Origin of the sequence: Massilia atriviolacea, assembly GCF_003953935.1 — a bacterium.
In the GTDB taxonomy this organism is placed as follows: Bacteria; Pseudomonadota; Gammaproteobacteria; order Burkholderiales; family Burkholderiaceae_D; genus Telluria_A; species Telluria_A atriviolacea.
In genome coordinates this window covers 1-111817 of sequence record NZ_RXLQ01000013.1, presented here as the reverse complement: position 1 = coordinate 111817, position 111817 = coordinate 1, and the positions used below count along the sequence as shown (strand labels likewise).

General features: G+C 65.7%; 105 protein-coding genes (1 of these 105 cut by a window edge). 52 read left to right on the top strand and 53 right to left on the bottom strand.

Annotated elements, in window-relative coordinates; genetic code table 11:
- The 5 genes in view from hutG to EJB06_RS22705 are tightly spaced (at most 17 nt apart) and all read left to right on the top strand, a layout consistent with a single transcriptional unit that may run on beyond the window.
- Positions 1 to 198: the 3' portion of an N-formylglutamate deformylase gene (gene hutG / locus EJB06_RS22725; protein ID WP_126076305.1), read on the top strand. The gene continues 591 nt to the left of window position 1, outside the view; the window shows 198 of its 789 coding nt (coding positions 592-789); its start codon lies beyond the left edge, outside the window; its stop codon occupies positions 196 to 198.
- Positions 195 to 1568, top strand: coding sequence for a formimidoylglutamate deiminase (locus EJB06_RS22720; RefSeq protein WP_126076304.1), 1374 nt, complete (start codon positions 195 to 197; stop codon positions 1566 to 1568). Before hutG ends, EJB06_RS22720 begins: the two co-directional genes overlap by 4 nt.
- Positions 1565 to 2149 (top strand): HutD/Ves family protein, encoded by a 585-nt coding sequence (locus tag EJB06_RS22715; protein WP_126076303.1) that lies wholly within the window; start codon positions 1565 to 1567, stop codon positions 2147 to 2149. The genes EJB06_RS22720 and EJB06_RS22715 overlap by 4 nt, the downstream gene beginning before the upstream one ends.
- A gap of 3 nt (positions 2150 to 2152) precedes the next feature.
- Positions 2153 to 3388, top strand: coding sequence for an imidazolonepropionase (gene hutI, locus EJB06_RS22710; protein WP_126076302.1), 1236 nt, complete (start codon positions 2153 to 2155; stop codon positions 3386 to 3388).
- Between the two features lie 17 nt (positions 3389 to 3405).
- Complete coding sequence (locus tag EJB06_RS22705; protein WP_126076301.1) at positions 3406 to 4899, top strand: ABC transporter permease/substrate-binding protein; 1494 nt, start codon at positions 3406 to 3408, stop codon at positions 4897 to 4899.
- Between the two features lie 219 nt (positions 4900 to 5118).
- Here EJB06_RS22705 and EJB06_RS22700 read toward each other — a convergent pair whose 3' ends face one another.
- From EJB06_RS22700 to EJB06_RS22690, 3 genes are all read right to left on the bottom strand, one after another.
- Positions 5119 to 5610 carry a GNAT family N-acetyltransferase gene (locus EJB06_RS22700; protein WP_126076300.1) on the bottom strand — a complete coding sequence of 164 codons (492 nt, stop codon included), beginning with the start codon at positions 5608 to 5610 and terminating at the stop codon, positions 5119 to 5121.
- On the bottom strand, positions 5607 to 6569 hold the full coding sequence (locus EJB06_RS22695) for a DMT family transporter (protein WP_126076299.1): 963 nt from the start codon (positions 6567 to 6569) through the stop codon (positions 5607 to 5609). The genes EJB06_RS22700 and EJB06_RS22695 overlap by 4 nt, the downstream gene beginning before the upstream one ends.
- 70 nt (positions 6570 to 6639) lie before the next feature.
- A complete protein-coding gene (locus EJB06_RS22690; RefSeq protein WP_126076298.1) occupies positions 6640 to 7086 on the bottom strand; it encodes an Mpo1 family 2-hydroxy fatty acid dioxygenase in 447 nt (148 codons plus the stop codon).
- Between the two features lie 80 nt (positions 7087 to 7166).
- On the opposite strand from EJB06_RS22690, the gene EJB06_RS22685 reads away from it, so the two are divergent.
- On the top strand, positions 7167 to 7721 hold the full coding sequence (locus EJB06_RS22685; protein WP_126076297.1) for a DNA-deoxyinosine glycosylase: 555 nt from the start codon (positions 7167 to 7169) through the stop codon (positions 7719 to 7721).
- A gap of 93 nt (positions 7722 to 7814) precedes the next feature.
- On the opposite strand, the gene EJB06_RS32000 is transcribed toward EJB06_RS22685, so the two are convergent.
- A complete protein-coding gene (locus EJB06_RS32000; protein WP_164558001.1) occupies positions 7815 to 8183 on the bottom strand; it encodes a hypothetical protein in 369 nt (122 codons plus the stop codon).
- Here EJB06_RS32000 and EJB06_RS22680 point away from each other — a divergent pair.
- From EJB06_RS22680 to EJB06_RS22660, 6 genes are all read left to right on the top strand, one after another.
- Positions 8182 to 8358, top strand: coding sequence for a hypothetical protein (locus tag EJB06_RS22680; RefSeq protein WP_164558000.1), 177 nt, complete (start codon positions 8182 to 8184; stop codon positions 8356 to 8358). The genes EJB06_RS32000 and EJB06_RS22680 overlap by 2 nt on opposite strands.
- Positions 8359 to 8425: 67 nt before the next feature.
- Positions 8426 to 9424 (top strand): ATP-grasp domain-containing protein, encoded by a 999-nt coding sequence (locus tag EJB06_RS22675; RefSeq protein ID WP_126076295.1) that lies wholly within the window; start codon positions 8426 to 8428, stop codon positions 9422 to 9424.
- Positions 9421 to 10305 (top strand): SDH family Clp fold serine proteinase, encoded by an 885-nt coding sequence (locus tag EJB06_RS22670; protein ID WP_126076294.1) that lies wholly within the window; start codon positions 9421 to 9423, stop codon positions 10303 to 10305. The genes EJB06_RS22675 and EJB06_RS22670 overlap by 4 nt, the downstream gene beginning before the upstream one ends.
- On the top strand, positions 10302 to 10823 hold the full coding sequence (locus EJB06_RS31995) for a MauE/DoxX family redox-associated membrane protein (protein WP_164557999.1): 522 nt from the start codon (positions 10302 to 10304) through the stop codon (positions 10821 to 10823). The genes EJB06_RS22670 and EJB06_RS31995 overlap by 4 nt, the downstream gene beginning before the upstream one ends.
- Positions 10823 to 11389 (top strand): redoxin domain-containing protein, encoded by a 567-nt coding sequence (locus EJB06_RS22665; protein ID WP_164557998.1) that lies wholly within the window; start codon positions 10823 to 10825, stop codon positions 11387 to 11389. Before EJB06_RS31995 ends, EJB06_RS22665 begins: the two co-directional genes overlap by 1 nt.
- Positions 11386 to 13143, top strand: a complete 1758-nt coding sequence (locus EJB06_RS22660; RefSeq protein WP_229427227.1) for an ABC transporter ATP-binding protein — start codon at positions 11386 to 11388, stop codon at positions 13141 to 13143. Before EJB06_RS22665 ends, EJB06_RS22660 begins: the two co-directional genes overlap by 4 nt.
- On the opposite strand, the gene EJB06_RS22655 is transcribed toward EJB06_RS22660, so the two are convergent.
- From EJB06_RS22655 to EJB06_RS22640, 4 genes are all read right to left on the bottom strand, one after another.
- Positions 13140 to 14750, bottom strand: a complete 1611-nt coding sequence (locus tag EJB06_RS22655) for an alkaline phosphatase D family protein (protein WP_126076292.1) — start codon at positions 14748 to 14750, stop codon at positions 13140 to 13142. The genes EJB06_RS22660 and EJB06_RS22655 overlap by 4 nt on opposite strands.
- 73 nt (positions 14751 to 14823) lie before the next feature.
- Positions 14824 to 15390: a cysteine hydrolase family protein gene (locus tag EJB06_RS22650; protein ID WP_126076291.1), complete on the bottom strand. Its 567-nt coding sequence runs from the start codon at positions 15388 to 15390 to the stop codon at positions 14824 to 14826.
- A gap of 121 nt (positions 15391 to 15511) precedes the next feature.
- Positions 15512 to 16699, bottom strand: a complete 1188-nt coding sequence (locus EJB06_RS22645) for a tetratricopeptide repeat protein (RefSeq protein WP_126076290.1) — start codon at positions 16697 to 16699, stop codon at positions 15512 to 15514.
- 57 nt (positions 16700 to 16756) lie between these two features.
- Positions 16757 to 17623, bottom strand: coding sequence for an HDOD domain-containing protein (locus EJB06_RS22640; RefSeq protein ID WP_126076289.1), 867 nt, complete (start codon positions 17621 to 17623; stop codon positions 16757 to 16759).
- A gap of 360 nt (positions 17624 to 17983) precedes the next feature.
- Here EJB06_RS22640 and EJB06_RS22635 point away from each other — a divergent pair, with 360 nt between their 5' ends.
- Positions 17984 to 18598: a DNA-3-methyladenine glycosylase gene (locus EJB06_RS22635; protein ID WP_126076388.1), complete on the top strand. Its 615-nt coding sequence runs from the start codon at positions 17984 to 17986 to the stop codon at positions 18596 to 18598.
- 123 nt (positions 18599 to 18721) lie between these two features.
- On the opposite strand, the gene EJB06_RS22630 is transcribed toward EJB06_RS22635, so the two are convergent.
- Both EJB06_RS22630 and EJB06_RS22625 read right to left on the bottom strand, forming a co-directional pair.
- Positions 18722 to 20440, bottom strand: a complete 1719-nt coding sequence (locus tag EJB06_RS22630; RefSeq protein ID WP_126076288.1) for a methyl-accepting chemotaxis protein — start codon at positions 20438 to 20440, stop codon at positions 18722 to 18724.
- Positions 20441 to 20498: 58 nt separating this feature from the next.
- Complete coding sequence (locus EJB06_RS22625; protein WP_126076287.1) at positions 20499 to 20954, bottom strand: cache domain-containing protein; 456 nt, start codon at positions 20952 to 20954, stop codon at positions 20499 to 20501.
- 242 nt (positions 20955 to 21196) lie between these two features.
- Between EJB06_RS22625 and EJB06_RS22620 the strand changes: the two genes are divergently transcribed.
- The 3 genes from EJB06_RS22620 to EJB06_RS22610 all read left to right on the top strand — a co-directional run bounded on the left by EJB06_RS22620 (position 21197) and on the right by EJB06_RS22610 (position 25332).
- On the top strand, positions 21197 to 22597 hold the full coding sequence (locus EJB06_RS22620; RefSeq protein WP_126076286.1) for a KamA family radical SAM protein: 1401 nt from the start codon (positions 21197 to 21199) through the stop codon (positions 22595 to 22597).
- Positions 22598 to 22611: 14 nt separating this feature from the next.
- Entirely contained in the window at positions 22612 to 23898 is a 1287-nt protein-coding gene (locus tag EJB06_RS22615) for an MFS transporter (protein ID WP_126076285.1), read from the top strand.
- A 72-nt stretch (positions 23899 to 23970) separates the two neighbouring features.
- Entirely contained in the window at positions 23971 to 25332 is a 1362-nt protein-coding gene (locus EJB06_RS22610; RefSeq protein WP_126076284.1) for a PQQ-dependent sugar dehydrogenase, read from the top strand.
- A gap of 52 nt (positions 25333 to 25384) precedes the next feature.
- Here the strand turns inward: EJB06_RS22610 and EJB06_RS22605 are convergent, their stop codons facing one another.
- The 4 genes from EJB06_RS22605 to EJB06_RS22590 are packed head-to-tail and all read right to left on the bottom strand — an operon-like array spanning position 25385 to position 29530.
- Positions 25385 to 25735, bottom strand: a complete 351-nt coding sequence (locus tag EJB06_RS22605; RefSeq protein WP_229427226.1) for a hypothetical protein — start codon at positions 25733 to 25735, stop codon at positions 25385 to 25387.
- Positions 25720 to 28224, bottom strand: a complete 2505-nt coding sequence (gene ctaD, locus EJB06_RS22600) for a cytochrome c oxidase subunit I (RefSeq protein WP_126076283.1) — start codon at positions 28222 to 28224, stop codon at positions 25720 to 25722. Before ctaD ends, EJB06_RS22605 begins: the two co-directional genes overlap by 16 nt.
- A complete protein-coding gene (locus tag EJB06_RS22595) occupies positions 28221 to 29159 on the bottom strand; it encodes a cytochrome c oxidase subunit II (protein ID WP_126076282.1) in 939 nt (312 codons plus the stop codon). The genes ctaD and EJB06_RS22595 overlap by 4 nt, the downstream gene beginning before the upstream one ends.
- Positions 29156 to 29530 carry a c-type cytochrome gene (locus tag EJB06_RS22590; protein ID WP_229427225.1) on the bottom strand — a complete coding sequence of 125 codons (375 nt, stop codon included), beginning with the start codon at positions 29528 to 29530 and terminating at the stop codon, positions 29156 to 29158. Before EJB06_RS22590 ends, EJB06_RS22595 begins: the two co-directional genes overlap by 4 nt.
- A 93-nt stretch (positions 29531 to 29623) precedes the next feature.
- Here EJB06_RS22590 and EJB06_RS22585 point away from each other — a divergent pair, with 93 nt between their 5' ends.
- The 3 genes from EJB06_RS22585 to EJB06_RS22575 all read left to right on the top strand — a co-directional run bounded on the left by EJB06_RS22585 (position 29624) and on the right by EJB06_RS22575 (position 33211).
- On the top strand, positions 29624 to 30472 hold the full coding sequence (locus tag EJB06_RS22585) for a c-type cytochrome (protein ID WP_126076280.1): 849 nt from the start codon (positions 29624 to 29626) through the stop codon (positions 30470 to 30472).
- Positions 30473 to 30537: 65 nt separating this feature from the next.
- Complete coding sequence (locus EJB06_RS22580; protein WP_126076279.1) at positions 30538 to 31389, top strand: fumarylacetoacetate hydrolase family protein; 852 nt, start codon at positions 30538 to 30540, stop codon at positions 31387 to 31389.
- A 217-nt stretch (positions 31390 to 31606) separates the two neighbouring features.
- Positions 31607 to 33211, top strand: coding sequence for a hypothetical protein (locus EJB06_RS22575; RefSeq protein WP_126076278.1), 1605 nt, complete (start codon positions 31607 to 31609; stop codon positions 33209 to 33211).
- A 23-nt stretch (positions 33212 to 33234) separates the two neighbouring features.
- Here the strand turns inward: EJB06_RS22575 and EJB06_RS22570 are convergent, their stop codons facing one another.
- The gene (locus EJB06_RS22570; RefSeq protein ID WP_126076277.1) at positions 33235 to 34557 is read right to left on the bottom strand and encodes an aspartate aminotransferase family protein; all 1323 of its coding nucleotides are present in this window, start codon (positions 34555 to 34557) and stop codon (positions 33235 to 33237) included.
- A 131-nt stretch (positions 34558 to 34688) separates the two neighbouring features.
- Between EJB06_RS22570 and EJB06_RS22565 the strand changes: the two genes are divergently transcribed.
- Positions 34689 to 35243: a carboxymuconolactone decarboxylase family protein gene (locus EJB06_RS22565; RefSeq protein ID WP_126076276.1), complete on the top strand. Its 555-nt coding sequence runs from the start codon at positions 34689 to 34691 to the stop codon at positions 35241 to 35243.
- Positions 35244 to 35297: 54 nt separating this feature from the next.
- Here EJB06_RS22565 and EJB06_RS22560 read toward each other — a convergent pair whose 3' ends face one another.
- From EJB06_RS22560 to yjgA, 8 genes are all read right to left on the bottom strand, one after another.
- Entirely contained in the window at positions 35298 to 35537 is a 240-nt protein-coding gene (locus tag EJB06_RS22560; protein ID WP_126076275.1) for a hypothetical protein, read from the bottom strand.
- Positions 35538 to 35580: 43 nt separating this feature from the next.
- Positions 35581 to 36576: a hypothetical protein gene (locus tag EJB06_RS22555; protein ID WP_126076274.1), complete on the bottom strand. Its 996-nt coding sequence runs from the start codon at positions 36574 to 36576 to the stop codon at positions 35581 to 35583.
- Positions 36577 to 37030: 454 nt separating this feature from the next.
- Positions 37031 to 37228 (bottom strand): hypothetical protein, encoded by a 198-nt coding sequence (locus tag EJB06_RS22550; protein WP_126076273.1) that lies wholly within the window; start codon positions 37226 to 37228, stop codon positions 37031 to 37033.
- Between the two features lie 47 nt (positions 37229 to 37275).
- The gene (locus EJB06_RS22545; protein WP_126076272.1) at positions 37276 to 38376 is read right to left on the bottom strand and encodes a saccharopine dehydrogenase family protein; all 1101 of its coding nucleotides are present in this window, start codon (positions 38374 to 38376) and stop codon (positions 37276 to 37278) included.
- Between the two features lie 9 nt (positions 38377 to 38385).
- Positions 38386 to 38652 (bottom strand): hypothetical protein, encoded by a 267-nt coding sequence (locus tag EJB06_RS22540; protein WP_126076271.1) that lies wholly within the window; start codon positions 38650 to 38652, stop codon positions 38386 to 38388.
- A gap of 80 nt (positions 38653 to 38732) precedes the next feature.
- Positions 38733 to 39401 (bottom strand): alpha/beta hydrolase, encoded by a 669-nt coding sequence (locus tag EJB06_RS22535; RefSeq protein ID WP_126076270.1) that lies wholly within the window; start codon positions 39399 to 39401, stop codon positions 38733 to 38735.
- Complete coding sequence (mog, locus tag EJB06_RS22530; protein WP_126076269.1) at positions 39398 to 40048, bottom strand: molybdopterin adenylyltransferase; 651 nt, start codon at positions 40046 to 40048, stop codon at positions 39398 to 39400. Before mog ends, EJB06_RS22535 begins: the two co-directional genes overlap by 4 nt.
- Positions 40026 to 40658 (bottom strand): ribosome biogenesis factor YjgA, encoded by a 633-nt coding sequence (gene yjgA, locus EJB06_RS22525; protein ID WP_126076268.1) that lies wholly within the window; start codon positions 40656 to 40658, stop codon positions 40026 to 40028. Before yjgA ends, mog begins: the two co-directional genes overlap by 23 nt.
- Positions 40659 to 40750: 92 nt before the next feature.
- Between yjgA and pmbA the strand changes: the two genes are divergently transcribed.
- The 3 genes from pmbA to EJB06_RS22510 all read left to right on the top strand — a co-directional run bounded on the left by pmbA (position 40751) and on the right by EJB06_RS22510 (position 44099).
- The gene (pmbA, locus tag EJB06_RS22520) at positions 40751 to 42103 is read left to right on the top strand and encodes a metalloprotease PmbA (RefSeq protein WP_126076267.1); all 1353 of its coding nucleotides are present in this window, start codon (positions 40751 to 40753) and stop codon (positions 42101 to 42103) included.
- 191 nt (positions 42104 to 42294) lie between these two features.
- Complete coding sequence (locus EJB06_RS22515) at positions 42295 to 43380, top strand: TRAP transporter substrate-binding protein (protein WP_126076266.1); 1086 nt, start codon at positions 42295 to 42297, stop codon at positions 43378 to 43380.
- Between the two features lie 71 nt (positions 43381 to 43451).
- Positions 43452 to 44099 carry a glutaredoxin domain-containing protein gene (locus EJB06_RS22510; protein WP_126076265.1) on the top strand — a complete coding sequence of 216 codons (648 nt, stop codon included), beginning with the start codon at positions 43452 to 43454 and terminating at the stop codon, positions 44097 to 44099.
- Positions 44100 to 44159: 60 nt separating this feature from the next.
- Here the strand turns inward: EJB06_RS22510 and EJB06_RS22505 are convergent, their stop codons facing one another.
- Both EJB06_RS22505 and EJB06_RS22500 read right to left on the bottom strand, forming a co-directional pair.
- Positions 44160 to 44774: an OmpW/AlkL family protein gene (locus EJB06_RS22505; RefSeq protein ID WP_126076264.1), complete on the bottom strand. Its 615-nt coding sequence runs from the start codon at positions 44772 to 44774 to the stop codon at positions 44160 to 44162.
- 113 nt (positions 44775 to 44887) lie between these two features.
- Positions 44888 to 46018, bottom strand: coding sequence for a M14 family metallopeptidase (locus EJB06_RS22500; protein WP_126076263.1), 1131 nt, complete (start codon positions 46016 to 46018; stop codon positions 44888 to 44890).
- 149 nt (positions 46019 to 46167) lie between these two features.
- Between EJB06_RS22500 and EJB06_RS22495 the strand changes: the two genes are divergently transcribed.
- A complete protein-coding gene (locus tag EJB06_RS22495; RefSeq protein WP_126076262.1) occupies positions 46168 to 46572 on the top strand; it encodes a GFA family protein in 405 nt (134 codons plus the stop codon).
- Between the two features lie 63 nt (positions 46573 to 46635).
- Here the strand turns inward: EJB06_RS22495 and EJB06_RS22490 are convergent, their stop codons facing one another.
- The 3 genes from EJB06_RS22490 to paaX form a co-directional block, all read right to left on the bottom strand.
- Entirely contained in the window at positions 46636 to 46896 is a 261-nt protein-coding gene (locus EJB06_RS22490) for a DUF2442 domain-containing protein (protein ID WP_126076261.1), read from the bottom strand.
- 100 nt (positions 46897 to 46996) lie between these two features.
- A complete protein-coding gene (locus EJB06_RS22485; protein ID WP_126076260.1) occupies positions 46997 to 48082 on the bottom strand; it encodes a TRAP transporter substrate-binding protein in 1086 nt (361 codons plus the stop codon).
- Between the two features lie 93 nt (positions 48083 to 48175).
- Positions 48176 to 49150: a phenylacetic acid degradation operon negative regulatory protein PaaX gene (gene paaX, locus EJB06_RS22480; RefSeq protein WP_126076259.1), complete on the bottom strand. Its 975-nt coding sequence runs from the start codon at positions 49148 to 49150 to the stop codon at positions 48176 to 48178.
- Between the two features lie 201 nt (positions 49151 to 49351).
- Between paaX and paaA the strand changes: the two genes are divergently transcribed.
- From paaA to paaZ, 12 genes are read left to right on the top strand one after another with little or no spacing between them, the layout of a single operon-like run.
- Positions 49352 to 50347: a 1,2-phenylacetyl-CoA epoxidase subunit PaaA gene (gene paaA / locus EJB06_RS22475; protein WP_126076258.1), complete on the top strand. Its 996-nt coding sequence runs from the start codon at positions 49352 to 49354 to the stop codon at positions 50345 to 50347.
- 36 nt (positions 50348 to 50383) lie between these two features.
- Positions 50384 to 50668, top strand: coding sequence for a 1,2-phenylacetyl-CoA epoxidase subunit PaaB (gene paaB, locus EJB06_RS22470; RefSeq protein WP_126076257.1), 285 nt, complete (start codon positions 50384 to 50386; stop codon positions 50666 to 50668).
- Between the two features lie 8 nt (positions 50669 to 50676).
- Positions 50677 to 51441 carry a 1,2-phenylacetyl-CoA epoxidase subunit PaaC gene (paaC, locus tag EJB06_RS22465; protein WP_370660147.1) on the top strand — a complete coding sequence of 255 codons (765 nt, stop codon included), beginning with the start codon at positions 50677 to 50679 and terminating at the stop codon, positions 51439 to 51441.
- Positions 51441 to 51971: a 1,2-phenylacetyl-CoA epoxidase subunit PaaD gene (gene paaD, locus EJB06_RS22460; RefSeq protein WP_126076256.1), complete on the top strand. Its 531-nt coding sequence runs from the start codon at positions 51441 to 51443 to the stop codon at positions 51969 to 51971. The genes paaC and paaD overlap by 1 nt, the downstream gene beginning before the upstream one ends.
- A gap of 19 nt (positions 51972 to 51990) precedes the next feature.
- Complete coding sequence (paaE, locus tag EJB06_RS22455; RefSeq protein ID WP_126076255.1) at positions 51991 to 53067, top strand: 1,2-phenylacetyl-CoA epoxidase subunit PaaE; 1077 nt, start codon at positions 51991 to 51993, stop codon at positions 53065 to 53067.
- A gap of 32 nt (positions 53068 to 53099) precedes the next feature.
- Positions 53100 to 53891, top strand: coding sequence for a 2-(1,2-epoxy-1,2-dihydrophenyl)acetyl-CoA isomerase PaaG (gene paaG / locus EJB06_RS22450; protein ID WP_126076254.1), 792 nt, complete (start codon positions 53100 to 53102; stop codon positions 53889 to 53891).
- 2 nt (positions 53892 to 53893) lie between these two features.
- The gene (gene paaH, locus EJB06_RS22445) at positions 53894 to 55477 is read left to right on the top strand and encodes a 3-hydroxyacyl-CoA dehydrogenase PaaH (protein WP_126076253.1); all 1584 of its coding nucleotides are present in this window, start codon (positions 53894 to 53896) and stop codon (positions 55475 to 55477) included.
- Between the two features lie 3 nt (positions 55478 to 55480).
- Positions 55481 to 55957: a hydroxyphenylacetyl-CoA thioesterase PaaI gene (paaI, locus tag EJB06_RS22440; protein ID WP_126076252.1), complete on the top strand. Its 477-nt coding sequence runs from the start codon at positions 55481 to 55483 to the stop codon at positions 55955 to 55957.
- 21 nt (positions 55958 to 55978) lie between these two features.
- Positions 55979 to 57295, top strand: a complete 1317-nt coding sequence (gene paaK / locus EJB06_RS22435) for a phenylacetate--CoA ligase PaaK (protein ID WP_126076251.1) — start codon at positions 55979 to 55981, stop codon at positions 57293 to 57295.
- A 22-nt stretch (positions 57296 to 57317) separates the two neighbouring features.
- Positions 57318 to 58523, top strand: coding sequence for a 3-oxoadipyl-CoA thiolase (gene pcaF / locus EJB06_RS22430; protein WP_126076385.1), 1206 nt, complete (start codon positions 57318 to 57320; stop codon positions 58521 to 58523).
- Positions 58524 to 58533: 10 nt separating this feature from the next.
- Positions 58534 to 59130, top strand: a complete 597-nt coding sequence (gene paaY / locus EJB06_RS22425; protein WP_126076250.1) for a phenylacetic acid degradation protein PaaY — start codon at positions 58534 to 58536, stop codon at positions 59128 to 59130.
- Positions 59131 to 59172: 42 nt separating this feature from the next.
- Positions 59173 to 61224 (top strand): phenylacetic acid degradation bifunctional protein PaaZ, encoded by a 2052-nt coding sequence (gene paaZ, locus EJB06_RS22420; RefSeq protein WP_126076249.1) that lies wholly within the window; start codon positions 59173 to 59175, stop codon positions 61222 to 61224.
- Positions 61225 to 61352: 128 nt separating this feature from the next.
- Here paaZ and EJB06_RS22415 read toward each other — a convergent pair whose 3' ends face one another.
- From EJB06_RS22415 to argH, 6 genes are all read right to left on the bottom strand, one after another.
- Positions 61353 to 62753: a DUF1501 domain-containing protein gene (locus tag EJB06_RS22415; protein ID WP_126076248.1), complete on the bottom strand. Its 1401-nt coding sequence runs from the start codon at positions 62751 to 62753 to the stop codon at positions 61353 to 61355.
- Positions 62754 to 62762: 9 nt separating this feature from the next.
- Positions 62763 to 64928 (bottom strand): DUF1800 domain-containing protein, encoded by a 2166-nt coding sequence (locus tag EJB06_RS22410; protein ID WP_229427224.1) that lies wholly within the window; start codon positions 64926 to 64928, stop codon positions 62763 to 62765.
- Between the two features lie 226 nt (positions 64929 to 65154).
- A complete protein-coding gene (locus tag EJB06_RS22405; protein ID WP_126076383.1) occupies positions 65155 to 66378 on the bottom strand; it encodes a M24 family metallopeptidase in 1224 nt (407 codons plus the stop codon).
- A 5-nt stretch (positions 66379 to 66383) separates the two neighbouring features.
- Positions 66384 to 68072, bottom strand: coding sequence for a TRAP transporter large permease (locus EJB06_RS22400; protein ID WP_126076247.1), 1689 nt, complete (start codon positions 68070 to 68072; stop codon positions 66384 to 66386).
- A 35-nt stretch (positions 68073 to 68107) separates the two neighbouring features.
- The gene (locus tag EJB06_RS22395; RefSeq protein ID WP_126076246.1) at positions 68108 to 68692 is read right to left on the bottom strand and encodes a TRAP transporter small permease subunit; all 585 of its coding nucleotides are present in this window, start codon (positions 68690 to 68692) and stop codon (positions 68108 to 68110) included.
- Between the two features lie 113 nt (positions 68693 to 68805).
- The gene (gene argH / locus EJB06_RS22390) at positions 68806 to 70203 is read right to left on the bottom strand and encodes an argininosuccinate lyase (RefSeq protein WP_126076245.1); all 1398 of its coding nucleotides are present in this window, start codon (positions 70201 to 70203) and stop codon (positions 68806 to 68808) included.
- 157 nt (positions 70204 to 70360) lie between these two features.
- Here argH and EJB06_RS22385 point away from each other — a divergent pair, with 157 nt between their 5' ends.
- On the top strand, positions 70361 to 70786 hold the full coding sequence (locus EJB06_RS22385) for a GNAT family N-acetyltransferase (protein ID WP_126076244.1): 426 nt from the start codon (positions 70361 to 70363) through the stop codon (positions 70784 to 70786).
- A 53-nt stretch (positions 70787 to 70839) separates the two neighbouring features.
- Here EJB06_RS22385 and EJB06_RS22380 read toward each other — a convergent pair whose 3' ends face one another.
- Together EJB06_RS22380 and EJB06_RS22375 are read right to left on the bottom strand one after the other, a co-directional pair.
- Positions 70840 to 72225, bottom strand: coding sequence for a YfcC family protein (locus EJB06_RS22380; protein WP_126076243.1), 1386 nt, complete (start codon positions 72223 to 72225; stop codon positions 70840 to 70842).
- Entirely contained in the window at positions 72222 to 73340 is a 1119-nt protein-coding gene (locus EJB06_RS22375) for a succinylglutamate desuccinylase/aspartoacylase family protein (protein ID WP_126076242.1), read from the bottom strand. Before EJB06_RS22375 ends, EJB06_RS22380 begins: the two co-directional genes overlap by 4 nt.
- Before the next feature lie 107 nt (positions 73341 to 73447).
- On the opposite strand from EJB06_RS22375, the gene EJB06_RS22370 reads away from it, so the two are divergent.
- Complete coding sequence (locus tag EJB06_RS22370; RefSeq protein ID WP_229427223.1) at positions 73448 to 74776, top strand: cyanophycinase; 1329 nt, start codon at positions 73448 to 73450, stop codon at positions 74774 to 74776.
- Between the two features lie 3 nt (positions 74777 to 74779).
- Here the strand turns inward: EJB06_RS22370 and EJB06_RS22365 are convergent, their stop codons facing one another.
- The 3 genes from EJB06_RS22365 to EJB06_RS22355 all read right to left on the bottom strand — a co-directional run bounded on the left by EJB06_RS22365 (position 74780) and on the right by EJB06_RS22355 (position 78618).
- Entirely contained in the window at positions 74780 to 75925 is a 1146-nt protein-coding gene (locus EJB06_RS22365) for an acetyltransferase domain-containing protein (RefSeq protein ID WP_126076241.1), read from the bottom strand.
- Between the two features lie 8 nt (positions 75926 to 75933).
- Positions 75934 to 78042: a TonB-dependent siderophore receptor gene (locus EJB06_RS22360; protein ID WP_126076240.1), complete on the bottom strand. Its 2109-nt coding sequence runs from the start codon at positions 78040 to 78042 to the stop codon at positions 75934 to 75936.
- A gap of 147 nt (positions 78043 to 78189) precedes the next feature.
- Positions 78190 to 78618 carry a Fur family transcriptional regulator gene (locus tag EJB06_RS22355; RefSeq protein ID WP_126076239.1) on the bottom strand — a complete coding sequence of 143 codons (429 nt, stop codon included), beginning with the start codon at positions 78616 to 78618 and terminating at the stop codon, positions 78190 to 78192.
- A 106-nt stretch (positions 78619 to 78724) separates the two neighbouring features.
- On the opposite strand from EJB06_RS22355, the gene EJB06_RS22350 reads away from it, so the two are divergent.
- Together EJB06_RS22350 and EJB06_RS22345 are read left to right on the top strand one after the other, a co-directional pair.
- Positions 78725 to 80176 carry an IgA Peptidase M64 gene (locus EJB06_RS22350; protein ID WP_126076238.1) on the top strand — a complete coding sequence of 484 codons (1452 nt, stop codon included), beginning with the start codon at positions 78725 to 78727 and terminating at the stop codon, positions 80174 to 80176.
- 240 nt (positions 80177 to 80416) lie between these two features.
- Positions 80417 to 80893: a hypothetical protein gene (locus EJB06_RS22345; RefSeq protein ID WP_126076237.1), complete on the top strand. Its 477-nt coding sequence runs from the start codon at positions 80417 to 80419 to the stop codon at positions 80891 to 80893.
- Positions 80894 to 81055: 162 nt separating this feature from the next.
- Here EJB06_RS22345 and parC read toward each other — a convergent pair whose 3' ends face one another.
- From parC to EJB06_RS22325, 4 genes are all read right to left on the bottom strand, one after another.
- Positions 81056 to 83377, bottom strand: a complete 2322-nt coding sequence (gene parC, locus EJB06_RS22340; protein WP_126076236.1) for a DNA topoisomerase IV subunit A — start codon at positions 83375 to 83377, stop codon at positions 81056 to 81058.
- Positions 83378 to 83452: 75 nt separating this feature from the next.
- Complete coding sequence (locus tag EJB06_RS22335) at positions 83453 to 84439, bottom strand: hypothetical protein (protein WP_126076235.1); 987 nt, start codon at positions 84437 to 84439, stop codon at positions 83453 to 83455.
- Positions 84436 to 86145, bottom strand: a complete 1710-nt coding sequence (locus EJB06_RS22330; protein ID WP_126076234.1) for a molecular chaperone HscC — start codon at positions 86143 to 86145, stop codon at positions 84436 to 84438. The genes EJB06_RS22335 and EJB06_RS22330 overlap by 4 nt, the downstream gene beginning before the upstream one ends.
- 180 nt (positions 86146 to 86325) lie before the next feature.
- A complete protein-coding gene (locus tag EJB06_RS22325) occupies positions 86326 to 88323 on the bottom strand; it encodes a DNA topoisomerase IV subunit B (RefSeq protein WP_126076233.1) in 1998 nt (665 codons plus the stop codon).
- Between the two features lie 196 nt (positions 88324 to 88519).
- On the opposite strand from EJB06_RS22325, the gene EJB06_RS22320 reads away from it, so the two are divergent.
- Entirely contained in the window at positions 88520 to 89305 is a 786-nt protein-coding gene (locus EJB06_RS22320) for a response regulator (protein ID WP_229427222.1), read from the top strand.
- Between the two features lie 68 nt (positions 89306 to 89373).
- Positions 89374 to 90384, top strand: coding sequence for a gamma-glutamyl-gamma-aminobutyrate hydrolase family protein (locus tag EJB06_RS22315; protein WP_229427221.1), 1011 nt, complete (start codon positions 89374 to 89376; stop codon positions 90382 to 90384).
- Positions 90385 to 90522: 138 nt separating this feature from the next.
- Here EJB06_RS22315 and EJB06_RS22310 read toward each other — a convergent pair whose 3' ends face one another.
- The 5 genes from EJB06_RS22310 to EJB06_RS22290 all read right to left on the bottom strand — a co-directional run bounded on the left by EJB06_RS22310 (position 90523) and on the right by EJB06_RS22290 (position 95583).
- Entirely contained in the window at positions 90523 to 91644 is a 1122-nt protein-coding gene (locus tag EJB06_RS22310; protein WP_126076231.1) for a YbdK family carboxylate-amine ligase, read from the bottom strand.
- 1 nt (position 91645) lies between these two features.
- Positions 91646 to 92821: a cation:proton antiporter gene (locus EJB06_RS22305; RefSeq protein WP_126076230.1), complete on the bottom strand. Its 1176-nt coding sequence runs from the start codon at positions 92819 to 92821 to the stop codon at positions 91646 to 91648.
- Positions 92822 to 92949: 128 nt separating this feature from the next.
- A complete protein-coding gene (locus EJB06_RS22300) occupies positions 92950 to 94119 on the bottom strand; it encodes a vWA domain-containing protein (RefSeq protein WP_126076229.1) in 1170 nt (389 codons plus the stop codon).
- Between the two features lies 1 nt (position 94120).
- Positions 94121 to 94717, bottom strand: coding sequence for a GNAT family N-acetyltransferase (locus tag EJB06_RS22295; protein WP_126076228.1), 597 nt, complete (start codon positions 94715 to 94717; stop codon positions 94121 to 94123).
- Positions 94717 to 95583 (bottom strand): AAA family ATPase, encoded by an 867-nt coding sequence (locus tag EJB06_RS22290; RefSeq protein ID WP_126076227.1) that lies wholly within the window; start codon positions 95581 to 95583, stop codon positions 94717 to 94719. The genes EJB06_RS22295 and EJB06_RS22290 overlap by 1 nt, the downstream gene beginning before the upstream one ends.
- A 176-nt stretch (positions 95584 to 95759) precedes the next feature.
- Between EJB06_RS22290 and EJB06_RS22285 the strand changes: the two genes are divergently transcribed.
- The 5 genes from EJB06_RS22285 (at position 95760) to EJB06_RS22265 (ending at position 100720) form a co-directional block, all read left to right on the top strand.
- A complete protein-coding gene (locus tag EJB06_RS22285) occupies positions 95760 to 96080 on the top strand; it encodes a c-type cytochrome (protein WP_126076226.1) in 321 nt (106 codons plus the stop codon).
- A 10-nt stretch (positions 96081 to 96090) separates the two neighbouring features.
- Complete coding sequence (locus EJB06_RS22280) at positions 96091 to 96432, top strand: c-type cytochrome (protein ID WP_126076225.1); 342 nt, start codon at positions 96091 to 96093, stop codon at positions 96430 to 96432.
- Between the two features lie 96 nt (positions 96433 to 96528).
- Positions 96529 to 98049 carry a SulP family inorganic anion transporter gene (locus EJB06_RS22275; RefSeq protein ID WP_126076224.1) on the top strand — a complete coding sequence of 507 codons (1521 nt, stop codon included), beginning with the start codon at positions 96529 to 96531 and terminating at the stop codon, positions 98047 to 98049.
- Positions 98050 to 98057: 8 nt separating this feature from the next.
- Positions 98058 to 99194: a helix-turn-helix domain-containing protein gene (locus tag EJB06_RS22270; RefSeq protein ID WP_126076223.1), complete on the top strand. Its 1137-nt coding sequence runs from the start codon at positions 98058 to 98060 to the stop codon at positions 99192 to 99194.
- A 50-nt stretch (positions 99195 to 99244) separates the two neighbouring features.
- Complete coding sequence (locus EJB06_RS22265) at positions 99245 to 100720, top strand: amidohydrolase family protein (protein ID WP_126076222.1); 1476 nt, start codon at positions 99245 to 99247, stop codon at positions 100718 to 100720.
- 10 nt (positions 100721 to 100730) lie between these two features.
- Here EJB06_RS22265 and EJB06_RS22260 read toward each other — a convergent pair whose 3' ends face one another.
- The 3 genes from EJB06_RS22260 to EJB06_RS22250 form a co-directional block, all read right to left on the bottom strand.
- Complete coding sequence (locus EJB06_RS22260; RefSeq protein ID WP_126076221.1) at positions 100731 to 101156, bottom strand: DUF1841 family protein; 426 nt, start codon at positions 101154 to 101156, stop codon at positions 100731 to 100733.
- Between the two features lie 77 nt (positions 101157 to 101233).
- The gene (locus tag EJB06_RS22255) at positions 101234 to 102760 is read right to left on the bottom strand and encodes a retroviral-like aspartic protease family protein (protein ID WP_126076220.1); all 1527 of its coding nucleotides are present in this window, start codon (positions 102758 to 102760) and stop codon (positions 101234 to 101236) included.
- 94 nt (positions 102761 to 102854) lie between these two features.
- Positions 102855 to 103463 (bottom strand): RNA pyrophosphohydrolase, encoded by a 609-nt coding sequence (locus EJB06_RS22250; protein WP_126076219.1) that lies wholly within the window; start codon positions 103461 to 103463, stop codon positions 102855 to 102857.
- Between the two features lie 204 nt (positions 103464 to 103667).
- On the opposite strand from EJB06_RS22250, the gene EJB06_RS22245 reads away from it, so the two are divergent.
- From EJB06_RS22245 to EJB06_RS22225, 5 genes are all read left to right on the top strand, one after another.
- A complete protein-coding gene (locus EJB06_RS22245; protein ID WP_126076218.1) occupies positions 103668 to 105401 on the top strand; it encodes a proline--tRNA ligase in 1734 nt (577 codons plus the stop codon).
- An 11-nt stretch (positions 105402 to 105412) separates the two neighbouring features.
- Positions 105413 to 106018 (top strand): lytic transglycosylase domain-containing protein, encoded by a 606-nt coding sequence (locus EJB06_RS22240; protein WP_126076381.1) that lies wholly within the window; start codon positions 105413 to 105415, stop codon positions 106016 to 106018.
- 328 nt (positions 106019 to 106346) lie between these two features.
- Positions 106347 to 106487, top strand: coding sequence for a hypothetical protein (locus EJB06_RS32660; RefSeq protein WP_229427220.1), 141 nt, complete (start codon positions 106347 to 106349; stop codon positions 106485 to 106487).
- 213 nt (positions 106488 to 106700) lie between these two features.
- Positions 106701 to 108140 (top strand): alkaline phosphatase, encoded by a 1440-nt coding sequence (locus EJB06_RS22230; RefSeq protein ID WP_126076217.1) that lies wholly within the window; start codon positions 106701 to 106703, stop codon positions 108138 to 108140.
- A 39-nt stretch (positions 108141 to 108179) separates the two neighbouring features.
- On the top strand, positions 108180 to 109571 hold the full coding sequence (locus EJB06_RS22225; protein ID WP_126076216.1) for an alkaline phosphatase: 1392 nt from the start codon (positions 108180 to 108182) through the stop codon (positions 109569 to 109571).
- A gap of 92 nt (positions 109572 to 109663) precedes the next feature.
- Here EJB06_RS22225 and EJB06_RS22220 read toward each other — a convergent pair whose 3' ends face one another.
- Both EJB06_RS22220 and ffh read right to left on the bottom strand, forming a co-directional pair.
- The gene (locus EJB06_RS22220; protein WP_099875175.1) at positions 109664 to 110077 is read right to left on the bottom strand and encodes an SWIB/MDM2 domain-containing protein; all 414 of its coding nucleotides are present in this window, start codon (positions 110075 to 110077) and stop codon (positions 109664 to 109666) included.
- A gap of 214 nt (positions 110078 to 110291) precedes the next feature.
- Positions 110292 to 111662 (bottom strand): signal recognition particle protein, encoded by a 1371-nt coding sequence (gene ffh / locus EJB06_RS22215; protein WP_126076215.1) that lies wholly within the window; start codon positions 111660 to 111662, stop codon positions 110292 to 110294.
- Positions 111663 to 111817: the final 155 nt, after the last annotated feature.

Here is a 111817-nt window from a genome sequence, read left to right as displayed (position 1 = left end):
GGCCGCTTCAAGGGCGGCTACATCACGCGCCACTACGGCCAGCCGGATGCGCACGTGCATGCGATCCAGCTCGAGATGTGCCAGGTGCTGTACATGGACGAAAGCGCGCCCTTCGCCTACCGGCCGCAAGTCGCGGCCGAGGTCCAGCCGCTGCTGCGCAAACTGACCGAAGCGGCCGTGGGCTGGGTGCGGGCATGAGCGAGCCGCGCGTGCTGTTCGCGCGCCAGGCGTTGCTGGCGCAGGGTTGGCAGCGCGACGTGCGCCTCGAATGGGATGCCGGCGGCACGCTGCTGGCGGTGGCGCCGGACGCCCCGCACCAGGGCGAGCCCGAGGCCGATATCGTCCTGCCGGGCATGGTCAACCTGCATTCGCACGCCTTCCAGCGCGCCTTGGGCGGGCTGACCGAAACGGCGGGCGAGGGCCCGGACAGCTTCTGGACCTGGCGCCAGCTGATGTACCGCTTCGCCCACAACATCACGCCCGGGCATATCGAGGCCATCGCCGCGCAGCTGTTCTCGGAATGCCTGCGCCACGGCTACACCTCGGTGTGCGAATTCCATTACGTGCAGCGCGACCAGGACGGCGCCATGTACGCGCGTCCGGCGCAAACGGCCGAACGCGTGGTCGCCGCCGCGCACGCGACCGGCATCGGCGTGACCATGCTGCCGGTCCTGTACAGCTATGCGGGCTTCGGCGACCAGCCGCTGGCGCCGCAACAGGGGCGCTTCCGCACCGACGCCGCCGACGTGCTGCGCATCGTCGAGGCGCTCGAACCCTTGCGCTCGAGCCAGGTCGAAGTCGGCGTGGCCCCGCATTCGCTGCGCGCGGCGTCGCTCGGCCAGATCCGCGCGGTGCTGGCGGCGCTGCCGGCAAGCCGTCCGCTGCACATCCACATCGCCGAGCAGCAGGGCGAAATCGCGCAGTGCCTGGCGGCGACCGGCCAGCGCCCGGTGCGCTACCTGATGGACCATGTCGCGCTGGATGCGCGCTGGTGCCTGGTGCACGCCACCCACCTGGACGAGGGCGAAGTGGCGGCGCTGGCCGCCAGCGGCGCCGTGGCGGGCCTGTGCCCGACCACCGAGGCCAACCTGGGCGACGGCCTGTTCCCGCTCGCGCCCTTCCTGGCCGCCGGCGGGCGCATCGGCATCGGCAGCGACAGCCATGTGTCGCAGTCGCCGCTGGAAGAACTGCGCTGGCTCGAATACGGCCAGCGCCTGCTGCACCAGAAGCGCAATGTGGCCTCGTCCCCAACGCAGCGCCGCGTGGGCGACTTTTTGTGGCACAGTGCCTTGCATGGCGGCGCGCTGGCCAGCGGACGCCCGGTGGGCGTGCTGGAGGCGGGCAAACGGGCCGACCTGCTGGTACTGGACAGCGATTCGCCGAACCTGGCCGGCATCGGCGCCGACGATGTGCTGGGCAGTGTCATCTTTTGCGGTAACGACAATCCAGTCAGGGATGTGATGGTGGGCGGCCGCTGGGTCGTGCGCCATCGCGAGCACATTGCGCAAGGGGCGATTGCGCAGCGCTACAAACAGACCATCGCCGAACTGCGCAAGCTACGACCATGACCATCCTGATCCCCTACGCCAGCCTGCTTGCCTCCCCGTGGAAAAACGGCGGCGGCAGCACCACCGAAATCGCCATTTCGCCCCCTGGCGCGGGGCTCGACACCTTCGACTGGCGCATCAGCCTCGCCACCATCGCGGCCAGCGGGCCGTTCTCGGTCTTCGAGGGCATCGACCGCACCCTGGCGCTGGTCGACGGCCCGGGCGTGACGCTCGATATCGACGGCGACGGCCGCTTCGTGCTCAGCGAGGACGAGCCGGTGCTGGAATTCGCCGGCGAGGCGCAGGTCGCCGCCACCGTGGGCGCCCGCCCGACCACCGACTTCAACGTCATGACGCGGCGCGCGCGCTGTGCGCACCAGCTGGGCAGGCGCAGCCTGTCGGGCATGTCCGGCTTCGCCACGCGGGCCGACCTGACGGTGCTGTTCCTGGCCGAAGGCGACAGCCTGGAAGTGAGCAACGACGAGCAGCGCTTCGGCATGGTGCGCTACGACGCCGTGCTGTTCGACGGCGACGCCAGCTGGACCCTCGAAGCGGGCCAGGCGACGATTTTCATCGTCGATATCCACTTCCATGAGGATTGAGCGATGACGCAGCGCGACACCCCTTGCGACGCCCTGTTTACCAATGTGCACCTGGCCACCATGGAGCAGGGCTATGGCGAACTGCGTGACGGCGCCATTGCGGTGGCCGACGGGCGCATCGCCTGGCTCGGGCCGCGCGCCGAGGCGCCGCGGGCGGCCAGCGTGCACGATGGCGGCGGCTGCTGGCTCACGCCGGGCCTGATCGACTGCCATACCCACATCGTCCACGCCGGCAACCGCAGCGACGAATTCGAGGCGCGCCTGAACGGCGCCACCTATGAAGAGATCGCCAAGGCCGGCGGCGGCATCATGTCCACCGTGCGCGCAACGCGCGCCGCCCCGGAAGACGAATTGCTGCGCCAGAGCCTGGCGCGCGTGGCCAGCCTGCTGGCCGAAGGCGTGACCACGCTCGAAATCAAGTCCGGCTACGGCCTGAGCCTGGACGACGAGGCCAAGATGCTGCGCGCGGCGCGCCGCGTGGGGCAGGTGCTGCCGGTGCGCGTCTCGACCACCTTCCTCGGCGCGCATGCGCTGCCGCCCGAATTCGCCGGCCGCGCCGACGATTACGTCGACGAGATCTGCCAGCACATGCTGCCGCAACTGGCGGCGCTCGGCCTGGCCGACGCGGTCGACGCCTTCTGCGAGCGCATCGGCTTTACCAGGGACCAGACCGAGCGCATTTTCGAGGCGGCGCGGCGCCACGGCATGCCGGTCAAGCTGCACGCGGAACAGCTGTCGGACCAGGGCGGGGCGCAACTGGTGGCGCGCTTCGGCGGGCTCTCGGCCGACCACCTGGAACACCTCAGCCTGGCCGGCATCGATGCGATGGCGGCCGCCGGCACGGTGGCGGTGCTGCTGCCGGGCGCCTACTACTTCCTGCGCGATACCGTGCAGCCGCCGGTGGCGGCGCTGCGCGCGGCAAGCGTGCCGATGGCGGTGGCCACCGACTGCAATCCCGGCACCTCGCCCCTGACCTCGATCCTGCTGGCGATGAACATGGCCTGCACCCTGTGGCGCCTGACGCCGCAGGAGGCGCTGGCCGGCGCCACCATCCACGCCGCGCGCGCGCTCGGCCTGGCGGCCGAGATCGGCTCGCTGGCGGTCGGCAAACGCGCCGACTTCGCGCTGTGGAACATCGCCCGTCCGGCCGACCTGTCGTACGCCATGGGCCTGAACCCCTGCCGCGCTGTCGTGAATGCGGGCGTGCTGCGCAAACCGGTGGTAAGCTTGCCCGATTAATTTGTCGGGAGAGTGCCGTGCGCACCTTTTTTGCCACGGCCTTGCGCTGGGTAGCTGTGTTGACGCTGGTCCTGGGAGGCGCCGCCACGGCGGCCGATGCCGACACCCTGCGCGTCGGTTCCAAGCGCTTTACCGAGTCGTACATCCTGGGCGAGGTGCTGACCCAGAGCGCCGCCGCCCGGGGCGGCAGGGCCGAACACCGCCAGGGCCTGGGCAATACGGCCATCGTGCTGGCCGCCCTGCAGGCCGGCAGCATCGACGTGTATCCCGAATATATGGGCACGATCGACCTCGAAATCCTCAAGAACAGCAGCGCCAGTTCGCTCGAGCAGATGCGCGCGGCCTTGCAACCCATGGGCCTGGGCGTGGCCGTGCCGCTGGGCTTTAACAATACCTACGCGCTGGCCATGCGCGCCGACAGCAAGGGGATCGAGAGCCTGTCGGACCTGGCGCGCCAGCCGACGCTCAAACTCGGCCTGTCGCACGAATTCATCGGCCGCGCCGATGGCTGGCCGGGCCTGAAGCAGCGCTACGGCCTGCCGCACACGCCGCGCGGCCTCGATCACGGCATCGCCTACGAGGCCCTGGCGCAGCGCCAGGTCGACCTGATCGACATCTACTCGACCGACGCCAAGATCCGCCAGTACGGCCTGCGCGTGCTCAAGGACGACCTGGGCTATTTTCCGCGCTACGACGCCATGCTGCTGTACCGGCTCGACGCGCCGCAGCGCTTCCCGAAGGAGTGGGCGGCCATCGCCGCCCTGGAAGGGCGCATCAGCGCCGAACAGATGATCGCCATGAACGCGCAGGTGGAACTGGAAGGCAAGAGCTTCGCCGCCGTGGCCAGGCACTGGCTGAGCCCGGCCAATGCGGCGGGCGACGCGCGCGCCGGCCTGATCACCAAGATATTCGACGCCAGCCTGTGGACCCTGACGCGCCAGCACCTCGTGCTGGTGCTGGCATCGGTGATCCTGGCCTGCCTGGTCGGCATTCCGCTCGGGATCGTGGCCGCGTTTGCGCCGCGCCTGCGGCAACCGGTGCTGGCGCTGGCCGGGATGCTGCAGACGGTGCCGTCGCTGGCCCTGCTGGCGATCCTGATTCCGCTGCTGGGCATGATCGGCACCGTGCCGGCGCTGGTGGCGCTGTTCGTGTACGCGCTGCTGCCGATCGTGCGCAACACCTGCACCGGCCTGCTCGGCGTGCCGCAGGGCTTGCGCACGGCGGCGCAGGCCCTGGGGCTGGGGCGGCGCGCGACATTGATCGATGTCGAGCTGCCGCTGGCGCTGCCGGTCATCCTGGCGGGCATCAAGACGGCGGCGGTGATGAGCGTCGGCACGGCGACGATTGCGGCCTTCATCGGCGCGGGCGGATTCGGCGAGCGCATCACGATCGGCCTGGCGCTCAACGATAACGATATGTTGCTGGCTGGGGCGATTCCGGCGGCGCTGCTGGCCTTGCTGACCCAGGGTCTGTTTGAAGCAGGAGAACGCTTGATCGCGCGCCGCAATTAGTGTTGCGTGTTTGAACGACGTGTTTCCTCATTTGCGCCGTGTCAAGCCTGCGGTTTTTGGGAGGGTAATAATTGCTTACACCGGTAAGCAATTGTAAAGGCCCGCCAATTCACGCTGACCGGCAACTATAGTGAAGCCGTAGATTGTCTCCAGTCTCCCCTCCCCATTCTAAAAAATGGGTTTGCCCACGGTGAATTTAACCCGTGGGCTTTTTCTTTTTCAGGCCGCCGCCAGCTTGGCCAGCGCTTCGCCGTCGACGCGGCAGATGCGCCAGTCCGGCAAGATCTGCGCTCCCATGCCCTTGTAGAAGTTGATGGCGTTCTCGTTCCAGTCGAGCACCGACCACTCGAACCGTCCGCACTGGCGCTGCACCGCCAGTTGCGCCAGCGCGGCCAGCATCTGCTTGCCGTAGCCCTTGCCGCGATGGACTTGTTTGACGTACAGGTCTTCCAGGTACAAGCCCTTGCGCGTGAGGAAGGTCGAAAAATTGTGGAAGAACAGGGCGAAGCAGGCCACCTCGCCATGCTCCTCGCCGACCAGGGCTTCGCACGATGGGCGCTCGCCGAACAGCGCATCGTGCAGTTGCGCTTCGGTGGCCACGACCAGGTGTTCGAGCTTTTCGAACACGGCCAGCTCGACGATCATGCCGTAAATGTGGGCAACGTCGGATGGCTGGGCGGGGCGGATGCGGAAGTTGTTATCGGTAGTCATGGAACCTCGGGAATGGCGGCCAGGCTTGCCTCTGGCGCGGGTTGGCTTGAAGGGGAAGGTGTTGCAACGGCGGCCGGCGCACGCAGCGCCCAGGCGACACTGGCCAGGCACACTGCCATGCCCAGCCATTCGACCGGACCGGGCCGGTAATGCTCGAGCTGGATCGACAGCAGCACGGAAATGACGGGCGTGACCACGCCGATGTACACGGCTTTCGCCGAGCCGATGCGGTTAATCAGCGTAAAGTAGGCATGGAAGGCGATCACCGAGCCGAACAGCGACAGGTACAGCAGCGCCATCCAGTAACGCGGCGCGCCCGGCAGCACGAAGGGCTGGCCGGTCGCGAGCGCCCAGGCGGTCACCATCGAGGTGCCCCAGAACATCGACCAGGCCATGGTCAGCAACAGGTTCGACGATTGTTCGCGCACCTTGGAGACCACCACCGTGCCGGCCGAGCTGGCAATGGTGGCGGCCAGGGCCAGGGTCAGGCCGAGCAGGAAGTGGCCGGTGCCGCCGCCGGCGATCTCGTTCCAGGCGCCCGCAATCGAGCGATAGAACAGCATCGTCACGCCGACCAGGGCGATCATGCCGGCCGCCCAGGTGCGCCAGGCAATCGGCGTGCCGAACGCGATGCGGCTGCAGATCGGGGTCCAGAACACCATCAGCGCGAACAGCACCGCGACCAGGCCCGACACCAGGTATTGCTCGGAACCGTAAGTACACACATAGGAGAGGGCGAAGGTGAAGAAGCCCTGCAGCACGACCCAGCGCTGGGCGCGCCACGGCAGGTATAACTTGTCGCCGCGCAGCAGACACCAGGCGAACAGGGTGGCCGAGGCCAGGCCGAAACGGTAGACCACCGACACCGCCGGCGCGACTTCGCCCAGCTGCAAGGTGATGGCAAAAAAGGTGGAGCCCCAGATCAGGGCCGCGATCGCGAAGAGGAGAGGAGATGACATGCGGAAAGTATACGGTGATTCCCGACTTCCTGCCCGCCATCCTCGATTCCCCATCGGTGCGCGATATCGCCTACCAGGACAGATTCAGGCGCCGGTACAGGAAGCTCAGCACGAACAGCGGGCCGATCAGCAGAAAACGCAGGTCCTCGAAGAACGATGGCTTTTTACCCTCGATCTTGTGGCCGATAAATTGCCCGATCCAGGCCAGCACGAAGATGGCCAGCGACAATGGCAGCACGGCGGCCGGCGGCATCAGGCTGAGCAGGCCGAGCATCGCCGCCGACATGGCCAGCATGCCGAGCGCGAAGGGTTTCGATAGCTGGAAGTAATAGCACAGCGACAGCACGGTGACGGCCACGGCGGCGAACGGGTGGATCCACCAGATAATGCCGAGCAGGGTAAACACGATCACCGGCACGCAGACAAAGTGAATCAACTCGTTGGTGTGGTTCAGGTGGCTTTCGCTGTATTTGGCGAGCAAGGTATCGATGGCGCGCGGCGCCGATGCTTGGTCCATGGGAGTCTCCGGATTTTGTTGTCGTGATTGGCTTGCCAGACGATTCTACACCTGTCCTGGGGGCTGCTAGAATCGCTGCCATGAACCATTTCCAGCCCGCCGATGCCGACCCGGATGCGCCGCAGCTCAAGCGCTGTTTTGCGCCGGTGGTCGACGTCCGCACGCGCATCCTGGTGCTCGGCAGCCTGCCGGGCGAGCGCTCGCTTGCGCAGCAGCAGTACTACGGCCATCGCCAGAACCGTTTCTGGGCCTTGATGTCGGAAGTGACCGGCGCCGACCTGGTGGCGCTCGATTACGAGGCGCGCCTGGCGGCGCTGCTGGCGCACGGTATCGGCCTGTGGGATGTGGTGGCCGAAGCCCGCCGCGAAGGCAGCCTGGACAGTCAGATTCGCGGCCAGGTCGGCAACGACCTGGCGGGGCTGGTCGAGAGCTTGCCGCAGCTGGCGACGATTGCCTTCAATGGCGGCACGGCGGCGCGGCTGGGCGTGAAGGCGCTGGGCGGGCTGGCGCAGCGCTATCGCATCGTGAACTTGCCGTCGAGCAGTCCGGCGTACACGGCGCCGTATGCGGAAAAGATGCTGGTATGGCGCACATTGCGCGATCATGCGCGGCCCCTTGCGAGCGACCTGGCGTAGCCGCCTCCAGGCGTTCGCATCGCAGGGCGGGATTGGTGCCTGGAATCTTGCTGACCTGCGTCAATGCGATATGCATTAAGCAAAGAATAATTTTTATCTTGACGCAAGTTTGTCATCGGAATAGGATTTCCTTGCCGCTACAAGCGGTACACCGTTGGATTGAATTTCGCTATTTTTTAGAAAGATACGGAAATGAAAAATCAAAATGGAATGAAAACGTTCGCGTTCAAGCTGGCCGAGAAAAAAACCAAGGAAGTCAAACCCGCACCACAGTGGCAAGCACGCGAAGGCGTTTCCACTGCCGGCTGCTCCGGTCCTGATGCGCGCGGCGACCGCCGCCCAGGCCGCGACAACGGCATCTACTGCTGACCGATTCACCGGATAAAAAGCCTTGCGTATCGCAGGGCTTTTTTTTATCCCCGCCACTGTCGTCGACTTCACTTTTTTGAAAGACCGGTCCATGGAAAAGCAAGAGAACACCAAGCTGTTTGCCTTCAAACTCGCAGAAAAAAAGGAAAAGCAAGCCAACCCGGCGCCGCAATGGAAACTGCGCGACGGCGTCGCCAGCGCCGGCTGCTCCGGCGAAGAGCATCGCGCCGACGGTTACTGGGGCCACGATCTGGGCGTGTGGTGCTGATCGGCTGACACCCAGGCAGCCCTGCTCGTCGGGCAGGGCTTTTTTTCCGACCTCTTCCAACTGGCTTATGGCGAAAAAGGTTCTGATTGTCAGTAACAGCGCCGACCTGCATGTCGACCTCCTGATCCCCATCCTGCAGGCCAAGGGCTGCGCGGCCTTCCGCATCGACCTGGACGCCTTTCCGCGCGATTACCAGAGCTCGCAATGGTTCGCCGCCGGCAGCCTGCGCCAGTCGATCCGCCACCTGCCCTCGGGCGACACGCTCGACCTGGCCGACGTGGGCGCGATCTGGAGCCGCAAGCCGGCCGAATTCAGTTTTCTCAGCCCCGACCTGGGCGTCCAGGAACGTGCCTACGCCAGGGGAGAGACGGAGCAGGCGCTGTTCGGCATGCTTTATACGCTCGACTGCTTCTGGATGAGCCATCCGCTGGCCCTGCGCGGCGCCATGTGGAAGGGCGAGCAGTTGCAGCGCGCCGCGCGCATGGGCTTTCGCATTCCCGCTTCGCTGACCACCAATTCGCCGGCCGAGGTGAGCGCCTTTCGCGCCAGCTTCGACGGCCCCATGATCTTCAAGGCCCTCTCCAGCCCCAACCTGGGCGGCGAAGACCTGGCCGACGAGGACCGCGTGGCCAACGGCATCGGCACCACCCTGGTCGACGACGCCATGCTGGAGAACCTGGCGTCGGTGGCCGAACTGGCCTGCCATTTTCAGCAGTACATCCCCAAGCAGTACGAACTGCGCGTGACGATCATCGGCGAGCGCGTGTTCGCGGCCAAGATCCACTCGCAGGACGACGAACGCACCGCCATCGATTCGCGCGACATGTCGGCCGATATCCTGTACGAGGCGACCGTGCTGCCGGATGCGCTGCGCGAGCGCTGCCTGGCCTTCGTGCGCAGCTACGGCCTGGCCTACAGCGCGCTGGACCTGATCGTCACGCCGGACGACGACGTGGTTTTCCTGGAAAATAATCCGGTCGGCCAGTTTCTCTACATCGAGCAGTTGATTCCCGCCTTCGCCATGCTCGACGCGCTGGCCGGCCGACTCATTGAGGAGTGCGCATGACGCAGTCACACCGTTTTCCCGTGCGCGAGCAGATCAAGGAGATCGAAGCGCTGCGCGACAGCCGCGTGCTGGTCTTCGCCGCCTCGAACCTGGACATGGAGATCCTGCCGGCCCTGTATGAACAGTGCCGCGCCATCGGCCGCGTGCCGCGCCTGGACGTGGTGCTGCAATGCCGTGGCGGCATCGTCAACGCGGCGCGCCGCATCGCGCTGCTGCTGCGCCAGTTCAGCGAGCGCCTGGCCTTCATCGTGCCCTATCAGTGCGAGTCCTCGGCCACCATCCTGGCGCTGGCCGCCGATGAAATCATCGCCGGCGACCTGGCCATGTTTTCGCCGATCGACCCGCACCTGCATGGCGGCACCGATGAAGACAGCCCAGCCTCGTCGTTCTCGTGCCAGGACATCAAGATGTTCGGCGCCATGAGCGAGGAATGGTTCGGCATCAGCTCCGACGAGGCGCGCTTGCAGTCGCTGGGCCTCCTGTGCAACAGCATCTTCCCGCCGACCCTCACCGCGTTCTACCGCACCACCCAGGAAGTGATGCGGATCGGCGAAGAACTGCTGCGCTTCCAGATGCCCGACAAACCCGAGAGCGTTCGCCAGGACGTGGTCAAGGAGCTGATGTTCGGCTACTACTCGCACAATTACGCGCTCACCCGCGAGGAGATGGCCAGACTGGGCCTGCGCATCCGGCGCGAGCCGGAAGTCGAGGAGTGCGCCTGGCGCATGTCGCGCGTGCTGCAAACGATCGTCGGCGGCGGCCTGCGCGAATCGGCCGACGCCCCGTGGAACGATGTGCTGCTGGCCACGCGCGACGGCGGCATGCTGCGCGAACACCGCAGCGGCGGCTTCCTGCCGCGCTGGGGCAAGCTGGCCGTATGAGCGCGCCGGCCTACCTTGCGGAGATCATCCGCTATTTCACCGCGTTCCTGCTGGCCTGCGCCGCATTCGGCAAATTGCGCACGCTGGCCGCGTTTTCGCACAACCTGGCCGAGTCCTTCGGCGTACCGCGGCGGGCGGCGGCCGTCGTCGCGCCGGCCGTGGTGGCGCTGGAGGCGCTGCTGGCAGCCCTGATTCTCGCCGGCGGCGCCGTCGGGCGCCTCGGCATGGGCGCCGCCCTGGTGCTGTTCGTGGCGCTGACGGCGCTGGTCGGCTATCGCTACGTGGTCGAAGGCAGCGTCAAATGCAGCTGCTTCGGCGAGAGCGAACGGCCGGTATCGGGCTACGATCTGCTGCGCAATGGCCTGGTCATCGCCAGTATCGGCGTCTGCCTCGCGTTCTCCGGCGGCGCCGCCTTCGGCAGGAAAGACAGCGTGCTGGCCGCCGCGCTGGCGCTGATCGCCACCATCGGCGCCATCGGCTTTCACGATCTCGCGCGCGCCCTGAAACGGAGCGCCTGATGGATAGCGACGTCCTGGCCGTCATCCTGCTGCTGCTGGCCCTGAGCGTGGCGCTCAATCTCACGCTGTCGCTGCATCTGTTAAAGGTTGTCGCCAGCCTGAGCGCGGCGGCGAAGGCGGCATCGATCCTGCCGCTGGGCGAGGAAGTCGGCGCCTTCACCGGTAAATCTCTCGTCGGCGGCGCGCCGCTCACGGTGGGCGGCGATGGCCAGCCGGCGGTGCTGCTGTTCCTGTCCAGCGCCTGTCCCAAGTGCCGCCACAAGCTGCCCGAGATCGCGCGCCTGGCGCCGCTGGCGCAGCAGGCCGGCGTGGCGCTCTGGCTGGTCAGCGTCGAACCGGGCTGGCGCCTGCGCCGCTTCCTGCAAGCGACGGCGCTGGACGCCCATGCCGTGCGCGTGGCGGCAGCCGAGTACGAGATGCTCAACCCGCTCATGTCGTCGCCCTCGTACCTGTTCGTCAGCCAGGACGGCACGCTGGACGCGCGCGGCATGATCGGCGACGAGGACTGGCGCAGCTTCTGCGAACAGATGGACGAGGTGCAGATGGCGCACGAGGCCAGCGCGTGAGCCGGCCGTCGCCCCACCTCGACCGCCTGCGCCTGCTGCGCCCCTTCGCCTGGCGCTTGGGCGCGGGCCTGGTGTGCATGGCGGTCACGGTGCTGATCCAGCTGGCCTACCCGAAGGCGCTGTCGTACTTCATCGATAACATCAACGTGCGCAAGGACATGGCGTGGTTCAGCTCACTGGCCCTGACCATGCTGGCGGTGCTGGCGCTGCAGGCGGTGGCCGCCACGGCGCGCTATTATATTTTCGAGTCGACCGGCTACATGATCGTCACCCGCATCCGGCGCCAGTTGTACGCGGCGCTGATCGAGCAGCCGATCCGCTTCTACGACAAGCACCACGTCGGCGAACTGAATAACCGCCTCACGGCCGATGTCGAAATCCTGCACGACACGCTGACCATGGGCATGGCGGTGTCGCTGCGCTGCCTGTGCGTGTTCATTGGCGGGGTGGTGATGCTGCTGACGATTTCGCCGGTGCTCAGCCTGATGCTGGTGATCTTTTTGCCGGCCACCCTGTTCATCGGCAAAATGACGGGCAAGGTGTACCGCAAGCGAGCGAGCCTGATGCAGGACGGCCAGGCCGAATGCGGCAAGGTCGCGCAGGAGCATTTTTCGAACATCCGCCTGGTGCACGCCTTCAGCCAGCAGCGCACCGCGCGCGCACGCTATGCCGGCGCCACCGAACACGCGCTGTCGCTGTCGGTGTCGAGCAGTGCGCTGTTTGCGCTGTTTCGCGGCGGCTCGTCCTTCCTCGTGTACCTGGCGCTGCTGGGCACCTTGTGGTTCGGCGCACGCCTGATCGGGCAGGGCCAGATGACGGTGGGCGACCTGACCGCCTTCATCCTGTATGCCAGCATGGTGACCGAAGCGGCGGGGGCCATCGGCGAATTCTGGAACGCGTGGATGCGCACCATCGGCGCCACCGAATGGATTTTCAAGGTCATCAACACCGAACGCGCACAGGAAGCGCCGGCCGGCGAGGCAGGCCTGCAGGGCAGGCTGGCCTTCGAGGACGTGGCGTTTGCGTATCCGGAACGGCCTGACGCGCCAGCCTTGAACAAGATCGATTTTTCCATCGCCGCCGGCGACACCATCGCGCTGGTCGGCGCGTCCGGCGCCGGCAAGTCCACCATCGCGAGCCTGATCCTGGGCTTCTACCGGCCCGACAGCGGCCGCATCCTGTTCGACGGCGTCGACGCCGCCGCCATGCCGCTGGCCGCCATCCGCAGCAAGCTGGCGATCGTGGAGCAGGAGCCCTCGCTGTTCTCGGGCAGCATATTCGAGAACATCGCGTTCGCCGTGGCCGAACGCGAGGTGACGCTGGACGAAGTCAAGGCCGCCGCCGCCCTGGCCTACGCCCACGATTTCATCAGCGCCTTCCCGGATGGTTACGATACCGTGGTCGGCGAGCGCGGCGCGCAGCTCTCGGGCGGGCAGAAACAGCGCATCGCGATTGCCCGCGCGCTGCTGCGCGACCCGCGCATCCTGATCCTCGACGAAGCGACCAGCGCGCTCGATTCGGCCAGCGAACTGCAGGTGCAGCGCGCGCTCGACACCCTGATGCAGGGGCGCACCACGATCATCATCGCGCACCGCTTTTCCACCATCGTCAAGGCCGACCGCATCCTGGTGCTGGAACAGGGCCGCCTGGCGCAGCACGGCACCCACGCGCAACTGGTGGCGCAGCAGGAGGGCTTGTACTTCCACCTGATGCGCCACCAGCTGGCACGCGCCGCCGCGCCGGCAGCGGCCTAGACGCCGGCCGCCGGCAGCGTCTTGCTGAACTGCGTCACGCCGTTCAGGTCCAGCAGGTCGACCTTCATCGCTTTCGATAGGGGGTCGATGTTGACCTCGCCGAAGAACTGGTAGCCGGCGAACGGCGAGGAGTTCTGCACCGGCGGCGCCTTGGCAAAGACCTCGGTCGGGCCGAAGGTCATATCCAGTTTGCCAGGACCGAAGGAGCCGGCATTCATCGGGCCGGCCACGAATTCCCAGAACGGCGCGAAGTCGGTGAAGTGCGCCTTGGCCGGGTCGTAAAAGTGCGCCGCGCAGTAATGCACGTCGGTGGTGATCCAGACCACGTTCGGCACGTTCTTGATCCCCTTGAGCAGGCGCGCCATTTCCAGTTCGCGACCCGAGGCCGGACCGCTCACGCCATTGGCGACGGCTTCCCACATCGCCACGCCCTTGGCGTCCTTGCCGTCGGCCACTTCCAGCCCGATCGGCATGTCCGAGGAGATGACCTTCCAGGTGGCCTTCGAGGCATTGAGTTCGGCGATCAGCCAGTCCACCTGGGCCGAGCCAAGGAGCGCCGAGCTGGTATTTTCCTCGGTCTGCAGGTTGGCGCTGTTAGGACCACGGTAGCTGCGCATGTCGATCACGAACACGTCCAGCAGCGGGCCGTAGCCGATGCTGCGGTAGATGCGCTGGGGTTCGGCCTGTTTGTAGAAGCGCATCGGCGCGTATTCGAGGAAGGCGCGGCGGCCCCGTTCGGCCAGGGTGGCGACGTTCTTTTCCTTGTAGCGCGCATCGGCCGACAGGTCCTTGGCGCCGCTGTAGTTGTTGGTCACCTCGTGGTCGTCCCACTGCCAGAGCTGCGGCACCTGGGCCGCGAATTTGCGGAAGTTCAGGTCGAGCGTGTTGTACGCATGGCGGCCGCGGAATTCCTTGAGCGTTTCGGCGACCTTGCTCACTTCTTCGGTCACGATGCTTTTCCAGATCTGGCCGTTTTCGGCTTTCGCTTCGGCCGCGATCGGGCCGTCGGCGTAGACGGTGTCGCCGTTATGGATGAAGAAATCCGGATCGCGCTTGCGCATCGACTCGTACATGCGCACGCCGCCGAAATCGGTGTTGATGCCCCAGCCCTGGCCGGCCTGGTCGCCGCTCCAGTGGAAGCGGATGGCGCGCTTGCCGTCGGCCTGCGGCATGGTGCGGAACTGGCCCGACACCGCTTCGCTCTCGATGCGGCCGTTGGCCGGGTCGATGTACTTGACGCGCACGAACACGGTCTGGCCGGCCGGCAGTCCCGACAGGTCGACGCGCGAGGTGAAGTCGCTGGCCTCGGTGGCGTAGGGGCCGACAATGCGGCTGGCGTTGGTAAAGCGTTCGCTGGTGTCGTATTCGACGATCATCTGCGCATTGCGGTCGCTGCGGCTCCAGATCACGGCGCGCTCGCCGGTCACGTCGCCGAACTGGATCCCCGACGGCAGCTTGGGCCGTTCGGCCTCGCTCGGGACGATGGACGGGGCGGGCGAATCCGAACCGCCGCAGGCCGACAGCAGCAGCGAACCATTGAGCGCCGTGCCGCCGGCGATGATGCCGCCGCGCGTGAGGAAACCGCGGCGTGAAAGTGTTGAGGTCATGAAGGCTCCAGTGAAAGATGGCTGGAAGTCTAGAGCCTCTTTATGACCTATTGATGAATTGCCAAGAGGGAAATTACGTTGCGTCGAACAGGCAGTGAAGCACGCTGGCGCTGTCGCTGACGGTGGCGTATTCGCCGTCCAGGTTGGCCAGCGCCATCGCGTGCACCTCGTCGGCGCTGCGCGCCTGGCCGGCGTAGTCGGTGCCGGCAAAGGCGAAGCAGGCGTCGGCCACCACGGTGGTGTCGAAACCGAGGTTGCCGGCGCTGCGGGCGCTGCCCTCGACCGAATTGTTGGTGCTCACGCCGACGAGCACGAGCCGTTCGATGCCGCGCGCATGCAGCCAGCGCTCCAGGCCCGAGCGGATGAACGCGTCGGGCACGTTTTTCTCGACCACGTGCTCGTGCGGCAGGGGCGCCAGCGCTTCCTGGAACTGCACGCCCGGCTGGCCGGGCCAGAACAGGCTGCCCGGGGTGCGCGAGATGTGGCGCACGTGGATCACCGGCGCATCGGCCGCGCGCCAGGCGCCCAGCAGGCGCGCGATGCGTTCGGCGGCGTCCGGGTTGTTACGTTGTCCCGCAGCCGGATTGGCCATGGCTTCTTGCATGTCGATGATGATCAGGGCGGGCAGGTCGTTGCGCATGGAAGCTCGTTAAGAATGGACGAGCTCAAAGTATAGGCGGCCCTCATGGGGCGCGCCAGTTGCGACTTCTACGTAGGGCCGGCCACGGTATCGCGCCTCACTTCGCGCCTCAATAAGCGCCTCAATAAGCGCGCTGGCGCTTGCCCGTCTGGGCGCGCAAAAACGCCAGCTTGGCCGAATAGCGCTCGCTGGCCGCGTGCGTGGTGCTGTTGTCGAGCGCCAGCGCCAGCTGGTCGCGCGCCGCGCCGGCTTCGCCCAGGCGCCAGTGCGCGATCGCCAGCCAGAAGTGGAACTCGTGGTTGAAGGGCGCGCGCCGCACTTCCTTGTGCAGCAGTTCGCGCGCGTCGGCATAGCGCAGTTCTTCCAGCGCCTTGATCGCCTGGTGGAAGTAGTGGTAGGGCGGGGTGGGTTCCAGCGCGGCCAGGCGCGCCGCCAGCGCCTTCGATTCCTCGGCCTTGCCCAGTTTGGACAGCACCGGCACCAGGTTGTGCATGGCGATCGTGCTTTCGGGTTCCAGGGTCAGGCTGGCCTTGAACGCGCGTTCGGCCAGCAGCTGGTCGCCGTGGCGCTGGTAGATCACGCCCAGGGTGTTGTAGGGCGTGGCGTAGGTCGGCAGGTGCGCCACCGCCGCGCGCGCCCACCAGTAGGCGTCGTCGAGGCGCTTGTCGGCCAGCGCTTCGGCCGCGCGGTTATTCATGAACATCGCTTCGATCATGCGTTCTTCGATGACGTGCGTGTTGTAGCGCGCGCTGTCCTCGGGCGGCAGGAAGTCGATGTTCAGCATGCGCTCGTCGCCGCCCAATATGCGCGCCTGCGCCGTGCGCCGCTTGCCCATCGAGAGGTTGACGTGGGTGCTGGCGAAATACAGGCCGTTGTTGCGGGTCCAGACATCGTCGATCATCACGTCCTGGTACTGCACTTCCAGTCCCAGGTGCTTGGCGAAAGCGGCGGTCATGACCACCAGCGAGAGGCAGTTGCCCATGCGCGCGTCGAAGGTTTCGGCGGCGTTGCGGGTGACGCTGGCGTCGTATTGGAGTTTCAGCTCGCCCTTGGTGTAGAGCGCCTCGACCAGGCCGCGCTCCGGTCCCAGCCTGCGCATGGCGCCGGCGAATTCCGGGCTCTCGATGTAGGCCCGCATGGCCGGACTGAGCACGAACAGCTGGTCCGGGCCGACCGGTGAAGGCGGCGGGGCGAAGCTGGCGTCGCTGAACACCGCCGGCAGCGGGAAGGGGGCCGGCACGCGCACGCCGGCGCAGCCGCTGCACAGCAGGGACAGGCCAAGGATGAACAAGCTGGCAAGGGATCGCATCGTCGCCTCCTGAAGTATGACGTTTACTTTCAGTATCGTCGCCGCGACGGCGAAAGTCTAGTTTTCGTGTTCGCCGTGGAAGGAATCGTGCAGTTCGTCAAGCAGGTCGGTGATGTCGTCGTCGGACAGGCCGAGGTAGGCGCTGGCGCGGGCGCCGCCCTTGGCCCATTCGAGCGAGCCGCCGTGGCCCTGGTACTGCTGGATGGCGCTTTCGGCCAGCAGCGACAGCGCCACCAGGGCGCGCACGCCGTCGTCGGTGGCGTCGTCTTCGAGGACGGTGTAGTCCTGGTGGTGCAGGATGGCCCAGGCCACCTCGCTCGACAGGCCCCAGTTGCGCGCCAGCAGGCAGCCGATGGCCGCGTGGTTGGTGCTGTGGCGTTCATCTTCGAGCGCCGTGAAGGGGCGCACCGGGTCGTTGGCCGCTTCGGCGAAGGTGGAGGCGTAGGCGGGGAAGCGCTGCATCAGGAGCGGCACGCCGGTGTCGCAGAACAGGCCGAAGGTGTGGGCCACGTCGGCTTCGCCGATGCGCAGGCGGCGCGACAGGTACACCATGGCCTGGGCGCGCCGGGTCGACAGGTCCCAGAAACTGGCCAGCGAGGCATGGTCGGTGCCGATGCTGCGGCGCGCCAGCAGGCCCGTCATCAGGGCCGCGACCTGGTTGATGCCCAGGAACAGAATCGCCTGCTCGATCGACTTGGCCTTGCGCTTGCCGCCGTAGAAGGAGGAATTGGCGAGTTTGAGCAGCGCCCCGGACATGCCGACATCGCTGGCGATGATGCGTCCGATGGTGGCCGGCGAGGGATCTTCCGACATCAGTTCGCGCTGCAGGTCGGCCAGCAGGCTCGGACGCGGCGGAATGCGGATCGACTTGATCAGGGCATCGACCGGGTCGTCGGCAGGGGTGGCGAGGGCGGGATTGCTCATATGATATCGAAGATTAATTTCCGTGCGGAATCTCTTGCAATGCGTCACTATAAACCAGTCTGGGTGCCAGCGGCTCATCTTCTCTCAAGGAATCTTTATCCACTGTTGGCCCGCCGTCACACTGGATGTCCGACAACGGCAAGCTTGCCTTAACGCCAACCGCCGGTGTCCCGCCGGTGTCCCGCCGGTGCCAGGTCTGACAAGTGGACACGGCCTCGGCATTACTGCGGTAGAGTCCGTGTCCGATTGTCAGACCTGGCACCGGGGTGGACACGGTCTCGGCATTACTGCGGTAGAGCCCGTGTCCGATTGCCAGACCTGGCAGCGGCGGGAGTTTAGGTAGAATTGCTTTTCATGAAAATGGGGATCAAGACACACTTGGCGGGCGTCGATTTCGGCGCGCCGTCGCAGGAGGTGGCGCGCCAGCTGATCGGGGTCGAGCTGCTGGTCGATGGCGTGGGCGGGCGCATCGTCGAGACCGAGGCCTACGACCGCGACGATCCGGCCTCGCACAGTTTTTCCGGCCCCAGCGAACGCAACCTGGCCATGTTCGGCCCGCCCGGCCATGCCTATGTCTATCGCTCCTACGGCATCCACTGGTGCCTGAACTTCGTCTGCCGCGAGGAGGGCCATGGCGCCGGGGTGCTGATCCGCGCCATCGAACCGCGCGCAGGCATCGACCTGATGCGCACGCGGCGCGGGGTGGACGATGCGCGCCTGCTGTGCTCTGGACCGGGCAAACTGAGCCAGGCGCTGGGGATCACGCGCTTGCACAACGCGCTGGCGCTCGATGCGCCGCCGTTCGTCCTCCTCGCCCCCGCCGAGCCGGCCGTGCTGGTGGCCGGGCCGCGCATCGGCATTTCCAAGGCCATGGACCTGCCCTGGCGCTTCGGCCTGGCCGGCTCGCGCTTCCTGAGCCGGCCCTTCCGCCAAGAGCCTGTCTCGGTAGATCGGGAAGCCGATGGTGATGCATGACAAGCGGGGGCAAGGCGCGAGGAGGCCGCATGGCTGGCCATGCAAGGACCAACAACGCGGCGCTCGCTTGTCAGGCGCGCCGGCAGCGACGTCGATCCACTGCGTAGGCTCCAGGGCCGCCGCCTACACCACGCGCCGTCCGGCCGCTTCGCGCGCCGCCGGCGACAGTCCGCGCGCGCCCACCGCCCGCATCCGGCTCGACCCCGCGCGCCGCTCGGCCGGTTCGCGCTCAGCGGCGCCCGGGCCGCCGGGCAGTCCGGCCTGGGCGCCCGGCGGCGCCGCCTGTTCCGCCGCAGTGGTATCGATCTGGAAAATCGATACCGCTTTCGACAGCTTGACCGTCTGCTCGTGCAGGCTCTCGGCCGCCGCCGCCGCTTCTTCGACCAGCGCGGCGTTCTGCTGGGTCATGGCGTCCATCTGGCCGACCGCCATATTGACTTCGGCGATGCCGTCGGCCTGCTCGGAACTGGCCAGGCTGATGCGCTCGATGATGTCGTTGACCTGTTTCACCGAGGCCACGATGTCGCCCATGCTGCTGCCGGCCTGGTTGACCGAGGCGCTGCCGCCGTCGATGATGGCGACCGAATCGGCGATCAGGCCCTTGATTTCCTTGGCCGCCGCCGCCGAACGCTGCGCCAGGGTGCGCACTTCGGCCGCCACGACGGCGAAACCGCGCCCTTGTTCGCCGGCCCGCGCCGCTTCCACCGCCGCGTTCAGCGCCAAAATATTGGTCTGGAAGGAAATGCCGTCGATGACGCCGATGATGTCGACAATCTTGGCCGAACTGGCCTTGATCTGGGCCATGGTCGTCACCGCGCGGTCGACCGCCTTGCCACCGTTGGCGGCCAGGGTGGCGGCACTGGCGGCCAGGTCGTTGGCGCGCCGGGCGTTGCTGGCGTTTTCCTTCACCGCCAGGGTCAGGGTTTCCATCGCGCTGGCGGTCTGTTGCAGGGAGCCGGCCTGCATTTCGGTGCGGTTCGACAAGTCCATATTGCCGGTGGCGATTTCGTGCGAGGCGGTGTCGATCGACTGCACCGAACTGAGGACGGAACGCAGGGTCTGGTTCAGGGTCCCGATGGTCTGGTCCAGTGCGCGCGAGGTGTCGGCGATTTCGTCACGGCCGCGATTCGGCGCTCCCACCGTCAGGCGCCCGTTGGACAGTTCGCCCACCACCCCGGCAATGGCGCGGATGTCGGCCAGCATGCCGCGCCGCACCAGCATCGTGGCCAGCAGCGACAGGCCGATCGAGAGCAGCACCAGCACCGCCATGGCGCCCACCAGCGCGCGGAATTCTTCGCGGGCGTCGGCGTAGGCGCGCTCGGCCAGGGTTTTTTCCATGGTCGCCAGCTGGCCCAGGCTGGCGCTCAGGGCGACGAATTCCTTTTCCGCCTTTTGCATCGAGTTGGTGGCGATCGACTGGTCCATCTGCGCCATTTCGATGGTTTCCACGACGCTCTTGCGGTAAGCGCCGAGCGCCGTGGCGGACGCGTCGATCAGCTTTTTCGCGGACGGGTCCGACATGCGCGCCAGCGCGCCCAGCTGGCCGGCGATGGCGCCGTGCTTCTTGCCGATGTCGTTCGCCAGCGCATCGACGCGCGACTGGGCGAAGCTGCCGTTGATCCAGGCCAGCAATTGATAGATGTTGGCGTGCGCATGCTTGGCGTCGCCGGCGACGTCGGCCGCGGCTTTCTGGCGCGTGGCGTGCACCTGCACCATTTTTTCCAGCGAAGCATTCTGGCGCACCATGCCGTACCAGGCGCCCGCGGCCACCAGCATCAGCAAGATCAGTACCAGCCCCGGGGCCAGCAGCAGTTTGGGCCCAATACGCAGTTTGTTCAGCATGCTTTACTCCCGACAGAACGTTCGGCAGGGCGGCCGGCGCCGCCCGCTTTGCAGTTGTTTAGTTTTTGTAGATGCCCGCTTCCAGGATCACGTCGTCCACCCGCTGGATGTAGGTGGTTTTCGGCTCGATCTTGCCGTTGGTGGGGTTCTTGTACTGGTAGTCGACCCAGCCCTTGCCCTTGGACTGGCCCAGGTTGATGATGTCGCGGCGATATTTTTTTCCGCTGGCATCGGGCACGTCGGTCAGGTCCTTGCCCACGATCGAGGGATTGATCGGATGTGCCAGCACGATGCCGGTCTGCAGGTCGCGCATGTCGATGTACAGCTCGCCCTGGACGAAATCCTTGTCCTTGGCGTTGATGCGCTTGACCATTTCATCCTTGCCCTTGGACTTGATCAGGGCGACGCCGCGTTCGACCATGGCGATCGCATCCTTTTCGGTCGGCTCGGTGGCGCAGGCGGCGCCGGCGGCGAAGGTACAGCACAGGGCGGTGGCGCTCAGCAGCAATTTCATGGCAAATCCTTTCGGGGAATGGAGGGGTGTTGCTTGGGTGCATTGCGTAATCTACGCCCCCGTGTCGCGCGCCGATTGCGCCATGTCAAGGCCGAGGCGAAGGATGCGCGCACGCCACACTTCAGGCCGCTTGCGCGGGCACAAGAACAAGGCGCGTCCATGATGTTGATGTAAGGCAATTTGGTTCCGCAGGGCAAGCCTATGATGGATTTCTGCCTTTCCACCCTGTTCAGGAGCCTGTCGTGACCGATCTTTCGCCACCCAAATTCAAGCCTTACACCCGCCAGTCGATTGCCAATGCGCGCCAGTGGCAATTCATGTCGCCCGAACTGCAGGAAGCGGTGGAGGTGGTCTCGCGCGTGCTGCCGTTTCGCACCAACGACTACGTGATGGACCAGCTGATCGACTGGAGCAATATTCCGGACGATCCCATCTATCGCCTGGTGTTTCCGCACCGCGACATGCTGCAGCCGCAGGAATATGCGCAGTTGCGCGAGCTGGTGCTGTTCAAGAAGGATGAGGCGGCCATCAACCAGCTGGTGCACACGATCCGCATGCGCATGAATCCGCATCCGGCCGGCCAGATGACCCACAACGTGCCGCGCGTAAACGATGCGCCCTTGCGCGGCTTGCAGCACAAGTACAAGGAAACGGTGCTGTTCTTCCCCAGCGCCGGCCAGACCTGCCACGCTTACTGCACCTTCTGCTTCCGCTGGCCGCAGTTCGTCGGCATGGACGACATGAAGTTCGATGCGCGCGAAACCACCGAGCTGGTGGCCTACCTGGCGACCCATCCGGACGTGACCGACGTGCTCATCACCGGGGGCGACCCGATGATCATGAATACCCGTTCGCTGGCGGTGTTCCTCGAATCGCTGCTGGTGCCCGAGCTGGCGCACATCCAGAACATCCGCATCGGCACCAAGGCGGTGGCCTACTGGCCGCAGCGTTTCGTCACCGACCGCGATGCCGACGACCTGATGCGCCTGTTCGAAAAAGTGGTCGCCGCCGGCAAGAACCTGGCCATCATGGGCCACTACAGCCACGCGGTGGAGTTGCGCAACGAGATGGCGCAAAAGGCGGTCAAGCGCATCGTCTCGACCGGCGCCACCCTGCGCATGCAAGGCCCGCTGATCCGCCATATCAACGAAGACCCGGCCAGCTGGGCCGAGCTGTGGACCACCGGCGTGCGCCTGGGGGCGATTCCCTACTATATGTTCGTCGAGCGCGACACCGGCCCCAGCGAGTATTTCTCGCTGCCGCTGGCGCGCGCCCACGAAATTTTCCAGGCGGCCTACCAGATGGTGTCGGGCCTGTCGCGCACGGTGCGCGGGCCGTCGATGAGCGCGTTTCCGGGCAAGGTCGTGATCGATGGGGTGGTCAACATCAATGGCGAGAAACTGTTCGCCCTGCAATTTTTGCAGGCGCGCAATCCGGACTGGGTGCGCAAGCCCTTCTTCGCCAAGTACGACGACAAGGCGACCTGGATGGACCACCTGGTGCCCGCGTTCGGCAAGACCAGGTTCTTCTTCGAGGGCGAGGACGATGGCGCTGTCCATGCGCCGCTCGGCAAGGTGATCCCGATCAAGGCCGCCCAGCGCGTCGAGGCCGGCGGCTGCAGCCAGCAGACCGACGCCGCCTGACGCGCGGGGGCACCATGACAGGCTGCGCACAGCACAGCCAGCGCTTGTCGGGGCTGGCGGTTTTCTTCTCCGTGTTCCTGCCGTTTGCGCTGGGGCACTACCTGTCGTCCCTGCTGCGCACCGTCAACGCCGTGCTGGCGCCGAACCTGGTGCAGTCGCTCTCGCTCAGCTCCGGGCAGCTGGGGCTGCTCACCAGCGCCTTCTTCTTTTCCTTCGCGCTGGTGCAACTGCCGGTCGGCATCGCACTCGACCGCTACGGACCGCGCAAGGTGCAGCTGGTGCTGATGTTGCTGGCCGGGGCCGGCGCCCTGATGTTCGCGCATGGCGACAGCTTCGCCGAACTGGTGCTGGCACGCGCCGTCATCGGCTTCGGGCTGGGCGGCTGCTTCATGTCGGCGGTCAAGTCGATTTCCGGCTGGATCGCGCCCGAGCGCCTGCCCTCGGTGCACGGCTACCTGATCGCTGTCGGCGGCCTGGGGGCGGCCTCGGCCACCTTGCCGGTGCGGCTGGCGCTGCAATTTACCGACTGGCGCGGGCTGTTCACCATGCTCGGCGCGCTGGCCGCCTGCATCGGCCTGTTGATCTGGCTGGTGACGCCGCGTCCGGCCGCCAGCGCGCCCAAGGCGCCCGCGCCGACCGTGCAATCGATCCTGGACGTGTATCGCGATCCGGCCTTTCGCAAGACCATCTCGCTGATGGTGGTGCCGCACATGGTGTTCTTCGGCATCCAGGGCTTGTGGATGGGGCGCTGGCTGTCGGACGTGGCGCATTTTTCCGACGCCGCCGTGGCCTACCTGCTGTACCTGAGCATGGCCGCCGTGATTTTCGGGGCGATCGCGGTCGGCATGCTGACCGAGTGGGCCGGGCGGCGCGGCGTGGTGCCGCTGGACGTGGCGGCGGTCGGGATCGGCCTGTTCCTGCTGGTGCAGGTCGGCATCGTGCTCAATTTCAAGCCGGGCTTCCAGACCCTGTCCGTGATGTTTACCCTGGTCGGCACCATCACCGGCATCGAGTACGCGATCGTGGCGCGCTCGATGCCGCCCAGCCTGACCGGGCGCGCCGCCACCTGCCTGAATCTGCTGATCTTTATCGGCGCCTTCCTGGTGCAGGCCGGTTTCGGCCAGGTGCTGGGCTGGTGGAATGCGAATGTGCTGCACCAATATCCGGCCATGGCTTACCAGACGGCGTTCGGCATCCTGGTGCTGCTGCAGTTGCCCGGCTTGGTGCTGTACGTGTGGCGGCGCGGCCGCGCGCCGGCCGCAGCCGGGATGCAGGAGCGGCGGGAGGGCGCGGTGGCGTAACGGGCGAGCAAGATTGGACGATTCGTCTAGAATCGCCGGGACCGCTTCCCGACCAATCCAAGGAGATTTTCCATGCGCGACCATCCGCCCGTTCGCCTGCTCGCAGGCTGCATGCTGCTGGGCCTTGCGGCCTGCGGCGAAAAGTCCACCCTGCCCGCCACCGCCGATGTCGGTGCGGCGCCGGTGATTTCCGCGCCGAACAAGACGCTTATTCCGACCGTCAATATCGCCCCTGCCAGGAGCTGGCCGGCAGGCGTCACCCCGCGCGCCGCCGGCGGCCTGGCCGTCAAGGCCCTGGCCAGCGGCCTGGACCATCCGCGCTGGCTGTACGTGCTGCCGAATGGCGACGTGCTGGTGGCCGAAACCAACGCTCCGCCCAAGCCGGAGGATGGCAAGGGCATCAAGGGCTTCGTGATGAAAAAGGTGATGGCCAAGGCCGGCGCCGGGGTGCCCAGCGCCAACCGCATCACCCTGCTGCGCGATGCCGACGGCGACGGCACGGCCGAAGTGCGCACCGAATTCCTCAAGGGCCTCAATTCGCCGTTCGGCATGGCGCTGGTCGGCGACGTGCTGTACGTCGCGAATGCCGACGCCATCGTCAAGTTCCCGTACCGCAGCGGCGAGACGGCCATTTCCGCCGCGCCCGAGACGGTGGCCCCCCTGCCTGGCGGGCCGATCAACCACCACTGGACCAAGAACATCATCGCCAGCAAGGATGGCAGCAAGCTGTACGCGACGGTCGGCTCGAACAGCAACGTGGCCGAGAACGGCATGGAGAACGAGCTCAACCGCGCCGCGATCCTGGAAGTCGACCTGGCCAGCAAGGCCACGCGCCTGTTCGCCTCGGGCCTGCGCAATCCGAACGGCATGGGCTGGCAACCGCAGAGCGGGGCGTTGTGGACGGTGGTCAACGAACGTGACGAGCTGGGCAGCGACCTGGTGCCGGACTACCTGACCTCGGTGAAGGACGGCGGTTTTTATGGCTGGCCGTACAGCTACTACGGCAAGCATGTGGACGAGCGGGTCAAGCCGCCCAAGCCGGAGCTGGTGGCCAAGGCCATCGTGCCGGACTTCGCGCTGGGCAGCCACGTGGCGCCGCTGGGCCTGGTGTTCTATGAGGGCAGCCTGTTCCCGGCGCAGTACGCGGGCGGGGCCTTCATCGGCCAGCACGGTTCGTGGAACCGCGAACCGCTGAGCGGCTACAACGTGGTGTTTGTGCCCTTCGAAAAGGGCATGCCGAAAGGTAAGCCGATCGAGATACTGACGGGCTTCGTGAACGAGGCGGGCGACGCCTACGGGCGGCCGGTCGGGGTGGCGGTCGACAAGGCAGGCGCCCTGCTGGTGGCCGACGACGTGGGCAATGTGGTCTGGCGCGTGACGCCGTCGGCGGTGGCGGCAGCAGTTCCAGTACCAAGCCCGCCGCCAGCCAACTAGCGCCTGGGCCGTCGTTCCCGCCGGGCGCCGCCTTGGCGCGGGAACGACGTTCTCAAGCGCAGCCGTCGATCATCAGCACCGGCAGGCTGGTCCAGGCCACGCCGACCACGGCCAGCACCGCACTGCCGGCGCTGGCCCAGTCCAGCAGCCTTGTCTGTTCCGATGCCGTTGCCAGCACATGGCGCGCGCGCCACGCCAGCCATAGGCACACCCCCAGGGCCAGCACCGACGCCACGCCCGGCACCCAGCGGCGCGGCGCTTCGCCATCGATCAGGCCGGGCGCGCACAGCGCCGCCACCCACACATAGCACGCGACAAAATGCAGCGCCCACACCAGCAGCGGCGCGCAGGCGTGCAGCAGCTTGCCGCCAAGGCGCTCGCGCACCATCATCCCATCACCCATGGCACGAGGTGGATCGCGCCCGCCGCCACGATCCCCTGCAGGCTGGTGTAGTGCCACATCAGCGCCGTGTTGTCCAGCGTGGCGCGGCTGGCGCCGGTCAGCATGCCGCTCCACGCGCGCGCGCACAGGTACAGCGCCGCCATCGCCAGCACGATCACGTGCAGGCCCTGGTAGGCGAGCAGGGTCGCCACCGTCGCGCTCCAGGCTTGCGCGGTCGGCTCCAGCCCGGCCAGGCGCTGGCCGTGGAAGTCGCACGCAAACGCGGCCAGCATGCACGCCAGCGCCGCCAGCACCAGCGGCGTCAGGCGGCGCCGCTCCACCGCGCGGCTGGCCAGCCGGACCAGCGCCGAACTGGCGACCAGTAGCCCGCTCGAGAGCAGCGGCCACACCGGCGCGGCCAGCGCGGCCTGCGGCGGCGGACACACGGTCAGGCGCATCGAGATATGGATGTAGGCGAACACGAAGGACGCGAAGATGGTCGCATCGACCACCAGCATGATCAGGGTCGCCCACCACGAATGCGAGGCCGTGCCGCGCGCGCCGACGGGCAGGGTCAGTTCGTCGCCGACTTTGGCGTGCGCCAGCGGCGGCGGCCGGTCCGACTGCCACAGCCACGCCACGATGCCGACCATCGCCGCGATCCCGCAGGCCCAGGCGGTCCAGGTGAATTTGACCGTCAGCAGCAGGAAGAAGCCGGCGGTGCCGGCGGCGGCGATCAATGGCCACCAGCTGTCGCCGGGCAGGATCATCAGGTAGCGCGGCACGGCGCCGAGCGCGCTGGTGGCGATCGTCTCGCGCCCTCCGCTGACGCTGCCGGGCAGGTAGTGCCGGCCCGCCTCGACCTCGCGCGCCAGCGTCGGCTGCTCCCACAGCGGGTCGCCCGAGGAAATCCGCGGGATGCTGCGGTTGCCGTAGTCTTCCGACGGCAGCCATTCCAGCGTGGCGGCGTTCCACGGATTGCCGACCTGCCTGTCCGCCATGCGCAGGGTGCGCGCCAGGTCGAACAGGAACAGCAGCACCCCGGAGGCGAACACGAAGGCGCCCACGGTGGAGACCATGTTCAGCCCATCCCAGCCCATCTCGCCGCTGTAGGTGTAGACGCGGCGCGGCATGCCCAGCAGGCCCGTGATATGCATCGGGAAGAAGGCCACGTTGAAGCCCCCGAACATCAGGCCGAACACCCAGCGCGCCAGGCGTTCGGAGAGCCGGTTGCCGTTGATCAGCGGGATCCAGTAGTACAGCGCCGCGAACACCGGAAACAGCATGCCGCCGATGAGCACATAGTGCAGGTGGGCGACGATGAAGTAGGTGTCGTGCACCTGCCAGTCGAACGGCAGCACGGCGACCATCACCCCGGTCAGCCCGCCGAGGACGAAAATGAACAGGAAGCCGAGCAGGAACAGGGCCGGCGCCGACATGGCCACGCGCCCGCGCCACATGGTGGCGATCCAGGCGAACACCTGGATCGCGGTCGGCACAGCGACGGCCATGCTGGCGGCCGACACGAAGCTCATTTTCAGCACGCCCAGCCCCGCCGTGAACATGTGGTGGGCCCACAGCGCAAAGCTGAAAAAGCCCACCGCCACCAGCGCCACGACGATGGCGCGCCGTCCCACCAGCGGCACGCCGGCAAGCGCCGGGATCATGGTCGAGACCATCCCGGCGGCCGGCAGGAAGATGATGTACACCTCGGGATGGCCGAAGAACCAGAACAGGTGCTGCCACAGGATCGGGTCGCCGCCACGCTCGGCGATGAAGATCGGCCAGTCGTAGGCGCGTTCGAGTTCCAGCAGGGCGGTGCCGGCGATGATGGCCGGGAAGGCGAACACGATCATCACGCCCACCACCAGCATGGCCCAGGCGTACACCGGCATGCGGCCCAGGGTCATGCCGGGCGCGCGCGTAAACAGGATGCCGACGATCAGTTCGATCGCGCCGGCGATGGCCGAAATTTCGATGAAGCCGATCCCGAGCAGCCAGAAATCGGCGTTCAGTCCCGGCGAATAGGCCTTGCCGGTCAGCGGCGGATACATGAACCAGCCGCCGTCCGGCGCCAGTCCCACGAACAGGGTGCAGAAAAACGCCAGCCCGCCAATGGCGTAGGCCCAGAAGGCGTAGGCCGACAGGCGCGGAAAGGGCAGGTCGCGCGCGCCCAGCATGTTCGGCAGCAGGTAGACCGCGATGGCCTCGACCACCGGAATCGCAAACAGGAACATCATCACCGTGCCGTGCATGGTGAACACCTGGTTGTAGGTCGAGGCGCTCAGGAAGGTATTGTCGGGAACCGCCAGCTGCATGCGCATCAAGAGGCCGAGGATACCGGCCAGCAGGAAGAACAGCAGCGAGGTGCCGATGTAGAGCAGGCCGATATTGGTGTTGTTGACGGTGGTCGGATAGCGCCAGCCGGCCGGCGTCTTCCACGCCGCCGCCAGGCGTTCGCGTTCGCCGGGCGGACGCGGCAGGCTGTTGGGCAGCGCGGTGCCGCTCATTTGAGCTGTTCCAGGTAGGCGGCCAGCGCGTTCAGGGTGTCGCCGTCCATGCCGGCCGGCGGCATGCGCACGCCCGGCTTGATGCTGTGCGGGTCGGCGATCCAGCCGGCCAGCGTGCCGCGATGGGTGCGCAGGGTGCCGGCGCCGATGTGCAGCCGGGCGCCGACGCGGGTCAGGTCCGGCCCCAGGCGCGTGGCCGCGTTCACGCCGCGTATCGTATGGCAGGCCACGCAGCGCTGCGCGATGAAGGCTTGCCGTCCGCGCGCGATTGATGGATCCGATGGATCCGACGGCGCGGCGGCCGGGCCGGCCTGGCGCGCCAGCCATTGCTGGTAGCCGGCCGGCGTGTGGGCGACGACATGCAGCGCCATGCGCGCGTGCTGCTCGCCGCAGTATTCGGCGCACTGGCCGCGGTACACGCCGGGCCGGTCGGCCTGCAGCGTCAGGCCGGTGACGCGGCCCGGCACCATGTCCATCTTGCCGCCCAGCGCAGGCACCCACAGGCTGTGGATCACGTCGCCGGCGGTCAGGCCCAGGTACACCGGGCGCCCGGTGGGAATATGGATTTCGTTGGCGCTGACGATATCCGGCCCGCCGCCGGGGTCGGGGTAGCGCACTTCCCACCACCACATATGGGCGCTGAGCGCGATGCGGGTGGCGTGCTGCGAGCTCTGGGCCGCCATCTGGCCGCTGCGCCAGGTGCTCCACGCCAGCAGCACGCTCAGCACCGCCACCGGAAAGGCCACGCCGGCGCCGGCGATCCAGGCCATCGGCCGCACGCTGCGCGCGCGCCGTCCGAGGCCGAGCGCGGTCAGCGCCATCACCAGCGCGAACACCAGCGCGCCGCCGCCGAACAGGACCCAGGCGAACTGGCTGATGATGGCCGCGTCGGGGCCGGCCGGGTGCAGCACCGACTGCAAGGGCACGCGGCTCATCGCAGGGTGGCCAGGTAGGCCGCCATGTGGCGTGCTTCGGCCCTGGAGACGCCGACATTGGGCATCATGGTGCCGGGTTTCAGGGAGGGAGGATCGACCAGCCAGTCGGCCAGCGGGCCTGGCAGGTTGGGAATGCGGCCGGCGATGTAGCTGCGCCGGCCGAATTTGTCGAGCGGCGGGCCGGCCGTGCCGGTGGCCGCGCCCACGCCGGGGATGGCGTGGCAGGCGCCGCACTGGTACTGCTCCATCAGGCGCTTGCCGAGGGCGGCGTCGCCGGCGCCGACGGGCACGGGCGCGGCGCGGTTGTCGCAGCCGGCCAGCGCCGCGCACAGCACGGCCGCCACGGCGATCGGAAGGGGAAACACGCGCACGTTACGATCCTGCGAAAGCGACTTGGATCGATATAATACTAGAAAAATTGCTATCATTTTTTCAACAGAACGCGCCCCCGGCGGCGCTCCGCCATGCCTTCCAACCGCGTCCGCCTGATCCTGAAAACCGCCGCCGCGACCCTCGCTGTGCTTGCCGTGGCGGGCGCCGCCGGCGCCGCGCTGGTGCTCAAGAGCGGCTGGTACAACGTCGGTTCGACCGACCAGCATTTCCAGTTCGTCCACACGCTGCTGGAGCAGGGCATGCGCGACTCGGTGCGCTTCCACGCGCGCGATGTCGCGGTGCCGCAGCTGGACGCGGCGCGCGTGGCCCAGGGGGCGCTGCTGTACCGCGACCACTGCGTGCAGTGCCACGGCGCGCCCGGCGTGGCGCAGCAGGACTTCGGCAAGAGCATGCAGCCGGTGCCCGGGCCGCTGGTCGACGCGGCGCGCCGCTGGCAGGCGGCGCAGCTGTACTGGATCACCAGGAACGGCATCAAGATGAGCGGCATGCCGGCCTGGGAATACCACCTGGCCGATGCCGAGATCTGGTCGCTGGTGGCTTTCATGGTCAAGCTGCCGGAACTGGCGCCGCCGGCCTATGCCGCCATGACCGCAGCGTCCGCGCGCGCGGCGCCGCCGCCCGCACTGCCGGCGCGCTGGCCCGGCAATCCCGGGCGCGGGCGCATCGCCCTGACCCAGTACGCCTGCAACGCCTGCCACGTGGTGCCCGGCGTGACCGGTCCCGACACCTATGTCGGGCGGCCCCTGGCGGGTCTCGGCAAGCGCCGCTTCATCGCCGGCCATCTGCCCAACACGCAGGAAAACCTGGTGCGCTGGATCCGCGATCCGCACGCCATCGATCCGCTCACCGCCATGCCGGTGCAGGACGTGAGCGAGGCCGACGCGGTCGACATCAGCGCCTATCTCCTGACCCTGCGCTGATCGGCCGCGCCGGCCTGCGCTACAATCGCGGGCGACTTTACGCTGTCCCCCACGAAGGAATACACATGAAACTGGTTCGTTACGGCCGTCCCGGCAAGGAAAAACCCGGCTTGTTCGACGAGGAAGGGCGCCTGCGCGACCTGTCCGGCGTCGTCGCCGATATCGATGCCTCGGTCCTGTCCGACAAGGCCCTGCGCAAGCTGGCCAGGATCGACTACAAGACCTTGCCGCTGGTGCGCGGCAATCCGCGCCTGGGCGTGCCGCTTCACGGCGTCGGCAAATTCATCGGCATCGGCCTCAATTACGCCGACCACGCCGCCGAAACCGGCGCCACGCCGCCCACGGAACCGATCGTGTTCATGAAGGCGATCAGCTGCCTGTCCGGCCCGGACGACCCGGTGATGCTGCCGCAAGGCGCGAAGAAGACCGACTGGGAAGTCGAACTCGGCGTGGTGATCGGCACCCGCGCGCAGTACGTCAGCGAAGACGACGCGCTCGATTACGTGGCCGGCTACTGCGTCGTCAACGATGTCTCGGAGCGCTCGTTCCAGCTCGAACGCGGCCCGCAGTGGGACAAGGGCAAGGGCTGCGACACCTTCGGCCCGGTCGGCCCGTGGCTGGTCACGCGCGATGAAGTGATCGACGTGCAGCGCCTCGACCTGTACCTGGAACTGAACGGCAAGCGCATGCAGACCGGCTCCACCGAAACCATGATCTTCAGCGTGGCGCAGATCGTCAGCTACCTGTCGCGCTTCATGACCCTGGAACCGGGCGACATCATCGCCACCGGCACGCCGCCGGGCGTGGGCGTGGCGCGCAGCCCGCAGCGCTTCCTGAAAAAAGGCGACACCTTGCGCCTCGGCATCGCCGGCCTCGGCGAGCAGCAGCAGGACGTGATCGCCTACGCCAAATCCTGACCCGGACAGGGGCGTATCGTCGCCAGCGCAACGCTGGCGCAACGCTTCTGTTGTGTAAATACATGGCTTTGCTTCGCAGTGACTTTTCGTGAGATTAGGCTGGGAATTCAGGTCCACCATGCAGTCCAGCACGTCAAAAAACCGGCGCGCGCGGCCTGCATGACGCATCGTTCCCGCCATGCCGGTCTTTCTCCCTTCAACCCGGAAGAAAGAGACCATGAGCAGCTATCGCACCCCCCTCCTGTTCGCCCTCGCCAGCTGGGCCGTTCCGCTCGCCGGCGCCGCCCAGTCGATTCCCCAAGGCAGCTATCAACTTTCTTGCAGCAATATCGCGGTCCATGGCGACAAGCTCAAGGCCAATTGCAGGAAGCTCGGCGGCACCCAGCAGAGCACGACCCTGGACAATCTCGATGCCTGCGTCAACGCGATCCGCCAGTACGGCGACATCGGCAATATCGACGGCAATCTCCTGTGCCTGCCGGACTTGCCGCGTCCCAACCCGGCGTTCGTGTTTCCCAAGGCCGAGACCCAGCTGAACCAGTGGATTTACGGCGCCCTGGACAGCCAGATCCACCAGCACGCATGGGGAGTGTGGGCCGGGCTGACCCAGCCGGTCGGGATGGTCGACGGCACGCCGGTGCGCGCCTTCGAAACCTGGACCACCCCGGGCAATATCATCTTCCGCAGCGCACCCGAGCGCAAGCGCGACGAGGGCCGGCGCGACGAAGGCAGGCGCGGTCCGCTGGAGCGCCCCACGCTCGACCTGCACCTGCCGCGCCAGTTCCAGCATGGCCACCGGCCGGCGGACAAGAGCGCCAGCCTGGTGTCGGCCCCGGCCCCCGCGCCCGGCAGGCCCGATACCGCGATCCTGGTCTCGGTCGCCTACAACCCGCCGGCCGCGCAGCACGCGATCAGCAACCGCCTGTTCTACGAGAGCACGCTCAAGCAGCTGATGGCCAACGGCTACACCGAGCTGCCGAATTTCCCCACCAACGCGATCGCCATCAAGCCGGTGTTCAAGATCATTCCCAGGAATGTGGAGCGCGGCATCTACGCCTTTCCGGGCTGGCCGGGACCGGGCGCCGCCAGGCCCGACAGCGGATTCGCCGAAACCGCCTGGAACAGTTGCGTGTATGTGGACATCAACCGTCCGGTCGGCATCGGCGGCAACAGCAACGATGCGGGATGCAAGCGGCGCACGCCGGCCAATACCTTTTACCTTAGCGACTTCATCCACACGCGCATCACCGCCGAGAACGCGCCCTACCTGTCGGCCCAGCTCAACAAGCAGGTCGCGGCCGGCGACATCGCCATCTTGATCGGCATGCACGTCACGACGCGCGAAAACAAGATGTGGACCTGGCAGACCTTCTGGTGGGTGGCCGATCCCGAGCGCCCGTTCGCGCCCAGTTCGCCCACCATCGCCGGCTCGCGTCCGCTGGCCTACCTGGACGGCGCCGCGCGCCACTATGCGATGGCGCTGGCGTATTCGAGCGTGGTGCCGGCCCAGCCGATTACCAATGGCAAGAACGTCGGCACCCCGGTGTACGGCTACAACCCCTACCTGGAAGCGGGCTTCGGGCCGGATGTGTTCGCCGGCATCAGCCGCCCGATCAATGGCAGCATCAATGCCAGCACCGGGATCCAGTCGAACTGCATCACCTGCCACAACATGGCGGCCTACGCGCCGGCGCCGAAACCGATGATGCCCTACGCCAGCGACTTTTACATGAGCATTACCGATCCGGTGTTCGACAACACCTTGCGCTCCGACTTTTCGTGGACCATCGTCGACCTGATCGTCAAGACGCCGGCCGATTAGGGCGCGGGCCGGCGTCTGCCGCTTCAGTCGAGCGCCGCCGCCAGCGCATCGGACAGGCGCGCGACGATTTCCGACAGGTCGGCGTCGGTGGCGATGAACGGCGGCGCCAGCAGGATATGGTCGCCGTGCACGCCATCGATGGTGCCGCCCATCGGATAGACCATCAAGCCGTTCGCCATGGCCTTGTTCTTGACCGAGGCGTGCAGCTTGCGCGCCGGATCGAAGGGCTGCTTGCTGTCGCGATCGCGCACCAGTTCGAGCGCCATCAGCAGGCCGCGCCCGCGGATATCGCCGACGTTCGGGTGCGAGCCGAATTCGGCCAGCAGCATGCGCCGCAGCGATTCGCCGCGCAGGCGCACCGCCGCCAGCAGGTCGTCGCGCTCGATCACCTTCTGCACCGCCAGCGCGGCGGCGGCGGCGACCGGATGGCCGATGTAGGTGTGCCCGTGCTGGAAGGCGCCGCTGCCCTTGCGCAGCTGCTCGACCAGGGCGCGCTGGGCCAGCACCGCGCCGATCGGCTGGTAGCCGGCCCCGAGGCCCTTGGCGATGGTGATGATGTCGGGCGAGACGCCATCCTGCTCGATCGAATACATGGTGCCGGTGCGGCCCATGCCGCACATGACTTCGTCGGCGATGAACAGGATGCCGTAGCGGTCGCACAGGCTGCGCACGCCGCGAAAGTAGCCGGGCGTGGGCGGAATCGCGCCGCCGGTCGCGCCCACCACCGGCTCGGCCACGAAGGCGATGATGTTGTGCGGGCCGGCCGCGTGGATCTGTTCGTCGAGTTCGCGCAGCAGGGCGCTGGTGTACTGGTCCTGGGTCTGGTCGGGCAGGCGGTCGCGGTATTCGTAGCAGGGCGCCACGCGCGCCACGTCGATCAGCAGCGGCGCGAAATGGCGGCGCCGCCATTCGTTGCCGCCCACGGCCAGCGCGCCCAGCGTGTTGCCGTGGTAGCTCTGGCGGCGCGCGATGAATTTGGTGCGCTGGGTCTCGCCATTCTCGACGAAATACTGGCGCGCCAGCTTCATCGCCGTCTCCATCGCTTCCGAGCCGCCCGAGACGAGGTACACTTCGGTCAAGCCTTCGGGCGCGCCGGCGGTCAGGCGGTCGGCCAGTTCCTCGGCCACATCGGTGGTGAAGAAGGCGGTGTGGGCATAGGCGTTGCGGTCGATCTGGCGGTGCATCGCGCTCAGGATGTCGGGGTGGCCGTGGCCGAGCGAGGACACCGCCGCGCCGCCGCAGGCATCGATGTAGGTGCGCCCCTCGCTGTCGCGCACCAGCATGCCCTGGGCGCTGACGGCAACCGGCGGGGTTTGCCGGAGATTACGGTGAATCATGTGGCTCATACGGTCCTCATCGCTGAAATTGTTGATGATCGACAATAGACGGAGAACGTCGCGATTCTGTTGATCTAACCCTTGCCGTGTGCAAATATTTTTGCCTGCGGCAATAAACGCAACACAGGAAAGGCAGGCTCATGATCGACCGACTCGGGCCCCTGGCGCCCGGACAACTGACGGCGGCGCAGCGGGCGGCGGCCCAGGCGATCATCGACGGCCCGCGCGGGGCCGTGTACGGGCCTTTCGTGCCGCTGCTGCGCAGTCCGGAACTGATGGAAAGCGCCCAGCGCATGGGCGAGTACCTGCGCTACCGCAGCGCGATCGGCACGCGCCTGTCGGAAATCGCCATCCTGGTGACGGCGCGCGAGTGGGACCAGCAGGTGGAGTGGGCGATCCATGCGCCGATTGCCGAGCGCAGCGGGATCGAGCCGGGCATCGTCAGGGCGATTGCGGAACGGCGCAAGTCGCCGGCCATGCTGGTCGACGAGGCGCTGGTGTACGACTTTTGCGTGGAGCTGCACCGCAGCAAGCGCGTCAGCGATGCGACCTATGCGAACGCGCTGGCGCTGTTCGGCGAAAAAGGCGTGGTCGATTTGATGGGGATCAATGGGTACTATACTTTTCTGGCGATGGTGATGAACGCGGCGCAGACGCCGGCGCCGGCGTCGACAGCGGCGCCCTTGCCGGAGTAGCGTACCTGTCCGGTGAGTCGTCGAAGCAAGCTAGTGGGTGCGGGAAGAACGGTTTCAGCGACCGTCGTCGGCGATCTCGCGCAGCAAGGCGGCAGAAAATACCGACTTCCCAAACAGGGCCACGGCCTGCTCGGACGTCAGTGGCTTGCAGTTGTCGGGGAAGTGAACGATGCCATTGACTGGAAGAATTTCCCGTTCATCGCGGACCGCCGTGGCAGCGATCTTTTTGCGTAATGCGTCCGCTGCGCGCCTGTACTCGGCGAGCTGCTCTGCTTGAGCTTTGCTCAGTGACATGACATTCACCTCAATATGGTTTCTTTAGCAATCGCAACAGTAGCTAAAAATCGGTCAGCGTCGTCCAAAGATAGTTTATCAAAATCGACCATGATCGGCTGTGGGGCCGTAGATCGAACTGCATATGCCGCGCGCTACCGTGGTCTGTCCACCACTCCGGGGCGCATGCGATGACATCCTGTACCGTGCGCAACCCATGCATCGAGTGAGCAGGATGCCTGCTCATTTCGGCGACGTCCACGGGGGCGTCGAATCCAAACTTGGGCCAGACGAAATAGCCGATATACGCGTCCGGATCGGCTGGCCGCAAAGGTCCGCGTCCTGCCGCATACAGTCCAATCTGGTCGAAACCGAGGCGGTAGGCCGTCACCGCCATCAATCCGAACGCCACAGTGCCGAACCTGGATGGCGCATCGGTGCGCAGCATTGTCCTGCCAATAAATAGGGCATCGCACCAGTCGCCCGGCGTCTTTTCCAAGCGAAAAACGGTGATGCTGTTTTGCTCGTCGTCGGGGATAATCGGGTTGGTCGAATAGATGTTCATGCCTGCGGGTGCATTGCCATGTTCGTTCACTTTAAGGGCCCATACCGTCGACTTGTCCGGAATCATGAAAAGACGAGCAGTTATTTCTGCATCAAGTTTGACCGGGCTCCCCCCTTTTAGTTCCAGCAAAACGCCATCGAAGCTGTTTCCCATCCAGTCATACAGTTCACCCCGGAAGTAATTCCTTGCGATATCGTGGGCGAGCAAGAGCGCCTCGATTTTTTGAATATCCTGTTCGTCGCATCGGACGTCGCTAGTCATGATGGGGGTGTTGGCGTTGGTGAAATTCGCCACCAATCCGGCACGGCGCGTGCCTGCGGTGTGCGGTGAAGGTCTGAATAGCCTACCCGCTGTCACTGCGCGCACGCAGGCCGCTACGATGCCAATTGAAGACAGCGCGAGACAGCTCAACAACCGATCGAGAATATTGAACTTTTGCGACGAGCCCGTCGGCGCACAGAGGGAATGCAAGGCATCGGTTGGTGTGGTGGTCAACGATTGCCGGGCAAGTTAGTGGACGAAGTCTGTGGTGCGGGCGCGCCGTCGTCAGCACCTCATCGGTGCAATCTGTGCGCGTGCACTGTTCGACGACATCGACATGATCGATTTGATGGGATCAAAAGGCCAGACGGTTTTTGCCCGGGGTGATGCATGTGGCGCACGCGCAGACGCCGGCATCGACGGCGGCGGCGAAGACCGATTCGCCGAACACGGCTTGTTGCTGCCCGGCGTTCAAGGGCTTGCCGGTCGCGCTTCGATGGCCTGCAGGCTCAACACTAGGCGATCGGCAACGCACTGCAATCCGCGCCTCGCTTGCCGCTGCCAGGCGCGCCAGCAAGGCCAAAAAAGGGGGAGTCGGGAGCCGGCCCACGATGTGGCCGACGAGGTCGCACTGCGGGGCAATGCGCGGTGCGAGGGGATGCGCGTCCGGGGGACGCGCCTTGCCGCTTTAAGCGAGCGCTTCCTTCGCCGCTTCTTCCGGCGTCAATCCATCGTAGAACTGGTCGGTAAACCACTCGACCTGTTCTTCGATATGCTCCTGCGCCTGCTTCTGGGTTGCGCCGCCGGCCACCAGGAAGCCTTCCACCTCGATGCACCAGTGAATCAGCGCCAGGGTTTCCTCGTCGAGTTCTTCTTTCTTGGCCATGTTGCCACCTCTTTCAGCGTTGTTGTCCGAGCTCGGATGATAACCGATCACTCGCCGAGGTCGGTCACCATGCCCCACTTGGCGAACTCCGGTTCGAACTGCGCCAGCGTCAGCTGGCCGACGCTGGTATGCGCGCCGACCGCCTTCAGCGTGCCCGCAGCGAGCCGGCGCGCCAGCAGCACGGCCGCCATGCACGGGATTTCCGGCCCATGGTCGTTGTCGGCCGCGATATGCCAGGCGCGCTGTGCGGGAGCGCCGGCGGCGTCCACGCCGCGCACGCGCACCACCATCCCGCCCAGCGCCGAGCCGAGGAAGTTCAAGCCGTCGGCGGCGCGGTTGAGCAGGCCGGCGAAGCGTTCCGGATGGCGCAGCAGCCCGAACCGGCGCAAGAGCGCCAGCGCCGCCATGCCGCGCTGGCTGATGCCCGTCTCCAGCGCGGCGCGGAACATCACGGTCTTCACGCCCGCATAGTGGGCCGGAAACAGTTCGAGGTCGGGAATGTCGCACAGCGACGCCAGGCGCGGGCGCAGGCGCGCGTAGGCGACCGTGGTCGGCGCCGCCCAGCCGAGCTGGGTGGTCCAGCGGCCGTCCTGCCAGACCTGGACCGGCGCGCCGCAATAGCTCAGCACCGCCTCCATGGTCGCCACCCCGCGCGGCGCGGTCTGGGCCGGGGCGATGCACATCTCGATCGCGTCGATGCTGCGCCAGCCCGCCGTCAGGTGGTCGACCACGGCCGAGGACAGGGCCGGCACGCTGCTGGCGCCGCTGATGCCGAGGCGCTGGTGCTGGCGGAAAGCCCGGTCCAGCGCGGCCGGAAAGTCGCACACGAAGCGGCGCCCGTCGGCCAGGTCGATGTAGTGGGCGCCGGCGGCGGCCGTGGCCAGCGCGGTGCCGTAATCCTGCTGCTGGAAGGGGCCGGCGGTGTGGATCACCAGTTCGGCGCCGAGGGCGCGCAGGGCTTGTGCGAGTTGGGGATCGTGGATGTCGATGCGGGCGGCGCCGGCACCGTGTCCGCAGGCGCGGGCCAGGGCGCTGGCCTTGTCCAGCTTGCGCCCGGCAACGATCAGCTCGATGCCCGGGCTGGGCGCCAGGGCACGGCAGATGCGGGCGCCGAAGTTACCGTATCCGCCGAGAACGACCGTTTTCATGCCGGGTCGTCAGGCCGCGAGGCCCTTGGCCAGCAGCTCGGCGACGAGCGCATTGAGGTCGGCGTCGCGTTCCCTGGCCAGGGTTTGCAGTTGCAACACCAGCTCGCTGTTGAGTTTCACGGCGAAGGGAACCAGGCCCAGTGCCTGGTCGCGCTTGCGCTGCTCGCGGCGGTCGACGACGGGGCTGGCGGCGGTGCCGAAGCCGGCGCCGCCCGGGACGACCATCTTGCCCATCAATTTTTTGGCGTCACTCTTTGCCAAGCCGGTTTTTTTCATTGTCTGCCTTTGCTATCAAAGAACGCATTCTACGCGCTCTGCGCCAGGCGGACCCAAGTTACACCGGCGCGCTTCCCGGATCAGGCCAGGACTTTTTTCAGCCAGGCGCCGATGTGGTCGATTTCTTCCTGGCACAGCGAGTGCTGCATCATGTAATCGTGCCATTCGACCTGGTAACCGAGCGAGGCGAGCAGGTCGCGCGACGCCGCGGCGCGGGCGATCGGAATCACGCCGTCGTGCTGGCCGTGCACCATGAACACCGGCGTGCCCAGGCTCGCTTCCGAGCGCTCGGCGGCGACCTTGTCGGCCAGGGGCACGTAACCGGACAGGCACATCAGGCCGGCCAGCCTTTCCGGATGGCGCAAGCCGGTCTGCAAGGTCATCGCGCAGCCCTGCGAAAAGCCCGCCAGGATGATGCGCGAGGCCGGAATGCCGCGCGCTTTTTCGCGCGCGATCAGCGCTTCGACCTGCAATTGCGAGGCGCGCAGGCCGGCTTCGTCTTCGCGGCGGCCGAGGTCGGCGTGGACGATGTCGTACCACGAGCGCATCACGTAGCCGTTGTTGATGGTCACCGGCATCGTGTTGGCATGCGGGAAGACGAAACGGATGCCGGGCAAGCCGGCCAGGTCCAGTTCATTGACCAGCGGCACGAAGTCGTTGCCGTCGGCGCCCAGGCCGTGCATCCAGATGATCGCCACGGTGGGGTTCGGGGCGGTGACGACTTCGATGTTTTCTAACAGTTCGCTCATGCGTTGTTCTCGGTGGAGGGCGCGGGACGCAGCGCCGATTTCGGCCGGAATGCCTTGCACACGGCCGGGTTGGTTTCCATGTAGGGGCCGCCGATCAGGTCGACGCAGTAGGGCACGGCCGCGAAGATGCCGCCGACCAGTTGCTTGCCGTCCGCGTCTTTCAGGCCTTCGAGGGTTTCTTTGATGGCTTTCGGCTGGCCCGGCAGGTTCATCACCAGCGCGGCGTGGCCGTCGATTTCGCGGATCACCGCCGTCTGGCGCGACAGGATCGCGGTCGGCACGAACCGCAGGCTGATCTGGCGCATCTGCTCGCCGAAGCCGGGCATTTCTTTGGTGCCGATGGCGAGCGTGGCTTCCGGCGTGACATCGCGCCGCGACGGGCCGGTGCCGCCGGTGGTGAGCACCAGGTGGCAGCGCGCCGTGTCGACCAGCTCGGTGAGGGTCGCTTCGATCTGCGCGCGTTCGTCGGGAATCAGGCGCGTTTCGATGCGGTAGGGCGTGGCGAGGGCGGCGGCCAGCCACTCGGCCAGCGCCGGCAAGCCCTTGTCTTCATACACGCCGCCGCTGGCGCGGTCGGAGACCGAGACCAGGCCGATCACCAGCCCGGGCGCCGGCGCCACCGGATTACGCGTCGCCGGACTCGTCATCGATAAGCTCGCCGTGTTCGTCCTGATCCCCGTCTTCGTCATGGCCGGCCGGCTTGGCGGCGGCCTTGCGCTTCTTGTCGATATCCTTGAGGATCTGGAAGATCTCGCGGTAAGCCTTGGGCGGCTTGTTCTCGGCCTGTTCCTTGCGCGCGTTGCGGATCAGGGTGCGCAGGTGCTGCACGTCGAGTTCCGGGTTTTCTTCCAGCAACACGGTCAGGGCCTTGTCGTCGGCCAGCAGCTTGTCGCGGCGGCGTTCGAGCGCGTGCAGGGCGGCGGTATCGGCCTTGGACATGCCTTTCCAGCTGTCGATGGTGCGCTGGATGACGGCCACTTCTTCCTCGTCGAGGGTGCGCATCTTCTTGCCGACGAATTGCATCTGGCGGCGCCGCCCTTCGTGGTTGGTGATCAGCTGGCAGGCCAGGATGGCGTCGCGCACGTCTTCCGGCATCGGCACGCGCTTGACGCGGTCGCGCGCTTCGGCGACCAGTTCTTCGCCGAGCTTTTGCAGCTCGTTCATCTGGCGCTTGAGTTCGGACTTGGAAGGGCGTTCGTATTCTTGTTCGAACTCGGAGGATTGGAAGCCGCAGGCGCCCCGGTTTGGATTTGGCATGATATGGTTCCGATAGGCGTAAAGCCGACCAGTAAAAACTGTAAACGACTGCTATCATACCCGTTTAACCGGACAGCCGAAGAAAACCACACATGAACGACTCCGTCTTTATCCACACCCAGGATCAGCTGCAGCAGCTGGCGCGCGACGTTTTGGCCTTTGCCAAAGAGATGGGCGGCACCGACGCCGCCGTCGACATCAGCGAGGGAAGCGGGCTGGCGGTCTCGGTCCGGCGTGGCAAAATCGAGACGATCGAGCAAAATAAGGACAAGGGCATGGGCGTGACCGTGTATATCGGTCAAAAACGCGGCAATGCCAGCACCTCCGACTTTTCCCCGGCGGCCCTGCGCGCCACGGTCGACGCGGCCTACAACATCGCCCGCTTCACGGCCGAGGACGACTGCGCCGGCCTGGCCGATGCCGACATGCTCGAGACCAAGCCGCGCGACCTGCGCCTGTGCTACCCGTGGATGATCTCGACCGAAGAGGCGGTGGCGCTGGCGCAGCGCGCCGAAGCGGCCGCCTTCGACGTCGACCCGCGCATCACCAACAGCGAAGGCGCCAGCGTGCATGTGCAGCAGTCGCACTTCGTGTCGGCCAATTCGCGCGGTTTCGCGGGCGGCTATCCGTTCTCGCGCCACACCCTGTCGGTGGCGCCGATCGCCGGCAAGGGCGCCAGGATGCAGCGCGACGACTGGTACACCTCGGTGCGCGACCCGAAAAAAATGGCCCGGCCCGAAGCGGTGGGCCGTTACGCGGCCGAGCGCGCGCTGGCGCGCCTGAACGCGCGCACGCTCGATACGCGCACCTGCCCGGTGCTGTTCGAAGCGCCGCTGGCGGCCGGCCTGCTCGGCTCCTTCGTGCAGGCCACCTCGGGCGGCGCGCTGTACCGCAAGTCGACCTTCCTGCTCGATTCGCTGGGGCAATCGGTCTTCCCTTCGCATATACAGATCCTGGAAGACCCGCATGTGATCGGCGGCGTCGGTTCGGCCCCGTTCGACGAAGAGGGCGTGCGCACCGTGCGCCGCGATGTGGTCAAGGATGGCGTGGTGCAGGGCTATTTCCTGTCGTCTTACTCGGCGCGCAAGCTGGGCATGAAAACCACCGGCAACGCGGGCGGTTCGCACAACCTGACCATGAGCTCCACGCAGACCAGGCGCGGCGACGACTTCGCCGGCATGATCAGGAAGATGGGGCGCGGTCTGCTGGTGACCGAACTGATGGGCCAGGGCACCAACTACGTCACAGGCGACTATTCGCGCGGCGCGTCGGGGTTCTGGGTCGAAAACGGGGTGATCCAGTATCCGGTCGAGGAAATCACCATCGCCGGCAACATGAAGGATATCTTCCAGCAGATCGTCGCCATCGGCAATGACGTTCTGATCCGTGGCAACAAGCAGACCGGCTCGATCCTGATCGAAAAAATGGTGGTGGCCGGCGGCTGAGCGGCCTCGTTCTCTTCTGCGCGTGGGCCGTCGCGCCCACGCCGAGCCCCTTCCGCATTCTCCGCACGACCCTGTAAGGCTCCCGTAAGATAAAAGACGTTGCCAGCTTGCCTAGACGCAAATACACTAGCCCAGGCACCATGACACTGGTGGTATTTCCGTGACGTAAACCCTTCAGGAGACACAGACATATGGAACGTCGTTCCTTCATTACAAAAGCGGCAGTCGGCGCTGCGGCCGGCGTCGTCGCCGCACCGGCGCTGGCCCAGTCGCAACCGACCATCAACTGGCGCCTCGCCAGCAGCTTTCCCAAATCCCTGGACACCATTTTCGGCGCGGCCGATATCCTGACCAAGCGCGTGTCCGAGCTGACCGGTGGCAAATTCAATATCCGCTCGTTCGCGGCCGGCGAAATCGTCCCCGGCCTGCAGGTGCTCGACGCGGTCCAGGCCGGCACTGTGGAAATCGGCCACAGCGCGTCCTACTACTACTTCGGCAAGGACGCCACCTTCGCCTTCGACTGCGCGGTCCCGTTCGGCCTGACCTCGCGCCAGCATACCGCCTGGTACCAGGAAGGCGGCGGACGCGAACTGACGCGCAATTTCTTCAAGGGCTATGGCATCGTCAACTTCCTGGGCGGCAATTCCGGCACCCAGATGGGCGGCTGGTTCCGCAAAGAAATCAAGTCCGTGGCGGACCTGAAGGGCACCAAGATGCGCGTCGGCGGTTTTGCGGGCAAGGTGTTGGAGCGCCTGGGCCTGGTGCCGCAGCAACTGGCCGGCGGCGACATTTATCCCGCGCTGGAAAAAGGCACGATCGACGCGGCCGAATGGGTCGGTCCCTACGATGACGAAAAACTGGGCTTCTACAAGGTGGCGCCGTATTACTACGCGCCGGGCTGGTGGGAAGCGGGCGCGAGCTTCTCCTTCTACGTCGGCATCAAGGAATGGGAAAAGCTGCCCAAGGAATACCAGGCCGCGCTCGAATGCGCCACGTATGAAGCGCACATCGGCATGCAGGCCGAGTACGACGCCAAGAACCCGGCCGCGCTGGCGCGCCTGATGAAGAACGGCGTCAAGCTGCGTACCTTCTCGAAAGACATCATGGATGGCTGCTACAAGGCGGCGCAGGACGTGATGAACGAGGAAGCGGCCAAGAACGCCAAGTTCAAGACCATCTACGAGCCGTGGAAGCGATTCCGCCAGGACCAGAACATGTGGGCCTCGGTGTCGGAAGCGGCCATGCTCGATTACATGATCAAGGCCGGCCGCAAGTAAGCTCAAGTAAAGTAAAGCATCCCGTCACCGCTTCGCGCGCACGGCGGGATGCGCTATCTGACAAAACAATCATGAAACGAATTCTCTTCCTCGCCCTGGTTGCCGGCGGCGCCCTGTATGCCTACAAAACCGGCCGCCTCGGCGGCAACGGCGGCGGCTCCTTCGACAAGGACGGCAAGCCGGCCGTGATGCTGTTTACCAGCGCCGACTGCGGCGAGCCGTGCGACAAGGTCCGCACCGAGCTGAAAAAGCGCGTGATCGGCTTCCAGGAAGTGATCCTGAGCGAGCCGGACAGAAAATACGGGGTGAACGCCATGCCGACCGTCATCGCCGGCAAGCAGCGCACCGTCGGCGACGATGTGCACAAGCTGGCCGGCATGCTCGGCGAGGTGCTGGGCAAGGATGCGCTGACGCGGCGCGAGCGCATCGCCCTGTCCGCTCATTTCGACGAGCAGGACAAGCCCAGGGTCGTGTTGTACGGGACCAAATGGTGCGGCTACTGCAAGGCGCAGCGTGAATTGTTCCAGGAAAAGAACATCCCCTTCGAGGATGTCGACGTCGAGGAGTCGGAAGCCGGCTTGATGGCCTACAATTCGCTTGCGGGCAGCGGCTATCCGCTCACGTATGTGGGATACCGGCGCTTCGGCGGATACAACGAGTCGGAGATCCTGGCGGCCGTCAATGAACTCAAGGACAAGCCGCAGGCCAATCTGCGCTGAGCGCGAACGCCGCGCAGGGCGTCCTGCGCGGCGCCCTGGCGGGCGCCCCCTTCACGTCGATCAGAAGCGGTAACCGACGCCGACGGCGATCAGGACCGGATCGACCTTGACGGTGCTGGCCTTGACGCCGGCGATCGTCACATCGCTGCGGATGTTGATGCGCTTGACGTCCAGGTTGAGCGACCAGTTTTTATCGATCCTGTAATCCACGCCGGCCTGGAAGGCCAGTCCCACGCTGTCGTTCTCCAGATTGCCCGCGCCGTTGAGCAGTTTGACCTTCGAGATGCGCGTGTAGTTGATACCGGCGCCCAGGTAAGGCTTGAACTGCCCGATCGGGTTGAAGTGGTACTGCGCCAGCAGGCTGGGCGGCAGGTGCTTGAAGGTGCCGATCTTGGCGCCGTCGAGCATCACATCATGTTTTTGCGGATAGGTCAGCACCAGTTCGGCCGCCAGGTTCGGCGTGAAGAAATAGCTGACATCGAATTCCGGAATCGTCTTGTCGGACACCGAGATGCGGTCCGATGCGCCCACCCCGGCCACCGGGGTCGACTTGTCGGCCGGATTCAGGTGCGCGGCGCGCGCGCGCACCAGCCATTGTCCATCTTGCGCCTGAGCTTCAACGGCGACCAGGCCCAGCATGCTGACTGCTACTGCTGCTAACAATTTGCTCTTCATCACAACATCCTTCTTCGTTTGTCATTGGGTATGACTGAAGTTTATTGATTGACCTCAACAAAATCGTTGATGTGAATCAAAAAAACGAAGCAATGATGAAAAGCGGTATCGGGTCAGGCAGGGTGGCGCAGCGCTTGCAAGATCGGTTGCAGCACGGCGGCGCCAAGGCGTGCGCTGCGCGCGCCGTCCCAGCCGCAGACCGGATCGGGGTCGTTGGCGTTGTCCTTGAACGGCAACTCCAGGGTCAGCGACAGGCAGCCGAAGGCGTGCGTGATGTGCGGCGAACCCATGGTCAGGGTTTCGTCGGTGTAGGGCGAATCGCCGTAGCCATGCACGTCCTGGAAGTCCGGGCTGGCGATCTTGAAGTCGTCCGAAAAGCGCTTCTGCTGCGCCGCCTGGGCCGGGGTGAAGCCCGGCAGCGATTCGCTGCCGGCCACGAACACATAAGGCAAGCCTTCATCGCCATGCACGTCGAGGAACAGGTCGCAGCCGGTTTCCTTCATCTTGTCCTTGACCACGAATACTTCGGGGCTGCGCTCCATGGTCGGCGTATTCCACTCGCGGTTCAGGTTGGCGCCTGCCGCGTTGGTGCGCAGGTTGCCATGCACCGAGCCGTCCGGATTCATGTTCGGCACCACGTAGAACACCGCTTCCTTGAGCAGCTGGCGCCCGAAGGCGTCGGCCGGGTCGAGCAGGGCGTCGAGCATGCCCTCGACGAACCACTCGGCCATGGTTTCGCCCGGATGCTGGCGCGCGATGACCCAGACTGTCTTCTTCGCCGCCGGGTCGCCGATCGCCAGCACGTTCATGTCGCGCCCTTCGACCGTGCTGCCCAGGTCGAGCATGCGCACCTGTTCCGAGAGCTGCGCGCGGTCCAGCAGTTCGAGGTGGCGTTCCCACGAGTAGGGCTCGAAGTAGGCGTAGTAGACGCTGTCCATCTCGGGCGCGTGGGAAATCGTCATCACCTCGCCGTCGAAGCTGGTCGGCACCCGGAACCATTCCACGCGGTCGTAGCTGGCCATGGCCTGGTAGCCTTCCCAGCCGGCCGGATAGGCGCTTTTGCCGGCGTTCAGGAAGCGCATCGTGCAGGCCTGGCCCTGCGCGCCCTGGAGGCGGAAATAGAACCACTGGCTGATGTCGGCGTGCGAGTCGCGCCGGATGTTCAGGTCGATCGAGGAGGCGCTGGTGGCGCTGACGATGTCGATGGCGCCAGCGTCGAACTGGCTGCTGATTTTGATAGACATGATGTGTCCCTGGCTGGTGAATGAGTGGTGCGACCGCTTTCGGCGCGAGGCGTCATGATACGCCTTCGGATTAAACACGGTTAACAGGGCGAAAAGCGCCCTGATTGAGGCTTACCCTGATGCTTTGAAAACAGCGAAGGAGAACAGCGATGCAAAAGACCTATCACGGCAGCTGCCACTGCGGCGCGGTGCGCTACCAAGCCGATATCGACCTCAGCCAGGGCACCGGCAAGTGCAACTGCTCGATCTGCCGCAAGACGCGGGCCTGGAACCTGACCGTCAAGCCGGAGGCGTTTCGCCTGCTGGCCGGCGAGGACCAGCTCAGCGATTACCAGTTCAACACCAGGAGCGGGCACCACCTGTTTTGCAGGCAGTGCGGCGTGCGCCCGTTCGGACGCGGCTATGTGGAACAGATCGGCGGGGCCTTCGTGTCGATCAATGTGGCGACCCTCGACGATGCGACGCCCGACGAATTGATCGCGGCGCCCGTGAAGTATGCGGATGGGCTGAACAATGCCTGGTGGAATGTGCCAGCGGAAACGCGCCACCTGTAGCAGGGGCCGTGGCGGGCGCCGTTTGGGCCGGCCGCCGCCCGCAAGCGGCGCCGGCGGGTCGGCTCAGCAATCGTAATTCATGCTGTCGCGCGAGAACGCCATCGGGTTGCGGATCGCTTCCAGCGCCAGGTCGACGTCCAGCTCCGGCCAGTACACGCGCCCGGTGCTCACGCACTTGACCCGGCAGATCTGCGCCACCGTCGCGTGTTCGAACAGGGGAAACTCGACAAACGGCAAGTACAGCTCCTCCTCGCCACACTGCAGCCAGAAGCCGTGCGGGCTCAGGCTCGTCACTTCGGCGCAGGAAAAATAGATGCCATTCATATGTTTGTCCCCGTTAAGCATTTACCCAGGCAGGGTCGCTTGTATCGAAGGTATCAAATGCGCCAGGCGATTCGTTTGACCTGGCTCAAATGACTCCGCATTACTTCCGTCCTATCGAAATCAGATAATTCTGCATCGTCTGCTCCGATACCGACGCCCACATGTTCTGGTCCTGTCGGAACCGCTTCCACGGTTCGTACACTTTTTTGAACCTGGCGTTCTTTGCCGCTTCCTCTTCCATGACGGCGGTCGAGATCTTGTAGGCCTCGTCCATGATCGCCTTCGAAAACGTGTGCAGCCTGGCGCCGTTCTTCATCAGGCGCGCCAGCGCGGCCGGGTTCCTGGTGTCGTAGGCCGCCTGCATCGTCACGTGGCACTCGAAGCTGGCCGCCTCCACCGCCGCCTTGTACTGCGCGGGCAGCTTTTCCCATTCCTTGATGTTGATGTAGAACGACAGCTGCGGTCCCGCTTCCCACCAGCCCGGCGTGTAGTAGTGCGGCGCCACCTTGGCCAGGCCCAGCTTTTCGTCGTCGTAGGGACCGACCCACTCGGCCGCGTCGATCGTGCCTTTTTCGAGCGCCGCATAGACGTCGCCGGCCGGAATCTGCTGCGGCACCGCGCCCATGCGTTCCATCACGCGGCCGGCGAATCCGGCGATCCGGATCTTCATGCCCTTGACGTCGGCCAGCGACTTGATCTCCTTGCGGTACCAGCCGCCCATCTGCGTGCCGGTGTTCCCGGCCATGAAGTTGACGATGCCGTAGCCCTTGAAAAAATCGCGCATCAGGTCGCGCCCGCCGCCCTGGTCGAACCAGGCGGTCTGCTGGCGCGAGGTGAGCCCGAACGGCACCGCGCAATCGAAGGCGAAGGTGGGGTCCTTGCCGAAGTAGTAGTACGACGGCGTGTGCCCCATCTCCACCGTCCCCGCCTGCACCGCATCCATCACCTGCAATCCCGGCACGATGTCGCCGGCGGCGAACTGGCGGATCTGGAAGCGCCCGCCGGTCAGCTGCGCCACGCGCTTGGTGAACGCTTCGGCCGCCCCGAAGATGGTGTCGAGCGACTTGGGAAAGCTCGACGCCAGGCGCCATTTGACTTCCGGGTTAATCTGCGCGAACGCCGGCGTGGCGATGACGCCGGCCGTCGCGCCGAGCGCGCTGGTGGTGATGAAGCTACGACGTTGCATGACAGTCTCCGAGTTTTTTTTAATATATCTGAGGGACGTGCGACCCATTGTAGCCGCTTGTCCGCGCCAAAGTTTCGTGTAATTGTAGCGCCGCTATCGCACGGCGGGTTTTACATTTCCCGGCGCTTGTCCGGCCAGCCCGCCGAAGCGCTGGAAGAAGCCGGCATCGAGCCGCGGCGTGCGCTCGTCCTCGCGTTTGAGGGTGTCCATGATGTGCGTTTCCGCGCCCGCGTAGGTACGCGCATAGACCGCGCGCGCCAGCTCATAGGCGCTGCTGCCGGGCCAGGGATCGGGCAGCAGTTCGATCGGCAGCATCGGGTCGTGCAGCTGCACGCGGCGGTAGGCGTGGACCAGCAGCGTGCGGATCACGAAGGCTTGCTGCGGGGCCGGCGCGGCATCGGCGCCGGCGCCGGCGTCGAGCAAGGCCAGCAAGGGCGCAAAGCGCTCGATGAAATGGCGGTAGCCGGCGATCACGCCCGACAGGTCCCAGCCCTCGTGCACCAGGTCTTGCAGCGGACGGCCCGATACGCCGGGCAGCGCGCTGGCGCGGCAGACGAACAGCTTGTCCTTCACGCCCACGCGCGCCAGCAGTTCTTCCAGCACCGCCGCATCGCCGGCCGGGTGCCCGAACATGCCCGGCGCGATCATGGCGTAGCCTTCCCACAGCATCTCCTTGCGCAGCAGTGCGCGCCCGGGCGCGTCGATGCCGCCGGCGCCGGAGAGCACCAGCGTCCAGTTGCCGTCCCAGTGCGCGGCCAGCGGCGCGTAAATACGCCGGTTGGCGCGCTCGAAGCGGGGCAGGGCCTGCGGCAGGATGGCGTAGGAACTGCGGCGGCCGTCGCGGTTGGCCACCAGCCAGCCCTCTTGCGCCAGGCGGAACACGCTGGTGCGCAGCAGGCGGTCGTTGACGCCGAACGGCGCCAGCAGGTCGATCAGGCTGCCGAGCCAGATGGCGCCGCCGTGCGGGGCGATGGCGTCGCCGAATATGGTCATCACGAGCGACTTGGAACGGGGCGGATCGCTCGCGAGAAAGTCGGCGATCCATGCTGTGCTGGTAAGTTGTTTCATGGATGCATGGTCTGGCGCGGTGGGGGGATTGTCAAGCAAAGCAGCCGTTTACTTTAGCGCGTGTTGGGCGCAGCATGGTTTTTTTGCCATCGGTTCGATCTTGAAGAGATACGGATATACAATACGACTCAATTAAACTGTGTACATCTGATTTTACGTATCGTATTATCGCTCGATCGCCTTTGCAATGGGAGAAGCACCATGTACGCACAACTCGTAGAAACCGGCCTCAAGAAAGTCCAGAGCGCCGAGGACATGGATGAGCAGGAGCGCGAGTTCCAGGCGCGCATCGATGCCGGCGTCAAGATCGAAGCCAAGGACTGGATGCCCGAGGCTTACCGCAAGACCCTGATCCGCCAGATTTCCCAGCATGCGCATTCCGAGATCGTCGGCCAGCTGCCCGAGGGCAACTGGGTCACGCGCGCCCCCACGCTCAAGCGCAAATCGATCCTGCTGGCCAAGATCCAGGACGAGGCCGGGCACGGACTGTATCTGTATAGTGCGGCCGAAACGCTGGGCGTCTCGCGCGACGAGCTGCTGGCCGCCCTGCACTCGGGCAAGGCCAAGTATTCGAGCATCTTCAATTACCCGACCCTGTCGTGGGCCGACATGGGCGCGATCGGCTGGCTGGTCGACGGCTCGGCCATCATCAACCAGATCCCGCTGTGCCGCTGCTCGTACGGTCCGTACGCGCGCGCCATGATCCGCGTCTGCAAGGAAGAGTCGTTCCACGCGCGCCAGGGCTACGACATCATGATGAGCCTGGCCCAGGGCACGCCCGAGCAAAAGGCCATGGCCCAGGATGCGCTGAACCGCTGGTGGTGGCCGTCGCTGATGATGTTCGGCCCGTCCGACGCCGAATCGGTCAACAGCGCCCAGTCGGCGCAGTGGCGCATCAAGCTGTTCTCGAACGACGAACTGCGCCAGCGCATGGTCGACCAGACCGTGCCCCAGGCCGAGTACCTGGGCCTGACCATTCCCGATCCCGACCTCAAATTCAACGCCGAGACGGGCCACTACGAATTCGGCGAGATCGACTGGAGCGAGTTCCAGAACGTCCTGAAGGGCAACGGCCCATGCAACCGCGAGCGCCTGCAAACGCGGGTCAAGGCCTACGAAGACGGCGCCTGGTTCCGCGACGCGCTGGTGGCCTACGCCGACAAGCAGTCGACCAACGAGGTCGGCTGCGCCGCGTGACGCCGCCGCCCGCCCCCACCACACCGGAGAATCGCAATGAGCAAAGAATGGCCCCTGTGGGAAGTCTTCATCCGCAGCCAGCACGGCCTGGCGCACAAGCACGTGGGCAGCCTGCACGCGTCCGACGCCGAAATGGCGGTCAATAACGCGCGCGACGTCTACACGCGCCGCAACGAAGGCGTGTCGATCTGGGTCGTGCGCGCCGCCGACATCGTCGCCAGCAGCCCGGGCGACAAAGCGGCGCTGTTCGAGCCGTCCAACAGCAAAGTCTATCGCCATCCGACCTTCTTCCCGATGCCGGAAGAAGTCAAGAACCTGTGAGCGCGCCAGTGGACCAGACAATCGCCGACAAGACCGACTACCTGCTGCGCCAGGGCGACAACGCCCTGATCCTGTCGCAGCAGCTCTCCAAACTGTGCGGCAAAGGCCCGGCGCTGGAAGAAGACATGGCGCTGACCAACGTCGCCCTCGACCTGCTCGGCCAGACCCGCATGTGGCTGACCTACGCCGGCGAACTGGAAGGGCGCGGCCGCGGCGAAGACCAGCTGGCCTACCTGCGCGACGCCCACGAGCTGCGCTGCTGCCTGATCGTCGAACAGCCCAACGGGAACTACGCCGACACCATGGTGCGCCAGTTCTACTTCGACACCTGGCACTACTTCCTGATGCTGGGGCTGACCAAGTCGCTTGACGCACGCATCGCGGAAATCGCCGAAAAATCGATCAAGGAAGTCACCTACCACCTGCGCCGCAGCGGCGACCTGATCGTGCGCATGGGCGACGGCACGCCCGAAAGCCACGCCAGGACCCAGGCCGCCGTCAATGCGCTGTGGATGTACAGCGGCGAGATGTTCCTCTACGACGCTGTCGACAAGGCCATGGTGGAGCAGGGCGTGGCGCCGGCCGCCGAGCCCTTGCGCGCCGCCTTCCTCGAACACGTGTCCGGGATTTTTGCGGAAGCGACCCTGGCGATGCCCGATCCGGCGGTGTGGATGCAGCGCGGCGGCAAAACCGGCCGCCACAGCGAGCACCTTGGCTACATCCTGGCCGAGATGCAGTTCCTGCAGCGCGCCTATCCCGGGGCCGAGTGGTAATGAGCACGCAGCCGGCCAGCACGGAACAGGTCTGGACCTGGCTGGGCGAGGTCAGCGACCCCGAAATCCCGGTGATCTCGGTGGTGGACCTGGGCATCGTGCGCGCCGTCGACTGGGACGACGCCACCTGCGTGGTCACCATCACGCCGACCTATTCGGGCTGTCCCGCGATGACGGTGATCGCCGACGCGGTGCGCGAGGCGCTGCACGGCCACGGCGTGCCGCACGTGCGGCTGGTGAACCAGCTCTCGCCCGCGTGGACCACCGACTGGATGAGCGAGGCCGGCAAGGCCGCGCTAAAAGGCTACGGCATCGCGCCGCCCGCGCAGCAGGTGGTCGACATCACCGGACTGCGCAGCGGCCTGCATGCGGGCGTCAAGCGCGTGGCCGCGCCGAAGCTGGTCGTCGTCTGCCCCAATTGCGGCTCGCGCCACACGGCGCTGACCAGCCAATTCGGCTCGACGCCGTGCAAGGCCCTCTACAAGTGCCTGGACTGCCGCGAACCCTTCGATTACTTCAAGTGCCACTGAGTTTCCACTAAAGCCGACCATGAGCAAATTCTACCCACTGACCGTCGCCAAGGTGCGCAACGAAACGCGCGACACCATCGCCGTCACCTTCGCCGTGCCGGACGAACTGGCCGCCAGCTTCGCCTACCAGCAGGGCCAGCACCTGACCCTGCGCGCGCGGATCGGCGACGAGGACGTGCGCCGCTCCTACTCCATCTGTTCGGCGGTGCAGGACGGCGCGCTGCGCGTGGCCATCAAGCGCACCCCGGGCGGGCTGTTTTCGAGCTGGGCCAACGACCATATCCAGCCGGGCGCGGTGCTGGAGGTGATGCCGCCGATGGGGCACTTCAACGTGCCGCTGGCGCCCGATAACGCGCGCCACTACGTCGCCTTTGCGGCCGGCAGCGGCATCACGCCGATCCTCTCGATCATCAAGACCACCCTGCTCACCGAGCCGAAAAGCCGCTTCACGCTGTTTTACGGGAACCGCGCCTCGTCGTCGGTGATCTTCAAGGAAGAGCTGACCGACCTCAAGGACATGTACATGGAGCGCCTCAACCTGGCCTACGTGATGAGCCGCGAGCAGCAGGACATCGAACTGTTCAACGGCCGCATCACCAAAGAGAAGGTGGAGCAGTTCATCGAGCACTGGATGCGCATCGAGGACGTGGACATCGCCTTCATCTGCGGCCCGGAAGACATGATGCACGGCGTCTCGGCGGCGCTGCAGGAAGCCGGCATGCCGAAGCAGAATATCAAGGTCGAGCTGTTCGCCGCCAGCATTCCCAAGCACCAGCACAAGCCGCGCCAGTTCGACGCGCTGGTGCGCCACGAAACCGAGGTCACCGTCATCCTGGACGGCAACCACACCAGCTTCACGATGGACAAGGACAAGGAATCCATCCTCGACGCCGGCCTGCGCGCCGGCATCGACATGCGCTATTCCTGCAAGGGCGGCGTGTGCTCGACCTGCCGCTGCAAGCTGGTCGACGGCAAGGTCGACATGGACGTGAACTACGCGCTGGAAGACTATGAAATCGCGCGCGGTTTCGTCCTGAGCTGCCAGAGCTTTCCGGTGACGGACAAGGTGGTCGTCGACTTCGACCAGGCCGAGTAATCCAACCCAACTTCACTCCCACAGGACGCGCCATGAACTACGAAAACATCACGTTCAAGATCGAACACGGTATCGCCACCCTGACCCTGAACCGCCCCGACAAGCTCAATAGCTTCACCCAGGCGATGCACCTGGAAGTGCGCTCGGCGCTGGCGGCGGTGCAGTCCGACCCCACCGTGCGCGTGCTGCTGCTCACCGGCGCCGGGCGCGGTTTCTGCGCCGGCCAGGATCTGTCGGACCGCGCGGTCGAACCGGGCGCCGACGGCGTGGACCTGGGCCACTCGGTCGAGACCTATTACGCGCCGCTGGTGATGACCCTGCGTTCGCTGCCGATGCCGGTCATCTGCGCCGTCAACGGCGTGGCCGCCGGCGCGGGCGCCAACCTGGCGCTGGCCTGCGACATCGTGCTGGCCGCCAAATCGGCCTGCTTTGTCGAAGTGTTCTGCAAACTGGGCCTGATCCCGGACACCGGCGGCACCTGGCACCTTCCGCGCCTGGTAGGCCATGCGCGCGCCATGGGCATGGCCATGTTGGGCGACAAGATCCCGGCCGAACTGGCCGAGCAATGGGGCCTGATCTGGAAAGCCGTCGCCGATACCGCGCTGATGGACGACGCCATGGCCATGGCCGAACACTTCGCGGTGGCCCCGACCAAGGGCCTGGCCTTCACCAAGCGCGCGATCCAGGCCAGCTATGCCAACTCCCTGCCCGAACAGCTCAAGCTCGAAGGCGAGATGATGCGCGAACTCGGTTACAGCCACGATTACCGCGAGGGCGTTAGCGCCTTCATCGAGAAGCGCGCGCCGCACTTCATGGGGGAATGAGCATGGCAGCACTGGAACAAGGCAGCATCGTCGCCGTCATCGGCAGTGGCGCCATGGGGGCCGGCATCGCCCAGGTGGCGGCCGCCGCCGGCTACCCGGTCAAGCTGTTCGACACCCGCCCCGGCGCGGTCGACAAGGCGATTGCCGATATCGGCAAGGTGTACGCCACGCTGGTCGACAAAGGCCGCATGAGCGGCGAGGCGGCGATCGCCGCGCGTGCACGCCTGCACAGCGTGGCGAGCCTGAAGGAAGTGATCGACGCCGCCCTGGTGGTCGAAGCCATCGTCGAAAACCTGGATGTGAAGCGCATGCTGTTCGCGGACCTGGAAAATGTGGTCGGCGACGACTGCATCCTGGCGACGAATACCTCGTCGATCTCGGTCACGGCGATTGCCGCGCCGCTGCGCCGCCCGCAACGCCTGGTCGGCATGCACTTCTTCAATCCCGTGCCGCTGATGGCGCTGGTGGAAGTGATCAGCGGGCTGGCCACCGATGCGGCGGTCGCCGAGACGGTGTACGCCACCGCGGCCGCATGGGGCAAGAACCCGGTGCACGCCAGATCGACGCCCGGCTTCATCGTCAACCGCGTGGCGCGCCCGTTCTACGCCGAAGGCCTGCGCCTGCTGCAGGAGCAGGCGGCCGATGCCGCCACGCTGGACGCGGTGATGCGCGACTGCGGCGGTTTTCGCATGGGGCCTTTCGAGCTGATGGACCTGATCGGCCACGACGTCAATTTCTCGGTCACGCAATCGGTGTTCAACGCCTACTTCGGCGACCCGCGCTTTAGCCCGTCGGTGCTGCAGCAGGAGATGGTCAATGCCGGCTTTTTCGGACGCAAATCGGGACGCGGCTTTTACCGCTACGGCGAGGGCGCGGCCAAGGCAGCGGCCAGCGAAGAAGCGGCGCAGGCGCGGCCGGAGGTGGTGAGCATCAGCATCGATGCCGACCTCGCCAACATCGCCAATATCGCCGGCAGCGCCGACATCGCCGGCAGCGTCGTGCAGCCGCTGGAACAGCGCCTGGCCGCCGCCGGTTTCACGGTCGGGCACCGCAAGCCGCTCGAGCATGCCGGCGAAAGCGAAGCGCCGGCCTTCCACTGCAACGGCGCCGCCATCTTCCTTACCGACGGGCGCAGCGCCACCGAGCGCGCGCATGCCAATCGCCATCCCGACACGGTGCTGTTCGACCTCGCGCTGGACTACGGCAAGGCCACCCGCATCGCGCTGGCGCGCGCCGACCAGTGCGGCGACGCGGCGTGGAACGCGGCGGTCGGCCTGTTCCAGGCGGCCGGCTTCGTCGTCACGCGCCTGGACGACGTGCCGGGCATGGCGGTCATGCGCACCGTCGCCATGCTGGCCAACGAAGCGGCCGACGCGGTGAACCAGGGCGTGTGCACCGCCCCGGCGGTCGACATCGCGATGCAAAAGGGCGTGAACTACCCGCGCGGGCCGCTGGCCTGGGCCAATGCGGCCGGCATCGGCCACATCGTGACGGTACTGGCCAACCTGGCCGCCACCTATGGCGAAGACCGCTACCGCGTCTCGCCGCTGCTGCGCCGCAAACTCGCCAATGGAAGCGCCTTCTGACCCATGCATATCGATCCTCACGCGCCTGATCCTCAGGCCCTGGCCGAACTGGCCGGCAAAACCATGTTCGAGCGCGATCCGGCCAGCCAGGCGCTCGGCATGCTGCTCGCCGAGATCCGCCCCGGCTACGCGCGCATGACCATGCCGGTGCGGGGCGACATGCTCAACGGCCACCAGACCTGCCACGGCGGCTACATCTTCATGCTGGCCGACAGCGCCTTCGCCTTTGCCTGCAATTCGCACAACCTCAATACCGTGGGCGCGGGCTGCACCATCGATTACCTGGCGCCGGGTCGCGAGGGCGACCTCCTGACGGCAACGGCGCTCGAGCAGGCGCTGTCGGGTAAAACCGGCGTCTACGACATCACCGTCACCAACCAGGATGGCCGCATGGTCGCCCTGTTCCGGGGCAAATCGCATCGCGTGGCGGGCAACGTGGCAGAACTGCCGCTCATGTCTTCACTGCCGCACCTGCCTTAACTGCAGCAAAAGGAGAACACCATGGTCCAACGCACGCCGGCTCCCGCAGACCTGGAGCCGATCGAACGCGCCAGCCGCGACGAACTGCAAGCCTTGCAGCTCGAACGCATGCAATGGTCGCTGAAACACGCCTACGACAACGTGCCGCACTACCGCGCCGCGTTCGACGCCGCCGGCGTGCATCCGGACGACCTGCGCACCCTGGCGGACCTGGCCAAGTTCCCGTTCACGGACAAGAAGACCCTGCGCGATCACTATCCCTTCGGCCTGTTCGCGGTCCCGCGCGAGAAGGTGGTGCGCATCCACGCCTCGTCCGGCACCACCGGCAAGGCCACCGTGGTCGGCTACACGCGGAACGACATCGATACCTGGGCGGGCGTGGTGGCGCGCTCGATCCGCGCCGCCGGCGGGCGCGCCGGCGACATGGTGCACGTCTCGTACGGCTACGGCCTGTTCACCGGCGGCCTGGGCGCCCATTACGGCGCCGAGCGCCTGGGCTGCACCGTGATCCCCATGTCCGGCGGGCAGACCGAAAAGCAGGTGCAACTGATCTGCGACTTCAAGCCCGAGATCATCATGGTCACGCCCTCGTACATGCTCAACATCATCGAGGAATTCACGCGCCAGGGGCTCGATGCGGCGGCGTCCTCGCTCAAGGTCGGCATCTTCGGCGCCGAGCCGTGGAGCGACGGCATGCGCAGCGAAATCGAACAGCGCGCCGGCATCGACGCGGTCGACATCTACGGCCTGTCCGAAGTGATGGGGCCGGGCGTGGCCAGCGAGTGCATCGAGAGCAAGGACGGCCCGGTGGTGTGGGAAGACCATTTCTACCCCGAGGTGATCGATCCGGACACCGGCGAAGTACTGCCCGACGGTGCGGAGGGCGAGCTGGTATTCACCTCCCTGACCAAGGAAGCGCTGCCGGTCATCCGCTACCGCACGCGCGACCTGACGCGCCTTTTGCCGCCGACCTCGCGCGCGATGCGCCGCATGGGGAGAATCAACGGCCGATCCGACGACATGCTCATCATCCGCGGGGTGAACGTGTTCCCCAGCCAGATCGAGGAACTGATCCTGCAGATGCCGCTGCTGGCGCCCCACTACCAGCTGGTGGTCTCGCGCGACGGCCACCTGGACAAGCTCGATGTGGTGGCCGAACTGCGCGACGGCTCGCAATCCCAGGAGGGCGTGACGGCCCTGGCGCGCGACCTCGAACACCGCATCAAGACCTACGTGGGCGTGACCACGCGCGTGAAGCTGCTGCCGGCCAACGGCATCGAGCGCACCCTGACCGGCAAGGCCCGGCGCGTGATCGACCAGCGTCCCAAACCGAACTAACCCAGGAGCACCCGTGAACACACTGACCGACGCCTTTATCTGCGACGCCATCCGCACCCCGTTCGGCCGCTACGGCGGATCGCTCTCCGGCGTGCGCGCCGACGACCTGGCGGCGCTGCCGATCGCCGCCCTCATGGCGCGCAATCCCGGCGTGGACTGGAGCGCCGTGGACGACCTTTACTTCGGCTGCGCCAACCAGGCCGGCGAAGACAACCGCAATGTCGCCCGCATGGCGGCCTTGCTGGCCGGCCTGCCGCCGGAAGTCCCGGCCAGCACCATCAACCGCCTGTGCGGCTCCAGCCTGGACGCCGTCGGCGTTGCCGCGCGCGCCATCAAGGCCGGCGAGGCGAACCTGATCGTCGCCGGCGGCGTGGAAAGCATGACGCGCGCGCCGTTCGTGATGGGCAAGGCCGACAGCGCTTTCTCGCGCGCCGCCAAGATCGAAGACACGACCATGGGCTGGCGCTTCGTCAACCCGCTCATGAAGGCAAACTACGGCATCGACTCGATGCCCGAAACGGCCGAAAACGTGGCGAAGGAATTCAACATCGACCGCGCCGACCAGGATGCATTCGCCCTGCGCAGCCAGCAGCGCTGGGCCGCCGCCCATGCGGCCGGCGTGTTCAGGGACGAAATCGTCCCCGTGGCCATCCCGCAGAAAAAGGGCGAGGCGCGCGTGTTCGACACCGACGAGCATCCGCGTCCCGACACCAGCATCGAGATGCTGGCCAAGCTGAAAGGCGTGGTCACCCCAGGCGGCACCGTCACCGCCGGTAACGCGTCGGGCATCAACGACGGCGCCTGCGCGATCCTGATCGCATCAGGCAGTGCCGCCGGGCGCTTCGGCCTCACGCCGCGCGCGCGCATCGTCGGCATGGCCATGGCCGGCCTGGCGCCGCGCATCATGGGCTTCGGCCCGTCGCCGGCGACCAGAAAGGTGCTGGCGATGACGGGCCTGTCGATCGGCCAGATGGACGTGATCGAGTTGAACGAAGCCTTTGCCGCGCAGGGCCTGGCGGTCACGCGCGACCTCGGCCTGGCGGACGATGCCGCCCACGTCAACCCGAACGGCGGCGCCATCGCCATCGGCCACCCGCTCGGCGCGTCCGGCGCGCGCCTGGTGCTGGCGGCCGTCAACCAGCTGCACCGCACGGGCGGGCGATACGCGCTGTGCACCATGTGCATCGGCGTCGGCCAGGGCATTGCCCTGATCGTCGAAAAAGTATAAGGTGCGCGCCATGGTCAAGGTCTACGCCATCGATGGCGTCACCCCCGTGGTCCATCCGAGCGCCTACGTGCATCCGAGCGCGGTGCTGATCGGCGACGTGATCGTCGGCCCGCGCTGCTACGTCGGTCCGCTGGCCTCGATGCGCGGCGACTTCGGCCGCCTGATCCTGGAAGAAGGCGCCAACCTGCAGGACACCTGCGTCATGCACGGCTTTCCCGGCGAAGACACGGTGGTCGAAGCCGATGGCCACATCGGCCACGGCGCCGTGCTGCACGGCTGCCGCATCAAGCGCAACGCCATGATCGGCATGAACGCGGTCGTGATGGACCGCGCCGTGGTGGGCGAGGACGCGATCGTGGCCGCCATGAGTTTCGTCAAGGCCGGCATGGTGATCCCGCCGCGCAGCATGGTGATGGGCACGCCGGCGCGCGTGATGCGCGAACTGACGGACAAGGAAGTCAACTGGAAGAGCTTCGGCACCAAGCAGTACCACGAGCTGGCGGTGCGCTCGCTGCAAACCATGCGCGAAGTCGAGGCCTTGAGCGAAGTGGAGCCGGACCGCGCACGCATCGATTTCGGCCCCGCGATGCACGCGCCCAAAGAATAGAACAGAGCAGAACAGAACAGAACAGAGAACGAGGAGAACACCATGCAAACCATATCGACCCTGCAAAGCCTGATCGGCGGGCGCTGGCTCGGCGCCGAAGCCTCGGTGCCGCTGCACAGCGCACTCGATAACAGCCTGATTTACCACACCCACGCCGAAAAGATCGACTTCGACGAAGCGGTCACCTACGCGCGCGGCACCGGCGTGCCGGCCCTGATGTCGCTCGACTTCCAGAAGCGCGCGGCCTGCCTCAAGGCGCTGGCCCTGTACCTGATGGAGCGCAAGGAAGAGCTGTACGCGATCTCGCACCTGACCGGCGCGACCCGCCCGGACAGCTGGGTCGATATCGAAGGCGGCATCGGCACCCTGTTCGCCTACGCCAGCATGGGCAGCCGCGAACTCCCGTCGAGCAATGTGCTGCACGAAGGCCCGGCGCTCGCGCTGGGCAAGAACGGTGGCTTTGCCGGCACCCACATCCTGGTGCCGCGCGGCGGGCTGGCGGTGCACATCAACGCCTTCAACTTCCCGATCTGGGGCCTGCTCGAAAAATTCGCGCCGAGCTTCCTGGCGGCGATGCCGTGCATCGGCAAACCTGCCACCGCCACCAGCTACCTGACCGAAGCGGTGGTGCGCATGATGCACGATTCCGGCCTGCTGCCGGCCGGCGCGCTGCAGCTGGTCATCGGCGGCACCGGCGACCTGCTCGACCGCCTGAGCGGCGCCGACGTGGTCACCTTTACCGGTTCGGCCGATACCGCCGCCAGGCTGCGCGTGAACAAGAACCTGATCGCGCATTCGGTGCCGTTTACCGCCGAAGCCGATTCGCTCAACTGCGCCATCCTGGGTCCGGACGTGACGCCCGACGATGTGGAGTTCGACCTGTTCGTCAAGGAAGTCGCGCGCGAGATGACCGGCAAGGCCGGCCAGAAGTGCACCGCGATCCGCCGCATCATCGTGCCCAGGCAGCACGTCGAAGCGGTCGGCGAGCGCCTGCGCGAACGGCTGGCGAAGATCGTCGTGGGCGACCCCTCGGTCAAGGAAGTGCGCATGGGCGCACTGGCGTCTATGGACCAGCAGCGCGACGTCGGCGAGCGGGTCGAGATGCTCGCGCGCGGTAACGAGATCCTGTTCGGCGCCAAGGACGGTTTCAATCCGGTGGGCGAGGGCGCGGTCAACGGCGCCTTCTTCTCGCCGACCCTGCTGCTGTGCCGCGACGGCATGCGCAACGACGCCGTGCACGATATCGAAGCCTTCGGCCCGGTCAGCACGATGATGACCTATTCCGACCTGGACGAAGCGCTGGCGCTGGCCGCGCGCGGCAAGGGGAGCCTGGTCAGCACCCTGGTGACCAAGGACACGGCGATCGCGGCGCGCGCGGTGCCGGTGGCGGCGGCCTCGCACGGGCGCGTGCTGGTGCTCGAGCGCGAAGCGGCGGTCGATTCGACCGGCCACGGCTCGCCCCTGCCGCAGTTGAAGCACGGCGGTCCGGGACGCGCCGGCGGCGGCGAGGAGCTGGGCGGCATCCGCGCGGTGCGCCACTTCCTGCAGCGCGCCGCGGTACAGGGTTCGCCGACCATGCTGGCGGCGATCACCGGCGAATACGTGCGCGGCGCGGCGGTGCGCGAGAGCGACGTGCACCCGTTCCGCAAGTATTTCGAGGAACTCCAGATGGGCGACTCGCTGCTCACGCACCGGCGCACGGTGAGCGAGGCCGATATCGTCAACTTCGGCGGCATCTCGGGCGACTATTTCTACATGCACTTCGACGAGATCGCGGCCAGGGATTCGCAGTTCGGCAAGCGCATCGCGCACGGTTACTTTGTGCTGTCGGCGGCGGCTGGCCTGTTCGTGTCGCCGGCGCCGGGACCGGTGCTGGCCAACTACGGGCTGGATAACCTGCGCTTCATTACCCCGGTGGCGATCGGCGACACCATCCGCGCGCGCCTGACCTGCAAGCGCAAGGTCGACCGCAACCGCACCGACGACAAGGGCGTCGGGCAGGGCGTGGTGGCGTGGGATGTGCAGGTCACCAACCAGCACGACGAGCTGGTGGCCAGTTACGATATTCTGACGCTGGTGATGAAGAAGGGGTAAGCGGAGCCGATACCTTCGAAGCCGTCATTCCCGCTTGGGTCGGTTCATTAAGCGGGAATGAGGGAGCATGGACGGCGCACAGGTCAGCGGCGCAAGCGCGCGCCGTTCTCGTCCGTTTTTCTGAACGATTACACAAACCCCATATTGCGCGTACTCGCGTTGTAATTGCCCAGGTTCGGCAGCAGCGCCAGCAACTCGCTGTTCGACACCCCCAGCCACGCGCCCATGGTGGCCGCGAACTGGTCGACCGAGGTGGTCGGCAGCAGGCGGCCCTGGCCGACGTCGTCCGGGCCGCCGTTGGCCACGATCGGCGCGGTGCCGTAAAAGCGCTTGCCCTTGACCGCCCCGCCCATCACGAAGTGCATGCTGCCCCAGCCATGATCCGAGCCGTCGGCGTTGCCCGCCATGGTGCGGCCGAAGTCCGAGGCCGTAAACGTGGTCACCTTCTCGGACACGCCCAACTCCACCGTGGCCGCGTAAAACGCCGCCATCGCGTCGCCCAGCCGGGTCATCAGGGTCGGATGGTTGGTCGCCATGCCGTCGTGATTGTCGAAGCCGCCCATCGAGACGAAAAACACTTGCCGCTTCGCGCCCAGGCTCGGACCGGCGGCGATCATGCGCGCCACCAGTTTCAACTGGTCGCCCAGGTTGTTCCCGGTCGGGAAAGGCGTACTCGGCGCCGGCGTCGAGCTCAAGGCCCCGGTCAGCACCTCGTTCGCTTCGATCGAGCGCTTGCTGATGCGGTTGTATTCGTTTTCCAGCATATTGCTGCGCTGCTGGGTCATCAGGGTGCGCAGCGCGGCCGAGGAGGTGGCCGAGCCGAACAGCGAATTCTTCAAACCCGCCAGCGGCACCGATCCATTGGTCGAGACCTGGTATTGCACCGCCGTATTGCCCGACAAGAACACCGCATTATTCGACACATTAATGCAGGTAAAGGTCGAGTTGATATTGCTCGACTGGAACAGGTCGCCGATGCGTCCGCCCCAGCCGGAGGTGGCGCCTTCCGGCGACGAGGACTGGAACACCGATTGCTGGTCGTTGTGCGAGAACAGTTTGGGCGGCAGGCGGCCGGTCTTCTGGGTGTACTGGAGCTTGGTGGTCGGCTGCACAAGGTTGCCCACGTTCAAGATCACGGCCAGCTTGCCGTCGTTAAACAGCGGCATCAGCCGCGCCAGGTTGGGCGCCAGCGCGTACTGGTGCTGGAAGCCGCCCGAGTCGAGCGGCACCACGGTCGGGTTCAGCGCGGTCGCGGCCAATGCGGCGCGGCTGTGCGCAAAATTCGGCCGGTACGACTGGTACAGCGCATGGTTGGTCGGATCGTAGGGGGTGACGGTGTTGGCGTAATCGTTGCCGCCGTACAGAAATACGCAGACCAGCGCCTTGTAGTCGGTAGCCGTGGCCGCGCTGGCCTCGGAGATGGCGGCAAGGTTGAGCGCCCACGGCGTGGCCACGCCGGCGACCGACAGGGCGGACGCGCGTTGCAGGAAGGCGCGGCGCGATGCATTGGTTCCATTTTTGTTGTGCATGGCTGCTTCCTATTTCTGGACGATGAATTCGGGTGAGGCGAGCACCAGCACCAGGGCGGCGTAGATGCGGTTCAGGCGGTGCGCTTCGGTGACTTTGGGCATGGAGTCGATCCCGCCCTTGATCAGGTTGACCGTCGCCGGCGCCAGCTGCCCGGCCGCCAGCACCAGGTTCAGTTCGTCCACCAGCTTGTCGGATGCCTCGGCCAGCGGCAGCAGGGCGCTGTAGTCGGCCTTGACATCGTTCACGCCCCGGCTGACCACGCCCTGCATGTAGTTCACATAGCCGACCACCGTCGATTCATTGGTGATCTGGAATTCCGGCGCCACCATGCGCGCAGTGGCGATCGCGCTGTTGGGCGGCACGTAGCCGGGGCGGAAGAAGTTGAAGACGGTGCCCGAGCGGCCCGGACTTTGCCCCAGGCGCGTGCCGGGATCGGAAGTGTTGCCGATACCCCAGGCGTCCGATGGCGAGTTGGCCTTGAAGGCGCGCGCCCATGCGGTAAACCGCAGCACCGGCTCGCGCAGCTTGCCGAAATTGGGATCGCTCAGGCGGCTGGCGTTGCGCGCCTCGTCGTCGAGCAGGATGGCGCTGACGACCTTGGCCAGGTTGCCCTTGACGCCTTTGCCATCGTTGTTGAAGACGGTGGCGACACGCGCCACGTAGGCGGGCGACGGGTTGCTCGTCACCAGGCGCTGGATCAGCTGGCGGCTGATGAACGGCGCCACGTTGGGATGGGCGAAGATGATGTCGAGCGCGCGCGTGACGCTGGTCAGGGCATCGGTGCCGGCAGGAATGGTGCTGTCGAGGAACTCCTTGGGGCCCGATTCGTGCCGGTTGCTCGACACGATCATCGGACGGCGCTTGTAGTCGGGCGTATTCATGTCGCCGCCGGCCAGGTCGTAGCCCCAGCCGGTGAACACGCGCGCCAGGCCGCTGATGTCGTCCAGGCCGTAGGTTTCCTGCTGCAGCCCGCTGCTGAGCTTGGGCGTGCCGTCGAGGTTCAGCTGGACCAGGCCGATGGTAAACAGCTGCATGACTTCGCGCGCGTAGTTTTCGTCGGGCAGGGCGCCGGTGGTCGGGTTGAGCTTGACGTTGCCGCGGTAGGTCAGGTATTCGCCCATCGGCGCGCTGAGCGAGACTTGCTGCAGCAGGCTGCGATAGTTGCCGAAAGCGTGGGACTCCAGCAAGTCCATGTGCGCGACGCCCGAAAAATTGCTCCAGCTGGCGCTAAAACCGGTAATCGACGCGACCACGATTTCGGACAGCGCCAGGGTGACGCGCTGGCGCAGGGTGTCGGGCGCGATGATCATCTTGCGCCAGAAAGCGGCGTCGTGGCCGTTTTCGGTGTTTTTCAGGTCGGACGTGTTGTAGCGCTTGCCGACCAGGTAGTCCCAGCGCGTCTCGCCGCGCGGCATGGCGATCTGTTCGGTAATCCAGCCGGCGTAGCCCAATTGCTGCACGCGGGCGATCTGGTCGCGCGTGGCGCCCATCGAGGCCTGCCCGAGGAAGCGCGAGGCTTCGGCGGGCGTGATTTTTGGGCCGACTGGCGTTGGCGTGGGGGTTGGGGTCGGCGTCGGCGTCGGCGTTGGCGTCGGAGTAGGCGTCGGAGTAGGCGTCGGCGTCGGCGCTGTCGGCGTTGGCGCTGTCGGCGTCGGCGCGGTCGGCGTCGGTGTCGGGACGGTCGGGGTCGGTGTCGGAGCTGTCGGGGTTGGCGTCGGCACGGTCGGCGTCGGACCCGTCTGGCCTGGCGTCGGTTTGACCGGGGTCGGCACAGGCGGCGTCGGAACGGGCGGCGTCGGCACCGGTGTCGGCACGGGAGTTGGCACCGGCGTTGGCACCGGCGTCGGCACCGGCGTTGGTACCACCGGCGTCGGCACCGGCGTCGGTACCACCGGTGTCGGCACGGGCGTCGGTACCACCGGCGTCGGCACCGGCGGGTTGGGCAGGATTACCGGCGGGGCCGCTACGCCACCGGCTGGAATCGCCGAGCCCTCGCTGCCGCCGCAGGCTGCCAGCACGGCGCTGGACAGGAGCGCGGTGGTCGCCGTGGCCAGCCGGACACCGGAAACGGATTCATCACCAGCAACATCGAGCTGGGCGGTTAGCATGGGTGCGTCGAGATCGACGCCAGCGTCATCCTCGACACCTGCGTCGAGTCGTTGTTGCTCTTGCATGTGATTTATCCCGGTATGTCCACGACCAGAGATAATAGGTGATTAGCGGAAACAAATAAACGTGATGTTTTGTTTATTTTGTAACAGAGGCGGGATTTTCTACTTGTTTGCAACACTGTTTCATGCGCTTGCATACAAAGGTGTTGGTATCTGGCCACCTTGTACGCGCAGGGATGTTATATAAATTGAATCATTGCGCGCCAGCCAGCCGGCGCGCCCGATGCATTTAGCGGCCCATGCCGAACGGATCGTCGATCGAATGTGCCGGTTCGGTGAACCACTTCGGTCCCGCCGCCGTCATGTAGAAGTGGTCTTCGTGGCGCACCCCGAATTCGCCCGGAATGCAGATCATCGGCTCGTTCGAAAAGCACATGCCCACGTCGAGCGGCGTGCTGTCGCTGCCGACCAGGTAAGGCCACTCGTGGATATCCATGCCGATCCCGTGGCCGGTGCGGTGCGGCAGGCCCGGCAGCTTGTAGCCGGGACCGAAGCCGTTCGCTTCGAGCGAGGCGCGCGCGGCGGCGTCCACCTCGCGGCACGGCACGCCCAGTTGCGCCGCCCCGAACGCGGCCAGCTGCGCCGCCTTCTCCGCATTCCACACGAAGCGCTGGCGCTCGCTGATCTCGCCGAACACATAGGTGCGCGTGATGTCCGAAATGTAGCCATGTACCTGGCAGCCGGTATCGATCAGGACCACGTCGCCGGACTGTAAGGTCTGCGCATAACTGACGCCGTGCGGATAGGCGGTCGCCTCGCCGAACAGCACGATGCAAAAATACGAACCCGGCGCGCCCACCTTGCGGTGCGCGCGCGCGATGAAGTCGCTCACCTCCACCGTGGTGATCCCTTCGTGCAGGATGCTGGCGGCGGCCTTGTGCACTTCCAGCGTCATGTCCTTGACGCGCTGCATGAGCGCGATCTCGGCGGGCGACTTGCGCGCGCGGCAGAAGGCGGTGACGCTCTTCGCGTTTTCCAGCGCGTAGCCGGCGGCCAGCGGGGCGATGCCGTCGGCGATGAAGAACGCGGCGCTTTCGCAGATGCCGATGCGCGGCGGGTGCGCCGCATCCGGGGCGATGCCCATGCGTCCCAGGACGTCGATGAACAGCTGGTAGGGGCTCTCGTGCTCCTCCCAGCAGTTGACCTTGCCCTTGACCAGCATGAAGTCGGTCAGCGAGCCTTCTTCGAACACGGGTGCGATGTATTCGAGCGCGCCCACGGCCGGCAGGATGGCGCCGACCATGCGTTCGCTGGCGTACCACTTGGTGCCGGTGAAGTAGCGCATATTCGTGCCGGCATTGAGGAACACCGCGCCGATGCCCTGCTCGACCATGTAGGCCTGGGCGCGGGCGATGCGCTGTTCGTGTTCTTCCTTGCCGATCGGGACCATCCCGCCGCTCATGTCGGACAGGCCGGCCAGCGCCTCGTCCATGCTCTTGCCGCCAATGTTCATTGCGCTCATTTCTTTTTCGGATCCGTTTCGGTGTCTGTCGAGAAGTTCAGCTCCGGCGTGCTGTCTTCATCTTTTTTGTCGGCGTCGCCGGACGGCAGTTGCAGCGATTCGGTGTCGGCGGCCGGGGCATCGATCTTCAGTTCGATCTGTTCGTCCATGTCGACCTTTTTCTCGACCGAGACCAGGTGCGGGAAGGCGATGATCAGGCAGACCATGATCACCTGGATCACCACGAACGGGATCGCGCCCCAGTAAATGTCGGACGTCTTGACCTCTTTCGGGGCCACCGACCGTAAATAGAACAGCGCGAAGCCGAACGGCGGATGCATGAAGGAGGTCTGCATGTTCACCCCCAGCAGCACGCCGAACCAGACCAGGTCGATCCCCAGCTTGTTGGCCACCGGACCGACCAGCGGCACCAGGATGAAGGCCAGCTCGAAGAAGTCGAGGAAGAAGGCCAGCACGAAGAACATGATGTTGACCACGATCAGGAAGCCCGTCACCCCGCCCGGCAGGCCGGTCAGCAGGTGCTCGACCCACAGGTCGCCGTCCACGCCGCGGAACACCAGCGCAAACACGGTCGAGCCGATCAGGATGAACATGACGAAGCATGACAGGCGCGTGGTCGAATTCATCGCCTGCTTGAGCAGGCTCCAGGACAGGCGGCCATTGAGCATGGCCAGCAGGATCGCGCCCAGCGCGCCCATGCCGCCGCCTTCGGTCGGGGTGGCGATGCCCACAAAAATCGTGCCCAGCACCAGGAAGATCAGTGCCAGCGGCGGCACCAGCACGAACACCACTTTTTCGGCCATGCGCGAGAGCAGGCCGAGTTTGAGCTTGCGGTTGGCCAGCGCGAACAGGAAGGCCAGCGCGATGCCGACCGAGGCCGCGTAGATTCCCAGTTCGTCCTTGCCCAGTTGCGGGTGGCTGGCGCCCCAGGCCAGGTTGAAGCCATACGCCACCACGATCGTGCCGGCGACCAGTGCCAGCAGCGACAGCACGCCGCTGTCGCCATTCGGCTCGCGCAGGTTGCGCGCTTCGAGCGGCAGCGCCGGCACATGGTGCGGCTTGAAGATCGACAGCGCCAGCACGTAGCCGGCGTACATCGCGGTGAGCATCAGGCCCGGCACGAAGGCGGCCTTGTACATGTCGCCCACCGATTTGCCCAGCTGGTCGGCCATCACGATCAGCACCAGCGAGGGCGGGATGATCTGGGCCAGGGTGCCGGAAGCGGCGATCACGCCGGACGCCAGGCGCTTGTCGTAACCGTAGCGCAGCATCACCGGCAGCGAAATGAGGCCCATCGAAATGACCGACGCCGCCACCACGCCGGTGGTCGCGGCCAGCAGCGCGCCGACGAAGATGACCGCATACGCCACGCCGCCGCGGATCGGCCCGAACAACTGGCCGATGGTGTCGAGCAGGTCCTCCGCCATGCCCGACCTTTCCAGGATCAATCCCATGAAGGTGAAGAAGGGAATCGCCAGCAGCGTGTCGCTGGCCATGATGCCGAAGATCCGGTTGGGCAGCGCCTGCAGCAGTTCGGGCTTGAGCAAACCGAGCTCGATGCCGACCAGGCCGAAAAACAGGCCGTTGGCGGCCAGCGAGAATGCGACCGGAAAACCGGACAGCAAGAAGATGACCAGCGCCCCAAACATGATGGGCGCTATGTTGGCGATGATGAATTGTTCCATGTGTCCCTGACCGAAGTGGCTGTTTTTTTGACTGCTTAACCGATGTTGTTGGCCGCTTTGATCGCGTCGATTTCATCCTGCGGCGTGGTGACCTGCCTGGAGAACGAGCTGGCATCGATCTTACCGGCCAGGAAAGCGATGCGCTTGATGATTTCGGACAGGCCTTGCAGGATAATCAGCGCAAATGCCACCGGCACCATCAGCTTGGCCGGCCAGACGATCAGGCCGCCGGCATTGCTCGACATTTCGGCGCTGACGATCGACAGGTGGGCGAAGGGAATGCCGTACCACAGGATCAGCAGCGAAACGGGCATCAGGAACAGCAGGTAGCCGGCCAGGTCGATCCAGACCTGGGTGCGTTTCGAGAAGCGGCCGACGATGACGTCGATGCGCACATGCTCGTCGCGCTTGAGCGTGTAGGCCGAGGCCAGCATGAACATGGCCGCGTACAGGTACCACTGGATTTCGAGCCAGGCGTTGGAACTGACATGGAAGGCGTAGCGGATCAGGGCATTGACGGCGCAGATCAGGACTGCGGCCAGCAAGGCCCAGCTGACGGCGCTGGCGATCTTCTCGTTCATCGCGTCGATCGCGCGCGACAGCGGGATGAATAGTGACATGAGCATGGTGCTGGTATCTCCGGTAGTTTCAAACAATAAGTTCAAAAACAAGCACAGTCGCCGGCGTCTTGCGCGCCGGTCGGCTTAAATACAGGTCACTGAGGGTGGCGCGCCTACCCGGCCAGCTGGGCGCGCACGCGGGCGATGGCCGCGCGCACCTGGTTCGGCGCGGTGCCGCCCACGTGGTCGCGCGCCGCTACCGAGCCTTCCAGCGTCAGCACCGCGAACACGTCGTCGCCGATCAGGTCCGAAAACGCGCGCAGCTGGTCGAGCGACATCTGCGCCAGGTCGCATCGCAGGTCGTCGCAGGCGCGCACGGCGCGCGCCACGGCTTCGTGGGCGTCGCGGAACGGCAGGCCCTTCTTGACCAGGTAGTCGGCCAGGTCGGTCGCGGTGGCGTAGCCCTGCAGGGCGGCGGCGCGCATATTGTCCGGCTTGACCGTGATCCCGCCGGCCATGTCGGCGAAGATGCGCAGGGTGTCGACCAGGGTGTCGACGGTGTCGAACAGCGGCTCCTTGTCTTCCTGGTTGTCCTTGTTGTAGGCCAGCGGCTGGCCTTTCATCAGGGTCAGCAGGCTCATGACGTGGCCGTAGACACGGCCGGTCTTGCCGCGTGCCAGTTCGGGCACGTCCGGGTTTTTCTTTTGCGGCATGATCGACGAGCCGGTGCAGAAGCGGTCGGCGATGTCGATGAAGCCGACCCGTGGACTCATCCAGATCACCAGTTCTTCCGACATGCGCGAGATGTGCGTCATGACCAGGGCGCCGGCGGCGCAGAACTCGATCGCGAAATCGCGGTCCGAGACGGCGTCCAGCGAATTGTGGCAGACGTCGTCGAAGCCGAGCGTGCGGGCCACGCGTTCGCGGTCGATCGGGAAGGTGGTGCCGGCCAGCGCGGCGGCGCCCAGCGGCAGGCGGTTGACGCGCTTGCGCGCGTCCAGCATGCGTTCGACGTCGCGCCCGAACATCTCGACATAGGCCAGCATGTGGTGGCCGAAGGTGATCGGCTGGGCCACCTGCATGTGGGTGAAGCCCGGCATGATGGTGTCGGCGTTCTTTTCCGCCAGATCGAGCAGGGCGGCGCGCAGGCCGTTCAGCAGCACCACGATGTCGTCGATGGCGGCGCGCACGTACAGGCGGATGTCGGTGGCCACCTGGTCGTTGCGCGAGCGGCCCGTGTGCAGGCGCTTGCCGGCGTCGCCAACCAGTTCGGTCAGGCGCTTTTCGATATTCAGGTGGACGTCTTCCAGGTCGAGCAGCCATTCGAAGCTGCCGGCCTGGATTTCGCCCTTGATCTGGGCCATGCCGCGTTCGATCTCGGCGCGGTCTTCGGCACTGATGATCTGCTGGGCGGCCAGCATCTCGGCGTGCGCCAGCGAACCGGCGATGTCGAACAGGGCCAGGCGTTTATCGAAAAAGACGGAAGCGGTGTAGCGTTTGACGAGGTCGGAGACAGGTTCGGAGAAGCGAGCCGACCAGGCTTCGCCCTTTTTTGAAAGTTGTGCGGTCATGTGAAGAGTTCCTTTACGTTACCTGATTATAAACAAGGAAAGCAGGCTGCGGGCAATTCCTGTCGGGGGTTGCACGGGTGTTCCGAATTCGCGCGCGGGCCTTGCGCTGGCGGCGAACGAAGGTAGAATTGTTTCTTTTCACGGGATGCGTCCAGCCATGTCTAATTTACAGATCAGTACCGACCGCTCGCAGCTCGATATCCCGATGATCTACCGCTTCCTCAGCGAGCAGTCGACCTGGGCGGTGGGCATCTCGCGCCCGGTGGTGGAGCGCGCGATCGAGAATTCCCTGTGTTTCGGGGGGTATGTGGACGGCCGCCAGGTGGCGTTTGCGCGGGTGATTACCGATTTTGCGACTTTTGGTAATCTGGTGGATGTGTTTGTGATTCCCGAGTACCGCGGGCGCGGCTTCAGCAAGGAGCTGATGAAGGCGGTGCTGGCGCATCCGAGCCTGAAGGGGCTGCGCAGGTTCACGCTGGCCACGGGCGATGCGCATGGGCTGTATGCGCAGTTCGGGTTTACCGCGCCGCTGCGGCCGGAGTCGCTGATGGAGCGGTATTTTCCGAATATTTACTTGAGCTGAGCAGGCTACTATATGCAACACAGTCGTTCCCGCCTTGGCGGGAACGGCGGCGATTAGTTCCAATTCATCAGACACGGCGGAATCAGCAACAGCAGCGCCATCACAAAATACCCCAGCTGCAGCGGCACCATCCATTTGGCCCAGGTAATCCAGGGAATGCGCGCCAGTGCCAGCACCCCCACCGTCACGCCCGACGTCGGAATCATCGGCAAGGTCAGTTCGCCCAGCTGGAAGGCCAGCACCGCCGTCTGCCGCGAAATCCCCACCAGGTCCGCCAGCGGCGCCATGATCGGCATGGTCAGCGCGGCCTGCCCGGTCCCGGAGTGAATGAAGAAGTTAATCACCGTCTGGATGATGAACATCTTCTGCGCAGCGAAAATCGGGCTCGACGACTGCACCAGCGGCACCAGCGAGTGCAGCATGGTGTCGATGATCTTGGCATCCTGCGCCAGGATCATGGTCCCGCGCGCCAGCGCGATCACCAGCGCGGTCCCCACCAGGTCGCGCGCACCGTGCAGAAAGGCGGCCACGAAGGCGTCGCTGTCGAGCCGTCCGATGACGCCGACCACGATCGCCATCACCATGAACAGGGCGGCGATCTCGTTGATGTACCAGCCGTAGTGGATCACGCCGACCACCATGGCCGTCATGAAGCCGACGAACATCAGCAGCACGATGCCGTGGGTGCGCGTCATCCCGGCCAGGTCGTTCAGGGCGGCGCTGCTCTCCTTGCGCTTTTCGATGTCGAGCGCGTAGGAAGGGCTGCGGGTCGGATCCTTTTTGATGCGCGCCGCGTACCACATCAGGAAGGCGATGGTGATCGCGGTCGCGACGAACCAGACGATCAGGCGGTAGCCGATCCCCGAGAACATCTGGATCCCGGCGATCTTCTGCGCCACGCCGACATTGAAGGGATTGAGGAAGGCGGCCGCGAAGCCGACCTGCGCGCTCAGGAAGGGAATCGAGACGCCGATGATCGAGTCGTAGCCCAGCGCCAGCGCCAGCGGCACGAAAATGAGCACGAAGGGAATCGATTCCTCGCTCATGCCGAAGGTGGCGCCGCCCAGCGAGAAGATGGTCACGAACACCGGAATGAGCATCACCCGCACGAAGGCCGAGTCGGTGTGGGCGCGCGCCACGCTGCGGATCATGGCGTCGAGCGCCTCGGTCTTTTGCAGCACGGCGAAGGCGCCGCCGACGATCAGCACGAAGCCGATGATCTGGGCCGCCTCGACGAAGCCTTTGATCGGCGCCATCATCAGCGCCACGAAGCCCTGCGGATTGCTCTGCACGTACTGGAACGAGCCGGGATCGATGCGCGGCTTGCCGTCGACCATGACGGTGCCGTACTGGCCGCCCGGCACCAGCCAGGTGGCGGCGGCGATCATCGCCAGGATCAGGAACAGCAGGACGAAGGTATTGGGGATACGCAGTTTCATTGGCTGAGCAGCTTTCCGGCGCGGTAAGCCACTGGTCCTGCGATCTTGCCGACCGCCATGCCGCGCAGCAGATGGCGGTGCGCGGTGCGGGCGAAGAACACGCCGTCGACGCTGCAGCGCAGCGTGCTGGTGCGCCCGCTGACCGGGTCGACCAGGTCGGCGATGGCGTCGCCGGCCACCACCTTCTCGCCCAGCTGCTTGAGGAAGACCAGCACGCCGGCGTGCGGCGCGGCGATCGGCTCCACGCCTTCGAGCGGCGTCGGTGCGCACAGGGGCGCGGGCAGGGCGGCCGGCGGCAGGTCGAGCACGCCGGCGTGCGCCAGGAACTGCAGCAGGGCCTGGGCATCGCCCCTGGCCAGGTCGTAGTTCACATCGCGCTCGCCGCGCAGCTCCACGGTGGTCGACAGGCAGGCCGCCGGGATCGGAACATCCGGGCCGAAGTGCGCCGCCAGGTCCCACCACAGGCGCGAACAGGCTTCGTCGAACGGTTCGCCGCCCGCTTCGAGGGCCAGCAGCACGCTGTGCGCCTGCATCAGCGCCGCCAGCGGCGCCACGGCGTCGGCCAGCGGCGTGCCTGCATAGATATGCAGCACCGCTTCGTTATCGCAGTGCAGGTCGAGCACGATGTCGGCGTCGATCGCCATGTGCAGCAGGATCTTCTTGAGCGCGTCGGCGTCGGTTTTCGGCTCCCAGGCGGCGACCGAGTCGCGCGCGTGGGCGCGGATCAGGGCCACGTTGGCGCCGGCATCGGGGCCGAGCAGGCCGTCGAGCGAGGTTTTCAGGTCTTCGGCCACGTGCTTGTAGGCGCGGTTGAAATTGGTCCCGGTCGACAGGTCGAAGCGGCCGAAGGGCGCGCCGTGGATGGCTTGCGACAGGCCGATCGGATTGGCGGCGGGGACCAGGACGATCTCGCCGCGGATCTTGCCGGCGGCGTCCAGCGCCTGCAATTCGGTGCGCAGGAACTGCGCCACCAGCATGGGCGGCACTTCGTCGGCGTGCAGCGCGGCCTGGATATACACCTTCTTGCCGGTGCCCGGCGCACCGAAGTGAAAGCTGGCCAGTTGCGAGGACATGCTGCTGTCCTCCAGGGAGATGCGGTGGGTGTTTGCTTGCATGATCAGGACCGTGAAATGAAGTCAGCCGGAAGTGTGGCATAAAAAACCACCGCCGCGCCCTGTCCATTTCTCGAATACGACATATTATTTCTGCGCGGGGTATTATCTTGCCTGCACATAATACCGGCTGCGCGCTGGCCCGTCCGCGCCTGCGCAGCCCGACCTACCGAATAAAGGAAGAACCACCGATGCTGAACCTGGCCCGCCGATATTTACAGTTCCTGTTGCTCGTCCTGCTGGCGGCGGGCCAGGCGCAGGCAGCGACAGCGGCCGCCCCCGCTCCCACGGTACCGCCGGGCGGTCCCAAAGGTTCGCTGGTGATCATCGGCGGCGCGCTGCGCGGCGAGAACGCGGCGGTCTGGAAGCGCATCGTCGAACTGGCCGGCGGCCCGGGGGCGCGCATCGCCGTCTTCGGCTCGGCCTCGGCCAGCCCGGACGTCGCCGGCAAGAACAATATCGAGGTGCTCAACTCCTACGGCGCCGACGCCTTTTTCGTGCCGGTGGCGGTCAAGCTGGAAGGCACCGACTACCGCGTCGCCGCCAACGACCAGGCGCTGGCCGACGCCGTGCGCCATGCCGACGGCGCCTATTTCGTCGGCGGCAACCAGGCCCGCATCACCGCGGCGCTGCGCAAAAAAGACGGCAGCAGCACGCGCGTGCTCGACGCGCTGTGGGCCATGTACCGCAACGGCGGCGTCATCGCCGGCACCAGCGCGGGCGCGGCGATCATGAGCGAGACCATGTTCTACGATGCCAGTTCGGTGCTGTCCACCCTCAAGCGCGGCGTGGCCGACGGCATGGAGCTGTCGCCGGGCCTGGGCTTCGTCGGCAAGGATGTTTTTGTGGACCAGCACCTGCTGGTGCGCGGGCGCTTCGGGCGCATGCTGCCGGCCATGCTGGCCAAGGGCTACAAGATGGGACTGGGGATCGACGAGAACACCTCGATGATCATCCACGGCAACCGCGATGTCGAGGTCCTCGGCTACAAGGGCGCGCTGCTGATCGACCTCAATGGCGCCACTTTCACGCCGGGCGACTTCAATGTGAGCAACGCCAGGCTCAGTTACCTCGACAACGGCGACCGCTTCAACCTGCAGAATGGCGTCTTTACGCCCTCGCGCGAAAAGCTGGCCAACAAGCTCGATCCGGCCAAGCCGTATTATCGCGGTCCGCTGTTCTTTGCCGATATCCTCGGTAACACGACGGTGGTGGACCTGATGCACCGCCTGATCGACAGCGACCAGGCCGACGCCATCGGCCTGACCCTGGGCAGCCCGCGCGACCTGCAGCCGGAACTCGGCTTCGAATTCCGCTTCAGCCGCACCAAGGAAAGCGTCGGCTACATGTCGGCCATTTCGGATACCTACTCGGTCTTCAATATCCGCCTCGACGTGCTGCCGATCCTGATCCGCCAGCCGCTGTACCAGTACAAGTAAACGCTACAGGTAGCGCACCCAGGCCCGGGTGCTGGCGCGCTTGTAGCGCCCGAACCAGCGGCACGGGTAGTACAGCGCCGCGATCACCGCGACAGACCACAGCCACACTTCGCCGATGCCGCCGGCCTGGTGCGCCTGTCCGTCCGCTACGGCGGACATCAGGCCGCGCAGCGCGAGCAGCAGGTACAGGTGCGCCAGGTAGTAGAACAGGGGCACCCCGCCGAAGGTCGCGCAAAAGGCCGCCACGCGCTCGTTGGCCGTTTCCATCGCCGCCAGCACGATCAGTCCCACGCCGATGGTCAGCAGGAGGAAGTTGAACGAGGGCGGATACTTGGTCAGGTTCAGGAACGACATGACCGTGTGCAGCAGGTCCGCCTGCACGGTCCACGGCAGCGTCTCGCCATAGATATTCAAGCCGCGCAGCAGCGCAAGCAGCGACAGGCAGGCCGCGCCGCCCAGCAGCAGGAGGCGGCGGCGCGCCCGCGGCTGCACTTTGCTGGAAAACAGCGGGCCGGCCGCGTAGCCGAGCAAAATCACGCCGATCCACGCCAGCAGCGGATAACTGATCTTCACGCGCACCGGGCCTTCGTCGAGCAGGAAGCCGCGCTGTTCCAGCACCGTCCAGGCGGCGTGCGCCAGGCTGCCCGGTTCCAGGCCGGGGAAGGACAGGGCGTTGTGGCCGGCCACGATCGCGCCGCCCAGCAGGGCCAGCCAGCGCAGCGGCAGCTTGTGCAGCAGGGCCAGCGCGATCATCGACAGGCCGATCACCCAGATCACCTGCAGGTACAGCACCGGCGGCGGAAAGCGTCCCGACCACGCAAAACTGACGAACACCAGTTCCAGCACGATCAAAAACAGGCCGCGCTTGAGCAGGAAGCCCTGCGGGCTGCGCGGACCGGACGGCGGATTGGCGTACAGCCAGGCCGACAGGCCGGTGAGGAACACGAACATCGGCGCGCAGAAGTGCGCCGCCACGCGGCTGAAGAACAGCGACGGCTCGGTCGTGGCCAGGTCCATCGGGTCGCTCACCTGGCGGTGCAAGAAGAAGGTTTCGCGCGCGTGGTCGAGCGTCATGATCAGGATGATCAGGCCGCGCATCGCGTCGATGGCGGCGATACGCTTGGCAGGCGAGGCGGTCAGGGCGGTCATGGCGGGCCTCAGAAGCGATAGCTGGCCGTCAGCGTGGCAGTGCGCTCGCTGCCCGGCGCCACCCACAGCTGGCTGTACGAGCTGGCGTAGTAGGCCTTGTCGAACAGGTTGTCGACGTTGAGGGCGATGCGCAGCTTGCGGTACGGCGTCCAGGCCGCCACCAGCCTGACGGTGGTGTAGGCGGGCAGTTCGAAGCTGCTCGACGCCGCCACGTCGCCCATGCGCTTGCCGACGTAGCTGGCGCCGCCGCCAAGGCTGGCGTTGGCGTCGCCCAGCGTGAAGCTCGACACCAGCATCACGCTGGCGCTGTGGCGCGCCACGTTGGGGAAGCGGCTGCCGGTGCGGATGGTCTTGTCGCCCCTGGTGACGGTGGCGTCGGTGTAGGCGTAGGCGGCCGATAGCTGCAGATTGCGCGCCACGGCGCCGGCCACGTCCAGCTCCAGGCCACGGCTGCCGACTTCCCCGGCGGGGATCGCAAAGTCCGAATTGACCGGGTTCGTGGTCAGGACGTTCTTCTTGTCGATCTTGTACAGCGCGACGGTGCTGGTGAGTTTTCCGTCAAGCGCGTCGACTTTGGCGCCCAGTTCGTACGACAGGCTCTTTTCGGCTTCGAAGGCGCTGTTGTCGATGCTGATGCCGCTGTTCGGGCGGTAGGCGCGCGCCGCCGTCGCATACAGCGACACCGCCTTGCCCGGCTGGTACACCAGCCCCGCGCGCGGGCTGCTGGCGTGCAGGCGTTGCGCGTTGCTGGTCCTGAGGCGCTTGTTGGCGACGCTTTGCTCGGCGCTGTCGTAGCGGATGCCCAGCAGCGCCTTCCACCGGTCGCTCAGGTCGATCTGGTCCTGCGCGTACAGGCCGTGCGCGCGCTGGCGCTCCAGGGTGTCGATCGACAGCGTCAGCGGATCGGCCACGCCGCCGTACACCGGCTGGAAGATATCGATCGCGTACGGGTTGGCGTTCGAGGGATTGCGGCGCAACTGCACGCGGCGGTCGTCGAAGCGGTAAGCGTCGACGCCGAACAGCAGCTTGTGGCGCAGGCTGCCGGTGGCGAGGTTGCCGAGCAGTTCGATGCGCCCGGAGGTGTCGGTGGCCGAAAAGTCGCGGTGACGGCGCTGGCGGCGCAAGGTGCGCCCGTCCGCCAGCAGGTTGTTCGCTTCCGTCGAAAAGCCCGCCAGTTCGCTGTCGCGGTACGACAGGCCCGATTGCAGCGACCAGTTGTCGTTGAGCGCGTGCTGCACGAACAGCTGGTGCCCGAGCGACTTGACGCTCATGCGGCCGTCGCCAGGCTCGCCCAGAAAGCGCGACACCGGCACCGCCCCCAGCTTGCCGTTCACCGCCGGCACGCCACGGTCGAACGGGGCTTTTTGCCCGGTCGCTTCGATCTCGTAGGAGACCGTGGTGTGCTCGCCCGCCAGCCACACGAACGACGGCGAGACCAGCAGGGTGTCGCGCCTGACGCTGTCGCGGAAGCTGTCGCCTTCCTGCCAGGCGGCGTTGAGGCGGTAGGCCAGCGTCTCGCCGACGGGACCGGTGACGTCGAGCGCTGCGCGGTGGGTGTTGAAGCTGCCGACCGAGGCGCCGATGCTGCGCGCGGCGACGAAGCGCGGCTTTTTGGTGACGATATTGACCGTGCCGCCCGGCTCGCCGCGCCCGTACAGGGCGGCCGACGGGCCTTTGAGGACTTCGATCGACTGCGTGCTGGCGGTGTCGCGCAGGCCGTTGTAGCCACGGCTGGAACTGAAGCCGTTGACCAGGAAGTCGGAGCCGAAATTAGGATCGCCCGTGAAGCCGCGCATGGCGTAGCTGTCCCACAGCCCACCCAGGTCGCTCTGGCGCGATATGCCGCTGGCCAGGTCGAGCGCCCCGGCCAGGGTGCTCACGCCGGCGTCGCGCAGCACTTCGCTGGTCAGTACGCGCACGCTTTGCGGCAGGTCCAAGAGCCGCGCATCGGTCTTGGTCGCCCCGGTGGCCGACAGGCTGCGGTAGTGTTCGCGCTGGCCGCCGATGACGACGGTGTCGGTGGGCGACGAAGCAGGGGACGAAGCAACGTCGGCGGCGAGGGCGGCCAGCGGCGTGAGGCTGGCGAGGAGGGCGGCGGTGGCGCTTTTGATGTACATACGTGGGGATTCTACAGGCGTGGAGGGGCCGGGCAAGGCGGGGATTTAATGCAACTGAGTTGCTATAATAGGCTGCCTGCCGCTTTAATGCAATAGGGTTGCGTTAGTGCCGCGCACCCTGCCGCCTGTCGAACTGGGAAGCCGCGCTTATTTTTTGGCGTTACACACGCTGCAGACGCCCTTGATCAGGAAGTCCACCTGGGCGCTGGTGAAGCCGGCGGGCAGGGTGATCTGCGCGGGCAGGGCGATGTCGGTGAAGCAGGTCACCATCTCGCAGCGGGTGCACTGGAAGTGCGCGTGCTGGTGCCCGTGCTGGCCCGCGCCGGCGTTGAAGCGCCACACCTGGTCGGCGCCGGCGATGCGGTGCACCAGTTCGTGCTCGGTCAGCCATTCCAGCACCCGGTACAGGGTGACCGAATCGAGGGCGTCGCCGGCCAGGCCTTCCTGGATATCGTGGTGGGTCAGGGGTTTGTTCTGCGCCAGCAGGTACGCCAGCACGCGCGAGCGCGGCTTGGTGAGGCGCGCGCCCGTATCGCGGATCAGTGACTCTGCCTGGCTTTCAATCGTTGTGACCATCTTGGCTGGGATTTCAAAGGAAGCGACATGCTACCACGCAGGGGTGGCCGAAACCACTGCGTGCAGGTTTACAATGCGGGACGATCCACGCTTGCAAGGAAACCCCATGCCGCTGTCCCCCGTCCGATTCATGCGCCGCGCCGCCGGCTTGCTGGCGCTGGCCGCCGCCCAGGTTCATGCCCAGGTACAGGCCCAGGTGCAGGTCCAGCCGCCCGCCACCGTCCGCGTCGACTACCAGCACAGCGGCAATGCGCTGTCCGACCAGTACGCGCTCGAACGCGTGGTGATCGAACCGCTGCCGTGGCCGGGCGACCTGTCGCAAAACCTGGACACCACCAATCGTGGCCAGAACATGGTCGAAGTGGTCGACGTCAGGACCGGCGACCAGCTGTATTCGCGCGGCTTCTCGACCATTTTCGGCGAATGGCGCACCACCGAGGAAGCCGGCCGCATCAGCCGCGGCTTCCAGGAATCGGTGCGCTTTCCGGCTTTCGGCAAACCGGTCAGGGTGAGGGTGCTCAAACGCGACGAGCGCAATCGGTTCTCGGTCGCGTGGAGCGTGGAGGTCGATCCGGATGCGCAGGACGTGGTGCGCAAGCAGGCGCCCGCGCCGGCCAGGCCGATCCCGATCCGCGTCAGCGGCCCGTCGCCGGCCAAGGTCGACCTGCTGGTCATGGGCGACGGCTACACCGCTGGCGAGATGAAAAAATTCGAGGCCGACGCGCGCCGCCTGGCCGATCACCTGTTTACCGTGTCGCCCTTCAAGGAGCGCGCGGGCGACTTTAACGTGTGGGGCATCGCGGTGCCGACCGGCGAGAGCGGCGTATCGCGTCCTTCGACCGGCGTGCACAAGGCCTCGCCACTGGGCACGCGCTACGACATCTTCGGCAGCGAGCGTTACGTGCTCACGCTCGACAACCGCGCGCTGCGCGAGATCGCCCAGCATGCGCCGTACGAGTTCATCGAAATCCTGGTCAACAACGACACCTACGGCGGCGGCGGTATCTTCGGCCAGTTCAGCACCGCGGCGGCGGGCAACGACTGGGCCAATTACCTGTTCGTGCACGAATTCGGCCACCACTTCGCCGGCCTGGCCGACGAGTACTACACCTCGCCCGTGGCGTACCAGTCGGGTTCCGCGCGCATGGAGCCGTGGGAGCCGAATGTGACAGCGCTGCGCGATCCGGCCAGACTCAAATGGCAGCGCCACGTCAAGGCCGGCACGCCGCTGCCGACCGCCTGGCCCAAGGCGCAGTACGAGCAATACGCGCGCGCCTACCAGAAGCGCCGCGCCGACCTGCGCACGGCCAACCGGCCCGAATCCGAAATGAGCGCGCTGTTCCGCGAAGACCTGGCGCACACCAATACCCTGTTCGCCAAGTCTGCGCACCGGCACGACGTGGGCGCCTTCGAAGGAGCCAATTACGAGGCGAGCGGCTATTACCGGTCAGAAATGCAGTGCCTCATGTTCGACCGAAGTGAAAGATTCTGTAAAGTCTGTAACGACGGCATCGCCACGATCATCGATTTGTACGCGAAAAAGGCTGAGGGAAAATAGGCTGGGGCCTGTAACGGCGGGCGATAGGGGGAATGGGCGGGGGCCTGCGTGCATTTGTAAGTTGCTTTTCATTAGCTTTGGAATGCGTGCGCTAGCGCACAGACCCCGTGTCCCGCAAGACATATTCTGGATACCGTTCCTTGACGAAATATAAAGTTGAGAACGACAGATGGCGAATGGACCGAGGTCCAGAACGTCCACGAATAAGAAACCCCAACCATTCTTCCAAAGGACCATATCATGAACAAATTGCTCGTTACCCTGATCGCCGGCCTGTTCGCTACTTCGGTTTACGCACAAGTTCCAGCAGCAACCCCAGCGGTTGTCAAAGCTGAAGCCAGCGCCAACAAGGACATCGCCAAAGCCGAAGCCAAGGAAGCCAAAGTAGCGGCCAAAGCCGACGAAAAAGCCACCAAGGCAGCTGCCGACGCCACCGAGAAAAAGACCAAAGCCCACTCGAAGGCAGTGAAAGAACACGCTGAAGCGAGCACCGACGTCGCTAAAGCCGATCCGGAAGACAAGATGAAAGCGGAAGCCAAGGCCGAGAAAAAAGTCGCCAAGGCCAATCTGAAAGCCGAGAAAAAAATGATCAAGGCCGATGAAAAAGCGGAAAAAGCCGCTGTCGAAGCTGGCGCCGACAAAGCTGCCGCTGCTGCAAAAACGCACGAAGCAAAAGTCGAAGCGGCTACTGACGTGAAAAAAGCTGCTGCTAAGTAATCTGTAGTAATCATCGTCTCGCCCCGCTTGCGGGGTGACCGATGTAAAGCGGGGCAAGTGTTGCTTGAGCGGGGTCAGACCCCGGTCAAGCAACACTTGCCCCGTTTTTTGTTGTGCGCCGTTGTGCGCCGCCCCCGCGCCTGGCGCGGGGGCGGGGATGGCTCAGCCGATCGGCGTGAGCGAGATCACCTTGATCTTGGCCGCCAGCGGCTTGCCCTTGCGTGCCCGCTTGCCGAAGTGGACCGCCAGGCCCGAGGCCGACAGGTCGACCGCGCGCGGCTTGGCGCCGGCCCAGGTGCCGTGCACGGTCACGCCTTTTTGCGAAATCGGCTGCGCCGCCAGCAGTTTTTCCTTGTCGTCCAGCTCCGTCAGGATCACGCCACGGCCGCCGTTGGTCAGCGTCTTGAGTTCATCCATGCCGAACACCAGCAGCTTGCCCTTTTCGGTCAGGCAGGCCACCGCGCTCGCAGTCGGGGCGATCACGCGCGGCGGCAGCGGCTGCGCGCCGTCGTCGAGGGTGATGAAGGACTTGCCGCCTTTCAGGCGGCTGACCATGTCGCCCGCCCTGGCCGCAAAACCGTAACCCGTGTTCGACGCCATCAGCAGCATGGTCTGGGCGCTGCCCGCGAAGAAGTGCGGGATGCGCGCGCCGTTCGGCACGTCGACCAGCGTGGTAATCGGCACGCCGTCGCCGCGCGCTCCCGGCAGGGCGGCCACCGGCACCGAATACACCTTGCCGTTGTCGCCGAAGCCGAGCAGGGTGTCGGTGGTGCGGCATTCGAAGGCCGCGTACAGCGAGTCGCCCGCCTTGAAGGTGAACTGCGCCACGTCGTGCCCGATGCCGGTACGCGCGCGCACCCAGCCTTTTTCGGACACGATCACCGTCACCGGCTCGTCCACCACTTTTTGCTCGGCCACCGCGCGCTGCGCTTCTTCGATCAGGGTGCGGCGCGCGTCGCCGAACTGCTTGGCGTCGCTTTCGATCTCGCGGATGATCAGGCGCTTCATGGTCGACGGATTGTCGAGGATGTCCTGCAGGCTGCCTTTTTCCTTGCGCAGTTCGGCCAGGGCCTGCTGGATCTTGATCGTCTCCAGGCGCGCCAGCTGGCGCAGGCGCAGTTCCAGGATGTCTTCGGCCTGGATCTCGGAGAGGCGGAATTCGGCGATCAGCGCGGCCTTCGGCTCGTCCGAATTGCGGATGATCTGGATCACCTTGTCGATGTTGAGCAGGACCGCTTCGCGGCCTTCGAGGATGTGAATGCGGTCGTTGACCTTGCCCAGGCGGTAATCGGTACGGCGGCGCACCGTCACGAAGCGGAAATCGATCCACTCCTGCAGGATTTCGGTGAGCCCCTTCTGGCGCGGACGGCCATCGCCGCCGATCATCACCAGGTTGATCGAGCTGGACGACTCGAGCGAGGTATGCGCCAGCAGCATCAGCATGAATTCGGTCTGGTCCTGGTTCTTCGACTTCGGCTCGAACACCAGGCGCACCGCGGCGGCGCGGCCCGATTCGTCGCGGATCGAGTCGAGCGAACCGAGAATGGTCTGCTTGAGCGCCAGCTGTTCCGGCGAGAGCGCTTTTTTACCGAGCTTGATCTTCGGGTTGGTCAGCTCCTCGATCTCTTCGAGCACCTTCTGCGACGACACGCCCGGCGGCAGTTCCGACACCACCGCCTGCCACTGGCCGCGCGCCAGCTCTTCGATCTTCCAGCGCGCGCGCACCTTCATCGATCCGCGTCCGCTGGCGTACATGTCGCTGATCTGCGCCGGCGGCGTGATGATCTGGCCGCCGCCCGGGAAGTCCGGACCGGGAATCAGTGTCATCAGTTCGGCGTGGCTGATCTTCGGATTGCGGATCATGGCCACGGTGGCGCGCGCCACTTCGCTCAGGTTGTGCGAGGCGATTTCGGTCGCCAGGCCGACCGCGATGCCGGAGGCGCCGTTCAGCAGCACCATCGGCAGGCGCGCCGGCAGCGCTTTCGGTTCGGCGTGTTCGCCGTCGTAGTTGGGCTGGAAGTCGACCGTGCCTTCGTCGATTTCTTCCAGCAGCAGCTTGCCGATCGGGGTCAGGCGCGCCTCGGTGTAGCGCATCGCCGCCGCGCCGTCGCCGTCGCGCGAGCCGAAGTTGCCCTGGCCGTCGATCAGCGGATAGCGCAGCGAAAAGTCCTGCGCCATGCGCACCATCGCGTCGTAGATCGAGGCGTCGCCGTGCGGGTGCAGTTTTCCCATGACGTCGCCGACCACGGCGGCCGACTTGCTCGGCTTGGCGGTCGCGCTCAGCCCCAGTTCGTTCATGCGGTACAAAATGCGGCGCTGCACCGGCTTCTGGCCGTCGCACACGTCGGGCAGGGCGCGGCCCTTGACCACCGAAACGGCGTAATCGAGGTAGGCGCGCTCGGCGAAGGTCGACAGGGTTAGCGTTTCGGTATCTTCCGGTGGTGGCGGCGGCGGTGGGTCAAACAGATTCGATTGTGAGGACATGTACGTAGGTGCTTATGCGTAGGTGCTGATGAAAAGGAGTGTGTTTGTTCGGGTGTGTGCGTTGCGGGGCGGGGCTTACGCCGACCAGCCCCTGCCTCGGACCACGGCGACCCAGTGTTCGACGATATGGGCATCGAGCTTGAGGTCGAGCATCTCGCCATGGTAGCAGTGGATGTGTTCCAGCAGTTCGCGCATGCGCTCCGTGAAGGCGGCGTCCGGATACCTGCCGATGACGCCGCGCGGGTCGCCGTCGAGCAGGGCGCGCACGACCTCGTCTTCCAGCGCGAGCTGGCAGAAGTGGGCGTACGAGCGCTGGGCGCGCAGGCGCGCCAGCATCATGCCGGTTTCGTCGGGCATGTGGCGGCCCACGAAGCTGGCGTCGTCGACCCAGTTGAAATGGGTCGCCATCGCTTCGCGGAAGTCGTCCTCGCAGCCTTCGCCGGCGCAGTACTGGACCGCGCATTCTTCGAAGTGGTCGCGCACCTCGATGTTGAGCAGTTCGTCGCCGGCGAACAGCTGCGCCAGGTGTTCGCGCGGGCTGCGGTGCGCGCGCGACAGGAAGGCGGCCCAGATGCGGCGCGCCTGCATGATCGCGCTCTCCGGGCCGGTGCCGGGCAAGGGCGGCGGCACGATCTCCGGCAGGCGGTATTGCACGGGCTTCGGCGGCGGCGCCGGCGGCTCGAACGGAGGCGCCGGTGCGGCCGCTTCGGGCGGCGGCGCGTCGGGATCGAATTCGTAGTACGCGGTGTAGACCGGCGAATCCGGATCGAATTCGTAGGCCGCCACGTAGACGGGCGGCTCGTACGGCTGGTACGCTCGTTCGCGCGCATCTTCGCGCGCATCTTCGCGCACTTCGCTGCGCGGCGCCGGCGCCTCGTCCGGCCAGTCCAGGTCATTGGCCTGGCGCGCCAGCTGCAACGCGGCCTGGTAGGCGTCGTTGAGAATCTGGAAGGCGGCCGGATCGTCCTCGGGACGGGTGACCTTCAGCCGGGCCGCATAGGCGCGCTTGATCGCGCGCTCATCGCGGCTGGCCGTCATTCCGAGCACGCTCCAGACGTTCATAAAAACGAGCTCCCGCCCAGTTCACGCATCACCCGTGTCAGCACTTCGTGCGCGCGCCGCATGGCCGCCGGCTGCTGCGTATTGAGCACGCCGGTAAAGGCGGCGATGTGCTGCGCCAGGTAGGCGCGTTCCTGCCCCAGCAACTGCTCGTAGAGGCGGTCGGCCTGCGCCAGCAGGGTGCGGTTTTCGATCTTGTCGCGCGGGTGGATCTTCAGTTCGTTGAGTTCGGCCAGGCGCTTGGCCACTTCGGCCTGGGTCATCACGCCGGCGTTCTCGGTGATGACCAGGGTGTGCTTTTCCAGGCTGGGCTGGAGCGTGATCTCGGCTTCCAGCACGCCGCTGATATCGTAGGTGAAGCGCACGTCGGCACTGACTTCGCCGGAGCGCTTGGCCTCGATCGGGAAGGCCAGCTTGCCGAGGAAGACGTTGTCCGACACGCGGCGCGATTCGCCCTGGTAGACGTGCACCACCAGTTCGTTCTGGTAGTCGTTGATGGTGGTGATGGACTCCACGCGCGACACCGGCACCGTCGAATTGCGCTCGATGATGGGCAGGTAGTGGCCGCCCTCGTACTGGTTCGGGCCGATTTCGCGCGCGATCGAGATGCCCAGCGAGTAGGGGGCGACGTCGGTCATCACCACTTCGCTCAAGGCGGCGTCGCGCGCCATCAGGCCCGTCTGCACCGCCGCGCCCAGGGCGATCGCCTGGTCCGGATCGAGATTGATCGACGGGAAGCGCCCGAACATGCGCGACACCATCTTGCGCACCAGCGGCATGCGGGTGGCGCCGCCGGCCAGCACCACCGAATCGAGTTCGGACGCCTTGATGGTGGCGTCGCGCAGGGCGCGTTCGACCGGGCCGCGCAGGCGCTGCACCAGGTGGTCGCACAGCAGCACGAACAGGTCCTCGGTCAGGTCGAGGGAGTATTCCTTGCCGGCGCTGGTGTAGGCCATGCGCGCGGTGAGGCTGTCGGACAGGGCGCGCTTGGCGCGTTCGGCTTCTTCGCGCAGGCGCTGGCGCTGGGTGCCGTTCAGCTCCGCGCCGTTCAGGTCCCTGGACAGGCCGCTGCGCGACAGGAAGGCGTCCACCAGCACGCTCACAAAATCTTCGCCGCCGAGGAAGTTGTCGCCGGCGGTCGCGCGCACTTCCATCACGCCTTCGAACAGTTCGAGGATGGAGACGTCGAAGGTGCCGCCGCCCAGGTCGAAGACGAGGAATTTGGTTTCGCGCTTGGTGTCCTGGATGCCGTAGGCCAGCGCGGCGGCGGTCGGCTCGTTGAGCAGGCGCTCGACGCGCAGCCCGGCCAGCTGGCCGGCCACGCGCGTGGCCTTGCGCTGGGCGTCGCTGAAGTAGGCGGGCACGGTGACGATCGCTTCCGTGACCGGTTCGCCGAGCCAGGCTTCGGCGTCTTCCTTCAGCGAGCGCAATACCATCGACGACAATTCCTCGGGGCGGAACTTGCGCGCCCCGAGCTGGGTTTCGCGTTCGCTGCCCATGTAGCGCTTGAACAGCGCCGCCGTCATGTGCGGATGGGTCTGCAGGCGCGCGCGCGCCGCTTCGCCGGTCAGCACGGTGCCGTCGTCATCCATGCCGACGCAGGAGGGCGTCAGGAAGCTGCCCAGTGCGTTTGGAATAAGCTGCGCCTTGCCGTCGCGCCACACTGCCGCGAGACTATTCGTCGTGCCGAGGTCGATTCCGATAATCATGGTTCAGTGTCCGCTTTGAGTCTGAGTCGTTTTCACACTGCTGCTGCTTGGCTTATTGCGGCCATCGCCCCCGCGCAGGCGGGGGCCCAAGTTCTCCGCTCAGTCACAGGCTACGGAGCCAACTTGGGAAAAAATGGGGTCAGACCCGGGTTTTTCAGTTAGGGGTCTGACCCCGCTTTTTCAGATGTCGGCTTCGGTTTCGTTGCCGTGTTCTTCGATCCAGGCGCGGCGGGCGGCGGCTTCGCCTTTGCCCATCAGCATGTTGAAGCGCGCCGAGGCGTCGATGTGGCTGAAGTCGCCCAGCGATACCGGCAGCAAACGCCGCGTGTCCGGGTTCATCGTGGTTTCCCACAGTTGTTCCGCGTTCATCTCGCCCAGCCCCTTGAAGCGCGAAATGCTCCAGCTGCCTTCTTTCAAGCCTTCTTTCAGCAGCTTGTCCTGGATCGCCACCAGCTCGCCATCGTCGAGCGCGTACAGCTTCTGGATCGGCTTCTTGCCGCGCGCCGGGGCGTCGACCCGGTACAGCGGCGGACGCGCCACGCAAATGTGGCCGGGCGCGAACAAGGCCGGGAAGTGCTTGAAGAACAAGGTCAGCAGCAGGACCTGGATGTGCGAGCCGTCCACGTCCGCATCGGACAGGATGCAGATCTTGCCGTAGCGCAGGCTAGAGAGGTCCGGCGTGTCGCCCACGCTGTGCGGGTCGACCCCGATCGCCACGGCAATGTCGTGGATCTCGTTGTTGGCGAACAGGCGGTCGCGGTCGGTTTCCCAGGAGTTCAGCACCTTGCCGCGCAGCGGCAGGATGGCCTGGAATTCCTTGTCGCGCCCCATCTTGGCCGAGCCGCCCGCCGAGTCGCCCTCGACCAGGAACAGTTCGTTACGGGCAATGTCGCTCGATTCGCAATCGGTCAGCTTGCCCGGCAGAACGGCCACACCCGAGGATTTTTTCTTTTCGACTTTTTGCAGCGAACGCAGGCGCGACTGGGCCTGGCGGATCACCAGTTCGGCCAGCTTGCGGCCGTATTCGACGTGCTGGTTCAGCCACAGTTCGAGCGGCGGCTTGGCGAAGGTCGAGACCAGCCGCACCGCGTCGCGCGAATTGAGGCGTTCCTTGATCTGGCCCTGGAACTGCGGATCGAGCACCTTGGCCGACAGCACGAAGGAGACGCGCGCGAACACGTCTTCCGGCATCAGCTTGACGCCTTTCGGCAGCAGCGCGTGCATCTCCACGAAGCTCTTGACCGCGCCGAACAGGCCGTCGCGCAGTCCCGATTCGTGGGTGCCGCCGTTCGAGGTGGGAATCAGGTTCACGTACGATTCGCGCACCACCGCGCCTTCCTCGGTCCACGCCACCACCCAGGCCGCGCCTTCGCCTTCGGCAAAGCCGTCGCTCTCGCCGTTGGAGTACTGGGCGCCTTCGAACACCGGGATCAGGGTTTCGCCGTTGGCGCTTTGCGCCAGCATTTCATTGAGGTAGCCGCGCAGGCCTTCGTCGTACTTCCAGGTCGTCACGTCGCCGGTCCTGGCGTTGGTGAGGGTGACCGTCACGCCCGGCAGCAGCACGGCCTTGGAACGCAGCAGGCGCGCCAGCTCGACCTGCGAAATCGCCGGCGAGTCGAAATAGGTCGGATTCGGCCAGGCGGTCACGCGGGTGCCGCTCTTCTTGCCGTCGCGCGGGGCGGGGATGGAGGTCAGCGGTTCGATCACTTCGCCGTCGGCGAAGGCCATCTTGTGCAGGCCGTTGCCGTTGTCTTCCTTGCGCCAGACCGTGATTTCCAGGCGCGAGGAGAGCGCGTTGGTGACCGACACGCCGACGCCGTGCAAGCCGCCCGAGAAGGCGTAGGCGCCGCCCGAGCCCTTGTCGAATTTGCCGCCCGCGTGCAGGCGCGTGAAGACGATTTCCACCGTCGGCACGTTTTCTTCGGGATGCAGGCCGACCGGAATGCCGCGGCCGTCGTCTTCGACCGTGATCGAGCCGTCCGCATTGACCGTCACGCCGATGTTCCTGCAATGGCCGCCGAGCGCTTCATCGGAGGCATTGTCGATCACTTCCTGGATGATGTGCAGCGGATTTTCCGTGCGGGTGTACATGCCAGGACGCTGTTTGACGGGTTCGAGTCCCTTGAGGACGCGGATGGAGGATTCGCTGTAGTCGGATGCAGGTTTTTTGGTGGCCATATCTAAGTTCTTTATGCGGATGCCTGCGCATTCTATCTTGTCAGCCGGAAAAGAAGCCAAATTTGAGCGCGCTGAATGTGCTTGCCAGCCCGGTCGATTGTGGTTAAATTTGTACGTACGCCAACAGGTGTGGTCAAAAAACTTCCATAAGTTGATAAAAATGCATTCAAAAAGGCAGTCCCTGAGCGTTCGCCTGTTGGGTTTCCCTTCTTCCGAGGGCGCCGAGCTGGGGACGGCGCTGGCCCACCCCCCGCGCGACGGGCCGTCGTATTCTTGCCTGCTGGGCGACAGTTTGCAAGAGCCGGACCTGACGATCGCCAACGGCGACGACCTGGGCGCGCTGGCGGCCCTGCTGGCGTGGCAGCCGGACGCCACCCGTCCGGCCCTGGTGATCGGTTCGGCCGGGATGCAGTTTCCCTGCGCGCATATCACGCGTCCGCTCGACATGTTCCAGATGTTCAAGCTGCTCTCCGAGATGGCGCGCAAACGGGCCGAGGCGTTGAACGACCTGCCGCCGCCCGCGCCGCCGCACGACCGGCGCCGCCGCATCCGGCTCGACCTCGACATCACCGATCCGGCCGAATTCGTCAAGATGCGGCGCCCGCAAGCGCGCGGCGCGGTGCTCATCGTCGACAAGCGCGGCGCGCTGCGCGACCATGTGGCGCGCCTGCTGGCGGCGCACCACGTGGCGGTCGAGTGGACCGAGAGCGCGGCGGCGGCGGTGCGCCTGTGCGCCGAGACGCCGGTGGCGGTGGTGATGATCAACACCTCCACCCCGGGCGTCGATCCGTATGCGCTGTGCGCCGAGATCAAGCAGCAGGAAGGGGCCGAGCGCATCGCCGTGGTGCTGCTGGTGAACCAGGCCTCCGGCTACGATACGGCGCGGGCGCGCGCGGCCGGGGTGCGCGGCCTGCTCGACAAGCCGATGGCCGACCGCCATTTGGTGGCGGCGCTGAAAAAGCTGCTGTCGCTGCCGCAATAGCACGTGGCGGTCACAATTTTGTTACAACTTTGAATCGTGCGCTCGCATGGGAGCGCTATATTTAAGGCATGCCCGATACCGACAAGCCACTGCTGCCAGCCGCCGTACCCGATTCCGTCCCGGCGCCCGCGCCCGCGCAGGACACCGACAGCGGCGTTCACGCCCCGCGCGTTCCCGACCGCCGCGCCGCCGACGCCCTGCCGCGCTACCAGAAAGATACCGACACGCCGCTGGCGCTGGCGCGCCGCGTGCTCGCATCGCGCTGGCGCAACCTGCGCGACAGGATCGGCCGCGACTTCATGCGGCGCACCCTGCGCATCGGCGTCTCGGCGCGGATTTTTCATCCCGAGCCCGGCTCGACGGGGCTGCGCAGCAAAAACCTGCAGTACCTGGAAGAGTCGATCGCGCAGTGGGTCATGTCGCGCGACGTGCTGGTGTTCATGATCCCGACGGTCAATACCAACGGGCTGCTCCATCCGAGTAACATCACTCTGCGCCACTATGCGCGCCATCTGGACGGGCTGGTGCTGCAGGGCGGGGCCGACGTGTCGCCGCAGACGTATTCGGAATCGCCGACCCGGCCCGAGTGGAGCGGCGACCGCGCGCGCGATGTGTACGAGCTCGAACTGCTGCACGAATTCGTCGATGCGGGCAAGCCGGTGCTGGGGATCTGCCGCGGGTGCCAGCTGATCAACGTGGCCTTCGGCGGGACCTTGTACCAGGACGTGGCGACCAATGTGCCGGCCGCGCACGCGCACGTGCACAGCGACTACGACGCGCACCGGCACAAGGTGATTTTTCCGTCCGGCTCGTCCCTGGGACGCATGTTCCCCGATGTGCGGCGGCCGATCGTGAACTCGATTCACCACCAGGCGGTGAAGGATCTGGGACGCGATATCCTGGTCGAGGCCATGTCGGATCCGGACGGGATCATCGAGGCGATCCGCTATCAACGGGCCAATTTTGTGATGGGATTGCAGTGGCACCCGGAGTTTCACCGGGCCGGCGGGGTCGATCTGCTCGATTGCACGCCGATTCTCGATGAGTTCTTGCGCGCTGCGCGCGAGACGCGCCTGTAGCTGATATTACGTCGTTCCCGCGCCAAGGCGGCCCTTGGCGGGAACCCAAGTCGGCTCGCTGGCAACATAACAAACTTGGGTTCCCGCCTTCGCGGGAACGACGGGACGAGCGCGGACAACGTTGAAGGACAACGGGACCTAGCGTTTCCCCCGGAAGCGCCGGATCGCCGCATTGACCATCCCCTCGGCGCTGCCCTGTTCCTCGTACTGCCTTCTCAAGTACGTCGCATCGCTCGCTTCCTGCGCCGCCGTCGACAAATGCCTCAAGGCCCCCAGACTGCCCAGCGCCTCGCCATGCGGCTCCATCTTGCGCAGGGTCGTCAGGATATCCTCGCGCAGCGACATGGTCTCGTAGGTTTTCGGATGGGTGATCGCCCCGTCCAGCCCGAAGCGGCAGGCCTGGAAGCGGTTGAAGTTATACACAAGATAGTCGTCTTCCACCGGCGGCTCCTCGCGCCGCTCCAGCAAATGCCGGCACAGCGCCTGCAGATACCCGGCCAGCGCCGCCGCCCGTTCCACCGTCAGCGGCGTGTCGCATACGCGCAGTTCGATGGTGCCGTATTCCGGCTTGGGCCGCACATCCCAGTAAAAATCCTTCATGCTCTTGATGATGCCGGTGCCTTCCATCTTCGCAAAGTACACGTTCGCGAATTCGTCCCAGCTCAGGGTGAAGGGGGCGCGTCCGCTCATCGGAAACGCAAACACCGAATTGAGGCGCGCCGAATCGAACAGGCTGTCGTGCCCCTGCACGAAGGGCGACGAGGCCGACAGCGCGATAAAGTGCGGGATATACCGGTTCAGCGAATGCAGCAGGAACATCGCATCGTCGCCCGAGGCGCAGCCGATGTGCACGTGCTGCCCGAACACCGTGAACTGCTTGGCCAGGTAGCCGTACAGGGACGAGAGTTCCTGGAAGCGCTGCTTCGGATAGATCTTCTGCTCCGACCAGTGCTGGAACGGATGGGTGCCGCCGCCGCACAAGCCGATATTGAGGCGGTCGCCCGCCGCCACCAGGATGTCGCGGATTTCCAGCAGCTCGGCCAGCAGCGGCAGGTGGCTCGAATGCACGCTCGAATTAATCTCGATCATGCTCTCGGCGATTTCGGGCGTCACATTGCCGGGGAACGGCTTTTGCGCCAGCAGGTGCAGCAGGTCGGGACTGGCGGCATTGAGGTTGAAGTCGGACAGGCTGACCAACTGCAGCTCCAGTTCCACGCCAAAGGTCAGTGCCTTGGAATTGGCAAACGGTTCAAGCGCCATCTCAGGCCTCCGTGGTTTCGCGGGCCCAGATCAGGGCGCGCTGGATGATAATGGGGCCGAATACTTCGAGCAGCATGGTGACCGCCGCCATCGAGCGCAGTTCCTGGATGTCGATGCCGCGCAGGCGCGCATGCTCGAGCAGCAGGATCACGAACACCGACACCGGCGCCAGCGCCAGTCCGGTCAGGGCGCCCTTGCGCCACGAAATGCCGGACAGCTGCGAGAACACCGTCACGCCCAGGGTCTTGGTGGCCAGGCGCACGATCACCACCGTCACCGCCAGGGCGCCGCCGGCGAGCACTTCGCGCCATTCCAGGGTCGAGGCGGCGTACACGAACAGCAGCACGGTGAGCAGTTCGCCGAGCGCGCCGAAATTGCGCTGCGCCTGGCTGAAGGCCACGCGCCGGTGGCGCGCCGTCAGGCCGAAGGCAAGGGTGGCCACCACCGGCGACAGGTTCATGGTGTAGGTGATCGAGACCAGCAGGATCACGGCCAGCGCGAAGGCGACCGTGGCGTCCTGCGACAGGTTGCCCAGGTGGCGCAGCAGCGCCGGCACCACCACCCCGAACACGGCGCCGACCACGCCCGAGATCAGCAGCGCAACCAGGCTGCTGATGGTGGCGTCGCCGATGTCCGCCGAGCTGTGGAAGATCCAGAAGCCGACGATGACGTTAAAGGTAAACACCGACAGCACGCAGTTGATCGCCGACAGGTGCAGCACGCGTTCGGTCACCTGGCCGGAGCTGCGCTGTTCGTTAATGATGCGCACCACCGTGGCCGGCGAGGTGGACATGGCGAGCGAGGCGAGCATCAGCGCGGTCATGGTGCTCACGCCGAACCACAGGGCGACGAAATAGACTGCCACAAAGGTGCCCAGCGCTTCGACCAGCGCGGCCATGGTGAACCAGGGATTGGTGCGCAGCCAGCGCAGGTTGATGCGGTAGCCGAGTTCGAACAGGATCAGGCCGAAGGCCACGTCGGCCATCAGCAGGATGGTCCCGCCGCTGGTCGCCGGCAGCACGCCGATCTGGGTGCTGGCCAGGGCGAAACCGACAATGCCGTAGAAGCTGATGCGCGGCAGGCCGGTCCAGCGCTTGCCGAATTCTCCGGCCATCCACGCGATGCAGATCGCGAAGGGCCAGGAGAGATTGGTGAGGATCGTCAGCAGATCGGGCATGGTTTCCTTTCGTTCCACCGGTCGATGGGTGCGCCAAGATTCTACAAGACGCGCCAGCGCGCACGATTCAGCATCGCGAGAAATGTTAGCCAAAGCACAATCATGCGCTTTGGGTCGCACCGGGCCTGCTATTTGCTCAGGGTGCGCATGGCGCGCTCCAGGCCCTCGATCGTCAGCGGGAACATGCGGTTGCCCATGATCTGGCGGATCACGGAAATCGACTGGCGGTACTGCCACACGCCTTCCGGCTCGGGATTGAGCCAGGCGAATTTGGGGAAGGCATTGCAAAAGCGCGCCAGCCACGCGGCGCCGGCTTCTTCGTTGTTGTATTCGACCGAGCCGCCCGGCTGCAGCACTTCGTAGGGGCTCATGGTGGCGTCGCCGACGAAAATGAGCTTGGTGTCGGCCGGGTACTTGCGCAGGATGTCCCAGGTCGGAAAGCGCTCGGCGTTGCGGCGCCGGTTGTTCTTCCACAGGTAGTCGTAGACGCAGTTATGGAAGTAGAAGAACTCCATGTTCTTGAATTCGGTCTTCGCCGCCGAGAACAGTTCTTCGGTGCGTTCGATATGGTCGTCCATCGAGCCGCCCACGTCTAACAACATCAATACCTTCACCTTGTTGCGGCGCTCGGGCCGCATCTTGATGTCGAGGAAGCCGGCGTTGCTGGCGGTGGCGTGGATGGTGGCGTCGAGCGCCAGTTCGTCCTCGGCGCCTTCGCGCGCGAACTTGCGCAGGCGGCGCAGCGCGACCTTGATGTTGCGCGTGCCCAGTTCGCGTTCGGCGTCGTAGTCGCGGTAGGCGCGCTGCTCCCACACCTTGACCGCGGTGCGGTTGCCGCCCTTGCCGCCGATGCGCACGCCCTCCGGATTGGTGCCGCCGTTCCCGAACGGCGAGGTGCCGCCGGTGCCGATCCACTTGCTGCCGCCTTCGTGGCGCTCTTTCTGTTCCTTGAGCAGTTCGTTGAGCCGGTCCATCAGCTTGTCGTAGCCGAATTTTTCGAGCTGGCGTTTCTGTTCGTCCGACAGTTCGCGCTTCATGCGCTTGAGCAGCCAGTCGAGCGGGATGGCGGCGTTGCTGTCGAAGGCGGCGTTGATGCCCTTGAAGTACTGGGCAAAGGCGCGGTCGAACTTGTCGTAGTGCGCTTCGTCCTTGACCAGGGTGAGGCGCGATACATAATAGAAGTCGTCCATCGAGGCGCCGACCACCTCGCGCTCCATCGCTTCGAGGAGCGTGAGGAACTCCTTGATCGTGACCGGGATCTTGGCGTCCTTGAGCGTAAAGAAGAAGTCGATCAGCACCTTATGTCCCCCCCGCCCCCGCGCGTTGCAGCTGGTAGTGCAAGTGCGACTTGATTTCGGGCCATTCGCCGCGCACGATGCTGTACATGACGGTGTCGCGCACGGTGCCGTCGCGGCGCAGGGCGCTGTGGCGGATCACGCCATCCTTTCTGGCGCCCAGGCGCTCGATGGCGGCCTGCGAGGCGTGGTTGAAGTTATCGGTGCGCAGGCCGACCACGGCGCAGCCGAGCGTGTCGAAGGCGTGCGAGAGCAGCAGCAGCTTGCAGCTGGTATTGACGTGGCTGCGCTGGCGGCTCTTGGCATACCAGGTCCAGCCGATTTCCAGGCGGTCGACCTTGGGCAGGATGTCGTGGTAGCTGGTCGAACCCATGACGCGCCCGCTGGAGACGTCGATGACGGCGAAGGCCAGCCGGTCGGGCATCTCCAGCGCGTGGCGGATGTACTGCTCCACATCCTGCGGTTCCGGCACCGAGGTGACGCGGATGTTCCACAGTTCGCCGTCGCTGGCGGCCGCGCGCAGGCCGTCGGCGTGCGCCAGCGACAGCGGCTCCAGGCGGACCCCGTTGAATTCGAGGGTGAGGGCGTCGACCTGGATCATCAGCGGTTGGTCCGCGACATATAGACAAGGCGCTCGAACAGGTGCACGTCCTGTTCGTTTTTCAGCAGGGCGCCGTGCAGCGGCGGCACGATGGCCTTGGCGTCGCCGCTGCGCAGCGCTTCGGCCGGGATGTCTTCGGCCAGCAGCAGCTTGAGCCAGTCGAGGAATTCGGAGGTCGACGGCTTTTTCTTCAGGCCCGGCACGTCGCGCACTTCGTAGAAGCTTTGCAGCGCCTGCGCCAGCAGGTCCTGTTTCAAGGTCGGGTAGTGCACCTTGACGATCTGCTCCATCGTGTCCTTGTCCGGGAATTTGATGTAATGGAAGAAGCAGCGGCGCAGGAAGGCGTCCGGCAGCTCTTTTTCGTTGTTGGAGGTGATGATCACCAGCGGGCGGTGCTTGGCCACGACCATCTCGCGCGTCTCGTAGACGTAGAACTCCATGCGGTCGAGTTCGCGCAGCAGGTCGTTGGGGAACTCGATGTCGGCCTTGTCGATCTCGTCGATCAGGAGCACCACCGGTTCCGGCGCGGTGAAAGCCTGCCACAGCACGCCCTTGACGATGTAGTTGTGGATGTCGCGCACGCGCTCGTCGCCGAGCTGGGAGTCGCGCAGACGCGACACCGCGTCGTACTCGTACAGGCCTTGCTGGGCCTTGGTGGTGGACTTGATATGCCACTGCATCAGCGGCATGTCCAGGGCTGCCGCGACTTCCTCGGCCAGCATGGTCTTGCCGGTGCCCGGCTCGCCCTTGATCAGCAAGGGACGCTGCAAGGTGAGGGCGGCGTTGACCGCCAGTTTCAGATCGGCGGTGGCGACGTAACTGTCCGAACCCTGGAAGCGGTGCGCCTGCGAAGTCGATGCGTGCATGTGCGTGTGTGGTCAAAAGTGGAATTATTTGGAGTATATGCCAGAACCGGAAGGGCGGCACTGCAACACCGTGAAAGTGGACGGGTCCGGTCGATTCGGTTAAACTCTCAGGTTGATAGTGCAAAACATAATAATTTTGCACGTGCGATACCCGATTATCACTTACCCTCGCCACCATGAAAAAACTCATCGCACTCCTCGTGCTCGCCTGCGTCGCGAACGTGTCCGCCGCAGCGGACATCGTTGGAAACGCCAAGGCTGCCAAAGTTGAACAATGTATCGGCTGCCACGGCATCCCCGGTTACAAAGCGACTTTCCCCGAAGTCTATCCGGTGCCGATGATTGGCGGCCAGTCGGCAAAGTACATCGAAAATGCGTTGAATGCCTATAAAAAGGGCGACCGCAAGCACCCGTCGATGCGCGGCGTGGCCGGCAGCATGACCGACCAGGACATCGCCGATGTCGCTGCCTACTACTCGCAGCAAGTGAAGAAATAAGGACAGAGCCATGAAAAAACTGATGATCGCCCTGTTCTGCGGCGCTGTATCCCTGAGCGCGACCGCCGGCGGCAATATCGCCAACGGTGAAGCCCTGGCCAAGAAATACAACTGCGCGTCCTGCCACGGCGCCGACTACACCAAGTCGATCGACCCGAGCTACCCCAAGCTGGCCGGCCAGCACGCCGCCTACCTGGAACACGCGCTGATCGCCTACAAGCGCGGCGAAGGTCCGAACGGCCGTAACAACGCCATCATGAGCGGCCAGGCCAAGCCGCTGTCCAACAAGGACATCGCCGACCTCGCAGCCTATCTGCACAGCCTTCCTTCGGCCCTGGTCCTGCAGCGCTAAGCAGCACGCGCCGGCCGTACCCCAAGCGCCTTCCACCTTCTCCTTGCCGGGAAGGGGAGGGCGTTTTGTATTTGTACCCCGCTCACGGAGACGCGTTTGCAGTCCCTCTCGCCCGACTACCTCAAATCGAACCTGCTCAGCGGCCTGACCGTGGCGCTGGCCATGGTGCCGGAGGCGATCGCCTTTGCGCTGGTGGCGCACGTGTCGCCGCTGACCGGCCTGTACGCCGCCTTCATGGTGTCGCTGATTACCTCGGCCATCGGCGGGCGGCCGGGCATGATTTCCGGCGCTACCGGCGCGCTGGCGGTGGTGATGGTGGCGCTGGTGGTCTCGCACGGGGTGGAATACCTGTTCGCCACGGTGGTGCTGATGGGACTGTTGCAGCTGCTGTTCGCCGCCGCCCGGCTGGGTAAATTCATCCGCATGGTGCCGTATCCGGTCATGCTCGGCTTTGTGAACGGACTTGCGATGGTGATCTTCATGGCGCAGTTCGGGCACTTCAAGGCGGCCGGCGCCGACGGCGCGCAGCACTGGATGACGGGCGCGCCGCTGTATACGATGCTCGGCCTGGCGGCGCTGACCATGGCCGTGATCTACCTGCTGCCGCGCGTGACCCGTGCCTTCCCCTCCACCCTGGCCGGGATCCTGCTGGTGTCGGTGCTGGTGGCCACGCTCGGCATCGATACCAGGACCGTGGGCGACCTGGCCTCGATCAAGGGCGGGCTGCCGGCCTTTCACCTGCCCGAGGTCGCGCTGGACTGGGCCACCCTGCGCATCATTTTCCCGTATGCGCTGGTGCTGGCGGCGGTCGGGCTGATCGAGTCGCTGCTGACGCTCACCCTGATCGACGACATCACCGACACGCGCGGCCAGCCGAACCGCGAAAGCATGGCGCAGGGCGTGGCGAATGTGGTGACGGGCCTGTTCGGCGGCATGGGCGGCTGCGCCATGATCGGCCAGAGCATGATCAATGTGAACAACGGCGCCACCGGGCGCCTGTCGGGCATCGCCACGGCCGTGTTCCTGCTCTCGTTCATCCTGTTCGCGTCCGCATGGATCGAGCGCATTCCGCTGGCCGCCCTGATCGGCGTGATGTTCGTGGTGTGCCAGAAGACCTTCGCCTGGGGCAGTTTTCGCCTGTTCGGCAAGGTGCCGCGCGCCGATATCGCGGTCGGCCTGCTGGTCGCCGTCGTCACCCTGGTCTTCGACCTGGCGATTGCGGTGGTGGCCGGGGTGATCGTGTCGGCGCTGGCGTTCGCGTGGGAACACGCCAAGCGGATCCGGGTGAGCGTGCACCTCAACCCGCAGGGCGCGCGCGTCTACGAGCTGGAAGGCACGCTGTTTTTCGCCTCGGTGGCCCAGTTCAACCAGCTGTTCGCGCCGAAGGACGACCCGCAGGACGTGGTGGTCGACTTTGCCCGTGCGCGCGTGGTCGACCATTCGGCGATCCAGGCCATCGACGCGCTGGCGCTGCGCTACCGCCAGGCCGGCAAGCAGCTGCACCTGCGCCACCTGAGCCCCGACTGCCGCGAGCTGCTGGAAAACGCGCGCGACATGATCGAGGTGAACCTGGCCGAGGATCCGCGCTACCGCATCGCCGACGACAAGCTGGCCTGAGCCGCACGATGCAGAACGCGCTCTCCCTGCTTCTGCTGCTGGCGATGGGACAGGGCGTGTTCCTGGCGATTGCGCTGCTGGCGGCGCGCCAGGCCGAGCTGCGCGCGGCCAACCGCCTGCTGGCCGGGCTGCTGCTGGGGAGCGTGGCCGTGATCGGGCACGCCTGGCTGGGCATCAACCGCCTGTATGCAAGCTACCCGCACAGCGCCCTGGCGATTGCCCCCATCGGCTTGCTGAGCGGGCCGCTGCTGTATCTATATCTGCGCAGCGCGCTGAGCGAACGGCGCCTGTGCGCGCGCGACTGGCTGCACGGCGCGCCGTTTTTGCTGGCGACGGGCGCCATGCTGCCGTTTTACCTGCAAAGCGCCGAGGCCAAGCTGGCCTGGATGCTGCATCGCCCCGTGCTGCCGTGGTATATCGGGGTGTCGGTGCTGGTCAAGACGCTGGTATTCATCTGCTATGTCGTGGCCAGCTACCGCCTGATCCGGGGCGCCGCCGGCGGTCCGCTGGCCGCCGGGCTGGCCCGGCTCACCCGGATCTGGGTGGTGGGCGCGGCAATCAGCGTGGCCGCCTTCGGCATCGAGTTCGCGGACGTGGCGCTGCCGCTGTCGTCGGATGCCCTGGGCGCCATCGCGCTGGCCTGTTTTGTGTATGCGACCGCCTTCCTGGCGATCCGCCTGCCGCTCGGCTACCGCCCGCAGCTGCCTGCCCCTGCCCCGCCGGCGGCGCCGCGCTACGCCAGCAAGCGCCTGTCGGAACCGGACCGCGCCAGCTTTCTCGATGCACTGACACGGTGCATGGAAGTCGAGCAGGTCTACCGCAACGGCGAACTGACGCTCGACCAACTGGCCGCGCTGCTGGCCATGACGCCGCACGAATTGTCGCAACTGATCAACGACGCCTGCGGCGTCAACCTGCAGGAATACCTGAACCGCTACCGGGTCGACGCGCTCAAGACCGCCTTGCTCGCGCCGGCGCAGGCCGATGCCAGCATCCTCGAGCTGGCGCTTGCCTGTGGCTTTAACAGCAAGTCCACCCTGAACCGGGCATTCAAGAAGCAGACCGGCCTGACCCCCTCCGAATTCCGGCGCGGCGCCGCGAACACAGGTGCCGAATCATCATCCGGGACGACTCTCCCGGGCTAAATCGTGAAAATGGGTCGGTTCGCCCCTTCACTTTCACCCACGGAGATTCGATGAAACCCGCCCTCTTGCCGGCCTTTCTGGCCGCCCTGATGCTGTGCGCCCCGGCCCTTGGCGCCGGCAAAACCTGGATTGCGAACGTCAAGCTGGTCTCGCCCGAAAAGCTCGACCGCATCGAAACGGGCAGTGTGCTGATCGACGGCGGGCGCATCGCCCGGGTCGAGCGCGGCCCGTCCACGGCGGCTCCCCTTGGTGCCACCGTCGTCGACGGCCAGGGCTACTACCTCACCCCCGGCCTGATCGACTCCCATGTGCACCTGCACGTGGTGCCCGGCATGCGCATGGAGCAGGGCGCGTCCGGCGACAGCCTGGCGCGGGCTTACTTTCGCCAGATGCCGCGATCCTTCCTGTATTACGGATTCACCACCGTGATCGACCTGGCGGTGTCGGATTACGGGACCATCGAACGCTTGCGCAAGGAGCCGCTGCATCCGGACGTATTCCACTGCGGCGAGCCGCTGGTGCTGGCCAACGGCTACCCGATGTCCTTCTTCGCGCCCGACAAGCGCTTCCAGAGCTTCGGCAACTACCTGTTCGATCCGGCCATGCCGACCGCCGTGCCGGAGCAGTTTGCGCCTTCGGCCCACACCGTGGCGGCGGGCGTGGCGCGGGTGGCCAGAGCGGGCGGGATCTGCGTGAAGACCCATTTCGAGCGCGGTTTCGGCGCCGAGCGCAACCTGCCGGTGATGAGCAACGCCAAATTCGCCGAAGTGCGGGCCGCCACGTCGCAGGCCGGCAAGGTGCTGGTCACCCACGCCAATTCCTTCGAAGCGCAGTCGTTCGCGGTGGCCGGCGGCGCCGACGTGCTGGCGCACGGCATGTGGCACTGGGGCGCGCTGAACGGGCAGGCCGGCCTGCCGCAGGAGATCAGGACGCTGCTCGACACCATCGTCGAGCGGCGCACCGGCTACCAGCCGACCATGCAGGTGCTGTACGGGCTGCGCGCGTATGTGGAGCCCGATTACCTGAACCATCCGGCGCTGCGCAAGGTGGTGCCGGCCGCGCTGCTGGCCTGGTTTTCGACGCCGCAGGGGCAGTGGTTCAAGCCGGAAGTGACCGATGGCGAAGTCGACGCCGCCGTCCTGCAGGGCATGGAAGCGCCGCTGCGGCGCCAGCGCGCGGTGGTGGCCTACCTGGCCGGGCGCGACGCCAACTTCGTGTTCGGCTCGGACACGCCATCGTCGCCGACCTACGGCAACCTGCCCGGCCTGAACGGCTACCGCGAGATGCGCCAGCTGCACGCGGCCGGGATGTCGCTGGCGCAGCTCTTCAAGGCCGCTACGATCAACAATGCGCGCACCTTCAGGCTCGATGGGGAGCTGGGGACGATCGAAGTGGGCAAGGCCGCCAACCTGCTCCTGATGAAAACCTCGCCGCTGGAGGACATCAGCGCCTACGACAGCGTGGTGACGGTATGGGTGCGCGGGCGCCAGGCGGCGCGCGAGGCGCTGGCCGCCGACGCCAGGTGAACGAAAATCGTCAGGCGCAGCGCGCGCGCACGCACTCGACGTAGGCCACGCTGTCGGGCGGCACGCCGTTGCGCTGCGAGGTCCAGATCATCTGGCCCAGGCATTCCATGATTTCGTGGTGGGCGTCGTGCGCCCCCAGGCGCTGGGTCAGGGCGTTGCAGGCCGCGCGGATGCCGGGCGGCTGGTCGATCGAGACCTGCTCGGCGATCGACAGGTGCATCGACAGGTGCAGGAAGGGATTGGCCTGGCCGCCGTCGACCGAATAATCGCGCGCCAGCGCCGCTTCGGCGTCGGACAGCACGTCGGCGTATTCCGGGTGCTGGACGATCCAGTCGGCCGCGATGGCGTCCATCGGGCTGAGGATTTCGCCGCTGCGCTGCTTGCGGTAGGCTTCGCAGAAAAAACGGCGAACGTCGTCGGAGGAGGGGGTAAACATGGGCGGCGGGACGGGCAAATGAGGTAGGCCACATTGTACCGCCATCGCCGCCCGCCGTCGCCAGCGGCCCGCGCCGGTCAGCTGCGCACGCCCTTGCACGCCTCGCCCAGGCCGTCGAGGGTCTGGCGCGCCAGTGCCGGCTGGTTCATGATGCGCTGCAGGGAAGCGATGTAGGCGCCGGCCTGGCAGGCGCGTGCCGGCGCGCGCGCCGAATCGTCGCGCGCCGCGGCCATCAGGGCGGCGGCGTCGATCCGGCCCAGGTAAAAACCGGCCACCGGCGCCGGCCAGCGCGTCTCGACCAGCGCCGCCAGATCGCGCTTGGCCGCCTCGGGGTCGCCGGCCTGGACCTGGGACAGGAACAGCTCCAGGTGCAAGGTCGCCTGATCGGGTTTGGCGGCGAGGGCGGCGCGCAGGCGCGTCACCGCTTCCTGCGGCCTGGCGGCGTCGCGCAGTTCGCGCGCCATCAGCACCAGCGCCGCCGGATGCTGTTGCGCTACCGCCTTGTCGAGCCAGTCCGCGGCCTCGATCCGGTCCTTGGGCAGGCGCGCCCCATTGTAATAGTCGCGCGCCAGGAGGTACTGGGCATCGGCATTGCCGCCCTCGGCCTCCTTGCGCACCAGCGCCAGGTTGCCGCTGCCCGGCTTGGCGAACACCTCGCCGCCCAGGTAGCTGAGGTAAACGCGGCGCTGGCTGTTGGCGAACAGGACCCGGTGCGCGCGCAGGAAGTCGGTGCCGAGGACGACGTCGATCTGTCCATATTCGCGGCCCAGCGTTTCGCTGATGCTGATGTCGGCATTGCGCACCGTCTCGTCGCCGATGGTGAAGGTCTTGAACACCGCGTTCCAGCGCGCCGCCCTGCCGCCGCCGACACCGACGAAAAAGCCGTTGCGCTTCACTTCCGGCATGTCGGTGGTCACGCCGGCACGGCGCGCCGCGCTCTGGCTGATCGAGCTGGCGCCGGCGCCGGTGTCGAGGATGGCCGAGAGGAACACGCCGTTGACCTGCACGTCCACCTGCGGCGTGGCGGCCTTGCGGCTGCTGCCGGTCATCGGCACCGCCATGGCCTGCGCATCCCAGTACGACAGCAGATTGTCGTCGTTGCAGTTCTCGCTGCGGTGAAAGCGCACCACCTTGTCGGCCAGCGCCACTTCGAGATCGGACTGCATCAGGAAGTCGTTACCGACGATGGCGTCGTACCAGGGCGTGGTGCCCATCTCGCCGAGTACCGGCAGGGTGAGCTTGCCGCCCGCGCTCGGACCGACCGTGAAGTCGTCCATGCTTGCCAGGTACAGCGCGCTGCTGCCGCCCGTGCCCGACACCTTGCGTCCGCCGCCCGAGCGTAGCGCCAGCTTGCGGTTCTCCGCGCCGGCGCGGGTCAGCATGGTCATGAAGGCGCCGGTGTCGAGCAGCATGAGCGCCGGCTTGCCGTTGATCGTCCCCTGCACGGCCGGCTCCAGCGCGGGGCCGTGCAGGGTCACGGGCAGCTCCTGCTGCTCGATGAACTTGCAGCCGGGGGAGGGCGCGGCGGCGGCGGCGGCGGCGGGGGCGGCGGCGCAGAGGGCGCACAGCAGCAAGACGAGACTGGGGGAGCGGAGGAGGGGCATGCGCGGATTGTACGTACAACTTGCATTCATTGCAATGTTGCAAGCGTAGAAACGGCGCCCTGGAGCGCCGTTGGGTGGATCGACATGCCGCCGGCTAGTCCTTGCTCGGGACCAGCACCAGTTGCGGTTCCGGGGCGCAGGGCGGTTCCGGGGCCGGCTGGCGCGGCGCGTGCGGCTGGCGCAGGTAGCGTGCCGTGTGGCGCCGTTCGTGCGTATGGCCGCCGTTGGCCGGCCAGGTCAGGAAGCGCGACAATTCCTGCAGCGCGCGCTGGTACACATCGCGCTTGAACTCGATGACCACATCGAGCGGCACCCAGTAATCGTGCCAGCGCCAGGCGTCGAACTCGGGATGGTCGGTCAGGCGCAGGTTGACATCGTTATCGCGGGCACACATGCGCAGCAGGAACCAGATCTGCTTCTGCCCGCGGTAATGGCCGCGAATTTCGCGCTTGATAAAATGGTCGGGTACTTCATAGCGCAGCCAGTCGCGGGTGCGTCCCACAATCTTGACATGCTCCTGGCGCAGGCCGATTTCTTCCTCCAGTTCGCGATACATTGCCTGTTCCGGTGTCTCACCGTATTTAATGCCCCCTTGCGGGAACTGCCACGAGTGCTCGCGCACCCGCTTGCCCCACCACACCTCGTTATGGGCGTTCAGCAGGATGATGCCGACGTTGGGCCGGAACCCTTCACGGTCGAGCATAGTGCACCTCGAAACTTTCTGCCGGCGCGCGCCTTCTTTACCTATTTACCCACAAATTCTGGTCCCCGCCCGACTTTCGGGGTACGAAAACGGCAGGAACCGCGTCAAACGGGTCCATTTGTATAAGATTTGGACGCATCAGCCAGCTAATCCTTTAAAATTAGGTTGATTATAACCCTCTCTTTTTAAAAAGAATTCACCGATATGCGTGCCTCCCGTTTTTTTATTTCAACTTTAAAAGATGCACCTTCCGACGCTGAAATCGTCAGTCACCAGCTGATGATGCGCGCAGGAATGATCAAGCGCCTCGGCTCCGGTATCTACACCTACATGCCGACTGGCTTGCGCGTGATCCGCAAGGTCGAAGCGATCATCCGTGAAGAAATGAACAAGGCGGGCGCCATCGAAATGCTGATGCCGCTCGTGCAACCGGCCGAGCTGTGGCAGGAAACCGGGCGCTGGGAAAAGATGGGTCCGGAACTGATGCGCGTGAAAGACCGCCACGGCCGCGAGTTCGCGATCCAGCCGACCTCCGAGGAAGTCATCACCGACGTGGTGCGCTCCGAGATCAAGTCGTACCGCCAGCTGCCGCTCAATTTTTATCACATCCAGACCAAGTTCCGCGACGAGCGCCGCCCGCGTTTCGGCCTGATGCGCGGCCGCGAATTCACCATGAAGGACGCCTACTCCTTCGACCGCGACGAAGCGAGCATGAAGGTCTCGTACAAGATCATGTACGACGCCTACACCGCGATCTTCAACCGTTTCGGCCTGAAATTCCGCGCGGTGGCGGCCGATAACGGCGCCATCGGCGGCTCCGGCTCGCACGAATTCCACGTCATCGCCAGCACCGGCGAAGACGCCATCGTCTACTGCCCGAGCTCGGACTACGCGGCCAACATGGAAGCGGCCGAAGCGCTGCCGCTGGCCGCCGCGCGCGCCGCCGCGACGGCGCCCCTGGCCAAGACCGCCACTCCTGGCGCGACCAAATGCGAGAGCGTCGCCGAGATGCTCAAGCTGCCGCTGGCGCAGACCGTCAAGACCATCGCCCTGACGGTGGAAAAGGACGTCGACGGCAAGCAGGTGCTGGAAAACTGGATGCTGCTGCTGCGCGGCGACCATGAACTGAATGAGATCAAGGTCGGCAAGGTCGCCGGCCTGGCCGGCCACCGCTTCGCCACCGAAGCCGAAATACTGGCCTGCTACGGCAGCGTTCCAGGCTACCTGGGGCCGATCGGCACCAGGCTGCCGGTCACCATCGTGGCCGACCGCACGGTCGCCAACATGGCCGATTTCGTCTGCGGCGCGAATGAAGAAGGCTACCACTACACGGGCGCCAACTGGGTGCGCGACCTGCCCGAAGCCATCGTTGCCGACCTGCGCAACGTGGTCGAAGGCGACGCCTCGCCGGACGGCAAAGGGGTGCTGGCGATCGAGCGCGGCATCGAAGTGGGCCACGTGTTCCAGCTCGGGACCAGCTACTCCGAGAGCATGAAAGCGACTTTCCTCGACGAAAACGGCAAGCCGGCGCCGCTGCAGATGGGCTGCTACGGCATTGGCGTCACGCGCATCCTGGGCGCGGCGATCGAACAGAATTTCGACGACAAGGGCATCATCTGGCCGGCCGCGATCGCGCCGTTCGAAGTGGTCCTGTGCCCGATGGGGATGGACCGCAGCGAGATGGTCAAGACCGAAGTCGAAAGCCTGTACGCGGCCCTGCAGGGCGCTGGCGTGGACGTCATCGTCGACGACCGCGGCCTGCGTCCGGGCGCCATGTTCGCCGACTGGGAACTGATCGGCGTGCCGCACCGCGTGGTGATCGGCGAGCGTGGCCTGAAGGAAGGCAACCTCGAATACCAGGGCCGGCGCGATAGCGAAGCGACTGCCGTACCGCTGGCCGGCATGGTCGAGTTCATCAAAGGCAAATTGAGCCAGTGAGCGCGTCGTTCATGGTGAATGGGCTGGCGCAGGCGGTACTGGCGGCCGGCCTGCTCTGGTCCTGGGCCGCGTGGGCCGGCAACCAGAAAGAGGAGGCCATGGCCGACTCGGTGCGGGTGGCGCTGTCGAACGCGATCAAGGACACGCGCCCGCCGCAGCCGGTGTTTCGCGACGAGGCGGCGCGGGTGCGCTACCAGCAATGGCTGACGGCCATGTCGGACCGGCTCAAGCGCAAGCTGCCGGACGACCAGGTGCGGCTCGAATTCCTGCAATCGGTCTGGTACGAATCGAACCGTGCCGGGCTCGATACGGGGATGGTGCTGGGGCTGATCCAGGTCGAATCGGCGTACCGCAAGTATGCTGTCTCGATGGTGGGAGCGCGCGGCTACATGCAAGTGATGCCGTTCTGGACGAATGTGATCGGCGACAGCGACCGCAGCAAGCTGTTCCACATGCAGACGAATCTGCGCTACGGCTGTTCGATCTTGCGCATGTACCTCGACATCGAAAACGGCAACCTGTACCTCGCGCTGGGCCGCTACAACGGCAGCCGCGGCAAACCCGCCTACCCCAACGCGGTGCTCGCCGCCTGGGAAAAATGGAAATTTCCTACCTAAAAACCCAGCCCCCGCCTACAACCGGGGTCAGAGCTCTGACTCGAAACATTTCCCATCCCCACAACCGGGGTCCAACCGGGGTCAGAGCTTTAAACTGCAACTTTTTCGCCCGATGGCGCGCCATTGACAAGGAATACCTCATCGTGAGCTGTCGCCGTCGTTGCAGCCCCATCTGGGGTATCTGTGTTGCGAGCAGCGAGCGCCGGTGCAAAACGACCTGGCATCGCCGCTTCCATACCCGCGAGCGCCAGGCGCTGGCCAGCGCTTCGCCCGCGCTCCTGGCATCCCACCTGCCTGTGCTGGAGCGCGAGCTCAGTGACACGTGGCCATGCAGAAGGACGGCCATTCCTGCCATCGACTGAAAGAGCAGGCGTTCTGGGCGGAGCTGATCGCCGAGCGCGAGGGGCGAATCCCGGAGGAACGCGCCTCGCTCAAAAAACGCCTGCTGCACAAGTGGATGGGTAAATGACAAGCGCGTTTCCTGCTGATGCACGGGAAAAATTGCGCATCCTAGCTCAGACTTCTATTGTGAGCAGGCGGAAAAATTTCTAATGAAAGCTCTGACCCCGGTTGTAGGAGGTTTGAGGCCCGGTGTCGGCGTTTTGGCGAAATGTTGCAAGTTAAAGCTCTGACCCCGGTTGGGTGTAGACTGCGTTTTTTCTCAGAGCTCACGAAAGTGCACATGCGATTGACTCTTCTTGCCGCAGCGTCCGCGCTGGCGGTCTTGGCGGGATGCGCCAGCGTCCAGCCGCCGTCCCAGGCCCTCACCCACACCCACGCGCCAGCCAAGAATATCCTCTTCTTCCTCGGCGATGGCATGGGCATCAATACCCTGACCGCCGCCCGCATCTATGCCGTCGGCGAGGACGGCGAGCTGACCCTCGATACCCTGCCCGAATCGGCTTTCGTCAAGACCTTTTCCAACGACGCCCAGGTCACCGACAGCGCCGCCTCCATGTCGGCCTATATGACCGGGGTGAAGGTGAATAACAATGTGCTGTCGATGAGTACCGATACGGCGGCCATCGCGCCCGCCGCCGACGCCGCCGGCAACAGGCTGGCCGGCCGCTGCGCCACCGGCCGCCCGGTCGCCACCCTGGCCGAACTGGCCAAGCGGCGCGGCATGTCGGTCGGCGTGGTCACCACCACCCGCGTCACCGATGCCACGCCGGGCGCGGTGTTCGCGCACGTGTGCCATCGCGCCATGGAGAACGATATCGCCGCCGCCCTCGTGCCTGGCGGCGCCGGCTACAACCAGGCCCTCGGTGCGCGCGGCATCGATGTGCTGCTGGGCGGCGGCAGCGCCTATTTCAGCGCCACCACCAAGGGCGGCAAGCGCGCCGACGGGCGCGACCTGCTGGCCGAACTGGCCGCGCAGGGCGTGCGCACGGTGGCCGACAGCGCCCAGCTGAACGCCGTCGATACCCACTCCGCCCAGCCCCTGGTCGGCCTGTTCGCCCCGCACGACCTGGCCTTCGATTCGATGCGCGATGCGGCCAGGGAACCGTCCCTGCCCGAGATGGCCGGCAAGGCGATCGGCATCCTGGCGAATAATCCGAAGGGCTTTTTCCTGGTGGTCGAGGGCGGCATGATCGACCTGGCGCTGCATAACTCGAACGCGCGCCGCGCCTTGCAGGAAACGGTCGTCTTCGACAATACCCTGAAGGCGGCCATCGCGCAGATGCGCGCCATCGATCCGGACCTGAAGAACACCCTGATCGTGGCCACCGCCGACCACGATCATGCGCTGCTCCTGAACGGCTACGCGCGCCGCACCGGCAAGACCACGCCCACCGAGCCGGGCGTGCTGGGCCTGATGCGCCGGGTCGATAACAACGAGATCAAGCTCGATGCCGATGGCGCGCCTTTTACCATCATCGGTTTCGGCAATGGCGAACACCGCGTGCAGGGCAGCCGCGGCGCCGTGCCGCACCTGACCAGCGCCCAGGTCAGCGCCGACGATTACCGCCAGGAGGCGGTGGTGCGCACCGAACCCGGTTACGAGACCCACAGCGGCACCGATGTGTACCTGGGCGCGATCGGCGCCGGCGCCGGGCGCTTCGGCGGCACCATCGACAACACCCGCGTATTCGAATTGATCAAGGCGGCCGCCGGCTGGTAAGCGCGTCCCCCTTGTAACGTCACCATAATGAGACCTGCCATGACGCCATCCCGTTTCCCCTCGCTCCTGCTGGCCGCTTCGTGCGCGCTGGCGCCGTCGTTCGCCTTCGGCGCGCCGCAGCCGGCCGCCAAAAACATCATCTTCTTCCTCGGCGACGGCATGGGCCCGACCACCATCACCGCCGCGCGCATCCATCGCTACAAGGAAGAGGGCTTGCTGCACTTCGAGCGCATGCCGCATTCGGCGCGCATCAAGACCTATTCGAACGATGCCCAGACCACCGACAGCGCGCCGTCGATGGGTTCCTACATGACCGGCATCAAGATCAATAACGATGTGATCTCGATGGCCGACGCCAAGCCCTTCGGTCCCAAGCCGGATGCCAACGGCAACGCCAGCGTCGATGCCTGTCCGGCCGGGAACGGGCGCGCGGCGCCCACCATCCTGGAACTGGCCAAGGCGGCCGGCAAGTCGGTGGGCTCGATCACGACCACCGAGCTGACCCACGCCACGCCGGCGTCGACCTTCTCGCATGTGTGCGACCGCGACATGGCTTACCAGATCGCGGCGCAGGTGGTGCCGGGCGGCGCCGGCTACAATCCGGCCCTGAAGGACGGCGTCGATGTGCTGATGGGCGGCGGGCGCAATCATTTCACGCCGTTCGAGCCGGCGCGCAATCCGAAGGGCCGGGCCGACGGGCGCGACCTGATGGCCGAACTGGCGGCGCAGGGCTACACGGTGGCGGCCAATGCCGAGCAGATGCGGGCCGCGCCGGTGGGCAAGAAATTCGTCGGCATCTACAGCGATGTCAGCCACCTCGATTACGCGCTGGCGCGCCGCCCAGGCCAGCCGGCCCTGGCGCAGATGACGGCCAAGGCGATCGACCTGCTGGCGCCCAATCCGACAGGCTTTTTCCTGATGGTCGAAGGCGGCAAGATCGATCATGCGCTGCACGACACCAATGTGAAGAACGCGCTGGCCGAGACGGTCGACTTCGACGACGCCATCAAGACGGCGCTCGACAAGATGGAAGCGCTCGATCCGGGCCTGCGCAATACGCTGCTGGTGGTCACCGCCGACCACGATCACACGATCGTGATGAACGGTTACGCCAGGCGCGGCAATCCGATCCTCGATATCGTGCGCAATGTGGACGATGGCCAGCCGGCGCGCGATGCCGACGGCAAGACGTATACCGCGCTGGTGTTCGGCAACGGCCCGAACCGCCCGGAGCGGCGCGCCGACGTCGACAGCGCACAAGCCCTGGCCGACAACTATCACCAGGAAACCGGGGTGCGCCTCAAGGGCGAGACCCATGGCGGCGGCGACGTGAAGCTGTTCGCCACCGGCGCCGGCGCCGGGGTGTTCAAGGGAACGATGGAAAACACCAGGGTGTTCCACCTGATGAAGGCGGCCTTCGGCCTGCCTTAAGTACGGGTACGCTCAAGGCACCCATCAACAAAAAGCCCCGTTCGCGAGAACGGGGCTTTTTGTAAATCCGGCTTGGACAGGCGAACTGTTTTTTATTTCAGATGGTCGGAAATGAGTTTGGTCATTTCGAACATCGAGACTTGGGCTTTGCCGCCGAATACGGCTTTGAGCTTGTCGTCGGCATTGATCATGCGGCGGTTGGCCGCGTCTTGCAGATCGAGCTTCTTGATGTAGTCCCAGACTTTCTTGGTCACTTCGGTGCGTGGCAGCGGCGTTGCGCCAACCACGGCTGCCAGGACGGCGGACGGCGTCATCGCCTTCATGAAGGCGGCGTTCGGCTTGCGTGGGGCTGCTGCAGGTTTTTTTGCGGCTGCTGCTTTTGGTGCTGCCGCAGCTTTTGCTGGAGCGGCTTTCTTCGCTGCTGCCGGCTTTGCCGCTGCGGCTGGCTTAGCTGCGGCGGCCTTTTTTGCTGGCGCTGCTGCTGGGGTTTTTTTGGCTGTTGCCATCTTCAAGCCTCCTTAACGAACACATGGGAAATTGCGCAATTCATCGCACGGCTTATATTGGTGGGGATTTACCGATGACGCAAGTGTTTTTCAAGAATTTTTCGGCGTTTTCATAGGGAAAAGGCAGAACTACGGCCCGCGAAGGCGTATTTTAGCGGCGCGCCCATTATTCGGGGCATTGTCCCCGCGCTTTGGCGCGGGGACAGGGGGCCGCCTAGCGCATCCCGCCCGGCATCATGCCCTTCATCGAGCGCATCATTTTCATCATGCCGCCGCCTTTGAATTTCTTCATCATGGCTTGCATCTGGTCGTACTGGGCCAGCATGCGGTTCACTTCCTGCACCTGCACGCCGGCGCCGGCGGCGATGCGGCGCTTGCGCGTGGCCTTGATCAGTTCCGGCTTGGCGCGTTCGGCCGGCGTCATCGAGTCGATGATGCCGACCATGCGCCGTACCTGCTTGTCGGCCTGGTCCATGTTGGCGCCGCCGGCCGCCTGCTGGAATTGCGCGGGCAGTTTGTCGATCAGGCTGGACATGCCGCCCATTTTTTTCATCTGGCCCAGCTGCGACTTGAAGTCGTTCATGTCGAAGCGCCCGCCGACCTTGATCTTGTTGGCCAGGTCGGCCGCGGCCTTGCTGTCGACGCCCTTGCGCGCTTCTTCGACCAGCGCCAGGATGTCGCCCATGCCGAGGATGCGGTTGGCCATGCGCTGGGCGTCGAAGGCTTCCAGGCCGTCCAGTTTTTCGGACACGCCGGCAAACTTGATCGGTTTGCCGGTGATGTGGCGCACCGACAGCGCCGCGCCGCCGCGCGAGTCGCCGTCGAGCTTGGTGAGCACGATGCCGGTCAGCGGCAGCGCGTCGTTGAAGGCCTTGGCGGTGTTGATCGCGTCCTGGCCCAGCATGGCGTCGACCACGAACAGGGTTTCGATCGGGTTGACCGCCGCGTGCACGGCGGAGATTTCTTTCATCATCGCTTCGTCGATGCCCAGGCGGCCGGCGGTGTCGATGATCAGGACGTCGTGGTAGTGCTTTTTGGCCCAGTCGAGCGCGGCCAGGGCGATGTCGACCGGCTTGTCGCTGGCGGACGAGGGGAAGAAGTCGGCGCCGACCTGCTTGGTCACCGATTCGAGCTGGGCGATCGCGGCCGGACGGTAGACGTCGGCCGAGACGGTCAGGACCTTCTTCTTTTTCTCATCCTTGAGGTATTTGGCGAGCTTGCCGGTGGTGGTGGTTTTACCGACACCCTGCAGGCCGGCCATCAGGATGATCGCCGGCGGCTGCTGCGCGAAGCTCAGCTGCGACGCTTCGGGGCCGAGGTCGGCGCCCATCAGCGCGCCCAGCTCGCGCTGGACCACGCCGACCAGGGCCTGGCCCGGGCTGAGCGAGGCCAGCACTTCTTCGCCGAGCGCCTTTTCCTTGACCCGGCCGATAAACTCGCGCACGGCGGGCAGGGCCACGTCGGCTTCGAGCAGGGCCAGGCGCACTTCGCGCAGCATCTCGGCGGTATTCGATTCGGTCAGACGCGCCTCACCGCGCATGGTCTTGACGACCTTGGCAAGGCGTTGGGTTAAGTTATCTAGCATGGCAGACCTGACTAATATATATAGGCGATGCCGGCGAGTGCCGGTTGTGGCGCCATTTTACCCTATGTTACAAGCAAAAAAGACCGGCGCCAGGCCGGTCTTCACGGGGCTGCACAGGCACCGGATTACGGCAGCGCCACCCTGAGGATCGCGTT

What these genes read in the sequence shown, in the direction of transcription:
- EJB06_RS22720 (WP_126076304.1), top strand. Translation starts at nt 195, where the DNA reads ATGAGCGAGCCGCGCGTGCTGTTCGCGCGCCAGGCGTTGCTGGCGCAG.
- EJB06_RS22715 (WP_126076303.1), top strand. Translation starts at nt 1,565, where the DNA reads ATGACCATCCTGATCCCCTACGCCAGCCTGCTTGCCTCCCCGTGGAAA.
- hutI (WP_126076302.1), top strand. Translation starts at nt 2,153, where the DNA reads ATGACGCAGCGCGACACCCCTTGCGACGCCCTGTTTACCAATGTGCAC.
- EJB06_RS22700 (WP_126076300.1), bottom strand. Translation starts at nt 5,610, where the DNA reads ATGACTACCGATAACAACTTCCGCATCCGCCCCGCCCAGCCATCCGAC.
- EJB06_RS22695 (WP_126076299.1), bottom strand. Translation starts at nt 6,569, where the DNA reads ATGTCATCTCCTCTCCTCTTCGCGATCGCGGCCCTGATCTGGGGCTCC.
- EJB06_RS22690 (WP_126076298.1), bottom strand. Translation starts at nt 7,086, where the DNA reads ATGGACCAAGCATCGGCGCCGCGCGCCATCGATACCTTGCTCGCCAAA.
- EJB06_RS22685 (WP_126076297.1), top strand. Translation starts at nt 7,167, where the DNA reads ATGAACCATTTCCAGCCCGCCGATGCCGACCCGGATGCGCCGCAGCTC.
- EJB06_RS22680 (WP_164558000.1), top strand. Translation starts at nt 8,182, where the DNA reads ATGGAAAAGCAAGAGAACACCAAGCTGTTTGCCTTCAAACTCGCAGAA.
- EJB06_RS32000 (WP_164558001.1), bottom strand. Translation starts at nt 8,183, where the DNA reads ATGGACCGGTCTTTCAAAAAAGTGAAGTCGACGACAGTGGCGGGGATA.
- EJB06_RS22675 (WP_126076295.1), top strand. Translation starts at nt 8,426, where the DNA reads ATGGCGAAAAAGGTTCTGATTGTCAGTAACAGCGCCGACCTGCATGTC.
- EJB06_RS22670 (WP_126076294.1), top strand. Translation starts at nt 9,421, where the DNA reads ATGACGCAGTCACACCGTTTTCCCGTGCGCGAGCAGATCAAGGAGATC.
- EJB06_RS31995 (WP_164557999.1), top strand. Translation starts at nt 10,302, where the DNA reads ATGAGCGCGCCGGCCTACCTTGCGGAGATCATCCGCTATTTCACCGCG.
- EJB06_RS22665 (WP_164557998.1), top strand. Translation starts at nt 10,823, where the DNA reads ATGGATAGCGACGTCCTGGCCGTCATCCTGCTGCTGCTGGCCCTGAGC.
- EJB06_RS22655 (WP_126076292.1), bottom strand. Translation starts at nt 14,750, where the DNA reads ATGACCTCAACACTTTCACGCCGCGGTTTCCTCACGCGCGGCGGCATC.
- EJB06_RS22650 (WP_126076291.1), bottom strand. Translation starts at nt 15,390, where the DNA reads ATGCGCAACGACCTGCCCGCCCTGATCATCATCGACATGCAAGAAGCC.
- EJB06_RS22645 (WP_126076290.1), bottom strand. Translation starts at nt 16,699, where the DNA reads ATGCGATCCCTTGCCAGCTTGTTCATCCTTGGCCTGTCCCTGCTGTGC.
- EJB06_RS22640 (WP_126076289.1), bottom strand. Translation starts at nt 17,623, where the DNA reads ATGAGCAATCCCGCCCTCGCCACCCCTGCCGACGACCCGGTCGATGCC.
- EJB06_RS22635 (WP_126076388.1), top strand. Translation starts at nt 17,984, where the DNA reads ATGGGGATCAAGACACACTTGGCGGGCGTCGATTTCGGCGCGCCGTCG.
- EJB06_RS22630 (WP_126076288.1), bottom strand. Translation starts at nt 20,440, where the DNA reads ATGCTGAACAAACTGCGTATTGGGCCCAAACTGCTGCTGGCCCCGGGG.
- EJB06_RS22625 (WP_126076287.1), bottom strand. Translation starts at nt 20,954, where the DNA reads ATGAAATTGCTGCTGAGCGCCACCGCCCTGTGCTGTACCTTCGCCGCC.
- EJB06_RS22615 (WP_126076285.1), top strand. Translation starts at nt 22,612, where the DNA reads ATGACAGGCTGCGCACAGCACAGCCAGCGCTTGTCGGGGCTGGCGGTT.
- EJB06_RS22610 (WP_126076284.1), top strand. Translation starts at nt 23,971, where the DNA reads ATGCGCGACCATCCGCCCGTTCGCCTGCTCGCAGGCTGCATGCTGCTG.
- EJB06_RS22605 (WP_229427226.1), bottom strand. Translation starts at nt 25,735, where the DNA reads ATGGGTGATGGGATGATGGTGCGCGAGCGCCTTGGCGGCAAGCTGCTG.
- ctaD (WP_126076283.1), bottom strand. Translation starts at nt 28,224, where the DNA reads ATGAGCGGCACCGCGCTGCCCAACAGCCTGCCGCGTCCGCCCGGCGAA.
- EJB06_RS22595 (WP_126076282.1), bottom strand. Translation starts at nt 29,159, where the DNA reads ATGAGCCGCGTGCCCTTGCAGTCGGTGCTGCACCCGGCCGGCCCCGAC.
- EJB06_RS22585 (WP_126076280.1), top strand. Translation starts at nt 29,624, where the DNA reads ATGCCTTCCAACCGCGTCCGCCTGATCCTGAAAACCGCCGCCGCGACC.
- EJB06_RS22580 (WP_126076279.1), top strand. Translation starts at nt 30,538, where the DNA reads ATGAAACTGGTTCGTTACGGCCGTCCCGGCAAGGAAAAACCCGGCTTG.
- EJB06_RS22575 (WP_126076278.1), top strand. Translation starts at nt 31,607, where the DNA reads ATGAGCAGCTATCGCACCCCCCTCCTGTTCGCCCTCGCCAGCTGGGCC.
- EJB06_RS22570 (WP_126076277.1), bottom strand. Translation starts at nt 34,557, where the DNA reads ATGAGCCACATGATTCACCGTAATCTCCGGCAAACCCCGCCGGTTGCC.
- EJB06_RS22565 (WP_126076276.1), top strand. Translation starts at nt 34,689, where the DNA reads ATGATCGACCGACTCGGGCCCCTGGCGCCCGGACAACTGACGGCGGCG.
- EJB06_RS22560 (WP_126076275.1), bottom strand. Translation starts at nt 35,537, where the DNA reads ATGTCACTGAGCAAAGCTCAAGCAGAGCAGCTCGCCGAGTACAGGCGC.
- EJB06_RS22550 (WP_126076273.1), bottom strand. Translation starts at nt 37,228, where the DNA reads ATGGCCAAGAAAGAAGAACTCGACGAGGAAACCCTGGCGCTGATTCAC.
- EJB06_RS22545 (WP_126076272.1), bottom strand. Translation starts at nt 38,376, where the DNA reads ATGAAAACGGTCGTTCTCGGCGGATACGGTAACTTCGGCGCCCGCATC.
- EJB06_RS22540 (WP_126076271.1), bottom strand. Translation starts at nt 38,652, where the DNA reads ATGAAAAAAACCGGCTTGGCAAAGAGTGACGCCAAAAAATTGATGGGC.
- EJB06_RS22535 (WP_126076270.1), bottom strand. Translation starts at nt 39,401, where the DNA reads ATGAGCGAACTGTTAGAAAACATCGAAGTCGTCACCGCCCCGAACCCC.
- mog (WP_126076269.1), bottom strand. Translation starts at nt 40,048, where the DNA reads ATGACGAGTCCGGCGACGCGTAATCCGGTGGCGCCGGCGCCCGGGCTG.
- yjgA (WP_126076268.1), bottom strand. Translation starts at nt 40,658, where the DNA reads ATGCCAAATCCAAACCGGGGCGCCTGCGGCTTCCAATCCTCCGAGTTC.
- pmbA (WP_126076267.1), top strand. Translation starts at nt 40,751, where the DNA reads ATGAACGACTCCGTCTTTATCCACACCCAGGATCAGCTGCAGCAGCTG.
- EJB06_RS22515 (WP_126076266.1), top strand. Translation starts at nt 42,295, where the DNA reads ATGGAACGTCGTTCCTTCATTACAAAAGCGGCAGTCGGCGCTGCGGCC.
- EJB06_RS22510 (WP_126076265.1), top strand. Translation starts at nt 43,452, where the DNA reads ATGAAACGAATTCTCTTCCTCGCCCTGGTTGCCGGCGGCGCCCTGTAT.
- EJB06_RS22505 (WP_126076264.1), bottom strand. Translation starts at nt 44,774, where the DNA reads ATGAAGAGCAAATTGTTAGCAGCAGTAGCAGTCAGCATGCTGGGCCTG.
- EJB06_RS22500 (WP_126076263.1), bottom strand. Translation starts at nt 46,018, where the DNA reads ATGTCTATCAAAATCAGCAGCCAGTTCGACGCTGGCGCCATCGACATC.
- EJB06_RS22495 (WP_126076262.1), top strand. Translation starts at nt 46,168, where the DNA reads ATGCAAAAGACCTATCACGGCAGCTGCCACTGCGGCGCGGTGCGCTAC.
- EJB06_RS22490 (WP_126076261.1), bottom strand. Translation starts at nt 46,896, where the DNA reads ATGAATGGCATCTATTTTTCCTGCGCCGAAGTGACGAGCCTGAGCCCG.
- EJB06_RS22485 (WP_126076260.1), bottom strand. Translation starts at nt 48,082, where the DNA reads ATGCAACGTCGTAGCTTCATCACCACCAGCGCGCTCGGCGCGACGGCC.
- paaX (WP_126076259.1), bottom strand. Translation starts at nt 49,150, where the DNA reads ATGAAACAACTTACCAGCACAGCATGGATCGCCGACTTTCTCGCGAGC.
- paaA (WP_126076258.1), top strand. Translation starts at nt 49,352, where the DNA reads ATGTACGCACAACTCGTAGAAACCGGCCTCAAGAAAGTCCAGAGCGCC.
- paaB (WP_126076257.1), top strand. Translation starts at nt 50,384, where the DNA reads ATGAGCAAAGAATGGCCCCTGTGGGAAGTCTTCATCCGCAGCCAGCAC.
- paaD (WP_126076256.1), top strand. Translation starts at nt 51,441, where the DNA reads ATGAGCACGCAGCCGGCCAGCACGGAACAGGTCTGGACCTGGCTGGGC.
- paaE (WP_126076255.1), top strand. Translation starts at nt 51,991, where the DNA reads ATGAGCAAATTCTACCCACTGACCGTCGCCAAGGTGCGCAACGAAACG.
- paaG (WP_126076254.1), top strand. Translation starts at nt 53,100, where the DNA reads ATGAACTACGAAAACATCACGTTCAAGATCGAACACGGTATCGCCACC.
- paaH (WP_126076253.1), top strand. Translation starts at nt 53,894, where the DNA reads ATGGCAGCACTGGAACAAGGCAGCATCGTCGCCGTCATCGGCAGTGGC.
- paaI (WP_126076252.1), top strand. Translation starts at nt 55,481, where the DNA reads ATGCATATCGATCCTCACGCGCCTGATCCTCAGGCCCTGGCCGAACTG.
- paaK (WP_126076251.1), top strand. Translation starts at nt 55,979, where the DNA reads ATGGTCCAACGCACGCCGGCTCCCGCAGACCTGGAGCCGATCGAACGC.
- paaY (WP_126076250.1), top strand. Translation starts at nt 58,534, where the DNA reads ATGGTCAAGGTCTACGCCATCGATGGCGTCACCCCCGTGGTCCATCCG.
- paaZ (WP_126076249.1), top strand. Translation starts at nt 59,173, where the DNA reads ATGCAAACCATATCGACCCTGCAAAGCCTGATCGGCGGGCGCTGGCTC.
- EJB06_RS22415 (WP_126076248.1), bottom strand. Translation starts at nt 62,753, where the DNA reads ATGCACAACAAAAATGGAACCAATGCATCGCGCCGCGCCTTCCTGCAA.
- EJB06_RS22410 (WP_229427224.1), bottom strand. Translation starts at nt 64,928, where the DNA reads ATGCAAGAGCAACAACGACTCGACGCAGGTGTCGAGGATGACGCTGGC.
- EJB06_RS22405 (WP_126076383.1), bottom strand. Translation starts at nt 66,378, where the DNA reads ATGAACATTGGCGGCAAGAGCATGGACGAGGCGCTGGCCGGCCTGTCC.
- EJB06_RS22400 (WP_126076247.1), bottom strand. Translation starts at nt 68,072, where the DNA reads ATGGAACAATTCATCATCGCCAACATAGCGCCCATCATGTTTGGGGCG.
- EJB06_RS22395 (WP_126076246.1), bottom strand. Translation starts at nt 68,692, where the DNA reads ATGTCACTATTCATCCCGCTGTCGCGCGCGATCGACGCGATGAACGAG.
- argH (WP_126076245.1), bottom strand. Translation starts at nt 70,203, where the DNA reads ATGACCGCACAACTTTCAAAAAAGGGCGAAGCCTGGTCGGCTCGCTTC.
- EJB06_RS22385 (WP_126076244.1), top strand. Translation starts at nt 70,361, where the DNA reads ATGTCTAATTTACAGATCAGTACCGACCGCTCGCAGCTCGATATCCCG.
- EJB06_RS22380 (WP_126076243.1), bottom strand. Translation starts at nt 72,225, where the DNA reads ATGAAACTGCGTATCCCCAATACCTTCGTCCTGCTGTTCCTGATCCTG.
- EJB06_RS22375 (WP_126076242.1), bottom strand. Translation starts at nt 73,340, where the DNA reads ATGCAAGCAAACACCCACCGCATCTCCCTGGAGGACAGCAGCATGTCC.
- EJB06_RS22365 (WP_126076241.1), bottom strand. Translation starts at nt 75,925, where the DNA reads ATGACCGCCCTGACCGCCTCGCCTGCCAAGCGTATCGCCGCCATCGAC.
- EJB06_RS22360 (WP_126076240.1), bottom strand. Translation starts at nt 78,042, where the DNA reads ATGTACATCAAAAGCGCCACCGCCGCCCTCCTCGCCAGCCTCACGCCG.
- EJB06_RS22355 (WP_126076239.1), bottom strand. Translation starts at nt 78,618, where the DNA reads ATGGTCACAACGATTGAAAGCCAGGCAGAGTCACTGATCCGCGATACG.
- EJB06_RS22350 (WP_126076238.1), top strand. Translation starts at nt 78,725, where the DNA reads ATGCCGCTGTCCCCCGTCCGATTCATGCGCCGCGCCGCCGGCTTGCTG.
- EJB06_RS22345 (WP_126076237.1), top strand. Translation starts at nt 80,417, where the DNA reads ATGAACAAATTGCTCGTTACCCTGATCGCCGGCCTGTTCGCTACTTCG.
- parC (WP_126076236.1), bottom strand. Translation starts at nt 83,377, where the DNA reads ATGTCCTCACAATCGAATCTGTTTGACCCACCGCCGCCGCCACCACCG.
- EJB06_RS22335 (WP_126076235.1), bottom strand. Translation starts at nt 84,439, where the DNA reads ATGAACGTCTGGAGCGTGCTCGGAATGACGGCCAGCCGCGATGAGCGC.
- EJB06_RS22330 (WP_126076234.1), bottom strand. Translation starts at nt 86,145, where the DNA reads ATGATTATCGGAATCGACCTCGGCACGACGAATAGTCTCGCGGCAGTG.
- EJB06_RS22325 (WP_126076233.1), bottom strand. Translation starts at nt 88,323, where the DNA reads ATGGCCACCAAAAAACCTGCATCCGACTACAGCGAATCCTCCATCCGC.
- EJB06_RS22315 (WP_229427221.1), top strand. Translation starts at nt 89,374, where the DNA reads ATGCCCGATACCGACAAGCCACTGCTGCCAGCCGCCGTACCCGATTCC.
- EJB06_RS22310 (WP_126076231.1), bottom strand. Translation starts at nt 91,644, where the DNA reads ATGGCGCTTGAACCGTTTGCCAATTCCAAGGCACTGACCTTTGGCGTG.
- EJB06_RS22305 (WP_126076230.1), bottom strand. Translation starts at nt 92,821, where the DNA reads ATGCCCGATCTGCTGACGATCCTCACCAATCTCTCCTGGCCCTTCGCG.
- EJB06_RS22295 (WP_126076228.1), bottom strand. Translation starts at nt 94,717, where the DNA reads ATGATCCAGGTCGACGCCCTCACCCTCGAATTCAACGGGGTCCGCCTG.
- EJB06_RS22290 (WP_126076227.1), bottom strand. Translation starts at nt 95,583, where the DNA reads ATGCACGCATCGACTTCGCAGGCGCACCGCTTCCAGGGTTCGGACAGT.
- EJB06_RS22285 (WP_126076226.1), top strand. Translation starts at nt 95,760, where the DNA reads ATGAAAAAACTCATCGCACTCCTCGTGCTCGCCTGCGTCGCGAACGTG.
- EJB06_RS22280 (WP_126076225.1), top strand. Translation starts at nt 96,091, where the DNA reads ATGAAAAAACTGATGATCGCCCTGTTCTGCGGCGCTGTATCCCTGAGC.
- EJB06_RS22270 (WP_126076223.1), top strand. Translation starts at nt 98,058, where the DNA reads ATGCAGAACGCGCTCTCCCTGCTTCTGCTGCTGGCGATGGGACAGGGC.
- EJB06_RS22265 (WP_126076222.1), top strand. Translation starts at nt 99,245, where the DNA reads ATGAAACCCGCCCTCTTGCCGGCCTTTCTGGCCGCCCTGATGCTGTGC.
- EJB06_RS22260 (WP_126076221.1), bottom strand. Translation starts at nt 101,156, where the DNA reads ATGTTTACCCCCTCCTCCGACGACGTTCGCCGTTTTTTCTGCGAAGCC.
- EJB06_RS22255 (WP_126076220.1), bottom strand. Translation starts at nt 102,760, where the DNA reads ATGCCCCTCCTCCGCTCCCCCAGTCTCGTCTTGCTGCTGTGCGCCCTC.
- EJB06_RS22250 (WP_126076219.1), bottom strand. Translation starts at nt 103,463, where the DNA reads ATGCTCGACCGTGAAGGGTTCCGGCCCAACGTCGGCATCATCCTGCTG.
- EJB06_RS22245 (WP_126076218.1), top strand. Translation starts at nt 103,668, where the DNA reads ATGCGTGCCTCCCGTTTTTTTATTTCAACTTTAAAAGATGCACCTTCC.
- EJB06_RS22240 (WP_126076381.1), top strand. Translation starts at nt 105,413, where the DNA reads ATGGTGAATGGGCTGGCGCAGGCGGTACTGGCGGCCGGCCTGCTCTGG.
- EJB06_RS32660 (WP_229427220.1), top strand. Translation starts at nt 106,347, where the DNA reads ATGCAGAAGGACGGCCATTCCTGCCATCGACTGAAAGAGCAGGCGTTC.
- EJB06_RS22230 (WP_126076217.1), top strand. Translation starts at nt 106,701, where the DNA reads ATGCGATTGACTCTTCTTGCCGCAGCGTCCGCGCTGGCGGTCTTGGCG.
- EJB06_RS22225 (WP_126076216.1), top strand. Translation starts at nt 108,180, where the DNA reads ATGACGCCATCCCGTTTCCCCTCGCTCCTGCTGGCCGCTTCGTGCGCG.
- EJB06_RS22220 (WP_099875175.1), bottom strand. Translation starts at nt 110,077, where the DNA reads ATGGCAACAGCCAAAAAAACCCCAGCAGCAGCGCCAGCAAAAAAGGCC.
- ffh (WP_126076215.1), bottom strand. Translation starts at nt 111,662, where the DNA reads ATGCTAGATAACTTAACCCAACGCCTTGCCAAGGTCGTCAAGACCATG.